This is a genomic window from Pseudomonas kielensis, from assembly GCF_030505375.1.
Lineage (GTDB): Bacteria > Pseudomonadota > Gammaproteobacteria > Pseudomonadales > Pseudomonadaceae > Aquipseudomonas > Aquipseudomonas kielensis.
The window spans coordinates 727,607-839,640 of sequence record NZ_CP130043.1 but is presented as its reverse complement, the minus strand read 5'-3'; the positions used below and the strand labels follow the sequence as shown (position 1 = coordinate 839,640).

Below are 112,034 nucleotides of genomic sequence, written 5' to 3'. Positions count from 1 at the left end.
TGTTTCATTCATTTAGTTTGTAACAAGACCCTAAGTCGCAGTCTGGGCGTAGGGTTTTTAACCCATTGATTTTATTGGGTGCGGTGCCGGAAACAGGGCTTTTCGTCCCTTCGGCAAAGGAGGGGTAGGGCTGTATGAAATTTCTGAGATAGGGGTCAGATTTACAGCTAATGACCTCGTCCTGGAGGCAACGGTGGCGCGCAGCTGCCGTCAGCAAGCGCTATGACAGCGCAACCTGCCCCTGGGCAAAGGGCAGGTTCTGGGGACCACTCAAGCCTTGGCCCTAGGGCTCTTCGGCCTTAAGGTCTTTTTCCATCTTTTGCAGCTCTTGGCTGAAGGCCTGGTCCTGAACGCTGGCGCGCTTACGCCACGGTTTGCGTTCCGGTTCGGGTTGGGCGGCGTAGGTGGTGACTTCACCACCGTACACTTCCTTGTAACGTTGTTCCTGGCGCTCAAGTTCGGCGCGCAGTTCGTCTTTCGTCACAGTGTTACCTAATTAAGTTGAAATAAACTCTGGTGAAACGCACTACACGGGGTCTGTTGATCGCTGGCGTCATCATGCAAGTAGCCACAGGCTGCTTGAGTCATGAGCGCACTGCGCTGACAGCACCGTTGTTGCAGGCGGCCACAGCACCAGAGAAGAATCACTGATGTAGCATCAGTCTTCTTGTTTCCTGCAAGCGCATGGGCCGGGCATTCGAGATGCGTGTCTAGCGCTTGCCAGCAGGCAGCGGGGCCAAAGCCTTGCGCTGCCTGGGTGATTGGATCCGTTGTCGAGGAGATACGGAGGGCATCACTGTGGCCATTATAGCGTTCAATCGAGCGCTGACTATCGCCAACAAGTTAAATGTTCCTGTCCCCTGTAAAAACGTTTTGTTACCTGGTTGATTTTGACGCCATACAACAGACGCTTGTTTCCTGGCGTCATTAACCCAGCTGAAGTTTGTATCTGGGGGCACTCACTCGCTAATCCAAGGACAAGTACGAAAGTCTGATAAGGACACATGCTCTAAAGTCACCCCCTCTTATTGGGGCAGCCCACAGTCGACAAGGCCTTTGGCGATAGGCGTACGCATTGCGATTATCGGCTGGCGGTTCGATAATCGCCCAAAGTTGACTGCCCACGGCTTGTGCGCACGCTTGGGGGCAGCCTGTAATAGCCGACGAACCCAGGGGAACGACCTGAAATGAACGATCAATTGCGCAACTCCTTCACTTCAGCCGCGCCGCCAATTGTCGCTTCCCCCGCCAAGCGGATCCAGGCACTGACCGGGGACCCGGACTTCATGACGTCCCTGGCCCGAGGCCTGGCCGTGGTGCAAGCCTTCCAGGAGCGCAAGCGCCACCTGACCATTGCCCAGATCAGCCATCGCACCGAAATTCCCCGGGCTGCGGTGCGCCGCTGCCTGCATACCCTGATCAAGCTCGGCTACGCCACCACCGACGGGCGAACCTATTCGCTGTTGCCCAAGGTGCTGACCCTGGGCCATGCCTACCTGTCTTCGACGCCCCTGGCGGTCTCGGCCCAACCTTACCTGGACCGCATGAGCGAGCAATTGCACGAGGCCTGCAATATGGCCACGCTCGAAGGGAATGACATTCTGTATATCGCCCGCTCGGCAACGACCCAGCGCCTGATCTCGGTCGACCTCTCGGTCGGCGGGCGCTTGCCGGCCTACTGCACGTCCATGGGGCGGATCCTGTTGGCGGCGCTGGATGATGCGTCATTGCGTGAGTACCTCGATCACGCCGACCTGCAGGCCAAGACCAGCCGCACCCTGCATACCCCCGAAGCATTGCTCGAGTGCCTGCAGGAAGTCCGCCAGCAGGGTTGGTGCATTGTCGACCAGGAACTGGAGCAGGGCCTGCGCTCGATCGCCGTGCCGGTGTACGACGCCTCGGGCCAGGTGTTGGCGGCACTGAACGTCAGCACCCATGCCGGGCGCGTCGGGCGCAACGAGCTGGAGCAGCGGTTTCTCCCGGGCCTGCTGAGTGCCAGTCGTGAACTGAGTGCCCAGTTGTTCGCCTGAGCTGCTCGATAAACCCATCCCGACGCCAGGTGTCCCGAATGGATCGATAGGCTGACAACAATCTGTTCGATAAACGAACACTTAGTCGATTATCGGATTGTTTGGGGTTTTTTAGCGGCTTACTCTTCAGTCAATCCGGCGCCGCACATCGCGCCCCGTCCTCCATGTCGGTTTACTGAAACTCGGGAGTCCACCCCCATGGCAGAAATCCTTTCGCTGCACGATGCCGTGAAGCAATTCGTGAATGACGGCGACACCGTCGCCCTCGAAGGCTTCACTCACCTGATTCCAACCGCAGCAGGTCATGAAATCATTCGTCAGGGGAAGAAAGATCTGACCCTGGTACGCATGACCCCCGACCTGGTGTACGACCAGTTGATCGGTGCCGGTTGCGCACGCAAGCTGATTTTCTCCTGGGGCGGTAACCCGGGCGTGGGTTCGCTGCACCGTCTGCGCGATGCCGTTGAGAAGCAATGGCCCCACGCGCTGGAAATCGAAGAACACAGCCACGCTGACCTGGCCAATGCCTACGTCGCGGGCGCCTCTGGCCTGCCGTTCGCGGTATTGCGCGCCTACGCCGGTTCCGACCTGCCCAAGGTCAACCCACTGATCAAGACCGTGACCTGCCCCTTCACCGGTGAAGTGCTGGCGGCGGTGCCGTCGGTGCGCCCGGATGTGACGGTGATCCATGCGCAAAAGGCCGACCGCAAGGGCAACGTGCTGCTCTGGGGCATTCTTGGCGTGCAAAAAGAAGCGGCATTGGCCGCCAAGCGTTGCATCGTCACCGTCGAAGAAATCGTCGATGACCTCAAGGCCCCGATGAATGCCTGCGTGCTGCCGACCTGGGCCCTGAGCGCGGTCTGTCATGTGCCAGGCGGTGCGCATCCGTCCTACGCCCACGGTTACACCGAGCGTGACAACCGCTTCTACCAAGCCTGGGACCCGATTGCCCGCGACCGTGAAACCTTCACCGCGTGGATCAACGAGTACATCCACGGCAGCGCTGACTTCAGTGAATTCCAGGCCAAGTTGGCTCGTGCTTCGGAGGCCAAATAATGACTTACTCCACCAATGAAATGATGACCGTGGCGGCCGCCCGCCGTCTGAAAAACGGTTCGGTGTGCTTCGTCGGCATCGGTTTGCCCTCCAAAGCCGCCAACCTCGCGCGCCTGACATCCTCGCCGGACGTGGTGCTGATCTACGAGTCGGGTCCGATTGGCGCCAAGCCCAGCGTGCTGCCGCTGTCCATCGGTGATGGCGAACTGGCGGAAACCGCTGACACGGTGGTGCCTACCGGTGAAATTTTCCGCTATTGGCTGCAAGGCGGGCGGATTGACGTCGGCTTCCTTGGCGCGGCGCAGGTCGACCGGTTCGGCAACATCAACACCACGGTGGTTGGTGACTACCATCAGCCCAAGGTTCGCTTGCCAGGTGCCGGCGGCGCACCGGAGATCGCCGGTTCGGCGAAAAGTGTGCTGATCATTCTCAAGCAGTCGGCGCGTTCGTTCGTCGACAAGCTGGACTTCATTACCTCGGTCGGTCATGGCGAAGGCGGCGACTCGCGCCAGCGTCTCGGCCTGCCAGGTGCAGGGCCGGTGGGCATCATCACCGACCTGTGCATCATGGAGCCGGAAGCCGGCACCCATGAGTTCGTGGTCACGGCGCTGCACCCGGGGGTAACCCGCGAGCAAGTGGTGGCGGCCACCGGTTGGGCCGTCCGTTTCGCCGAGCAGGTGCAGCAGACCGCCGAGCCGACAGCCGTCGAGCTGGCGGCCCTGCGCGATCTGGAAGCGCGGACCGCAGCCGCCCACGGCCAGGCACCAGGAGAAGCATGATGCGCGAGGTGTATATCTGCGATGCGATTCGCACCCCCATCGGCCGCTTTGGTGGCGGCTTGTCCAGCGTGCGCGCTGATGATCTGGCCGCGGTGCCGATCAAGGCCTTGATCGAACGTAACCCGGGCGTTGACTGGAATGCGGTGGACGAGGTGTTCCTCGGTTGCGCCAACCAGGCCGGTGAAGACAACCGGAACGTCGCGCGCATGGCTTTGCTGCTGGCCGGGTTGCCGCAGAGCATTCCCGGGGTGACCCTCAACCGCCTCTGTGCCTCGGGCATGGATGCCATTGGCACCGCCTTCCGGGCGATTGCCAGCGGCGAAATGGAGCTGGCGATTGCCGGTGGCGTCGAATCGATGTCCCGCGCACCCTTTGTCATGGGCAAGGCCGACGCGGCGTTCTCGCGGGGCATGAAACTGGAAGACACCACCATTGGCTGGCGCTTCATCAACCCCTTGATGAAAGCCCAGTACGGCGTGGATGCGATGCCACAGACCGCCGACAACGTGGCGGACGACTATGGGGTGTCACGCGCGGATCAGGATGCCTTTGCCCTGCGCAGTCAACAGCGCACTGCGGCGGCGCAGGCAGCAGGTTTCTTCGCCGAAGAAATCGTCCCGGTGCGTGTTGCCCACAAGAAAGGCGAAAGCCTGGTCGAGCAGGACGAGCATCCCCGGGCCGACACCACCCTGGAAACCCTCAGCAAGCTCAAACCGGTCAATGGCCCGGATAAAACCGTGACGGCCGGCAACGCGTCGGGCGTCAACGATGGCGCGGCGGCGCTGATCCTGGCATCTGCCGAGGCGGTGAAGAAACACGGCCTGACGGCGCGCGCCAAAGTGCTCGGCATGGCCAGTGCCGGCGTGGCCCCTCGGGTTATGGGCATCGGCCCGGTGCCGGCAGTGCGCAAGCTGATCGAGCGTCTCGGCGTGGCGATCAGTGATTTCGACGTGATCGAGCTCAATGAAGCCTTCGCCAGCCAGGGCTTGGCGGTGCTGCGTGAGCTGGGCCTGGCCGATGACGCGGCGCAGGTCAATCCCAACGGCGGCGCCATTGCCCTGGGGCACCCGTTGGGCATGAGTGGGGCGCGATTGGTGTTGACGGCCCTGCATCAACTGGAAAAAACCGGCGGCAAAAAAGCCTTGGCGACCATGTGCGTGGGCGTTGGCCAAGGCCTGGCGCTGGCGATCGAGCGGGTCTGACCGCAGCGCTTCGTTGTACCGCGGGTAAGCCCTGCTCCCCTGGGAGCCAGGCTTGCCCGCGAAGGCGTCATGACTGACGTGCAAATGCCTGTATGAGTCATTCCAGGGAACGGGATTGTTGCAAAGTATGTCTAGACGTTTACTGTCCCCACCGAGTGTAAAAACCATGACATCCATGACAAGCCACTACACCGCTGAAGAGCGGGGTAAGAGAATTTTTGCGATTGTCGGGGCTTCCTCCGGCAACCTGGTCGAATGGTTCGACTTCTACGTCTATGCATTCTGCGCGATCTACTTCGCGCCCGCTTTCTTCCCCTCCGACAACCCCACGGTGCAGTTGGTCAACACCGCCGGTGTATTCGCGGCCGGGTTCCTGATGCGCCCCATCGGTGGCTGGCTGTTCGGTCGGGTGGCCGACAAGCACGGGCGCAAGAATTCCATGATGATCTCGGTGCTGATGATGTGCGCCGGCTCCTTGCTCATCGCCTGCCTGCCCACCTACAAGGACATTGGCGTCTGGGCGCCGATCCTGTTGTTGGTCGCCCGGTTGTTCCAGGGCCTGTCGGTGGGTGGCGAGTACGGCACCACCGCGACCTACATGAGTGAAGTGGCGCTCAAGGGCCAGCGCGGGTTTTTCGCCTCGTTCCAGTACGTGACCCTGATTGGCGGGCAACTGCTGGCGGTATTGCTGGTGGTGATCCTGCAGCAGTTCCTGTCTGAGGATGAATTGCGCGCCTGGGGCTGGCGGATTCCGTTTGTCGTGGGGGCGGTTGCCGCGGTGATTTCGTTGCTGCTGCGTCGCTCGCTCAAGGAAACCACCAGCAAGGAAATGCGCGAAGACAAGGACGCCGGCAGCATCCGCGCGTTGTTCCGCGATCACAAGACGGCGTTCATCACCGTGCTGGGCTACACCGCCGGTGGCTCGCTGATTTTCTACACCTTCACCACCTATATGCAGAAGTACCTGGTGAACACCGCCGGGATGCACGCCAAGACCGCCAGCTACATCATGACCGGCGCGCTGTTCCTTTATATGTGCATGCAGCCGTTTTTCGGCATGCTGGCCGACAAGATCGGTCGGCGTAATTCGATGCTCTGGTTCGGTGCCCTGGGCACGCTGTGCACGGTGCCGATCCTGCTGAGCCTGAAGTCAGTCACCAGCCCGTTCCTGGCCTTCGTGCTGATTACCCTGGCGCTGGCAATCGTGAGTTTCTACACCTCCATCAGCGGTCTGGTGAAAGCCGAAATGTTCCCGCCGCAAGTGCGCGCCCTGGGCGTGGGCCTGGCCTACGCGGTGGCCAACGCCATCTTCGGCGGTTCGGCGGAGTTCGTGGCCCTGAGCTTGAAGTCGGTGGGCATGGAAAACTCGTTCTACTGGTACGTGACGGTGATGATGGCCGTCGCGTTCCTGTTCAGTCTGCGCTTGCCCAAGCAGGCGGCGTATCTGCATCACGACCTTTGACCGGCTGGCGCGCGCCTGAATCGGGCGCGCGCTGTCCGCACACCTGGCCCTGGCGGTCTCAAGGAGAAATCTGTGGCATTTGTACAATTGGCCGACGGCGAACTGCACTACCAACTCGACGGTCCCGAACACGCCCCGGTGCTGGTACTGTCCAACTCACTGGGCACTGACCTGCACATGTGGGATGGGCAGATCCCGCTGTTTGCCGAGCATTTTCGGGTATTGCGTTTCGACACCCGTGGTCATGGTCGTTCGCTGGTGACGCCCGGGCCGTACAACATCGAGCAACTGGGCCGTGACGTGTTGGCCCTGCTGGACGCCTTGCACATCGAGCGCGCGCATTTCTGCGGCCTGTCCATGGGCGGGTTGATCGGCCAGTGGCTGGCGATCAATGCCGGCAAGCGTCTGTTGTCACTGGTGGTGTGCAACACCGCGGCGAAGATTGGCGAGCCGGCGATCTGGGACCCACGTATTGAAATGGTCCTGCGCGAGGGGGCCGCTGCAATGGTGGCCCTGGGCGATGCCTCCATTGCCCGCTGGTTCACCGCGGATTTCGCTGCGGCCAACCCGGCGGCGACCAAGCGAATCACCGATATGCTGGCCGCAACGTCGCCACAAGGTTACGCGGCCAATTGCGCGGCGGTTCGGGATGCCGATTTTCGCGAGCAACTGGCGGCGATCCAGGTGCCGACGCTGGTGATTGCCGGCACTGAAGATGCGGTTACGCCGCCGGCCGGTGGACACTTCATCGAGCAGCGGGTGGCAGGTGCGCACTATGCCGAGTTCTACGGCGCGCACCTGTCCAACGTGCAGGCTGGCGACGCGTTCAGCCACTGTGTGCTGAACTTCCTGCGGGCCCACTGAGGCGCTGGAACCTGCGGCGGGTTCAGGGTTTGTCGTGACCCCAGATCCAGTTCCACGCCCCGGGCAAGCGTGCAGGCTCATCGGCATCGTGCAGGGTACGAGCCATGGCTGCACGCTGCAAGGCGGCCGAATCGTCGTAGAACGGCTTGGCTGCCAGGGGCACGTGGGTCTCTCGGGCGCTGTCGAGCAGGATCTGCAGGTATTCGGCCATGTGCCGGGCGGTGTAGCGATTGAGGTCGTGAAAGGTCACCACCACCGGAATCACGCCATCCACTGTCGGCAACTCACCCTTGGCAATTCGCTCGCGGGTCTCTGACAACTGCCTGAGCAGGTTGGCCCGCCGGCGTGGGCTGGCGGTGATGCCCCAGACTTTGCCGTCATTGGCGCTCAAGTCCGTCAGCAAAACATGCAGGCCATGCCGTTGATAGGCGGCGAAGGTGCGCGCGTCGTAACTCCAGAACGGCGGACGCACCAGGGTCGGTGCTGCGCCGGTGATCGCGGTGATGTCGTCGGTGCCCCAGGTGAGCGCCTGTTCGAGTGCTTGCGGATCAAGGGCGCGATGATTGCTGTGCCACGGCGTGGCGGTGTGGAAGCCCAGGATATGGCCGGCCGCGTGTTCACGCAGCATGGTTTTGCGGCCCCGTTCACTGCCACCGGCCCGTGGCGCGCGGGTCTGGACAAAGAACACCGCCTTGATGCCCGGCTGAATCGGGTTGTTGGCCAACACTTCCATGACCGCCCGGCTCGGATTGGCCCAGCCGGAGGCGCTGGGACCATCGTCGAAGGTCAGCAGAAAGCGAATGGGCGCGGAGGCCTGCAAGCGTTGCTCGGTCTGCGGCGTCAGTGCAATCGGCGGGCCGATGCAACCGCTGAGGCCAAGCGTAATTGCGAGCACAGAGGCTAAGGTGAGGATCAATTTCATGGCGTTGAGGTGACCGGCGACAAATCAGCAGAGGGGCAACCTGTTGGCGTGTTGTCATTCAACACACGCCAAGGCGATCGCTCCCGGGGAAGTCCCCATAGGAGCGTCACGACACTGAAGGGTTCAGCAGGCCGGGACAAGTGTATCGAATTAGAGCAGGTTGACCGGATAGCAGGCGATCAACCGATTTTTGTCGAACTCGTTGTCGTCGCTAATGGAGCGGTTCATCAGGATCAGACTGTCATGCTTCACCGGGCGGTGAAAGCGTGTGAGTGCGGATTAGTATTTGTTTCGACGTTTCCAGCGTTGTGCGTGGGCAGTTGTCAACTATCAGACCTGCTAGTGGTTGTGATGAGCTTTATGCATTAGATTTTTATCGTGTTGTCTAGGGGGTTAACTAACGCTTTAAGTAGCAGGAGGTTGTCATGAAGTTTTCAAGGGCGGAGAACGGAGTGCCAGTTGTTGATGGGAAAGAAGTACCGGAGGTGCCGGGGAGGTTACTTGGAACTCTTAACGTGCAAGATGAAGACACCATTGCTGTTACAGCGACGAGTTTGCAGTTTTACTGGGTGAAGGAACACCCCTATTTTTTTCTGCTCGCAAAGGACGAAAAAATCGGGATGGAGTTGATTCTCATCGGTGACAAGCTTGAGGCTGGCAAAAGGTACGAAATTGGTATGGAGGCTGATCAGGTCGAGGCACAGTTCTCATGGGCTGGCTCTACGGGACATTCTCAGTCGGACAAGATCGGGGGGCTCAATGTCCTCTTCATTACTCCGGAAGGTGATTTTGAGAGAATCGACGGGTATTTCAGTTTTGGCTATAAAGAAATCGGTGTGGGGTTTGAGCGGCAGGTAGAATTTTCGTGTCAGTCTTTCTCGTTTAAAGTTCCGGTATAAATAATCGTGTGGAAGTGTGGGTTGTGATTTGTTCGGCATGTTGAATTTGCGAGGTTGATATAAGTCAGTGTATGGGTTGGTCAAGCCTGGTGGTAATAAAGGCCCGCGTCATGGAGCACATATAGCTCAATGGCGTGGGTTTTTTCGTATTGCCAGATCAGAATGTTTTAGTCGTCAATGTTTGTTCTTCCATCAGCTCATGTTTTTCCGGTTGGGTACTTGTTGTACGGATCGCAATGTTATCGACCGACCGGCTGTGGAGGGGGCGGGGTGGAAAGCCTGATCCCGCCCGCCACGCGGGCAGCAGGCATAAAAAAATCCGCAACCCTTGAGGGGATTGCGGATTGTCGTGAGGCCCGGGGATCAGTCGATCAGCCGGGTGCGCATCGGGCTGATCAGAACATCTTCAGCTTCGGTGCGACTTCTGGCACGGGCTCATTCTTCGCGGTCTGGGCGTTCCAGCCGCCACCCAGGGCTTTGTACAGGTTCACTTCGCTGACCAGTTGCGACAGGCGATCGGTTATCAGCGATTGTTGCGCGCTGAACAACTGACGCTGGGCGTCGAGGAAGGTCAGGTTGCTGTCGACACCAATGCGGTAGCGACGCTCGGCCAGGCGGTAGTAATCCTGGTTGGCCTGGACGAAGTCACGCTGGGCCTGCAACTGCTGGTTGAAGGTCTGGCGTGCGGCGAGGCCGTCGGAGACTTCCTGGAAGGCGGTCTGGATCGATTTCTCGTACTGCGCAACCGTGATGTCTTTCTGGATTTTCGAGTAATCCAGGCTGGCACTCAGGGCGCCGGCGTTGAAGATCGGCAGGTTGATCTGGGGCTGGAACAACCAGGTCCCCGAACCGCCCTTGAACAGGCCGGACAGGTCCGGGCTGAGCGTGCCGGCGTTGGCCGTCAGGCTGATGCTCGGGAAGAACGCTGCCCGTGCCGCGCCGATGTTGGCGTTGGCAGCCTTGAGGTTGTGCTCGGCGGCCAGGATGTCCGGGCGTCGTTGCAGCAGGTCCGAAGGCAGGCCGGCCGGCACTTCGCTGAGCAGATCGTCAGCCAATGGCTTGGCAGTGGTCAGGTTGGCGGGCACACCGGTACCCAGCAGCAGGGTCAGGCTGTTTTCGTCCTGGGCGACCAGGCGGGTGTACTTGGCCAGTTGCACCTTGGCGTTTTCCACCGAGGTCCGCGACTGGCTCAGGTCCAGTGCCGAGGCCACGCCGACTTCGTTGCTGCGCGCGGTGAGGCGGTAGCTTTCTTCGAAGGTGGCGAGGGTGTCCTGCGTCAGCTTCAGCAGTTCCTTGTCGGCCTGCCAGGTCAGGTAGGCGTTGGCCACGTTGGCCACCAGGCTGAGCTGGGTGCTGCGCCGCGCTTCTTCAGTGGCGAAGTAGGTCTGCAGCGCTTGCTCGTTGAGGCTGCGAATACGCCCGAACAGGTCCAGCTCATAGGCGCTGACACCCAGGGTCGCCGAGTAGGAGCTGCTGATCCCGGCTTCGCCGGTTTGCGAGGCGTCCGCCGGGAGGCGTTGGCGGCTGCCGCTGCCATTGGCCGAAACGGCGGGGAACAGGTCGGCGCGGGAAATGCGGTACTGGGCCGCATAAGCGTCGATGTTCAGCGCCGCGACGCGCAGGTCACGGTTGTTTTCCAGCGCGGTCTGGATCAGTTGCTGCAGGGCCGGGTCATGGAAAAACTGCTTCCAGCCTTGCTCGGCGGCGGCCTGGTTCGGCGCCTGGGCCGGCGAGTAAGCCGGCCCTTGCGGGTACTGCCCGGCCACAGGGGCCTCGGGCTGCTGATAATCGGGTATCAGCGAGCAGCCACCGAGCACGAACGCGGCGACGGCTAGGGAGAGTAGCGACTTGCTCATTGGCCAGCCTCTTTAGGAGTTTCTATGGCGTCATCCTGCTTGGCAGTCTTGCGCTGCCCCATGGATGACACGGTGACAAAGAACAGGGGTACCCAGAACACGGCCAGTACGGTAGCGGTGATCATACCGCCGATCACCCCGGTACCGATGGCGTGCTGGCTGCCCGACCCGGCGCCAGTGGAAATGGCCAGTGGCACCACACCCAGGACGAACGCGAGCGAGGTCATGATGATCGGTCGCAGACGCATCCGGCAGGCTTCGATGGCTGCATCGCGCAGGGTGCGTCCCTGTTCATGCAGTTCCTTGGCGAATTCGACAATCAGAATGGCGTTTTTCGCCGCCAGACCGATGGTTGTCAACAGGCCTACCTGGAAGTACACGTCGTTGGACAGGCCGCGCAGGCTGGTGGCGAGCAGGGCACCGATGATCCCCAGCGGCACCACCAACATCACCGCGATCGGAATCGACCAGCTTTCGTACAACGCCGCCAGACACAGGAACACCATCAGCAGCGAGAGGGCGTACAGGGCCGGTGCCTGGGAACCCGACAGGCGTTCCTCATAGGACAGGCCCGTCCAGGAAATACCTACCCCGGCCGGCAACTTCTTGGCCAGGGCTTCGACTTCAGCCATGGCTTCACCGGTGGAGTAGCCCGGGGCCGGAGCACCGAGGATTTCCATGGCTTCCACGCCGTTGTAACGCGCCAGCTTCGGCGAGCCGTAGATCCAGGTGCCCTTGGCGAAGGCCGAGAACGGCACCATGGTCCCCTGGCTGTTGCGTACGTACCACTTCTTCAGGTCTTCAGGGGTCATCCGCGAACCCGGCACGCCCTGAATGTAGACCTTCTTCACCCGACCACGGTCGATGAAGTCGTTGACGTAGCTACTGCCCAGGGCAATCGACAGGGTGCTGTTGATGTCGGTCAGCGTTACGCCCAGGGCGCTGGCTTTCTCGTCATCGATTTCCAGCTGGAACTGCGGTTCGTCGTTCAGGCCGTTAGGACGTACCTGGGACAGCACCTTGCTCTGTGCCGCCATGCCGAGGAACTGGTTGCGTGCTTGCATCAGCTTCTCGTGCCCGATACCGGCGCGGTCCTGCAGGAACACGTCGAAACCGGTGGCGTTACCCAACTCCAGTACCGCTGGCGGGGCGAAGGCGAACACCATGGCATCACGGAAGGTGAAGAAGTGCTGCTGGGCCCGTGCCGCGACCTTGAACACGCTGTTGTCGGCGTTACGCTCGTCCCACGGCTTGAGCATGATGAACGCCATGCCCGAGCTTTGGCCACGGCCGGCAAAGTTGAAGCCGTTGACCGTGAACACGGAGGCAACCGCATCACCTTCACCGCCGTCCTTGCCGGAACGCAGGAGGTACTCGCGCATTTCATCGACCACCACCTGGGTGCGCTGGGCACTGGAGCCGGCCGGGGTCTGGACCTGGGCGAACAGAACGCCCTGGTCTTCTTCCGGCAGGAACGCGGTCGGGATGCGGGTGAACAGCCAGATCATGCCGACGATGATGATCAGGTAGGCCAGCAGGTACGGCGCCTTGTGCGTGAGGATGTTGCCCACGCCACGCTCGTAGCTGCGTACGCCGCGATCGAAGTTGCGGTTGAACCAGCCAAAGAAACCACGCTTGGGTGTGCCGTGCTCGCCCTTGGGAATGGCCTTGAGCATGGTGGCGCAGAGGGCTGGGGTGAAGATCAGGGCGACCAGCACCGAGAGGGCCATGGCCGACACGATGGTGATCGAGAACTGCTTGTAGATCACCCCGGTGGAGCCGCTGAAGAACGCCATCGGCAGCAGTACCGCCGACAGTACCAGGGCAATGCCCACCAGTGCGCCCTGGATCTGGCCCATGGATTTCTTGGTGGCTTCCTTGGGCGACAGGCCTTCTTCGCTCATCACCCGTTCGACGTTTTCCACCACGACGATGGCGTCGTCCACCAGCAAGCCGATGGCCAGGACCATGCCGAACATGGTCAGGGTGTTGATGCTGAACCCGAACGCCGCGAGGATGCCGAAGGTACCCAGCAATACCACGGGCACGGTCATGGTGGTGATGACGGTGGCGCGGAAGTTTTGCAGGAACAGGAACATCACCAGGAACACCAGCACGATCGCTTCGACCAGGGTGTGTACTACGCCCTTGATCGATTCGGTCACCACCGGGGTGGTGTCGTACGGGAAGACCACTTCCATGCCTTCAGGGAAGAACGGCTTGAGGCTTTCGATGGTGGTGCGCAGGGCTTTGGCAGTATCCAGCGCGTTGGCGCCGGTGGCCAGTTTCACCGCAAGGCCGGAGGCCGGTGCGCCGTTGAACTGGGCGTTGATACTGTAGTTCTCGCCGCCCAGGGCGACATCGGCGACATCCTTGAGGCGAACCTGGGAGCCGTCCTTGTTGACCTTGAGCAGGATTTCCTTGAACTGCTCGGCAGTCTGCAGGCGGGTCTTGCCGATGATCGTGGCGTTCAGCTGGGTGCCGGGCAGGGCAGGCAAGCCGCCGAGCTGACCGGACGAGACCTGGACGTTTTGTGCCGCAACGGCGGCCTTGACGTCCACCGGTGTCAGGTTGAAGTTGTTCAACTTGGCCGGGTCCAGCCAGATACGCATGGCGTACTGGGCACCGAACACCTGGAAGTCGCCGACGCCGGCGGTCCGGGAAATCGGGTCCTGCATGTTGGACACGATGTAGTTGGACAGGTCGTCCTTGGTCATGCTGCCGTCACGCGACACCACACCGATCACCAGCAGGAAGTTCTTCACTGCCTTGGTAACGCGGATCCCCTGTTGCTGCACTTCTTGCGGCAGCAGCGGGGTGGCCAGGTTCAGTTTGTTCTGGACCTGGACCTGCGCGGTGTCGGAGTTGGTGCCTTGCTCGAAGGTCGCGGTGATGGTCATGGTGCCGTCGGAGTTACTTTCCGAGGACACATAACGCAGGTTGTCGATACCGTTGAGCTGCTGCTCGATCACCTGGACCACGGTGTCCTGCACAGTCTGTGCAGATGCACCTGGGTAGGTCACGGAGATGGCGATCGCTGGTGGTGCGATGCTCGGGTATTGGTTGATTGGCAGCTTGAGGATCGATAGAGCCCCGACCAACATGATCACCAGGGCAATTACCCAGGCGAAAATCGGACGGTCGATAAAAAATTTCGACATGGTTTACTCCCCTTTGCCGCCTGCAGCTTTGTCTGTTGCCTGTGCAGGGGCCGGGTTTTTCGCGGCTACGTTGGTCGCTTCGCTGACTTTGACTTCAACGCCGGGCTTGACGTACTGCAGGCCTTCGGTGATCAGGCGATCGCCTGCCTTGAGGCCGTCTTCGATCAGCCACTGGCTGCCCACGGTGCGGCTGGCCTTGAGCTGGCGCAGTTCGACCTTGTTGTCAGGGCCTACGACCAGTGCGGTCGGCGATCCTTTGAGGTCACGGGTCACGCCTTGTTGCGGTGCCAGGATGGCGGCAGCGTTGACCCCGGCTTGCAGTTGGGCGTGGACGAACATGCCTGGCAGCAGGGTGTGGTCGGGGTTGGGGAATACGGCGCGCAAGGTCACGGAACCGGTGGCTTCATCGACCGAGACTTCGGAGAACTCCAGCTTGCCCTGGCGCTTGTACTCACTGCCGTCCTCGAGGGTCAGCTTGACCATCGCGGCGTTTTCACCGGCTTTCTGCAGGCGACCACTTTCCAGTTCACGGCGCAATTCCAGCAGTTCCACCGAGGATTGCGTTACGTCGACGTAGATCGGGTCCAGTTGCTGGATCACGGCCATGGCGTCGACCTGGCCATTGTTGACCAGGGCCCCTTCGGTGACGTTGGAGCGACCGATTCGTCCGGTCAGCGGCGCCAGTACCTTGGTGTAGCGCACGTTGATCTGGGCGGTCTGCAGCGAGGCTTCCGATTGCAGGCGGTTGGCCAGGGCAGTGTCGTACTCCTGGCGGCTGACGGCTTGTTCGGTGACCAGTTGTTTGTAGCGATCGGAAATCGACTTGGTCGATTGCAGATTGGCTTCGGCGCTTTTCAGGGTGGCCTGGTAGACCGCAGGATCGATCTGGTAGAGCTGCTGGCCTTCCTTGACTTCAGCGCCTTCTTTGAACAGGCGCTTGAGGATGATGCCGTTGACCTGTGGGCGAACTTCCGCGATGCGGTAGGCCGTGGTGCGGCCCGGCAGTTCTGAGGTCAGGGTAAAGGCTTGGGCTTGCAGGGTTACGACGCCGACCTGAGGGGCTTGTGCAGCAGGGGCCGCCTCTTCCTCTTTACATCCGCTGAGCAGCGATGCCAGGGCGACGGCAGTGACCAGAGCGGTAACAGCTGGCTTGAATTGCATGAAGATCCTCGGGTCAGGCGCGCACAATGCGCACTAGAAAAGTGGAAAGATGAAAAAGTCGCGGTAAGTGGATAAGTAGCTTGCTAAGGAATATACTTACGTTCATGGTTGTTTGTAAACACCTTTGACCGCGTACACACCCGGTTACAAGAGCTGTTTCAAGGTGTGAATTGTAGGCCGGGGACCCAGCCCGTAAGAGGTGATCCCCACAATTGTTCAGAAGATGTTCAGGCATCGCTGAAGCATTCCTGATTGAGGTTTTACTGCCATGGTTCGTCGCACAAAAGAGGAAGCGCAAGAGACCCGCAACCAGATACTGGAAGCCGCCGAGCAGGCTTTTTACGAGCGGGGCGTGGCGCGTACTACGCTGGCGGACATCGCCACCCTGGCCGGAGTGACTCGGGGTGCTATCTACTGGCATTTCAGCAACAAGGCGGACCTGGTCCAGGCCATGCTCGACAGTCTGCGCGAGCCGCTGGATGAGATGGCGCGGGCGAGCGAAAGTGCAGACGAAGAAGATCCGCTGGGCTGCATGCGCAAGCTGCTGATTCATTTGTTTCATCAAGTTGCCTTGGACCCGAAGACCCGCCGCATCAATGAGATTCTGTTTCACAAATGTGAGTTCACAGATGAAATGTGTGATCTGCGCCAACAACGTCGCACGGTCAGTCTGGATTGCAACGTGCGTATCGCGCTGGCATTGCGTAATGCAGTGAATCGTGGACAGTTGCCGGAAAACCTCGACACCGAGCGTGCGGCGGTGAGTATTCATGCCTACATCGACGGCATGCTTTATCAATGGCTGCTGGCCCCCGAAAGCTTTGAGTTGCACCTGGAAGCCGAACGCTGGGTCGACACCGGGCTGGAAATGCTGCGCTTGAGCCCCAGCCTGCGACTGCCGGACAACATGCGTAATTGAGTCTGTCAGTGTCAACACTTAAGGTGAACACGGTCCCGACTGCATTCGCCTATTGGCGATGGGGTGCTTTTATATACGGACACTCGCCTGCTTGATAGATAGCGGGCTACGTATTTTGTAGGGAAATTGTGTCGAGTGTGTGAATGAGTGTGAGCCATCCGCTGTTCAAGACCGCCGAACAACCCGTCAAGGGCATTCTCCTGATTTGCCTGGCTGTGCTGTTGTTCGCCAGCCATGACACCCTGTCCAAATACCTCTCCGGTTTTTATCCGATAGTCATGGTGGTGTGGGCGCGCTACGTGGTGCACACCCTATTGATGCTGGTGGTGTTTGTCCCGCGCAGCGGTTTATCCGCGGTGGTGCGCACCAAGCGTCCCGGGCTGCAATTTTTGCGGGCCATGTGCCTGATCGGCACCAGCCTGTTTTTCACGACCGGGTTGCGCTATATCCCGTTGGCCGAAGCCACCGCCGTGAACTTCCTTGCGCCGCTACTGGTGACCGCGCTGTCGGTACCGCTGCTGGGCGAGCACGTGACCCGCCGCCAGTGGCTGGCGGTGCTCGGCGGTTTTGTCGGAGTGCTGATCGTGATCCGCCCAGGCGGGGCGCTGTTTACCCCCACCATCGTATTGCCACTGTGCTCGGCGCTGTGTTTCGGCTTTTACCAGTTATTGACCCGCAAGCTCACCGGCATCGACAGCCCGACCACCAGCAACTTTCTCACCGGCATTATCAACAGCCTGATCATGAGTGCGTTGCTGCCGTTTTTCTGGAGTACCCCAACCTGGTCCCATGCGGTGTTCATGGTTGGCCTGGGCACTTGCGGCATGCTGGGGCACATGCTGCTGACCCAGGCCTTCCGACATGCGGCGCCGGCAATGCTGGCGCCGTTCAGCTATGGGCAGATCCTGTTTGCCGGGATGTACGGCTACCTGATCTTCGACCATACCCCGGACGGCTACGCCATCGTCGGGATCGCGGTCATTTGCCTGAGTGGCCTGGCGGTCGCCTTCGGCCAGCGCAAACGCTGAAGAAACCCCGGAAATAAAGAAGCCCCGGTACGAACCGGGGCTTTTTTATTCTGGCTGACGGCTTACAGCGTCGGGTAGTCGATGTAGCCGACCGGCCCCTTGGCGTAGAACAGTTCCGGACGTGCTTCATTGAGCGGTGCATCGGCTTTCAGGCGAGCAGGCAGGTCCGGGTTGGCAATGAATGGCACGCCGAATGCCACTGCATCGGCCTTGCCGCTGGCCAGCCAAGCGTTGGCGCTGTCCTTGGTGAAACGCTCGTTGACGATGTACGGGCCACCGAAAGCGGCCTTGAGTTGTGGCCCGAGGCTGTCGCCGGCTTCTTTTTCCCGCGAGCAGATGAACGCGATACCACGCTTGCCCAGTTCACGTGCCACGTAGGTGAAGGTTTCGGCCAGGTTGTCGTCGCCCATGTCATGCAGGTCGGCACGGGGTGACAGGTGCACACCCACGCGGCCGGGGCCCCAGACTTCAATCGCGGCGTCCGTCACTTCCAGCAGCAGGCGCGCGCGGTTTTCCAGCGAGCCACCGTAGTGGTCGGTGCGCTGGTTGGTGCTGCTTTGCAGGAACTGGTCGAGCAGGTAGCCGTTGGCACCGTGGATCTCCACACCATCAAAGCCTGCGGCCTTGGCGTTTTCGGCGCCCACCCGGTAAGCATCGACGACATCGGCGATCTCGGCGATTTCCAGGGCGCGCGGGGTCGGGAAGTCGGCGAGTGGGCGAACCAGGCTGACATGGCCTTTGGGCTGCAACGCACTCGGCGCGACCGGAGCTTCACCGTTGAGGTAGGAGGGGTGGGAAATCCGCCCCACGTGCCACAGTTGCAGGAAAATCTTGCCGCCAGCGCCGTGGATGGCCTTGGTCACGTTGCTCCAGCCACGCACCTGATCGTTGGACCAGATGCCCGGGGTGTCCGGGTAGCCCACACCCATGGGCGTGACCGAAGTGGCTTCGCTGAGGATCAGCCCGGCCGAGGCGCGCTGTACGTAGTACTCGGCCATCAGCGCGTTGGGCACCCGGCCTTCGTCTGCGCGGCAGCGGGTCAGGGGGGCCATGATGATGCGGTTGGCCAACTCGAGGTCGCCCAGTTTGATCGGATCGAAAATAGTCGTCATGTAATAGCGCTCGTTTGCAGATCAGTTGGTCGCAGGGGCCAGTTCGGCGTCGCCGCCCTGGCGGAAGGTAATCAGGGTCACCAGCAGGGCGAGGACCGCCAGTGCTGCGGCCGCGAGTGGCACGCTGGTCAGGCCGAAACCGTGGGCGATCACACTGCCGCCGACCCAGGCGCCGAGGGCGTTGCCGATGTTGAAAGCACCGATGTTCAGGGTCGACACCAGGTTGGGTGCGGCCTTGCCGTAGGTCACCACGTTGACTTGCAGGGCCGGCACGGCGGCAAAACAGGCCGTGGCCCAGAGGAACAGGGTGATTTCGGTGGGGATCAGCGCAATGCTGGTCCAGGTCAGCGCGGTGGAGATCACGGCCATCGAAATGAATACGCCGATCAGTGTGGCGGCCATGCCTTTGTCCGCCAGCTTGCCGCCGATGATGTTGCCAACCGTCAGGCCCAGGCCGATCAGCATCAGGGTCCAGGTCACACCCCGGGGCGAGACGCCGGTGACTTCGCCCAGCAGCGGCGCGACATACGTGAACAGAGTGAATACTGAAGCCGCGAACAGTGCGGTCATGCTCAGGGACAGCCAGATCCCGGCGCCCTTGAGGGCTCGCAGTTCTGCGCGCATGTCGAGTTTTTCTTCATCGCGCTTGGCCGGCAGGAAGCGGATCAGGCCGATCAGGGCGATCACGCCAATCACGGTCACCGCCCAGAAAGTCGAGCGCCAGCCGGCCTGCTGACCGAGCGCGGTGCCCAGCGGCACGCCGAGCACGTTGGCCAGGGTCAGGCCGGTGAACATCAAGGCCACGGCCGAAGCACGCTTGTTGGCCGGCACCAGGCCTGCCGCCACCACCGAGCCGATGCCGAAAAACGCACCGTGGCAGAGCGCGGTGACCACCCGGGCAAACATCAGCACGTTGTAGTCGGTGGCCAGGGCGCAGAGCAGGTTGCCAACGATGAAAATCCCCATCAACGCCACCAGCGCCGCCTTGCGTGGCAGTTTGGCGGTGGCCAGGGCCATGAATGGTGCACCGATGGCCACGCCCAGGGCGTAGCCGGTCACCAGCCAGCCGGCGCCGGGAATCGACACGCCGAGGTCGGCCGCCACATCGGGCAGCAGGCCCATGATGACGAACTCGGTGGTACCGATGGCGAAGGCGCTCAAGGCCAGGATGAGGAGCGAGAGGGGCATGGGTGGAATCCTTGTCGAGCCGGTTAGAGCTCTTTGCCTAAGGTGTCGAGGAACGCCTGGATGGTTTCCTCGTTACGTTTGTAGAAATGCCATTGGCCGACTTTCTGGCTGCGGATCAGGCCGGCCCGGTGCAGGGTCGCCAAGTGTGCAGAGACGGTCGATTGCGACAGGCCGCAGCGTTGATCGATTTGCCCGCAGCAAACGCCGAAGTCGGTGCTGTGTTCCTGATCGGGGAACTCGGTCGCGGGGTCTTTCAGCCAGTTGAGGATGTCTCGTCGTACGGGGTGTGCCAGGGCTTTTATTATTTCGTCGAGGTCGATGGTGGACATGGCAGTGCTCGAATTGGGTAAAACGTTATATCGCGATGAAGCGAACTTTAAATCGGTACTTCGCGATATACCAATATGATTTTGATCTGAGGTCAGCTTAAATCGGTATATCGGGTTATAACGATATGTGAGGCGCGGTGCTAAGCTACGCGCTATGAACTATCTCGCACATCTTCACCTCGGTGGCCAGCGTCCCGGCCAATTGCTCGGCAGTTTGTACGGCGATTTCGTCAAAGGCCGCCTGCAAGGGCAATTTCCTGCGGAAATCGAGGACGCCATCACCCTGCATCGACAAATCGATGTGTTTACCGACCGTCATGGCTTGGTGGACATCGCGTTGTCGCGTTTCAGCCTGACCCGGCGGCGATATGCCGGGATCGTGCTCGACGTGTTTTTCGACCATTGCCTGGCACGGGATTGGGCGCTGTATGCCGATTCGTCATTGCCGGTCTTCACCGCGGACGTGTACCGGGTGCTCGCCGCTGAACCGCAGCTACCTGAACGCCTGGCGCGGATCGCGCCCTACATGGCGGCGGATGACTGGCTGGGTTCGTATCGCGAGTTTGCGGTGCTCGACCAAGTGCTGCGGGGGATCTCGCGGCGCCTGTCACGTCCCGAAGAACTGGCCGCCGCGATGCAGGAGCTGGAGCGTCTGTATGAACCGCTGAGCGAGGACTTTCGTTTGTTCTATCCAGAACTGCAGCGGTTTGCCGCGCAGCACCTGCGTACCCCTTGAGGCTCAGGCCGCGATCAACTCACCGGCAGGCCTTGGTCGGGCCGGTTGTGCCACGTCACCGAACAAGGCGTTGTGCACCGCTTGCTGGGCGGCAAACGCCAGGGCGGCGCGTTCCTGACCGTGACAGCTTATGGGCTTGAGCAGGTGGATGTGCACGTCGCCCTGATCATTGGCGAACAGGCGCATCAGGTGCGACAGCAGGTCGTCATCCCCGATGAAGGGGGCCAGAGGGTCGATCTGCCCGTCGCGCAGGTAACGGATCGCCACCGGTTGCAGGGCGACATCGGCGTCGATGGCGGCCGAGAGCAGGCGGCCGTGGAAGGTGCGCAGCGAGCGACCATCGGTGGTGGTGCCTTCGGGGAACATCAGCAGCGGATGTTGCTGCTGCAGGTGGCGGCCCATCTGCTTGCGAATCAACTGGCTGTCGCCCGCGCCACGGCGGATGAACAGGCTACCGGCCTTGGCCGCGAGCCAGCCGGCGACCGGCCAGGTGCGCACTTCGGCCTTGGACAGGAACGACAGTGGAGTGAGCATGCCCAGCAGGGGAATGTCGGTCCATGACACGTGGTTGCTGACCCAGAGCATCGGTTGTTGCGGCAATTGTCCGTGCACCGTCACGCGAAAGGGCAGGGCGCGGCTCAAGCGCTTCATGAAAAAACGCGACCAGCGTTGGCGCCGCACCATCGAGTTGGCCACCCCCAGACGCTCGAACAGGCCAAACACCAAGGCCATGCTCAAGCCGAGCGCCACCACCAGCAACACCCTGGCCACCCGCGCGTACACCCGCAAGCGGCTCATTACACAGCCGCCTTGAAATGCTTGGCGTAACGCGGGCAGAGTTCATCGCGCTTGAGCAGGATGAACACATCGGCGACCTGGAAATCTTCGTCCCAGCACGGCTCGCCACAGATCTTCGCGCCCAGGCGCATGTAAGCCTTGAGCAATGGCGGCATTTCGGCAATCACGTTGGACGGGATGTCGAGGCTGGGCAGCGGTTTTTTCGGTTCGGCGCGCAGGTGCTCGGTGCACAGGTAACGCTCGCGCAGGCGCTGCATGATCGCGTGGGCCTGGATCCCGCCGTCCTGCATCGGAATGCTCGCGCAGCCCATCAGGTAGCTGTAGCCACCCTGGTTCAGGACCTCGGCCAACTCCCCCCACAGCACGGCGATGGTGCCGCCGTTGCGGTATGCCGGGTCGACGCAGGTGCGGCCGATTTCCAGGATCGGTCCTTGCAGGTGCACCAGGCCGTGCAGGCTGAATTCCTCTTCACTGTAGAAACGCCCCAGGCTGCTGGCCGCGGTGTGGTCGAGCAGGCGGGTGGTTGCCACCAGGCGTCCGGTGTTCAGGTCCCGCACGCCGATGTGGCTGCAATGCGCATCGTAGTCGTCCATGTCCAGACCCAGGTCAGCGCCTTTGAGTTTGGCGTTGAATTCGCCGCTAAAGACATTGAAGCGCAGGGCCTGGGCTTGCTGCAGGGCCTCGGCACCGATCAGGCGTTCGGCTTGCAGGCGGCGTTCAGTGCCGGTGTCGCGGATGCAGGCGATCTGGGTCATGGCGAATCTCCGTACGGGCTGCTCACCCGTCGTGGGTTGCAGTCGATCGACTTTGTTGTGCAAAGTCAGGCTATGTAGCCCCGGTGTCATCGCCATGAAGCTTTGGTGATGCTTGTATGACAGCCCTTGAGGAGCCGTATATGCCTTGGCAAGCCCTGCTGAACTGCCGCACACGATTGCCCGCAAACCCCGACCTGGCCGAGGGTTACGCCCAATTGCTGGAAACCTTGGGCGCGGTAACACCGTTCGAGTTGGCCGTGCGAGGCGCGCGCTTGATGGCCACACCCGGCTGGGCATTTCTGGTGGGTTACCAGGCCGCCTTGCGCATGTTGTGGCCCAGCGCCCCCCTGAGCCTCGGGGCGTTGTGTGCGACCGAACAGCGCAGCCTGCGCCCGGCGGACATGCAAACCCGCTTGAGCGACCTGCGCCTGAGCGGGCGCAAGGACTTCGTCACCGCTGGCGACGCGGCGGACTGGTTGCTGATTGCCGCACGCAGCGAAGATCCGGGCCAGTCCCCACGCTTGAGCCTGGCGGTGGTCTATCCCGGTGAGCCGGGGGTGCGCCTGGAGAAACTGCCCGCCATCCCCTTGATGCCGGACATCAGCCACGGCCGGCTGTTTCTCGACGGCGCCTTGTGCGAACTGCTGGCCGGCGATGGCTGGGATGCCTACGTCAAACCCTTCCGCACCCTGGAAGACCTGTATGTGCTCAGCGCCCTGTGTGCCTGGTTGTATGGCGTCGGCCAGGACAGCGACTGGCCGCAAGCGCTGCAACTGAAGTTGCTAGCGCTGCTGGCCGGGTGCGCCGAGGTCAGCCGGCAACCGCCCAACAGCAGCGCCGGGCATGTCCTGCTCGGTGGTCTGTTCGCCCAGTTCGACGGTTTGCGAGGCTTGCTGGATCAAGCCTTTGCCGATGGCCCGCCACAGTGGGCGGCCTTGTGGACGCGCGATCGAGGGGTACTCGACCTGGCGGCAGGCGCACGGGCCAAACGGTTGGCCAAGGCGTTGGCGGCGCCCTTGTAGAATTGTCACCTATCTGGACTAGGCTCAGCAGGTCCTCCTGCCGAGCCCCAGCCCATGTTCAAAGGCGTTTCCCTGCTGTTGATGTTGTTGTGCAGTTGCGCGGTGGCTGCACAAAACTGGCCCGCCGAGCAGTGGGCGCCCGGTCCACCCGGCAGTGGCCCGGCGCTGGCAGCGCTGGAGGACTACGCCTTTGCCAGCCGTGACGAGGCCACCCGCAAGGGTATCCGCACCGATGCCTTGTTGGTGATCCGTGACGGGCAACTGGTCTATGAACGTTACGCCGGCGGCACGACGGCCGACACCCCGCACCTGACCTGGTCGGTCAGCAAAAGCCTGATGGCCGCCGTGCTGGGCGTGGCCTATGGCGAAGGCCGGTTCTCCTTGCAGGACAAGGTGGCGAAGTTCCTGCCTGCCATGGTGCCTCATCCCGAGATCAGTTTCGCCGATCTGCTGCACTGGGCGTCAGGGTTGGATTGGCAGGAAGACTATGAGTACGCCCCCTTGAACTCATCGGTGGTGGCCATGCTGTATACCCGTGGGCATACCGATATGGCGGGCTTCACCGCCGCCCATCCGGCATTCGGCGCACCCGGGCAACACTTTCGGTATTCCAGCGGCGACAGCAACCTGTTGTCTGCGGCGCTGAAAAACATCCTGGGTGCGCAGCGTTACGCCGACTATCCCTGGACCGCACTGTTCGACCCCCTGGGCATTCGCAGCGCCGTGTGGGAACGCGACGCCACGGGCACCTTTGTCGCGTCTTCCTACGCCTACATGACTGCCCGCGACCTGGCGCGCATTGGTCTGCTGATGCAGCGCCAGGGTCGTTGGGGTGAGCGCCAGTTGCTGCCTGCCGATTGGGTCGCGTTCAATCTCCAGCCTTTCGCCCACTATCAGGCTAATCAGGATGCCGCCGTGCCGGGTGGTCACTGGTGGCTCAATCGCTCGGTGGCTGGCGCGCCGCGGCCCTGGCCCGATGCGCCGCCAGACAGCTTCGCCGCCTTGGGCCACTGGGGGCAGGCGCTGTACGTGCTGCCTGCCGAGAAGCTGGTGATCGTGCGTTATGCCGATGACCGTGATGGCAGTTACCGTCACAACGAACTGCTCAAGCGTGTCCAGGCCGCTTTCCCACCGCAGGTGCTGCCATGACCCGTCATTTTGTGCGGCGCCGACCGCTGCTCAGCCTGTTGCTGGTGTTACTGGTCTTGTTGCTGGGGTGGGGCTGGCAGCAGCGGGTGGCCTTATCGGCGTTCCCCGACATCCTCAGCGCCTACACCGCCAAGGAGTATTGCTCCTGTCGCTACGTGGCCGGCCTGTCGGCGCCGTATTGCCAGGGGTACGTCAAGCAGTACCTGCCCATCAGCGGTTTTGTCGATGACACCGAGCACAAGCAGGTCACGGCCAGCGGCCTGGGACGCACCCATATCGCCCAGTGGTTGGGCGTACGCGAGGGTTGTCGCCTGCTTCCGTGATCTTCTAGGTTTGCAATCGGCAGCGGGCCAGTTAAGGTTCGTTCAGGTTTATCGTCCCCACGAGTCTCTATGTTCAACCGCTCCCTCTCTAAAGCAGTCGCGTTCTCGCTGCTGGCCGGCTGTGCCGCGTCGGCCCAGGCCAACTGGTACCTGGACGGCGAGTCCTCACGCTTGTCGTTTATCTCCACCAAGAACACCCATACCGCCGAGGTCCAGCGCTTCCTGGTGCTGCACGGCAAGGTCGATCCCAAGGGCCTGGCGCAAGTCGAAGTCGAGCTGGACTCGGTCAACAGTGGCGTGCCGCTGCGTGATGAGCGCATGCGCAAGGAATTGTTCGAGATCGAGTCGTTTCCTGAGGCGTTGATTACCACCCAGATCGACCTGCGGCCGATCAACGACCTGGCCCCCGGCGCGCAGCTGGAGTTGCGCCTGCCATTGACCGTCAGCCTGCACGGCAAGCAACACCGCTACGACGCCGAGCTGCTGGCGACCCGTCTGGATGACCGGCGATTCCAGGTGGTGACCCTGGAACCGGTGGTGATCAGCGCCGCGGATTTTGACCTGGTGCCGGGGCTGGAACGGTTGCGCAAACTGGCTGACCTGTCGGCGATCAGTCTGTCGGTACCGGTGGGCGCGGTACTGATTTTCACGGCGCGCTGAGATGGCCGGCGCGGTGTTCCCATGGCGTGACGGCAACCGCTTTGAGTTGCTGGTCGACGGCCCGCAGTTCTTTCCACGCATGCTGCAGGCGATTGCCAATGCCCGGGAGCAGGTCGAACTGGAACTCTACCTGGTGGAGGCGGGTGCCTGTGCCGAGGCCATGGTGCAAGCGCTGGTGCAGGCCGCCGAGCGCGGCGTGCGGGTGCGTTGCCTGTTCGATGACTACGGCAGCCTGGCCTTTACCCTGAGCTTGCGGCGCCGCCTGAGCGAGGCGGGTGTCGAGCTGCGTTTGTACAATCGCCTGAGCTGGCGGCGCTGGGTGCGCAACCTGTACCGCGACCACCGCAAGCTGCTGCTGGTCGACCAGGCGTTGGCGGTGGTCGGCGGCACCGGGGTCACGGATGAATTCTGGACACCGGGTCACGACAGCAGCGAATGGCATGAGGTGATGGTGGAAATCAGCGGCCCGCTGGTGCGCGACTGGCAGTTGCTGTTCGATCGGCAATGGCTTGCCAACCGCCACCGCCGTGCCTGGAAGCCGTCCTCGGATTTCGGTCTGCCGCGCCTGCCCCGGGTGCCGCCGATGGGGGATGGGATGGGGCGGGTGGCCTATGCCGACGCCGGCCAGCACCGGGACATCCTGCAATCGCTGTTCCGCGCCCTCAACAGCGGCCAGCAGCGCATCTGGCTGGCGACCCCGTATTTCTTGCCGACCTGGAAAATCCGTCGCTCCCTGCGCAAGGCTGCCGCCCGGGGCATCGATGTGCGCCTGCTGCTGACCGGGCCGCGCACCGACCACCCTTCGGTGCGGTATGCCGGGCATCGTTACTACCCGCGGTTGCTCAAGGCCGGGGTGAAAATCTTCGAGTACCAGCCGTGTTTCCTGCACCTGAAAATGGTCCTGGTGGATGACTGGGTGAGCATTGGCTCGTGCAACTTCGATCACTGGAACCTGCGGTTCAATCTGGAAGCCAACCTCGAGGCCCTCGATACCAGCCTGACCCAGGCGGTGGTGGCGAGCTTCGAGCGGGACTTCGGCCTGAGCCAGCAGGTCAGTCTGGAGCAATGGCAGCGCCGGCCGTTGTGGCGGCGAATCAAACAGCGGGTGTGGGGATGGGTGGATCGGGTGGTGGTGAACCTGCTGGATCGGCGGGGCTGAAGCCCAGCCTTGCAAACACCCAAACCCGCTGAGGGTGTCTGCACTGTGGGGGCGGGCTTGCCCGCCATGGGCATAGGTATCTACACAACTGTGGTGCGACGTTGTACCACGCTGGCCGAACGCAGGCTTGAAGCCGTGGGTAACCCGGCAGGACGCCGGGTTAGCCGCCCCGCGCCATGGATGGCGCGTGGCGGCGGCCCACGGATTCAAGCCGGAGTGAGGGAACACCGAGCCCAGGCGAGGTGCCGAGTGGTGGGGCAAGAGCGTTTTGCTTACTTTTGCCTGGGCCGGCATTCCGGCTTGTCAAAAGTGAGCCGCTGTAAAAGCGGAACCATAGGTGGCCGTTACCGCAGAAATGGATATGTACTCGGTCTAATCCAACACGCCAGAAGCCCAGGGGCCGCCACGGTAGCAAGCGCCCTCGCCACAGGCCGCTACACAGTTGTGTAGATACCTATGCCGCGATGGGGCCAGCACATTCAGCATCGATGGTGCCTGACACACCGCTATCGCTGGCAAGCCGCAAGCGGGCGCCAGCGCCCACAAATCGGGTGGGGGGATGTGGGATCTGCACTGTATCCAAGCCCCTGTGGGAGCAGGCTCGCTCCTACAGGGTACTGGTGTGGCATTTGTGGTTAGAGCAACTCGAAGCTCTGCTGCGTCACCGCCTCGGAGTCCAGGCCGATCTGCACGTTGAACTTGCCAGGTTCGGCTGCGTACTTGAGCTGGGTGTTGTAGAACTTCAGGTCGTCTTCTTCGATGCTGAAATGCACGACTTTCTGTTCGCCGGCCTTGAGCAGCACTTTCTGGAAGCCCTTGAGCTCCTTGATCGGGCGGATCATCGACCCGGTCTCGTCCTGGATGTACAACTGCACCACGGTTTCGCCGTCACGCTTGCCGGTGTTCTTGACCGTCACACTGGCGTCGATCTTGCCGGTCTTGTTCAGCGTGGTCGACGACAGCGCCATTTCCGACAGGCTGAACTGGGTGTAGCTCAGGCCATAACCGAACGGGTAGAGCGGGCCGGTGGTGTCATCGAAGTACTGGGAGGTGTAGTTGCCAGGCTTGCCCGGGGTGAACGGGCGGCCGATGGTCAGGTGGTTGTAGTAGGTCGGAATCTGCCCAACCGAACGCGGGAAGCTGATGGGCAGCTTGCCGGACGGGTTGTAGTCGCCGAACAGGACGTCGGCGATGGCATTGCCGCCTTCGGTGCCACTGAACCAGGTTTCGAGGATCGCGTCGGCTTGTTCGTTCTCCTCGAGAATGGTCAACGGCCGGCCGTTCATCAGCACCAGCACCAAGGGTTTGCCGGTGGCCTTGAGCGCCTTGATCAGTTCGCGCTGGTTGGCAGGCAGGTTGAGGTCGGTGCGGCTCGAGGATTCGTGGGACATGCCCCGGGACTCGCCCACGGCGGCAACGATCACATCGGCCTGCTGCGCCGCTTTCATCGCTTCGTCAATCAGCGCTTGCGCCGGGCGTGGGTCATCGACCACTTCCGGGGCATCGAAGTTGAGGAAGTTCAGGTAGTCGACGACTTTCTTGTCCGAGGTGATGTTGGCGCCTCGGGCATAGTGCAGGGTGGCCTGGTCGCCGAGGGCGCGGGTCATGCCGTCGAACAGGGTCACCGATTGTGCCGGACGCCCGGCGGCGGCCCAACTGCCCATCATGTCGATCGGCGCCTTGGCCAGCGGACCGACCAGGACGATGTTCGCGGATTTCTTCAGCGGCAGGGTTTCGTTGTGGTTCTTCAGCAATACCAGGCTGCGGCGCGCCACGTCACGGGCTTCGGCGCGGTGCAGGCGGCTGTCGGCATAGGTGTCGACCGGGTCATCCTCGGCCTTGCCAATGCGCAGGTACGGGTCCCGGAACAGGCCCATGTCGTACTTGGCGCCCAGCACTTCACGCACGGCGTTGTCGATGTCGCTCTGCTCGATCTCGCCGGACTTGAGCAACCCCGGCAGTTCCTTGGCGTACAGGGTGTCGTTCATGCTCATAGCGATGCCGGCCTTGATCGCCAGCTTCGCCGCTTCGCGACCGTCACGGGCCACGCCGTGCTTGATCAGCTCGAAAATCGCCCCGTGGTCACTCACCGCCAGGCCCTTGAACCCCCATTCCTTGCGCAGCAGGTCCTGCATCAGCCACAGGTTGGCCGTGGCCGGAATGCCGTTGATCGAGTTCAGTGCCACCATCACCCCGCCCGCACCGGCGTCGATGGCCGCGCGGTACGGTGGCAGGTAGTCCTGGTACATCTTCACCGGACTCATGTCGACGGTGTTGTAGTCACGCCCGCCTTCGACCGCGCCGTACAGGGCGAAGTGCTTGACGCTGGCCATGATGTTGTCGGCACCGATCAGGCCGGTACCCTGGTAGGCCTTGACCATCACCTGGGCAATGCGCGACACCAGGTAGGTGTCTTCGCCGAACCCTTCGGAGGTGCGGCCCCAGCGCGGATCGCGGGAGATATCGACCATCGGCGCAAAGGTGATGTCGAGGCTGTCGGCGGCGGCTTCCTTGGCGGCAATGCGCCCGCTCAGGCCAATGGCGTCCATGTCCCAGCTCGAGGCCAGGGCCAGGGGAATCGGGAAAATCGTGCGGTGGCCGTGGATCACGTCATAGGCGAAGAACATCGGGATCTTCAGCCGGCTGCGCATGGCCGCGTCCTGCATCGGCCGGTTTTCCGGGCGTGTGATCGAGTTGAACGTGCCACCGATGTTACCGGCGGCGATTTCCTTGCGGATCATCTCGCGCGGCATTTCCGGACCGATGCTGATCAGGCGCAATTGGCCGATCTTTTCGTCCAGGGTCATCTGCTTCATCAGGTTGCTGACGAACGCGTCCTTGTTCTCAATGGGGGCAGGCGTGGCATCGGCCATTACCGAGTGACTGGCCAGGCCGATGGCCAGGCTCAGCAAACACAGCTTCTTCATGAATAGTTTTCTCAAACGCTAAAACGACGCTCAGCAATACGCATCGGGTCAGCCAAAATTTAGGGAGCGACTATTGTTGTGTGGGTAAATGCAGCACACTTTGGAACTCTTTATTCGCGCTGGGCATCTTTTAGCCGATTGGCGAGATGCAATCCAGTGGCGGGGGCAGATTAAGTCCCCAGAGCATCAATTGAAGGCTGCCGGTCTATTTCCATCAGGAGCATCACAAACATGAATGTACAACAACACTCTCGCTCGGCCTGGCAAGTCACGGTTCTCATGCTGCTGACCACGGTTCTGGCCGGCTGCGGCATCAACACCATTCCCACCCTCGACGAGCAGGCCAAGGCGGCCTGGTCGCAAGTGCAGAACCAGTACCAGCGGCGCGCCGACCTGATCCCCAACCTGGTGGAAACGGTCAAGGGGTATGCCGCGCATGAACAGGACACCCTGACCGCGGTGATCGAGGCACGGGCCAAGGCCACCTCGATCCAGGTCGATGCCAGCACCCTGGACAACCCGGAAAAACTCAAGCAGTTCCAGCAGGCCCAGGACCAGCTCAGCGGCGCGCTCAGCCGCCTGATGGTGGTGTCCGAGCGCTACCCGGACCTCAAGGCCAACCAGAATTTCCTGGCCCTGCAATCGCAACTTGAAGGCACCGAGAACCGCATCGCCGTGGCACGTCGCGATTTCATCCTCGCGGTGCAGAAGTACAACACCGAGATTCGCACCTTCCCGGGTCGCCTGTGGCATAGCGTGATGTACAGCGACCTGCCGATTCGCGAAACCTTCGAGGCCACCAGCCCCGACGCCGATAAAGCACCGCAAGTGAAGTTCTGATCAGGCTTCAATGAGGTGTCGATGCGTTTATTACGGATAGGCCTGGCGCTGTGGCTCCTGGCATGTGTGACCACCGTCCAGGCAGCGCTGACGTTTCCCGCGCTGACGGGGCGGGTGGTAGACACCGCCCAGATGATCGACCCCGCTGTACGTGAGCAACTGACTCAACAGTTGCAGGCGCTTGAACAGACCAGCGGCGACCAGATCGTGGTGGTCACCGTCCCCGACCTGCAAGGCCTGCCCATCGAGGACTTCGGTTATCAATTGGGGCGCCACTGGGGTATCGGTCAGAAGGGCAAGGACAATGGCGCGCTGCTGATCGTCGCCCGGGATGAGCGCAAATTGCGCATCGAAGTCGGCTATGGCCTGGAAGGCGTGCTGACCGATGCGCAGTCCTGGGTGATCATCAACCAGGTGATCGCACCGGCATTCAAGGCTGGCAATTACAGCAAGGGCATCAGCGACGGTGTCGCGGCGATGTTGCAGGTAGTGGGCGGTGACCCGCTGGCGGTACCGGCCCATGTCGCGGACGCCAATTTCGCCAAGGATAATCCGGCGTTCTCCATCGGCTTGTTCGTGCTGCTGTTGATCGTGTTGTGGTTGTGCAATCGCATGGGGTTACCGGTGGGCGCGATTCTTCTCGCCATTCTCAGCAGCAGTGGACGTGGCGGCGGGGGAGGCGGTGGCGGTGGCTTCAGAGGTGGCGGTGGTGGTTTCGGCGGCGGCGGGGCCTCGGGCGGCTGGTAATGACAATAACTAAAGAGCATCTGCAACCATGGCTTTACTGAGCGAACACGAACAACGCCAGGTCGCCGAAGCGATCGCCAAGGTCGAGCAACAGACCGACGCGGAGCTGGTGACTGTGCTGGCGGCCCGGGCCGACGACTACGCCTACATCCCTTTGCTGTGGGCCAGCCTGTTGGCGTTGGTGGTGCCGGGGGTCATTCATTACCTGTTCGGCTGGATGAGCATGTACACCTTGCTGCTGGCGCAGTGGGCGACCTTCATTGTGTTCTGCCTGCTGTTTCGTCTGCCGAAGATCACCACCCGCCTGATTCCGCGTTCCGTGCGGCACTGGCGAGCGTCGAACCTGGCGCGTCGGCAGTTCCTGGAGCAGAACCTGCACCACACGGTGGGCAGTACCGGTGTGCTGATTTTTGTCAGTGAAGCGGAGCGTTATGTCGAAATCCTGGTGGACGACGGCATCTCCAAGCGCCTGGACAACAGCTGTTGGGATGCCATCGTCAAGGCCTTCACCCAGCAGGTGAAACAGGGACAGACATTGGCCGGGTTTATCGCCTGCATTGAAGCCTGCGGGGAATTGCTCAAGGTGCATGTGCCGCTGACGCAAACCCGCAATGAGTTGCCGAATCGGTTGGTGGTACTCGATTAGCGCCCGGCGGTGGGAGCGGCGCAGCTCCCACCGTGACCGTTGATCAAATAACTCCGTGCCCTCAAGCCCCATCCCCCCTAAAATGCCCGGCATTCCCTGCCCGAGGCGTTTTTGTTCATGTCTGTCACCGCTAAACCTGTCAGTCCCGCGCCGGATCACCATGCACAGTTTCTTGAGCTGCTGACTGCCAGCCTTGAGCAAAACGCCTTTATCAAGCTGGTGCTGGCCAAGTACGTCGGCACGGAAGCGGACCTGCAACGGCTGATCATCAAGCCGACGACGGTCAAGGACCAGCCCTGCCTGTCCTTCGTCTACCGCTACAAGACCCGCGATATCACCAAGAACTTCTCCCTGGCCGATGGCGTAGCGGCGATTGCCGAGCTGTTGCCGGTGTCGTTCAAGAATGCGCACTTGCTCTCGGTGACCGACGAAGCCCAGCTGGAATACAGCAAGAAGAACAAAAGCTCGCTGTTCAAAAGCAAACCGCAGCAATTGCGCGAGGCACCGTCCGCCGAGCACAACCGCGAGAAGCACCGCTTCCTCGACCTGAGCCGACCGTTTCTCGCCGACCTGGGCGTGACCAATGCCAGGCACGAGCTGATCCCGGCGATGTCGCGCAAGTGGAAGCAGATCAACAAGTTCATCGAGGTCTTCAGCCATGCCCTGACGTCCTCGCCATTGGCGCTGGACAAGCCGGTACGCGTGGCGGATTTCGGCTCGGGCAAGGGCTACCTGACGTTTGCCATTCACGATTACCTGCGCAACACCCTCAAGGCCGAGGGCGAAGTCACCGGTGTCGAACTGCGCGAGGAAATGGTCAACCTGTGCAACGCCGCCGCGGCCAAGCTGCAGCACCCGGGGCTGGTGTTCAAGTGCGGTGATGTGCGCAGCGTGGCGCCGAGCGAGCTGGAGGTGATGATTGCCTTGCACGCCTGCGACATTGCCACCGACTACGCGATCCACACCGGCATCCGTTCCGGGGCCTCGATCATCATGTGCTCGCCGTGCTGCCACAAACAGATTCGCCTGCAGATCCAGAGCCCGGCGCTGCTCAAGCCGATGCTGCAATACGGCCTGCACCTGGGCCAGCAGGCGGAAATGGTCACCGACAGCTTGCGCGCGTTGTTCCTCGAAGCCTGCGGTTATGAGACCAAGGTGTTCGAATTCATCTCACTGGACCACACCAACAAGAACAAGATGATCCTGGCAGTCAAGCGCGCCGAGCCGGTGGACCCGGCCCAGTTGCTGCAAAAGATCGAGGAACTCAAGGCGTTCTACCACATCAGCGAACATTGCCTGGAAACCTTGTTGCGGGCTGATGGCTACCTGTGACCCCGTGATTCTGTGGGAGAGAGTCGCCATGGCGGGCTGACATTCAGTGTTGATGTCGGTTGTTACGGCCCCTTCGCCAGCAAGCTCGCTCCTACACTCGGTTTGATCGCGGTCTTGCGGCCCAGCATCACCGTGATGATGACCCCGGCGGCAAACAGCCAGGTAATGGGCTCGATGTGCTCACCGAAGAACAGCGCTGAAAACGCGATGGTGAAGAAGATCTGCAGCAACTGGATCTGACTGACCCGGGCAATCCCGCCCATGGCCAGCCCGGCGTACCAGGCAAAAAAGCCCAGGAACTGCGAGAACAGCGAGACGTAGCCAAAGGCCCACCAGGTCCTGGCGCTGACCGCACCTTGATGCTGCAGGGCCAGGTACAGCACCGGACCGATCAGCAGCGGCGTCGACAGCACCAGGGCCCAGCAGATCACTTGCCAGCCGCCCATCTCCTTGGCCAGCCGGCCGCCCTCGGCGTACCCCAAGCCGCCGACGGCAATGGCCCCGAGCATCAGTAAGTCGCCCGCCTGAATACTGCCTGCGCCGCTGATCAGCGCGTAGCCCAAGACCAGCGCACTGCCCAGGGCGGCGCAGGCCCAGAACGCTTTGGAGGGGCGCTCGTGGGACAACCACGCCGCGTACAGCGCCACGCACAGGGGCTGCAAGCCGTTGACCAGCGCCCCATGGGACGCCGGCAAGGTTTGCATGGCCCAGGCCGAGAGCACCGGAAAACCGAGAATCACCCCGGCAATCACCAGGCTCAGGCCCTTGACCTGCTTCCAGGTTGGCCAGCGCTCTCGGCGCCAGAGCAGCAGCGCCGCGGCCGGGATGGCGGCGAACAGGGCCCGTCCCAGGCCGTTGAGCAACGGGTGCAGCTCTTGCACCACGATCCGGGTGAAGGGCAGGGTCAGGCTGAAGATGATGACGCCCAGCAGGCCCAGGGCCATGCCGGTGTTTTCGCGCGAGGACATAACGGCAACCAGGGTCGAAGGTGGCGGGAAGTGTCTTCATCTAGCCACAAAGCCGGCCGATCGCGCTGTAACAGATACGCACGGACTTATCCGTACAGTTGCACGCACCGTAGTAGCGGGTTGTTACCCAGGGCCTGGGAATAGGACTACCTTGAATACTCCTTTCTGCCCCCGTTGTACCCAGAGGAGTCCTCCCCATGGCTGCGAAAAAGATTCTGATGCTGGTTGGCGATTACGTCGAAGACTACGAAGTGATGGTGCCGTTCCAGGCCTTGCTGATGGTCGGCCACACGGTGCATGCGGTCTGCCCCGACAAGACTGCCGGGCAGACCGTGCGCACGGCGATTCATGACTTCGAAGGCGACCAGACCTACAGCGAAAAACCCGGGCACCTGTTTGCCCTGAACTTCGACTTCGCCCAGGTCGAAGCCGCCGATTACGATGCTCTGCTGGTACCGGGTGGGCGTGCGCCGGAGTACCTGCGCCTGAATGAAAAAGTCCTGCAGCTGGTACGTGCCTTCGACCAGGCCGGCAAGCCGATTGCCGCGGTCTGTCATGGTGCGCAGTTGCTGGCGGCGGCGGGCATCCTGGAAGGGCGTGAATGCAGTGCCTACCCGGCCTGCGCCCCGGAAGTGCGGCTGGCCGGTGGCACGTTTATCGATATCCCCGTGACGCAGGGGCACGTTCAGGGCAATCTGGCCACGGCGCCTGCCTGGCCAGCCCATCCAAGCTGGCTGGCCGGTTTTCTCGGCCTGCTGGGCACGACCATCACCTTGTAAGCGGAGACCTGCCCATGTGCGAGCTGTACGTCAAAGCCGACCCGATTTTGTACGAATCACGCTCGCGCTCGCTGCGCATCTGTGGGGTGGTCACGACCCTTCGCCTGGAGAACCAGTTCTGGGACATCCTCAGCGAAATCGCCGAGGTCGACGGCATGACCACCAACCAGTTGATCGCCAAGCTCTATGAAGAGGTGATGGATTACCGCGGCGAGGTGGTCAACTTCGCCTCGTTCCTGCGGGTCAGTTGCACCCGTTACCTGAGCCAGCGGCGCAGCGGTTCGCCGGAGTTATCGGTGGTGCGCGCAGTGGTGAAGTAGGGCGGCGTGGTCTTTACTCTGAAGCGCGTAATCGTTTAATCGCCAAGGAGTACGAGCATGTCCGGATGGTACGAGTTGAGTAAAAGCAGCAGTGGCCAGTTCCGCTTTGTGCTGAAAGCGGCCAACGCCGAAACCATTCTCAGCAGCGAGCTCTACACCACTCGGGCGGCCGCCGAGGGTGGCATTGCCTCGGTCCAGAGCAATAGCCCGCTGGATGAGCGCTACGAGAAAAAGTCCACCAAGGACGGGCATCCTTACTTCAACCTCAAGGCTGCCAACCATCAGATCATCGGCAGCAGCGAGGCCTATTCCTCCGAGGCGGCGCGGGACAAGGGCATCAGCAGCGTCAAGACCAATGGCCCGACCACGGTCATCAAGGACAAGACCCTGCCAGTGCTGTGAAACCGACTGTAGGAGCAAGCTTGCTCGCGATGGACGTCAACGAAAACGCGTCCTGCCAGGCCGAACGCAGCACGCGCTCAAGCCTGCTCCTGCACATTGACCCACACAGCCGATTGTTGACCCTGTCAGCGCAGCCTATCGATCAACCCCTGCAACTGACTGCATCCCGCCTCAGCCAAGGGGAAAACTGGCAGGCGTGGGTCGCCCACTTCCAGGCCGGTCATGCGCAGACCGGCCTTGATGGTCGCCGGCAGTCCGCCCTTGAGGATGAAGTCCAGTAGCGGTAACTGGCGATAGAACAGTTGCCGTGCCTGGTCCAGGTCATTGGCCAGCACCGCCTGATACAGCGCGCCGTTGAGTTGCGCGATCAAGTTCGGCGCCGCCGTGCACCAGCCTTTGGCCCCGGCGGCAAACGCCTCCAGCGCCAGTGGATTGCAGCCGTTGTAGAACGGCACCTGGCCTTCACCCAGCACGTGCAGCTTGTGCATGCGCTGAATGTCGCCGGTGCTCTCCTTGACCATGGTCACGTTGTCCACGGCATGGAAGATCCGCAGGATCAACTCCACGGACATGTCGGTGCCGCTGGTGGCCGGGTTGTTGTAGAGCATGATCGGCACGCCGATGCTGTCGCCAATGGCGCGGTAGTGGGCGAGGATTTCCGCTTCGCTGAGTTTCCAGTACGACGCCGGCAGCACCATCACCACGTCGGCGCCATGGGCCTCGGCAAAACGCGCGCGGCGCACGGCCTTGGCGGTGGTCAGGTCGGAGACGCTGACCACGGTCGGCACGCGCTTGGCCACATGCTGGATGCTGAACTCACTGACCTGATCCCATTCTGCGTCGCTCAGGTAAGCACCTTCTCCGGTGCTGCCGAGCGGGGCGATCGCGTGGACACCGCCATCGATCAGGCGGTCGATGGAGCGCCCCAGGGCAGGCAGGTCGACGGCTTCGCCGTTGGCGGTGAAGGGAGTAATGGTGTAGCCGATGATGCCGTGAATGTTCGGGCTGGACATGCGGTCTCTCCAATTAGGCAAAAAGTCGCTTCAGTTCAGGCAATCGGCGTGTTGGCGCAGGATCTGCCGAGCGTAGTAGTTGAATGCAGCGCCGTGGCGCTTGGGCTTGGAGATCCAGTCATGGGCCTCGCGGCCGAGCGCCGGCAGAATCGGCTTGAGGGTACCGGCAGCCATCGCCAGCAGCTGCAGCTTGGCAGCGCGTTCGATCAGTTGGGCGATCACGCAGGCTTCCTCGATGCTCCGCCCGGTCGACAGCTGGCCGTGGTGGGACAGCAGGATGGCGCGCTTGTCGCCCAGGGCCCCGGCGATGATCTCGCCTTCTTCGTTACCCACCGGTACCCCCGGCCAGGCTTCGAGAAACGCGCAGTCTTCGTACAGCGGGCAAAGGTCCATGTGGGAAATTTCCAGCGGCACCTCGAGCATCGACAGCGCCGCGACGTGAGTCGGATGGGTGTGGATGATGCAGTTCACGTCTGGCCGGGCACGGTATACCCAACTGTGGAAGCGGTTGGCCGGATTGGCCATGCCGTGGCCTTCCAGGACTTCCAGGTCTTCGTTGACCAGCAGCAGATTGCTCGCGCTGATTTCGTCGAAGCCCAGGCCCAGTTGCTGGGTGTAATAGGTGCCGGGCTGCGGGCCGCGGGCGGTAATTTGCCCGGCCAGGCCTGAGTCGTGGCCGTTCTCGAACAGGATGCGGCAGGTCAACGCCAGCTTTTGCCGGTCAGTCCACGTATTATCCGTCAGGCTGCTTTGCATCTGCGTCAGCGCCTGCTTGATGAGTTGGTCTTTGGGTAGTGCTAATGTCTTGGCCATATCGGTGTCCCTGTAAAGCTCAATGGACGTCGGATGTGGTTCTCCCGCTGCTCGCAAGGTCGTTGGGGGAAATCACATGACACTTAAGAGCCTATATGACACTTTGTGTCATTAGCAAGGGCTAATCGTTGCCTCCTTGATGGGTTAACCGCTGCACATGTCTATCCGTTTGAAATTACTGAGAAAAAAACTTGGCGTGACGCTTGAGGCCCTGGCCGAGAAATCCGGCATGACCAAGAGCTATCTGTCGAAAGTCGAACGCGGCCTGAACACCCCGTCGATCGCGGCGGCGCTGAAACTGGCCAAGGCGCTGAACGTCAAGGTCGAGGAGCTGTTTGCCGAGGACGCGATCAGCCTGGACAGCTACAGCCTGGTGCGCGCCCATGAGCGCCAGTCACTGGCCGCCAACGACCAGGCCCCCGGCTACGCGGTGCTGGCCCATCAGGTCAGTGAGCGCAGCCTGCTGCCGTTCATCATTTACCCGCCCAGGGAGTTCAGCGACAAGACCTTCAAGGAACACCTGGGGGAGGAGTTCCTGTTCGTCCACGAAGGCCAGGTCGAGGTCGATTTCATGAACGAGCGGGTGATCCTCGATCGCGGGGATGCGCTGCACTTCAACGCCCAGAAACCCCACCGCCTGCGCTCGGTGGGCGAGGTGCAGGCGCAGTTGCTGGTGGTGGTGCACAGCAGCGAGGAATGAGTCGGCGCCAGAGCATCGCGAGCAAGGTCTACCGAAACCGCCCCTGTGGGAGCGAGCCAGCATCGCGATGCTTTCAGCCCAAACCTAGACCTCGACCGGCACCGACAGGCTCGGACTGCCCAAGGCATGGGTCTTGGAATCAAAAAAGCGCAGTGCCACCCCGGTGTCTGCAAACAGCTTTGCGTAGTGGCGCTTCTGGCTCTGGATGAACGCCGCACTGCGCGGATAGATCGAGATCGCCAGGGTCTTTGGCTTGGCCTGGCGCAAGGCGTGGACCAGGTGTACATCCTGCTTGCCGAGGCTGTGGCCGAAGATGCACAGGGCGTCGTGCTGCTGCAGTAACTGGTCGTAGCAGAACGACAGGTAGTCCGAGCTGCGGATGGTCTTGAGCTTGTCCTCGCTGCTGCCTTCGTTGACGAACAACGGCACGTCATCCAGGGTCTTGAGCGTGTTGTTGATGGCAAAACTGCCCAGCAGCGTGCCTTCGGTGGAGGTCAGTTTGCGCGCGGTGCCATCCTGGTTGCGCACCAAGTGCAGGCCACCGTGCAGGTACAACAGGCGGGTTTTTTCGGTGGTACTGGCGCTCAGCTCGAAGCGCGGATCGCTGCCCTGGAACAGGTCGTCGATGGCCGCGCCCTGGTGCTGGATCGCCCAGTAGTTGAGCAGGTCGTAGTTACTGGTGAAGACCGTCCGATAACGGCCCAGCTCCTGGCTGATGTTCGCCAGGCTCGTGGCTTGCACCAGGCGCCAGGGGATGTGCACCGCGTGTACGGTGTTGATCAACGCCTCCTTGATTGCGTAGTAGCGATTGCGCGGTGCTGCCGAGCTCACCGCCAGGGCCTTGTTGACCCGGCTGGTGGTTTTCAGGGCGCTGAGCACCTGCTCGAAACTGCGGGTGTGCAGGGCGTCGAACACACTCAGCTCAGACTGGCTCAGGGGTTTTTCTTCGACGCTGCGGGCATTTTCGAACAGCGAGTCGTAGCCGAAGTCATCCCACACCGCACGGCTGGCGCCGTTACCCACCAGCAGGGCGCCAAACGGGGTGGTTGCGCGCAACGCGTTCCAGTCTTCTAAGTGGGCATCAACATCCTGGAAATCGCTCATTGCGTCAGTCATCTCAAGCAGGTGGGGTACAGGGCGCAGACTTTATCACGACCGGCTGTTGAGCCAGATCAAGATGCACGCGGCGCGATGGGTCGATCCTTGTGGGATCCGCCGACGCCAAGGGGCGGTCCGACCCAATTGCAGAGGACTCGCAATGACCAGCACATTCTTCATTCCCGCCGTCAACATCATGGGCATCGGCTGTCTCGACGAGGCCATGGACGCTATCGGCAAATACGGATTTGCCAAGGCGTTGATCGTCACGGACAGCGGGTTGGCCAAGGCCGGCGTGGCGTCGATGATCGCGCAGAAGCTGGCGCTGCAGGACATCGACTCGGTGATTTTCGACGGGGCCAAGCCCAACCCCAGCATCGCCAACGTGCAGGCCGGCCTGGCCTTGTTGCAGGGTAGCGGGTGTGACTTCGTGGTGTCCCTGGGCGGTGGTTCGCCCCATGACTGCGCCAAGGGCATTGCCCTGTGCGCCACCAATGGCGGGCAGATTGGCGACTACGAAGGCGTCGACCAGTCGCCCAAGCCACAACTGCCGCTGATCGCGATCAATACCACGGCCGGTACTGCCAGTGAGATGACCCGCTTCTGCATCATCACCGACGAAGCGCGTCACGTGAAAATGGCCATTGTCGACCGTAACGTCACGCCGCTGTTGTCGGTCAACGATCCGGCCTTGATGGTGGCCATGCCCAAGTCGCTGACCGCCGCCACCGGCATGGACGCCCTGACCCATGCCATCGAGGCCTACGTCTCCACCGCCGCTAACCCGATCACCGACGCCTGCGCCTTGAAAGCCATCGAGCTGATCAGTCTTAACCTGCGCGTGGCGGTGCGTGACGGCAATGACCTGCCGGCGCGGGAGAACATGGCCTATGCGCAGTTCCTGGCGGGCATGGCGTTCAACAACGCGTCCCTGGGGTTTGTGCATGCCATGGCGCACCAGTTGGGTGGTTTCTACGACTTGCCCCACGGCGTGTGCAATGCGGTGCTGCTGCCCCATGTGCAAAGCTTCAACGCCAAGGTCTGTGCCGAACGCCTGGCGGTGGTGGCGCAGGCGATGGGCGTGGACATCCAGGGGTGCAGCCCGGAGGAAGGGGCCGAGGCCGCGATCGCGGCGATCCGCACATTGGCCGGGGACGTGGAAATCCCCGCCGGTTTGCGTGACCTGGGGGCCAAGCTGCAAGACATCCCGATCCTCGCCGCCAACGCCCTCAAGGATGCGTGTGGCCTGACCAACCCGCGGGCGGCGGACCAGCGGCAGATCGAGGAGATCTTTCGTAACGCGTTCTGATCCCGCGCGCCCTCAGCCGGAAGTCACCAGGGAGCGGCCCGGGGTGGCGCTGAACTGAATCAGCGCCACCCCGGCTATCAGCAGCACGGCACCCAGCAGGCGCGGCAACGTCAGGTGCCGCTCCACCAGCCCGAACAGCCCGAAGTGGTCTAGCACCAGCGATGCCACTACTTGCCCGGCCAGGGCCAGGGCGATAAAGCCTGAGGCCCCGAGTTTGGGCAGCAGCATCAAGGCCAGGGCAATAAAACACACGCCAAACGCGCCCCCGGCCCACATCCACAGCGGTGCCTTGCTGATAAATCCCAGCGACGGCAGCGGCAAGCGCAGGCTGATAATCACCGGCAGCAAAACCAGTACGCTCACCAGCAACGAGGCGAGGGTGGCCCACAATGGGTGACCGAGGCCGCGGCTGAGGTTGGCGTTGATTGCGCTCTGAAAGGGCACCACGGCGCCGGCGATCACGGCCAGCACCGACAGGCCGGCCCACTGCAAGGTACTCATACGTATGTCTCCTGGAGGTTTTACTGGACTCTAGGTCATTCGTCGCGCAGATTGAAATTCCGTTTAATCATCCAGAACATGCATCAGATGAATGATCTGCGCCGTATCGACTTGAACCTGCTGGTGATTCTCGACGCCTTGCTCAGCGAGCAACACGTGACCCGTGCGGCGGAGCGTCTGCACCTCAGCCAACCGGCCGTCAGCCATGCCCTGGCGCGCCTGCGCGAGATGCTCGGCGATCCGCTGCTGGTGCGCGCCGGGGCCGGCCTGGTCGCCACCCCACGTGCCCTGGAGCTGATGGCGCCGCTGCGTGAGGCACTGGCCAGCGTCCAGGCCTTGCTGGCGCCCAACACCTTCGACCCTGCCTCGGCCAAGCGCCGGTTCCGCCTGGCGATGTCCGACTACGGCGCGGCCATTGTCCTGCCCGGCTTGATCGCGCGTTTGCGCCAGGAGGCGCCGGGGATCGACCTGCAGATCAGCCACGCGAGCCGCGAAGGCATGCTGGATGGCGTGCTCAATGGCGACATCGACCTGGCAGCCGGGGTCTTTCCCGAGCTGCCCCACGAGCTGCGCTGCACGCCGCTGTTCGAAGAGCAGTTCGTGTGCCTGGTGGACGCCCGGCGCCTGCCGGCCAGTGGCGTACTGGATTTGCCGACTTACCTGGCCCGGCCCCACGTGTTGCTGGAGATGCGTGGCAGCGGTACCCCGGAGATCGAGCGGGCGCTGACCGCCATTGGTCAGCGTCGCCACGTGGCGGTCAGCCTGCCGCACTGGAGCGTGGCCCCGCAGTTGATCGCCGGTACCGACCTGATTCTCACCGTGGCTGCCCGGGGCTTGCAGGGTGTCGATCAACCGCAGTTAAGCGTGGTGCCACCGCCATTTCCGATCCCCTCGTTCAGCTTCGTCCTGGCCTGGCATGTGCGTCGCGGTGGTGACCAGGCATTGAACTGGTTGAATCGGCAGATCGCTCAGGTGATAGTGCACGGCTGAGTTTTTCACTTCGATGGACACAAGGAACACGGAATGACCTTGAAATACCGCTGGTTGGGATGTGTGGCAATGAGTGGCGCGCTGGGCGCGACCCAAGCCTATGGCGCGTGCGCGCAGCCGCCGCTGCCCGAGGGCGTGCCGGGTTACTCGGTGTGCAAGGACTGGCCGGCCTACGATGGCCAGAGCATTACCGCGCTGTCGCAGATCGAGCCGGACCCGACCTTGAGCGATGCCCCCGACGGCACCGGCATGTACGACCTGAAGTTGGCGGTGGTTTCCAACATCGACGGCAAGCCCCTGGCCCGTTATGCCCAGGCCTCGGTGTACAGCTCCGACGCGGTGCGCTTCGATGGCCTGAGCATCGACACCGCCCGCTACAAACTCACCTCCGACCTGCGCGCATTCGGTGTGCGTGCCGGCTTCACAGGTTCATCGCGCGCCAATCCGTTCGAACAGGCGGTGCTGTCGCTGTACGTGCGCGAAGGCAACACCCTGCGTCCGGTCCTCGAGCAATTGGTGATCGAATCCAGCAATGGCGAATGGGATACCAACTGCACCGGCGAATTCAGCCACACCAAACGCACCCTGGACCTGGCCAAGACCAGCAGCCATGGCTTCGCTGACCTGATCGTCAGATCGGTGACCACCGACACGCAGAACAGCGTGGGCAAAGAGGATTGCCAGTCCAAGGAAGTCATTGGCAATACGGTGTCGACGACATTGCGTTATGACGGGCGCCAGTATGTGGTGCCCAAAGAGCTGCAGGGCCTGTAAATCGGGCCAACGGCCGGCATGACCCACGGTCATGCCGCTGTGCAAATTTATGGCTACAGCCATGGCAAAACCTTGTGATACAAAAGCCCACTGCCATTCGACGACTGGGCCTGGCAGCTCGACAGGGAGCTTTACCGCATGACTTCATCTTTATTGCTGGCCGTCCTTGCCTCCGGCTTTATCTACGGCATCACCCCGGGCCCTGGTGTGCTCGCGGTGTTTGGCATTGGTGCGGCTCGCGGGCGGCGGGCCGGGGCGGGCTTTCTGTGTGGGCACCTGCTGGGGGATGTGGTCTGGTGCAGCACTGCGTTGATTGCCATTGTCGGCGCACGGGAAATCGGCAGCAGTGCCTTTGACGTGCTCGGCGTACTCAGCGGCCTGTATCTGTTCTGGCTGGGCATGCGGGCGATCCGTAGCCGTCGCAGCAGTGGCGATGCGCCCCAGGGCGCGGCGCGGCAACCATTCTGGCACGGGATCATGTTTGGCCTGACCAACCCCAAGGCTTATCCGGTGGCGGTGGCGACCTTTACCGCCCTGTTGTCCAGCCGCGCCGAGCTGTTGCAGTGGTCGATGCTGCCCTGGTTAATTTTTCTGAGTTTCCTTGGTGGCGTTTTGGCATACGCTATTCTAATTGGCATTGTGGGCGCTCGTCGGGTGCGCACGTTGTATCAGCGCCATGAGCTGGCTATTACCCGGATTTGCGGGGTAATGTTCATCGGTTTCGCCATCAACGCCTTGCTGCACGCGGTGCCGGGGTTGCTGGCCAACAAGAGTTGAGGTTGCTTGCAGGGTTGCAGCAGCGACTTGAGGCTCGCGCGGTGTAGCGCGCAGGCCACGTCCATGTATGGCTACTCACAGTTGCACTATTGGGCAGTATCCATCCACGATGAGCACCGCAAACTCCGCGCCATTGGCCAGCTACATCGATCTGTTGCTCGACGTCGTCTGTGCCGTCGACGGTCAGGGGCGCTTTGTGTTTGTCAGCGCGTCCTGCGAGCAAGTGTTCGGCTACACCCCGGATGAGCTGATTGGCCAGCCGATGATCGACATGGTGCACCCGGCCGACCGCGAGCGGACCCTGGACGCCGCCCGGGAAATCATGCGTGGCAAGCCCAACCCGAACTTCGAGAATCGCTACCTGCGCAAGGACGGCCAGGTGGTGCATATCCTCTGGTCGGCGCGCTGGTCCGAGGTCGACCAGTTGCGCATCGCCGTGGCCCGCGACATCACCGAACGCAAGCAGGCCGAATCGCGCCAGGCTGCGCTCTATGCGATTAGCGAAGCGGCCCATGCCGCCGAGGATCTGCTGGCCTTGTTCAAGCGCATTCACCAACTGATCGGCGAATGGCTGCCGGCGCTGAATTTCTCGGTGGCGCTGTACGATGAGCACTGCGAGCAACTGAACTTTCCTTACCACGTCGACGATCATGAGCGTGATCCCGAGTTCAGCGTGACCGGCCGGCTGTGCGCCGAAGTGGTCCGCAGCGGGCAGCCAGTGCTGCTGACCCCCGACCAGCCGTTTGCCTTGCCGGGGGTTGTCGGGCTGATCGACGCAGAGGATTGCCCCTGCTGGCTGGGGGTGCCGCTCAATTCACAACGGGGGACCATCGGCGCGCTGATCGTCAAGAGCATGCCCGGCGGCGAGCGCTACACCGAGCGCGACAAAGAGCTGCTGCAGTACGTCTGCGCCCAGGTGGCGGCAGCGATCGAGCGCCGGCAATTGCACAGTCGCCTGCAGTACATGGCGCAGCATGACTACCTGACCCGCCTGCCCAATCGCGAACTGCTCCGTGAGCGCCTGAGCGCCGCCTTGCTCAAGGCCCGTCGGGACAACGGGCGCATGGCCCTGCTGTACGTGGACCTGGACCATTTCAAGCAGGTCAACGACACCTATGGCCACGGCATCGGCGACATGCTGCTGCAAGCCGTGGCCAATCGGCTACAGGGCTGCGTGCGCGAGAGTGACACCGTCGCGCGCATTGGGGGCGATGAGTTTGTGGTGTTGCTCGACAGTGTCCAGGCTGCTGAAGACGCGGCGCGCGTGGCATTGAAGATCCGCCAGGTGCTGGGCCAGCCCATCCGACTGGACAGCCACAACCTGAACATTCTGCCGAGCATTGGCGTGGCCTTGTACCCTGAGCACGGCCTTGAGGAAAAGCAGCTGTTCAAGCACGCCGACGAGGCCATGTATGCCGCCAAGCGCCTGAGTGGACGCCTGGACCGGGTGTGAGCCGGGGCACCACTCGTCGAGGCTTGGGCAGGTTTTTTAAACCTTTGTGCGCTTTGGCCTTCAAATGACAGGCGGGATGTACCGCTGCATTCATTTGTCTGTTCAAGGAGGGCGCGACCATGAAACCTGTGGCCAGCCGATTATCGACCATCAGCTTTGCCGTGTTGCTGAGCCTTGGCGCCAGCAACGCTTTTGCCCAGTCACCGGCCGACTTCATCAACGACGCCTCGGCCAAAGGCATGGCGGACATCGAAGCCAGCCGCCTGGCGCACCAGAAGACCGAGTCCAAGGCGGTCAAGGACTACACCATCGTGGTGATCAACGACCGCACCACGGCCAACCAGCATCTGGCGAAAATCGCCAAGAAACTCGACCTGCCTGTCGCCCCTCGGGAAGAGGTGATGAACAAGGCCAAGACCCTGATCCCCGCCGTGGCGGACGGCGAGTCCTTCGACTCGGCCTATGCCGCCAGCCAGGTAAAAACCACCGAGCAGGCCATCGAGCAACTGCAGCAGGAGGCCCGGACCACCGATGTGCCCGAGCTCAAGGCATTCGCCGAAGAGACCCTGCCCAAGCTCGAGCAACACCTGCAAATGGCCAGGGCCCTGCAAGCCAGCCGTTGACCGGTTTCAGCATTGATTCAAGTCCTGCTGCCCGCCGGCAGCAGGCGTCCCCTCCAGCGCAACCGACTCACCTTCACCCAGGCTGCGGTACTGCTTTCTCAGGGCTTCGAGCTGCTTGAGGTCGAGCGCTTCGAGGCCGAGCATGGCGTTTTGCGCATCCTGGGTCACCCGCAGCAACGGTTCTGCGTGTTCTGGATCAGGAAGGTGAGGATGGTGGTCGAGGTGTTGACGATCAACTGCCAGGTATCGTTGAAATCAAACAATGGCCCGGTCAGTGCCCAGGCAACAATCAGCACAATGGCCAGCAGGAGCGTCCGCGGGCTATCAGCCGACAACGCCAGTTTCTGTGACACCTTCGCGAGTTTCATTGCCGTGTACCTTCTTAGGGATGGACCTGAAGTCCAGACCGCGAAGGCACGCAGGAATTGCGTTTTTAGTGTTGCGAACCGGTAGGCCAAGTCCGCATTCGAAAGAGGTCAAAGCAACTGCAATGCGTCCGGGCGAGCGCCGGGGAACACCGCCTGCAGTTGTGACTTCGATAGGCCCCAGGTTTGGCTGAGCAATCCTCCCAGCAGGTTTCGATAGTTGTTGAGTACCGGATAATCGCGATTTTGCAGCAGGCTCTGTTGGTCGACTGCCACCTGTTCACCCACGATACGTCCACCACGTACGCTACCACCGAGTACCCAATACACTGTGCCATGTCCATGGTCGGTACCCTTGGCGCCGTTCTCGCGAAAGGTGCGGCCAAACTCGGACACCACCACAACAGTGGTGTTCTTCCACTCATCCCCCAAGGCTTGGGCGTAGGCTACGAGCCCTTCACCCAAGTTCGCGAGGCTGCTGGCCAGTGGGCCGCTGGTGCTGCCCTGGTTGACGTGTGTGTCCCAGCCACCGATGTCGACAAAACCCAGTCGGTACTCGTTGCGCATCAGTTTCGCCATGCGCTGGGTCTGTGCGGCAAAACTCTGGGCGTTGGGTGCGCCACGATTAGCCATGAGCATTTCGTCTTGCAACTCCCTGGACACTTGTTGGCGCAACTCCAAGCCTTCGGCTGCCGAGGCAGCATAGGGGGTGTTTTTATACATGGCGGAGAGAATCTCCGACTGCCGGTCGTCGAATGCCGGCTTGTTGGCCCCGCGCAGCGAGAGGTTGGGAATGCTTCCCGCGCCTTGAAAACTGAGCGGCAAGGCATCGGTAAACGCAATCGGGGCGCTGTTGGGCAACTGGAGCGAGAGGCGTGCCAGGAAGCCTGAGTCATAGCGGCTGCGCTGATGAGTTGCCTCGCCCGATTCGATGTTGTCCTGTGTTTCGAAGTGGCTGCGGGACAAGTCATCAGTACCCGCGAAGGGGACAAAAGCGATCTCTTTGCGCTGCCACAATGGGTAGATCGAGTCGCGTAACACCGGATTCAGTCCCCACTGACCGTCCAGCGCAATTGCGCTGAGTGGGTTGTGAGCGTCGGGTCGGGCAATCGCCAGTGTGGGGCGTGACTCATGATAAAAATCGCTGGCATATGGCACTAGCAGGTTGTTGCAATCGTAGCCGCCACGCAGAAAGACAATCAAAAAGCGTGGTGCCGAACGAGGTGCGGCAAACAGTTTTGCGGAAAACGGCAAGGAGGGCAGGGCGATGGCTGCCGTAGCAGCGATCAGCAGTTCTCGACGATTCATGACAGCTCCTCATCGCATGACTTATCGGTTATTGAAGTCAGGCGAGGCTAGTAGAAAAGTATTCCATTCCTGCGGTGAAACTGCCTTGTCCAGCGCGGTTCGGGTCACGGCTGACAGGTAGGGCGAGATGGCTTCGTAGAATAATGGGGTGGTGATCAAGGGGAACCCGGGGCCGGGCTGCTTGCTACCTGGCGGTGTGAACAGGCGATTGTCACCCCGCCCGATTGCACGGGCGATTTCGAAGCGTTTGACCATCTGCCCTGAGCTCGACCAGGCACTCGAGGCCAGTGGCCAGCCATCGGGTGTCACACGCCCGAACAGGGGCTGACCCAGTTGGTTCAGCCAGTTACTCATGGGCTGGACATTGGCGAGCGGTTTGCCGTCGTAGGCCAGGCGCACGGCCGAAACCACAAATTGCATCGGGTCCTTGAAGCGGGTCCCGGCGTTTTGCAGCAGCTCGCTGGACTCGAACAGGGTGCGCATTACCTGGGCGATATCACCATCGCTGTCCAGGAAGGTCTTGGTCATTCTCGCCACTAGGGCAGGTGACGGTTGATCGGCGACGAAATATTGGGCCAGGCGCCGCGAGATAAACTGTGCACACGCTTCCTGGCGGGTAATCAGTTCTACTGCTTGGCGAATTTCCTCAAAGCCACTGCCTTTGATCGGATGTCCGAGGAGCATTTTGTCGGTGAAATCGTGGCGTGCGGGGTTGAACTCGAACATCCCCTCGCGCACCAGGCTGCCTTGTTGTCGGGGCCCGAATTTCTGTAGCCGGCCATCGAGTGGCGTTAGCCCGGCGCCCGTCAGAATCAGCGCCAGCTGCTGCACGTCCTGTTGGGTATAACCCGATCCTACGCCGAGGGTGTGCAGCTCCATGAGTTCGCGAGCGTAGTTTTCGTTGACCTTGCCCCGGGCATTTTGTGCATTGTCCAGGTACTCAAGCATCGCCGGACTCTTGAGGGTGGCCATCACCAGGTCCTTGAATTTGCCCAGCGCGTGAGGACGAATCGAGTGTTCGGCGTAGTCGGCCGTTAACACTCGCACACGCCCCTTGCCCTGAAAGACGCTGAAGTGATTGAGCCAGAACACCACCAGCTGTTCCTTGAGTTGATTGGGGCCATACACCGCGTGCAGCAACACGGCTTGGCGCGACTGCTCGGCGTGGTCGTAGAGATATTGCTGGATGTCTTTTCTGAAAGCATTTTTGGCCTCACCTTCCGGCATGGCCCTGAACTGTTCCTGTTTGCTTTTCAAGCTCAACAGCAAGGATTGCGGTGGCGTGTTCAGCGCGGGGTAGCTTTGCAGCAGTGCGTTGATCGCAGGCGGCAGGGGATCGTTGATCCGGTCAGCCAACTGAGCATTGAGCAGGCCTTCGCGGCCCATGGTACGCAAGCGCTCGAGGTTGGCGGTATCCAGGCCAAAGCCGTCACGGCGTAGCCAGGCAATATCGCTTGGGGTGACTGCCATTGGCGCAGAGGCCGATGCGGTAATGGAAAATCCGAAGAGACAGGCCAATAAAACCAACGGACGTAAAGCTGCAGATGACACGTGCATGGGGTGGTTTCCGCGTATCAGGTAGGACGCAGTCAGAGGCTGGTGTAGTTTCCATGGCCGAGACTGACGGAATGCTGAAGAACTCACTGTCAGAGCGATCGTGTTAAACGGGAAGTTCAATGAGGGGCAAATGGTGTGTGGCTGGTCGTTCTGCTCTTTTGGATGGCCTTCATGCCGGTAGGTTCAGGGAAGTGACAGATATTAACTGATGCAAATGGGCTTGCGCCAAGCAGGGGCGCAGCGCTTTCGGGCATCTCTGCTCGATCAACCTATGCCGGTGGGTGGCGGTGGGGCAGATGTTTCAACCCGTGACCGCTTCTTGACGCAGTCCCCAGGCTCGTCGCTTACTGGCGCCCCACGAGCGAAACGCACAGTCTAGCGTGGCGCTCACATCCTGGTCGGTTAGAGGAGTATGTGATGAGCTGGTCTGCCCAACAGTATGTGGCGTTCGAAGATGAGCGCACCCGCCCGGCGCGTGACTTGCTGGCCGCGATCCCCAGGGTTGATGCCCGTTCGGTGATCGACATCGGCTGTGGCCCGGGCAACTCCACCGAGTTGTTGGTACAGCGTTTTGCCGACGCTGCGGTACGGGGGATCGACAGCTCCGCCGACATGATCGATGCCGCCCGCAAACGCCTGCCGGGCGTACGTTTCGACACCAGCGATATTGCCACCTGGGACGAGCCCGGGCCGTTCGACGTGATCTTCGCCAATGCGGTGCTGCAGTGGTTGCCCGAGCATGCCACGCTGTTGCCTGCGCTAGTCGGCAAGCTCACGGTGGGCGGCAGCCTGGCGATCCAGATGCCGGACAACCTCGAACAGCCGCCCCATCGCATGATGCGCGAAGTCGCGGCCAATGGCCCTTGGGCCGACAAGCTGGCCGAAGTCGCCGGGCAGCGCACGACTCTGGATGACGCCAACCGCTATTACCAGATGCTCTGTACCTGCAGCGCGCGGGTGGATGTGTGGCGCACCACCTACCATCACCCGCTGGCGGGTGGTCCGGCGGCGGTGGTCGAGTGGTTCAAGGGCAGCGGCCTGCGGCCGTTCCTGCAGCCACTGAACGAGTTGGAGAAAACCCAGTATCTGGCGCAGTACCTGGAGGCGATCGAACCCTACTTCCCGGTACTGGCCGACGGCTCGGTGCTATTGCCATTCCCGCGGCTGTTCATCGTCGCCACTCGCTGAGGGGATCAAGCCTGCTGCAACACCTTCAACGCCGCCGAGGCCAGAAAGCCGGAGCGGCTTTTTTCTTCCGGGTGGTGCCGCACGTATTCGTCGATGCGGGTCAGCAGATAGGCGGGCAGGGTGATGTTGAGTTTCTGCGCCTTGCCCAGGTATTTGCTGACGTCGATGTCGACCAAGGCCAAGGTCACGCCGGCATATTGCGGGTTGCGCGCATGATGGGTCACCTTGCTGGCCGGCGGAATCGCCGAACCGTCCTCGGCCAGGATCTCGAAGTGCCCCTCGATGGCTTCACGTGCCATGGCGATGGCGTCGTCCAGGTCATCACCGGCCGAGAAGCACCCCCGGAATATCCAGCACTTCCACGCCCCAGGCGTGCTGGTCATCGCCTACTGAAATGGCAATTGGATAAAGCATGTTGATTGTCCTCGGGTTTAAGTGCGCCAACTCATGACTACAGGGCCTGTTGCAGGATGCTCACTGCCGTCTTGGTCAGCAGATCCTTTTTCGGGTGGGGAACCGTCACCCATCCAGGTTTGGTTGGATGTTTGAAATGATGGTGAATACCCCGGACCCGCACCAGGTACCAGCCGTCTGCAACGATTTGGCTGATCAGATATCGACCGTTCACATCACGTCCCTGTGCTGTGTCGGTGGTTGCTATACCTACCGAAATGATCCTATCAACACCATAACCACCAATTCGGATGGGCAGATGATGAATGGTTGGAATCAGTGTAGAAACCCGCGTTGGAACAGGGAGGCACGTTACCGGTGAAAGTATTGCGTGAGGGTGCAGGAGGCTCTTGAACGGTGCCCTACGGAATCGCAGACATAAAAAAACCGGTCACTGCGGACCGGTTTTTTGTTGTCCCCCGTCAGAAAGCTACCTGACGCAAGACTGAAATGACGTGGAGCGGGTGAAGGGAATCGAACCCTCGTTATCAGCTTGGGAAGCTGGAGTAATGCCATTATACGACACCCGCTCGGAACGGCTGACTTTGTACCAGATGTGGCGACGGATTTGAAGTTTTTCTTTGCTGGATCTGCATTTACGCAGTTTTTTGCGGGCAGGGCGAAGGATTGTCGGCGGCGACAGCACGCACGGTGCGGTCTGTCGCGGGCAAGCCTTGCTCCTACAGGTAGGGGTTACCTAAGGTGGCGAGGTTGCTCGCGAGGACGCTGTTTCAAATAGCCAGTGCATGGTGGTCCTGGGTGAAGTGGGAACGCGTCCGGCCTTCGTGGGGCGCCGGTTTCAGGAAACCCAGCAATACCTGGCGGCTGTCTCGGCAGGCAGCTTTGTGCTCCATGTCGAGGAAGTGCCCGGTGGCCTGGATGGTGCTGAAGGTGCTGTGTTGCACATGGTTGCCAAACAACCGGGCATCGCTGGCGGCGGTGTACTCGTCCCATTCACCGTTCATGAACAGTACGGGCACATCGATTTGCTTGGCGGCCTTGAGGTAGCACAGGCGGTCGCTGTTGAGCACGTGGCTGATGTGAAAGTGCATCTGCCCGTATTCATGTTCGGCCAGGGTGCTGACGTGGCGATAGTTGAAGCGTTTGAACAACGACGGCAAGTGCTTGCCGATGGTGTCGTTGACCAGGTGGCCGACGCGGTCGCGATCGAGGTTGCCGAGGTAGTCGACACCCCGCTCCAGGTAGTCGCGCATCGGTTCGTTGATCACCGGCGAGAACGAGCTGATCACGGCCTTTTCGATCCGCCGCGGGCGATGCGCGAGGGCGATCATCGTGGCGGCACCGCCCCACGAAAATGACATCACGTGCTCGGCGGCGAAATGGTCGATCAGCTCCAGGAGGATCTGCCCCTCCACTTCCTTGGTGAGCATTTTCTCATGTTGATTGTGGGCTTTTGACCGGCCCGCGTAGGGTTGGTCGTAGAGCACCACGTTGAACTGTGGATGGAGGTTTTTCACGGTCTGTGCAAACGACGCAGTGGTGGCCATCGAGCCGTTGACCAAAATGATGGTCTTCTCTGCGGCATCTGCGCGATAGAACTCCGTGTAGACCCGATACTGACCTTGTATGTCCAGCACAGCGATTTCTGGCCTCATGTCGTAAGACTCCTGGCAAGCGTGTGGGCGCGCAACTGAGTGTGCACGGGCTTTATGACAGGTAGGCATACGCCTGGAAGGTGAGGGCCCATGTCGATCCGTTAATGTCTGGTCGACGGGTGTTGTTATAGGCGGGCAGTCTGTCGGGTGAGGTAGAGACGGGAGGCGCTCGACCGACAAAAAGTTTCTTAGAGGTATGGTATGACTTGGCGGTCACATTTCGGCCGACGGTTTGATTCAAGCAGGGTGATGGCTATCGCGCAAGTGCCGTTGGTGAATTGTTCGACAATGTCTGCCCGGCGGTCGCGCCATCAGATCAAGGCGATCTCGGCAGCGCTCAGTGGGCGGTATTCGCCCGGTTTCAACGCGCTGTCCAGCGTCAACGGGCCCATCTGTTCGCGATGCAGGCGCATGACCTTGTTGTCGAAGTGGCCGAACATCCGTTTCACCTGGTGGTAGCGGCCTTCGATGATGGCCAGGCGTGCAGCCCGGGGGGCCAGCAACTGCAGGTCGGCGGGTTGGGTGGTGAGGTCTTCGAAGGCGAAATACAGGCCACGGGCAAAGGTTTCGGCGTACTCGGGCGTAATCAATTGTTCGGTTTCGACGTAGTAGATCTTCGCCAGCTTGGTCTGCGGTTGGGTCAGGCGGCGAGACCAACTGCCGTCGTTGGTGATCAGCATCAAGCCGGTGGTGTTGAAATCCAGGCGGCCGGCGATGTGCAGGTCGTGCTTGTCCGGTTCATGGATCAGGTCGAGGACGGTCGGGTGCTCGGGGTCACGGGTGGCACTGACGCAACCGGCGGGCTTGTGCAGCATGAAATAGCGCGCGGCCTTGCCGGCTTGCAGCACCTCGTCGTCGCATTCGACGCGGCTGAATTCGCGCACTTCGGTGTGCGGGTCGCTGACAATCTGCCCATCGACCTTGATCCGCCGCTCGACCAGCGCCAGGCGCACCTGTTGGCGGTTGAAACGCGGCAAGTTGCTGAGGAAACGGTCAACGCGCATGGGAGTCGGCAGGTCGGCAAGGGGCGCGCATCTTACGCGACGCTGACGCCCGCTGCCTGCAATTGTGCCTCGACCTGGGCGCAGCCGGGGCACAGGCACGCCAGGTCGCGCAGTTCGGCGGGCAAGGCCGCCAGCACCGCCGGGTCGATGGTCACGGTGTAGCACCAGCAACGGTGCTGGGCGGTGCGCGGGTCGGCGAGGCTGCAAGCATTGCTGGCGCCGCAGGCCGGGCAGAGGTCGGGTTTATGCATAGCTGGAGTGAGGCATCTGGGTACAGGTCCGGTTGCGGCCATGTTGTTTGGCTCGATACATCGCCTGGTCGGCGCGGGACAGCAGGTTGTGCAAAGTGTCATCCGCCTGCAGGGTGGTCAAGCCGATGCTCAGGGTAACCTGCAGGGATTTGCCTTCATAGCGGTAGTGCTTGTGCTCGATCATCTGGCGAATTTTCTCAGCGATCTTCAGGCCGGTGCTGGCGTCGGTGTCTTTGAGCAAGACGATGAACTCCTCGCCGCCCCAGCGACAGACGATGTCGGACTGGCGCAGGCAGCTTTCCAGGTCACGGGCGAAACCGGCCAGCACCAGGTCGCCGGCGAGGTGGCCATGGCTGTCGTTCAGGCGCTTGAAATGGTCCAGGTCCAGCAGCAAGGCGGTCAGCGGCTTGGGTTCGCGCTGGGCCTCCTGCAGGGCTTGCGCCGCCAGCAGGTCGAAGCCGCGGCGGTTGGGCAGGCCGGTGAGGCTGTCGAGGGTGGCCTGGGCTTCGATGCGGCCCTGGAAGCGGGTGATCACCCGATGGAGCAGGGCCAGTACGCTCAGGGTGACGATCAGGCAGATCAGCAGGTTCAGGTACAGCGACTGGCGCACCTCGTGCAGGGCACTGCCTTCGCGTTTGTCGACGAACAGGTACCAGTTCAGCTCCGGGATAAACCGTACGTTGAGGAAATGCCCCTGGCCCTGGGTCGTGTACTCGTAGCTGCCGCTGTGGGGTTTGGGCAGCTTGGCCAGAAGATCGCGCATGCTGTCCAACTCGCTCAGCGCCGTGCCGACCCGCGCGCCTTGCGGGCCGCCGTCGGCACCGGTAAGCACAATGCGCCCCTCGGTGTCGACGAAGTACACGCTGCGCTGGTAACGCTGCTGGTAGGTGTCGATCAGTTTGATCACGGCATCGACCGTCAGACCGACGCCTGCCGCGCCAATGAAGTTGTCCTGGTAGTCGTAGACCTTGTAGTTGATGAAGAAGGTCAGGCTGTCCTGGTTGGCCATGTCCACGTCCACGTTGATCTCGTAGGGCGGGGCCATGTCGCGGACGCGGAAGTACCAGATGTCGCGCGGTTCGCTCAGGCTGACTTTTTTCAGCACGCCCTTGGCCTGGTAGTAGGTCAGGCTGTTGTTGGACACGAAGAAAGCGGTGTAGGCGCCGTAGTGGGTCATGACCTCGTTGAGGTAGCGGGTCATTTGCCCGGGATCGCGCTCACCGGCCACCACCCAGTCGCGCAGGAAGGTGTCGCGCGACATCATCGAGGAAATCAGGATCGGGCGGACCAGGTCTTTCTGGATCTCCGAGTAGACGGTGTCGGAGGTCAAGGGCAGCTCGGTGTTGACGATACTGTCGCGAATCGAAGCGCGCGAGGCGTAGTAACTGAGCAGGGAGGTGGCCAGGAAGCCGGCGCCCAGCAGGGCGATCAAGGTGAGGACCAACGAACGTTGCGAAAACAGCGCAGAGCGAAGCGGCATGACGAGTCCGTTGGTCGATTGAGTCACAGCATTCTAGTGGGACTTGGAGAAAATGACGCGGGCATTTGCGCCGGTGTACAGCCAGTAAGTCGACGGATGACATGTATCAATCTGTTGCCGCTGCGCACCAGATTGCCAATTCGTTGTCAGATGTTTCGTCAGGCAAATTATTTGGCTGATGCCCGCCCGCGTCGCTGGTGTGGCTCTTCAGCGGTCCAGGAGGCCGCCATGTATCGCCGACTTGTTCTGATGACTTCGATGAGTTTGAGTCTTGCCGCGTGCGTCCCTTACAACGACGGAGGTTCCAGCTACTACCGCTCAGAAATCTATTCTTCGCCGGCGCCGGTCTACTACGGGGGCGGCTCTTATTATTCCTACCCGCGCAGTTATTACTCGCAGTCCCCGCGGTATTACCCCTCGGCACGGTATTACCAGGCGCAGCCGCGTTACTACCAACCTTCGCCCCGTTATTACCAGGCCCCGCCCCGGGCCTATCGCCCGGCCCCCAGCCATGGCTGGGACGGTCATCGCAATCAGGGGTGGGGCAATAACTATGGCCAGAGCAACCAGCGCTGGGAACAACAGGGCGGGCGGGGCGGGCGCGACCACGCTGACCGGCGTGGCGATCGGCATGGCGAGCACAATGGTCGTGGTGAGCGCGGCGGGCGCAACCGTTAGATCAGGCAACCGGCAAGCGGCGCATCCAGCGCCGCTTTTTTATGCCCAGGGTTCAGTAGTCCGATAGGTCCGCCAGCGGATGCCGGCCTTCCCAGGCCTTGTGAAAGTGAGCGTTGACCACCGCCTGGGGGATCGTGTTGACGTCCGGCCAGTGCCAGTGCGGCTTGTTGTCCTTGTCGATCAGCCGGGCCCTGACGCCCTCGCTGAACTCCGGATGCCGGCAGCAATTGAGGCTCAGGGTGTATTCCATCTGGAACACTTCGGCCAATGACAGGTGGCGGGCGCGCTGGATCTGCTCCCACACCAGGTGGGCGGTCAATGGGCAGCCGTCGTGCAGGTTTTTCGCGGCGCGGGCCAGCAGCAGGTCGGGATGGTCACGCAACAGGCTGATGGCGCGCCAGGCACAGCGCACATCGCTGACATCCAGCCGTTCATCGATCTGCTGGCGGCGTGGCAGCCATTGCGCCTCGGGCAGTTGCTCGATGGCCTCTTGCTGCAAAGCCTTGAGCAGGCTGTTGAGCTGCATCGCGGTCTGCTCCTGCCAATTGAGCTGCAGCAGGCCTTCGAGCAATTGCTCCTGTTGGTCCTCGAGCAGGAAACGGTCAGCCAGGCCCAGGTCGAGGGCATCGCGGGCGTTCATCTGGGCGCCGGTCAAACCGAGGAACAGCCCGAGCTTGCCGGGCAGGCGTGAAAGGAACCAACTGGCGCCCACATCCGGGTACAGGCCGATGCTGATCTCAGGCATGGCCAGGCGGCTGCTGGGGGTGACGATGCGGGTGCTCGCGCCTTGCAGCAAGCCCATGCCACCCCCGAGCACATAGCCATGGCCCCAACAGATCAGCGGCTTGGGGTAGGTGTGCAGGCGGAAATCCAGGCGGTACTCCGCCGCAAAGAATTGTGCGGCCAGGGGCGGGACTTCGTCGGGTTGGGCGCGACAGGCCTGGGCCAGGCTGCGCACTTCGCCGCCGGCGCAAAATGCCTTGGCTCCGTTGCCACGCAGCAGGACGCAGACCACCTGAGGCTCTTTGGCCCAGTTGTCCAACTGCTCGGTCAGGGCGCGGATCATCGGCAGGGACAGGGCATTGAGGGTGTTTTCGGCGTCCAGGCTGGCAATGCCGATGCGTGCGCCATCTGTGCCAGTGAGTTCTTCGAAGTGCAGATTCATCGTGACCTCGATTGCGGATTCAAGGGTTCATTATGAGCGTTGTGCAGGAAAGTGCCGGATCTGCGTCAGATCAATTGACAAGCGTGATGGGCTTTCCTAGGGTTCGCCCCATTGTTTTTGCCGGATGTAACCATGACTGCTGACGACCGTATCAAACTCGAACCGAGCTGGAAGGAGGCACTGCGTGCCGAATTCGACCAGCCCTACATGGCAGAGTTGCGCAACTTCCTGCAACAGGAACGTGCGGCAGGCAAGGAGATCTATCCCCCCGGCCCGATGATTTTCAACGCGCTCAACTCCACGCCGCTGGACAAGGTCAAGGTGGTGATCCTCGGCCAGGACCCCTATCACGGCCCGGGCCAGGCCCATGGCCTGTGTTTCTCGGTGCAGCCGGGCGTGCCGGCACCGCCGTCGCTGGTCAACATCTATAAGGAATTGAAACGCGACCTGAACATCGACATTCCCAGTCACGGCTGCCTGCAAAGCTGGGCTGACCAGGGCGTGCTGATGATCAACACCACCATGACCGTGGAGCGGGCCAATGCCAACGCCCATGCGGGCAAAGGCTGGCAGTTCTTCACTGATCGGATCATCGAAGTGGTGAGCGAGCATCAGCCGCACCTGGTGTTTCTGCTGTGGGGCGCCCACGCGCAGAGCAAACAGAAACTGATCGACGCCACCAAGCACCTGGTGCTGACCTCGGTACACCCCTCGCCGCTGTCTGCCTACCGGGGTTTCCTCGGCTGCGGGCACTTCAGTCGCACCAACAAGTACCTGGAACAGAATGGCGAGACGCCGATCGAGTGGCGGTTGCCGCCCGTCTGACGCCATGACCCAGCGCGCCAGGACGTGACAGGTCTATTGCGCTGAATCCGGTTGCCGGTCCCAGTGCCTGAACAAGGGCTCGGCCAGAAACAGCACAAACAGCAAGCGCATCACCTGCATCGCCGTCACCAGCGGCACCGACAGCTGCAGGGTTTCGGCGGTCAGGCTCATTTCGGCGATGCCGCCAGGCATCATGCCCAGGGTCAATGAGCGCAGGTCCAGGTGGGTCAGGGCACTCAAGCCCAGCGCGGCCAGGGTAGCGATCAGCATGGTCAGTGCCGTGCCGATCAGGGTGCGACCCATGAAGGACGGCGCGCGGCGGAAGAACTGCCGGTTGAAATGACAGCCCAGGCCACTGCCTATCAGCCATTGACCGACCTGGCTGCCGCCATCGGGCAGGCCGATGTGCAGGTCCAGGCTGATACTCAGGGAGGCACTCACCAGCAACGGCCCGAACAGCCAGGGATTGGGTTGGCGCAAACGCTGCCAGAGCCAGGCACACAGTGCGCCCGCCGGGAACAGCAGGGCCAGCCAGCGCCAGTCGACGCTGGCTGGATGCAACACAGGCACGCCTTCGCCCAGCAGGTACTTGAAGGCGGCCGGCACACACAGCACCACCACCAGCACCCGCAGGCTTTGCCCGGCCGCCACTCGGCTGAGCACGGCGCCGTTGCGGGCGCCGAGGTTGACCATTTCACCGGAACCGCCCGGCATGCTGGAGAAAAAGGCGGTGGCGCGATCCTCACCGGTGCGCCGCAGCAACCAGACCCCGACCACGGCCGAAAGACTGGTCACCAGCGCACCGAAGAAGATCAGCCCGAAGTGACTCATGACCTGTTCCATCACCACCGGGGTGAAGTGCAGGCCAATGCCGATGCCGACGATCCACTGGCCGCACTTGCGTCCGCCCGGGATCTCGGCCAATTGCCAGGGGGTCAGGCAACGCACCAGGATGATCGCCAGCAACGAGCCGACCATCCACGGCAGTGGCCAGCCGATCTGACTGGCGAGGTAACCGCCCAGCAGACCGACCAGCGGTGTTCCCCACCAGGTTTTCCAGGACCGGCGATCAGACATCGGCAATCGCGCGACGGGCCACGGCGCGCTTGCGCCAGATGCGCAGGAGCGGCAGCAGCAACATCACGGCGGTCAGCACCCAGACCCCGAAGGTGATCGGGCTCGACCAGAGGATGTCCAGCGCGCCATTGGAGATCGAGAGCGCGCGGCGCAGGTTCTGCTCCATCAGGCCGCCGAGGATGAAGCCCAGCAGTACTGGCGACAACGGGAAGTCCAGCTTGCGCAGGATGTAGCCGAAGATGCCGATGCCGATCATCAGGAACAGGTCGAAGGTGGTGGCGTGTACGGCGTAGACCCCAATCGCGGTGATGATGGCGATTACCGGCACCAGTGCCCAGTTCGGCACCGCAAGGATGCGGGTGAACAGGCGGATCATCGGGATATTGAGGATCACCAACATAATGTTGGCGATAAACAACGAGGCGATCAGGCCCCAGACGATGTCCGGTTGCTGTTGGAACAGCAATGGGCCCGGAGTGATGTTGTACAGCGACAGGGCGCCGATCATTACCGCCGTGGTCCCCGACCCCGGAACGCCCAGCGTCAGCATCGGAACCAGGGCGCCGCAGGCCGAGGCGCCAATCGCGGTTTCCGGGGCGGCGAGGCCGCGCATGTCACCTTGACCAAACTTGCCGCTGGCGCCCGCGATGCGCTTTTCGGTCATGTAGGCGACGGCGGATGCCAGTGTCGCTCCGGCGCCCGGCAAGACCCCCATGATGAAGCCCAGCAGGCCGCAACGGATGTTTACCGTAAACACCGAGGCGGCTTCCTTGAGGTTGAACATCATGCGGCCGGTGGCTTTCACCGCTTCCTGGCCTCGGTGGGTTTTTTCCAGCAGCAGGAGAATCTCGCTGATGGAAAACAGGCCCAGCACCAGCACGACAAACTGGATGCCATCGGTCAGGTGGATGTTGTCGCCGGTGAAACGGTACACGCCGCTGTTGGCGTCGATCCCGACCGCCGACAGAAACAGGCCGATCAAAGCCGCGACAAAGGTCTTCAGGGGTTTGTCACCGGCCATGCCGCCGAGGCAGACAATGGCGAACACCATCAGCACGAAGTATTCCGCCGGGCCAAAGGCGATTGCCCACTTGGCCAGCAGCGGGGCGAACAGCACCATGCCGCAGGTGGCGATAAACGCTCCGATGAACGAACTCCAGGCCGACAGCGACAACGCGACGCCTGCCTGGCCTTTGCGGGCCATCGGGTAGCCGTCCAGGGTGGTCATGACGGTGGACGCTTCGCCTGGGATGTTGAGCAGGATCGAACTGATGCGCCCACCATATTCGCAACCCAGGTAGACCGCGGCCAAAAGAATCAGGGCTGACTCCGGTGGCAGGCCGAGGGCGAAGGCGATGGGGATCAACAGTGCCACACCGTTGATCGGCCCCAGGCCCGGCAGCAGGCCGACCACTGTTCCGATCAGCGTGCCGCACAGTGCGGTCACCAGGTTGTACGGGCTCAGCGCGACGCCGAATCCCTGGCTCAAATAACCAAAAGTATCCATATCAGTTCTCCAAGACGTCGAGCAGGCCGAGGGGCAGCGGTACGTCCATGGCTATATCGAACAGCAGATACAGGCCGACGCTCATCAAACTGATGATCACCGCCGAGGGCCGCCAGCGGCCGCCATACAGGCGCGCCATCGGCACCCCGATCAGGATGCTGCTGAGGATGAAACCCAAGGGTTCGAAAGTGCCGGCAAACACCAGCAGCAGCGCCACGCAGGCGCCAATCTTGACCAGCGTCTGGCGGTCCAGCGGCGGTTCTTCTTCGCTGTGCCGGGTCGGCTGTGGACGAAACAGCATGTAGATCAGCGCCAGGCCCATCAGCCCGAGCATCAGCAGGGGGTACGCCCGCGGCCCGACGGGCTCGTAGGAAAACGATGCCTGATAGGGCCAGGCCATCAGCGCCAGGCAGGCACAGGCCAGCAACAGCACGGCTGCAAAAATGCGTTGTAACAGCATGACAAACTCCTGGGCCACGCCCTGGTCAGTGCCAGGGGGGTGGCCGTGAGAACGAGGCGATTACTGGATCAGGCCGAACTCTTTGGCCAGCAGCTTGTAGTCCGCTACCTGTTTTTTCACGTAGGTGTCCAGCTCGACCCCGGTCATGGCGAACGGGAACAGTTCGCGCTGGTCACGCAACTTGGCGAACTCTTCGGAAGCCAGCAGTTTGTCGAAGGCGTCTTTCCACCAGGCGTATTCGGCATCGCTGACCTTTGGCCCGAGGTAGAAGCCGCGCACCACCGGCCAGACGATGTCGTAGCCTTGCTCCTTGGCGGTGGGGATGTCCTTCATTTCCGGCTCGTCCAGGCGCTCGTTGGCGAACACCGCGAGCAAGCGCATGTCACCGCTCTGGATGTGTGGCATGGAGTCGGAGATGTCGGTACTGCCCACCTGGATGTGGCCGCCGAGCAGGGCCGTGGCAATTTCGCCACCGCCTTCGAGTGCCACGTACCGCAGGTCACGGGGGTTGATCCCGGCGGCCTTGGCGATCAGGGCGGTTTGCATCCAATCCTGGCTGCCCACGGTGCCGCCGGAACCGATCACCACTTTGCTCGGGTCTTTCTTCAGCGCTTGTACCAGGTCGTCGAGGTTCTTGTAGGGCGAATCGTTCTTCACGGCAATGGCGCCATAGCTGGTGCCCACGGCCGCCAACCAACGCACGGCGTTTTCATCAAAACGCCCGAACTTGCCCTGGGCCAGGTTCAGCAGCGAGCCGCTGGACCAGGCCACCAGGGTCCCGGCATCGGCGGGGCGCTGGGCGACCACCGCGTTGTACGCCACGGCGCCGACACCGCCGGGCATGTAGGTCACGCGCATCGGTTTGGACAGCAGTTTTTCGTTGACCAGCGCGCTCTGCACCAGTTTGCAGGTCAGGTCGAAACCACCGCCTGGCGACGCTGGGGCAATGCATTCCGGTCGCTTGGGCTCAGTGCTGTCGGCGGCGAGCAGAGGGGGGGTCACCAGCAGGCAACTGGCGGCGAGAGCAAGGTTACGCAGCGAAAAAGTCATCGGTCGTCTCCACAGGAGTTGTTATTGGAGTGGCACGGTTGTGGCTTGAATTCATTACCAGAGGGCAACGCTGTAGCTGACCAGCACCCGCACTTCATCAGCGTCGCGGGCCGAATAGTTCGAACGATAGGTGGCATTGCGCAGGCGCAGGGCAACGTCCTTGAGGGCGCCGCTTTGCACGACGTACTTGATCTCGGTGTTGCGTTCCCATTCCTTGCCGGTCTCGCCGTTGTTGAGCTTGATGTTGTCACCGCTCAGGTAGCGGCTCATGAAGCTCAGGCCCGGCACCCCCAGCTTGGCGAAGTCGTAGTCGTAACGGGCTTGCCAGGAGCGTTCCTGCGCGCCGGCGAAGTCGTTGATCTGCACGAAGTTGACCAGGTAGGGATCGGAGCCGTCGACATAGGGGAAGGCGCTGTCGCCCGACATGTGTTGGTAACCGGCGCTGAATTTATGACCGCTCAGGGCGTAACTCAACAGGCCGTTGAGGGAGGTGTTGTCGATCTTGCCGCCGCGGGCCTGGCCGGAATCGTCGCTGACCGCCAGGCGCAGGTCGGCGGCGAACGTCCCCGGGCCTGCGGGCTGTGACGCCAGCAAACCGAGGAAGTGCTGGTTATAGACTTCACCCAATTGGGCGAAGTGGTAGCTGCCGGTGATCTTGTCCGTGAATTTGTAGTCCAGGCCGCCGAAGTCGAAATGGCTGCCGGCGACGGTGCCGGCGAAGCGGCCGTTCTTGTTATTCAGGGCGACGTCTTCGAAGTTGGTGCTGTCGCGGTCCTTGGCTTTGTCCAGGCGCCCGCCGGTGAAGGTCAGGTTCTTGATCTCCCTGGAGGTCAGCAGGCCGCCTTCGAAGGTCTGGGGCAGGATGCGACCGTCGTTGGCCTTGAGGATCGGCAACTCGGGAATCAGGCTGCCGACTTTCAGTTCAGTGGCGGAGATCTTCACCTTGCCGGTAAGGCCGAGCTTGGAATATTCATCGGCGGCACGCCCGTCGTCATGGGTCGGCAGCAGGCCCGTGCCGGTGCGGTCGGGGCTGGAGTCGAGCTTGATCCCGAGCATGCCCAGTGCGTCAACCCCGAACCCGACGGTGCCGTCGGTGTAGCCCGATTCGAGGTTGAGCATGAAGCCCTGGGCCCACTCGTCGCGCTTGGATTGCTGGGCGCTGGTGCCACTGCGAAAGTCGCGGTTGAAGTACATGTTGCGAGTTTCCAGGGTCGCGCTGCTGTCTTCGAAGAAGGCGGCATGGCTGGCAGGCGTAAAGCCGGCAAGGGCGGCGGCACTGGCGAGGGCGGTGGTACCAAGGCGGGAGAAACGAACAGGCAGGTAAGCCTGAGGCTGCGTAGACAGCATCGTGAAGCACTCCATTTATTGTTCTTATTAGGGCGAAAACGCATCGGGGCGTTTTTCGTTCACTACTCTCAAGGACACGGCAGTCGAAACTGTCCGTGGCTGGACTCTAACGGGCCAACCTTTCGCTAACCTTTCAGAATACTTTCACCGATTGCGGGCTTCACAGCGGCGGATGCGGCTGTAAACTCCGCGCCGAAGAATGGCGTCGACCATCCCCATCCGAGGTAAAGATCCATGCGCGTGCTTCTCGTCGAAGACCATCTGCAGCTGGCTGAAAGTGTCGCCCAGGCGCTCAAGAGCACAGGGCTGACCGTGGATGTGCTGCACGATGGGGTGGCTGCCGACCTGGCCTTGAGCAGTGAGGACTATGCGGTGGCGATCCTCGATGTAGGCCTGCCGCGCATGGATGGTTTTGAAGTGCTGGCGCGCTTGCGCAGCCGTGGCAAAAACCTCCCGGTGCTGATGCTGACCGCCCGCAGTGACGTCAAGGACCGGGTCCACGGGCTCAACCTCGGCGCCGACGATTACCTGGCCAAACCCTTCGAATTGACCGAGCTTGAAGCGCGGGTCAAGGCCCTGCTGCGCCGCAGCGTGTTGGGTGGCGAACGCCAGCAGCGTTGCGGGGGGCTGGTGTATGACCTGGACACCCGGCGCTTCAGCCTCGGTGACGAACTGCTGACCCTGACCTCCCGCGAGCAGGCCGTGCTCGAGGCGCTGATTGCCCGCCCTGGCCGGGTGATGAGCAAGGAGCAACTGGCCTCCCAGGTGTTCGGCCTCGACGAGGAGGCCAGCCCCGACGCCATCGAAATCTACGTGCACCGCCTGCGCAAGAAACTCGACGGGCACTCCGTGGCCATCGTCACGTTCAGGGGGTTGGGCTACCTGTTGGAAAGCCGTGATGCATAAGCCCAGGAGTCTGCGCTGGGGGTTGCTGGGCAACCTCGCACTGTTGCTGGTGGTGCTGATGATCGCCAGCGGCCTGAGCGCCTACTGGAATGGCCGGGCAGCGGCGGACACCGCGTATGACCGGACCTTGCTGGCCTCGGCGCGGACCATTGCCGCCGGCCTGTCCCAGCGCGACGGCAGCCTCAGCGCCGATGTGCCGTATGTGGCGCTGGACACCTTCGCCTACGACAGTGCCGGGCGCATCTACTACCAGGTCAACGACATCCACCAGAAGCTGATTTCCGGTTACGAAAACCTCCCGGGGCCGCCGCCCGGCACCCCGCGCACCGACGACTACCCGGCGCTGGCGCGCTTCTACAACGCCACTTACCTGGGCCAGAACGTGCGGGTAGTCAGCCTGCTCAAGGCGGTGAGCGAACCGAACATGAATGGCATGGCGGAAATCCGCGTGGCCGAAACCGACGAGGCGCGGGTCAGCATGGCCCGTAGCCTGATGGCCGATACCTTGCTGCGCCTGGGCATGCTCGCCGGGGGCGCCTTGCTTCTGGTGTGGTTTGCCGTGAGTGCCGCCTTGCGTCCGCTGGAGCGCTTGCGCACCGCGGTGGAAGAACGCCAGCCGGATGACTTGCGGCCGCTGCCGTTGGTCCAGGTGCAGCGCGAGTTGTGGCCGTTGGTGCGCGCCCTCAACCATTTCACCGAGCGCCTGCGTGGACAGTTCGAGCGCCAGGCGCAGTTCATAGCCGACGCGGCCCATGAGTTGCGCACCCCGCTGGCAGCGCTCAAGGCGCGTCTTGAGCTGGGCTTGCGCGCCACTGAGCCGCAGACCTGGCGCAGCACCCTGGAAAGCGCCGCCCAAGGCACCGACCGCCTGACGCACCTGGCCAATCAACTGCTGTCGCTGGCCCGCGTCGAGAATGGCGCGCGGGCGATAGCCGAGGGCGGGGCGCAGTTGCTCGACCTGAGCCAACTGGCGCGCGAACTCGGTATGGCCATGGCACCTCTGGCCCATGCCCGAGGCGTGGCCCTGGCGCTGGAAGCTGACGAACCGGTGTGGTTACGCGGTGAACCGACCCTGCTCAACGAGTTACTGAGTAACCTGGTGGACAACGCCCTGGCTCACACGCCAGCCGGTGGCAACGTGATCTTGCGCGTCAGCGCGCCGGCGGTGCTGGAGGTTGAAGATGACGGGCCGGGAATTCCGCTGGAGGAGCGTGACCGAGTGTTCGAGCGTTTCTACCGTCGCAACCAGCAGGTCGCAGGGTCTGGCCTGGGGTTGGCGATTGTCGGGGAAATCTGCCGCGCACACCTGGCCCACATCACCCTGCACGACGGTGCACAGGCGGGGCTGAAGGTCCGGGTCAGTTTTATCGCGGGCTAAAAACAACTAAGCCCGGCCGAGGCCGGGCTGTGAGCAGAGATTCAGCACTTAGCTGAGGTTGGCCGAACCGGTGCGATCGAAGCCATCAGCGGCGAGGGTGGCGGAGCCGGTGCGATCGAAGCCATCAGCGGCAAGGGTGGCGGAGCCGGTGCGATCGAAGCCATCAGCGGCGAGGGTGGCGGAACCGGTGCGATCGAAGCCATCAGCGGCGAGGGTGGCGGAGCCGGTGCGATCGAAGCCATCAGCGGCGAGGGTGGCGGTGCCGGTGCGATCGAAGCCATCAGCGGCAATCGTGCGGTCATAACCGTCGGCGGCGAAGGTGTTGGCGGCCAGGACGGAGAGGGTCAGGGCAAGGATCAGTCGAGTTTTCATGGTGGTGACTCCGAGGTGTTGAGGATGTTGTGTGGGGTTGAAGCTGATACTACTCGGATGAATTTGATTAAAAAGCGCAAATAAATGCTTAAATAAATCTAATAATTAGATGTGTTTATCCTCAGGCCTGGCCAATCACGACAGGCGTATAGGGGGTGGACCCGCGGGCTCCAGATCGGGTGCTTGCCGCAAGAACGATTTCCTGCGGCCGGTGTTCGAAAGCACTTTGAAGTGCAGGGGTGGGTCAGCCGTTAGAGCAACCATTGCCCATAACGCTGTAACGCAGAATATGCCGTTGACCGCTCGAGTCTTCATATTCCATGCGCGCTGGCACAACTTCACAAACACTCGGTATTTCGCTCATCGAGATAACTTTGGCGATGTCCAGGTGGGTGGAGTAAGTGTATTCCTCTACCGCTACTGTATTGCCTGCAACATCAGTCGGGACCTCGTCTGCCATGGCGGTTACGCACAGACTGCTGAGGGCCAGAACCAATAGAGCTTTCATTTGAAATTTACCTTTTCGAGGTCGAGAGGGGTCACGCAGCCTTTGTAGGGCTGCGTGTACATCTGTATTTAATGACTGTGAATTAACTGCCTTCGTGGGGGCTGTAACTGGGTTAATCACATTGCCGGGTTGGCGAGGCGGATTTTAGGCGTGGGGGGCGGATTCATATAGCCGCGCTTTTGATAAACACTGTTGACAGATCTTGTAACAATCATCGAAACATCGGGCTACCTGGGACGTCCGTGCTGCAATGCACGGGGAAATCTGGACGATTTGTAGGGGCTTGTTACTACCATCGTCGAATGGTTCTATAGGCCCGCCTCGGGCTACAACGGGGTCATACAAAAACAACTATTTCACCGAGGTAAAGAAAGATGAGTGCGGCTTCTCTGTATCCCGTTCGTCCCGAGGTTGCGGCCAATACCCTGACTGACGAGGCGACCTACAAGGCCATGTACCAGCAGTCGGTCGTCAACCCGGACGGCTTCTGGCGCGAACAAGCCAAGCGCCTCGACTGGATCAAGCCTTTCACCACGGTGAAGCAGACCTCGTTCGACGACCACCACGTCGACATCAAGTGGTTCGCCGACGGCACCCTGAACGTTTCCTACAACTGCCTCGACCGTCACTTGGCCGAGCGCGGCGATCAGATCGCGATCATCTGGGAAGGCGATGACCCTGCCGAGAGCCGCAACATCACCTACCGCGAGTTGCACGAACAAGTCTGCAAGTTTGCCAACGCCCTGCGTGGCCAGGACGTGCACCGCGGCGACGTGGTGACCATCTACATGCCGATGATCCCCGAAGCCGTGGTCGCCATGCTGGCCTGCACCCGGATCGGCGCGATTCACTCGGTGGTGTTCGGCGGTTTCTCGCCGGAAGCCCTGGCCGGCCGAATCATTGACTGCAAATCCAAAGTGGTGATTACGGCGGACGAAGGCCTGCGTGCCGGCAAGAAAATCCCCCTCAAGGCCAACGTCGATGACGCGCTGACCAACCCGGAAACCAGCAGCATCCAGAAGGTCATCGTGTGCAAGCGCACGGGTGGCGACATCAAGTGGAACCAGCATCGCGACATCTGGTACGAAGACCTGATGAAAGTCGCGGGCACCGTCTGCGCACCGAAAGAAATGGGCGCCGAGGAAGCGCTGTTCATCCTCTACACCTCCGGCTCCACCGGCAAGCCAAAGGGCGTGCAGCACACCACCGGCGGCTACCTGCTGTACGCGGCGCTGACCCATGAGCGCGTGTTCGACTACCGTCCGGGCGAAATCTACTGGTGCACCGCCGACGTCGGTTGGGTCACTGGCCACACCTACATCGTCTATGGCCCGCTGGCCAATGGCGCGACCACTCTGCTGTTCGAAGGCGTGCCGAACTACCCGGATATCACCCGCGTGGCGAAGATCGTCGACAAGCACAAGGTCAACATCCTCTACACCGCACCGACTGCGATCCGCGCAATGATGGCGTCGGGCACGGCGGCCTGTGAAGGCGCCGATGGCAGCAGCCTGCGCCTGCTGGGTTCGGTGGGTGAGCCGATCAACCCGGAAGCGTGGGACTGGTACTACAAGAACGTCGGCCAATCCCGTTGCCCGATCGTCGACACTTGGTGGCAGACCGAAACCGGTGCGACCCTGATGAGCCCGTTGCCGGGCGCCCATGCGCTCAAGCCGGGTTCGGCGGCACGTCCGTTCTTCGGCGTGGTGCCAGCGTTGGTGGACAACCTGGGCAACATCATCGAGGGCGCCGCCGAAGGCAACCTGGTGATCCTCGATTCGTGGCCGGGCCAGGCCCGTACCCTGTACGGCGACCATGACCGTTTCGTCGACACTTATTTCAAGACCTTCCGTGGCATGTACTTCACCGGTGACGGTGCGCGTCGCGATGAAGATGGCTACTGGTGGATCACCGGCCGCGTGGATGACGTGCTCAACGTTTCCGGCCACCGTATGGGGACCGCCGAGATCGAGAGCGCGATGGTTGCCCACCCGAAAGTCGCCGAGGCCGCCGTGGTCGGTGTGCCGCACGACATCAAGGGGCAGGGCATTTATGTCTACGTCACCCTCAACGGTGGTGAAGAGCCGAATGAAGCGCTGCGCCTGGAGCTGAAGAACTGGGTGCGCAAGGAGATTGGTCCGATCGCCTCGCCGGATGTCATCCAGTGGGCGCCGGGGCTGCCGAAAACCCGTTCGGGGAAAATCATGCGCCGTATCCTGCGCAAGATTGCCACGGCCGAGTACGACGGGTTGGGTGACATTTCGACCCTGGCTGACCCGGGTGTGGTGCAGCATTTGATCGATACTCACAAGACCATGAACGCCGCTTAAGCGCGGTTCTTGAGTCACCAAAGCCCCGCCGGCCTTGCGCCGAGCGGGGCTTTTTCGTAGTGCTCGAGCTGCCGGGAAGTATGAAACTCCGTGAGGGGGAGGGCTGGCTTGTTCTGGTGTCGCATTCCCTGTGGGGGAGTCGGACGTTCATACATTTGTGTTGTGAGCACGGAGCGCTCGACCGATCAGCGCCTGTGCAAACACCGGGCGAATAAATATCGGCCTGCCTGTGGGGCGTTTCCGAGCGTTACCCCGGCGTTGAAATGTGTAACCGCTGGCAGCATTTCGGGGCGTTGGGAAACGTGAGGCCCCGTTTTAGGGCCCTTGAAGCGGGTATGAAAAAGATGACATTACGCTGTGCTTGCCGGATTAGAAGGGTTTGCCAATAATAGGCCCGCAATTTGCAACATAGATCGGTTCTATCTCTTTTGCTCTTGCATAAACTTCAAGGGCTGTCAATGTGCTCGAACCTGTTTCTCGGTGCTTCTGTAATTTGTTGTCGCATTGAAGAAATATCGACTTCGGGCCTGTCGTTAGAATGCCGATCACTCGCTCGTCGTTGTCCGCGTTGAAAGCAACGCGCGCCGACCAGGACGCAGCAACGTTTTTTACGTTTAACCCATTCGCATATTGGGCTGATGCTCACTCTGCCGTTTTCGCCCTTTACCGATGGAGTCCTAAGATGAAGAAACTCGTGCTTCTTGGCGCCCTGGCACTGTCCGTGCTGTCCCTGCCAACGTTCGCCGATGAAAAGCCTCTGAAAATTGGTATCGAGGCGGCTTACCCTCCGTTCGCTTCCAAGGCGCCGGACGGCAGCATCGTTGGTTTCGACTACGACATCGGCAACGCCTTGTGCGAAGAGATGAAGGTCAAGTGCGTGTGGGTCGAGCAAGAGTTCGACGGTCTGATCCCGGCACTCAAGGTGCGCAAGATCGACGCCATCCTGTCGTCCATGTCGATCACCGACGATCGCAAGAAGTCCGTGGACTTCACCAACAAGTACTACAACACCCCGGCACGTCTGGTGATGAAGGCCGGCACTCAGGTGGGTGACAACCTGGTTGAGCTCAAAGGCAAGAACATCGGTGTGCAGCGCGGTTCGATCCACGAGCGTTTCGCCCGTGAAGTCCTGGCCCCGCTGGGTGCAGAAATCAAGCCATACGGTTCGCAGAACGAGATCTACCTGGACGTGGCTGCCGGTCGCCTCGACGGCACCGTGGCAGACGCTACCCTGTTGAATGACGGCTTCCTGAAAACCGACGCTGGCAAGGGCTTTGCGTTTGTTGGCCCGGCCTTCACCGACGTCAAATACTTCGGCGACGGCGTGGGTATCGCAGTGCGCAAGGGTGATGCGTTGAAAGACAAGATCAACACCGCGATCACTGGCATTCGCGAGAATGGCAAGTACAAGCAAATCCAGGACAAGTACTTCGACTTCGACATTTACGGCCAGTAAATCGTCGCAGCGACAAGTCCGAAATGGCGCAAGCAACAGGATCTCTGAGGTTTGCGCCATTTTTTCATCCCAATTTTCGAGGACCTGAATCATGTTGAAAGGCTACGGGGCTGTCATCCTCGATGGCGCATGGCTGACGCTTCAGCTCGCCTTGTCGTCCATGGCCCTGGCCATTGTTCTGGGTCTGATCGGGGTCGCGTTGCGCCTGTCGCCGGTACGCTGGCTGGCCTGGCTGGGCGATCTGTATTCCACGGTGATCCGCGGTATTCCCGATCTGGTATTGATCCTGCTGATTTTCTACGGTGGTCAGGACCTGCTCAACCGCGTCGCGCCGCTGCTCGGCTATGACGACTACATCGACCTGAACCCGCTGGTCGCCGGTATCGGCACCCTGGGCTTCATCTTCGGTGCGTACCTGTCGGAAACCTTCCGCGGTGCCTTCATGGCGATCCCCAAGGGGCAGGCCGAAGCGGGCATGGCCTACGGCATGAGCAGCTTCCAGGTGTTCTTCCGGGTCCTGGTGCCACAGATGATTCGCCTGGCGATTCCCGGCTTCACCAACAACTGGCTGGTATTGACCAAGGCCACCGCGCTGATTTCGGTGGTGGGTCTGCAAGACATGATGTTCAAGGCCAAGCAGGCGGCAGATGCCACCCGCGAGCCTTTCACCTTCTTCCTCGCGGTGGCGGCAATGTACCTGGTGATCACCAGTGTCTCGTTGCTGGCATTGCGTCACCTTGAGAAGCGCTACTCGGTAGGCGTAAGGGCGGCTGATCTATGATCTTCGACTACAACGTCATCTGGGAGGCACTGCCGCTGTACTTCGGCGGCCTGCTGACCACTTTGAAACTGCTCGGGCTGTCGCTGTTCTTCGGCCTGTTGTGTGCCTTGCCCCTGGGCTTGATGCGGGTGTCCAAGCAGCCGGTCGTCAACATGACCGCCTGGCTCTACACCTACGTGATCCGTGGCACGCCGATGCTGGTCCAGCTGTTCCTGATCTACTACGGGCTGGCCCAGTTCGAAGCCGTGCGTGAGAGCTTCCTCTGGCCATGGCTGTCGAGCGCAACCTTCTGCGCGTGCCTGGCCTTTGCCGTCAATACCAGTGCCTACACCGCCGAAATCATCGCCGGCAGCCTGCGGGCCACGCCCAATGGCGAGATCGAAGCGGCCAAGGCCATGGGTATGTCGCGCTTCAAGATGTACAAGCGCATCCTGCTGCCATCGGCCCTGCGCCGGGCGCTGCCGCAGTACAGCAACGAAGTGATCATGATGCTGCAGACCACCAGTCTGGCGTCCATCGTGACCCTGATCGACATCACCGGCGCCGCGCGTACCGTCAACGCCCAGTACTACCTGCCGTTCGAGGCGTACATCACCGCCGGTGCGTTCTACCTGTGCCTGACGTTCATCCTGGTGCGCCTGTTCAAGATGGCCGAGCGCCGCTGGTTGGGCTACATGGCCCCGCGGAAGCACTGATATGGAACGTATCGACCATGCGTTACCGTGGAGCCATTTGGGCAGCGAGCGCCATATTTCGGTGTTCCGCTTCGGCGCTGGCGAGCGCAAGGCCTATATCCAGGCCAGCCTGCACGCCGACGAGTTGCCGGGGATGCGCACGGCCTGGGAGCTGAAAAAGCGCTTGGGCGAACTCGAAGCCCAGGGCGCCCTCAACGGGGTGATCGAACTGGTGCCGGTGGCCAACCCGCTGGGTCTTGGGCAGTTGCTCCAGGGCAACCATCAAGGTCGTTTCGAGGCGGGCAGCGGCAAGAACTTCAACCGCGATTTCGTCGAGCTGAGTGCGCCGGTGGCCGCGCAGCTTGAAGGTCGCCTCGGCGATGATCCCCACGCCAATGTCCAGTTGATCCGCCGGGCCATGAGTGATGCGCTGGCCGCATTGCCCGCGCCCGGCAGTCAATTGCAGGGCATGCAGCGGATCTTGCTGAGCCATGCCTGCACCGCCGACGTGGTGCTGGACCTGCATTGCGATGCCGAAGCCGCGCTGCACATGTATGCGTTGCCCCAGCATTGGCCGCAGTGGCGTTCGCTGGCTGCGCACTTGAATGTGCGGGTCGGGTTGCTGGCGGAAGACTCCGGTGGCAGCTCCTTTGATGAGGCCTGCTCGTTGCCGTGGCTGCGGTTGGCCCGGCAGTTTCCCCAGGCGCAGATTCCCCTGGCGTGCCTGGCGACCACCATCGAGCTGGGCGGTCAGGCAGACACCGGGCGCGCCCAGGCCGAGGCTCACGCCGAGGGCATCCTGGCGTTCCTTGCCGAGCAGGGCCTGATCCAGGGTCAATGGCCGGCCCCGTTGCACGAGGCCTGTGAAGGGCTGCCGTTCGAAGGCACCGAGTTGCTGTTTGCGCCCCATCCGGGCGTGGTCAGCTTCCTGCGTGAGCCGGGCGAGTGGGTCGAGGCCGGTGATGAGATTTTTGAAGTGATCGATCCTTTGGCTGATCGGGTCAGCACCGTGTGTGCTGGTACGGCCGGCGTGCTGTTTGCCGTCGAACGGCTGCGGTATGCCCAACCCGGTTTCTGGCTGGCCAAGGTGGCGGGGCGCGAAGCGCTGCGTCACGGGCGCTTGCTCAACGACTGACTGTTTTTGTGAGAACCGACAGCATGTACAAACTTGAAGTCCAAGACCTGCATAAACGCTATGGCAGTCACGAAGTGCTCAAGGGCGTGTCCCTGAAGGCAGCGGCAGGTGATGTGATCAGCATCATCGGCTCCAGTGGCTCCGGCAAAAGTACTTTCCTGCGCTGCATCAACCTGCTGGAGCAGCCGCACGCCGGCAAGATCCTGCTCAACAACGAAGAGTTGAAGCTGGTGGCCGGCAAGGACGGCGCGATGAAGGCGGCCGACCCCAAGCAACTGCAACGCATGCGTTCGCGCCTGTCGATGGTGTTCCAGCATTTCAACCTGTGGTCGCACATGACCGCGCTGGAAAACATCATGGAAGCACCCGTGCACGTGCTGGGCATGTCCAAGGCCGAGGCGCGGGAAAAGGCCGAGATGTACCTGGCCAAGGTGGGCGTGTCCCATCGCAAGGACGCCTACCCGGGCCATATGTCCGGTGGCGAGCAGCAGCGTGTGGCGATTGCCCGGGCGCTGGCGATGGAACCTGAGGTGATGCTGTTCGACGAACCGACCTCGGCCCTCGACCCGGAGCTGGTCGGTGACGTGCTCAAGGTCATGCAGGCCCTGGCCCAGGAAGGCCGGACCATGGTGGTGGTGACTCACGAAATGGGCTTTGCCCGGGAAGTGTCGAACCAGTTGGTGTTCCTGCACAAAGGTGTGGTCGAGGAAAGTGGCAACCCGCGCGAAGTGCTGGTCAATCCACAGTCCGAACGCCTGCAGCAATTCCTCTCCGGCAGCCTCAAGTAATCGCTGCCGTTACGCACCAAATTAGGTCATGCTGCGCACCGCGCGCCAGATGGTCTAATTTGGTTGCTGCCGCCTTCGGCTTTAACACGTTCTTGTTTTCGGATTGCCCGCCATGACTGCCCATCGAATTGGTTTCCTGATTTGGCCCAGCACTAAAGCCTTGACGCTGGCGCTGGCCGAGGAGGCCTTGCGTGTTGCTCAGCGCGTGCATCCGGAAGTGGTTTACGAACTGGTGTTCCTGCACGCCGAGCCTCCGAGCGAGGGTGCCTGGCAACTGCCCGGTGAGGCCTGGAGCGGCAAGCTGGAAAACTTCCAGAAGCTGTTCCTGCTCGCCGATGAGCCGCCCACCGCACTGGCGCCGGCCCTGAGCAGTTCGCTCAAGCAACTGGTGCGTGCCGGTTGTGTGATTGGCGGTCTGTCGGCCGGTGTCTATCCCTTGGCGCAACTGGGCTTGCTCGACGGTTATCGCGCTGCGGTGCACTGGCGCTGGCAGGACGATTTTGCCGAGCGTTTTCCCAAGGTGATTGCCACCAGTCATCTGTTCGACTGGGATCGTGATCGCCTGACGGCGTGTGGCGGGATGTCGGTGCTTGACCTGTTGCTCGCGGTTTTGGCACGTGATCACGGGGCAGAACTGGCCGGTGCGGTGTCGGAAGAGTTGGTGGTCGAGCGGATTCGCGAAGGGGGTGAGCGTCAACGCATTCCCTTGCAGAATCGCCTCGGCTCCAGCCATCCGAAACTCACCCAGGCGGTGTTGCTGATGGAAGCCAACATCGAAGAGCCGCTGACTACCGACGAAATCGCCCAGCATGTATGCGTGTCCCGTCGGCAGTTGGAGCGGATTTTCAAGCAGTACCTCAATCGTGTGCCGAGCCAGTATTACCTCGAGCTGCGCCTGAACAAGGCGCGGCAGATGTTGATGCAGACCAGCAAGTCGATCATCCAGATCGGCCTGTCCTGTGGTTTCTCCTCGGGCCCGCACTTCTCCAGCGCCTACCGCAACTTCTTCGGCGCCACGCCGCGTGAAGACCGTAACCAGCGGCGCAGCAGCAGCCCGTTCGAACTGTCGTCCGTGCCTTCGGAACGCGGCTAAGGCATCGGGCGGCTGTTGGGCCTGAGGGTTGTTACTCGTCGACCTCGGAGCCTTGCGACGTTGCGCACCCAATCTCCATACCATTCTCACCGTATCGACTCCCACGTCGGCGCGGTTCTTTAAAGCGCCTGCAGCAGATTCCGTCATGCCTGCCGCAAACCGGCGCAGGCAGTTTAAACTGCGCCTTTGCGACGCTATTTGTCGCATTGCCGTAAACCCGGTCAAAAGCGGGTTTTGCGCTATAAGAAGTTGTCGCTTGGCGGCAAGGCCAAGCCAGAAACTGTCCTTACAATCCCCTCATCGCTCGCCAGTTTCAGGCGGGTGTTTCTCATCAGGAGACTCCGATGTCCGTTGAGCACGCTGCGGTACAACGCGCTGATTTTGACCAGGTTATGGTTCCCAACTATGCGCCTGCCGCTTTCATTCCTGTGCGTGGTGAAGGTTCCCGCGTTTGGGACCAGTCCGGTCGCGAGTTGATCGACTTCGCCGGCGGGATCGCCGTCAACGTATTGGGTCACGCCCATCCGGCGCTGGTCAGTGCCTTGACCGAGCAAGCGAACAAGCTGTGGCACGTGTCCAACGTGTTCACCAACGAGCCGGCCCTGCGCCTGGCCCACAAGCTGATCGACGCGACCTTTGCCGAGCGCGTGTTCTTCTGCAACTCCGGCGCTGAAGCCAACGAGGCCGCCTTCAAGCTGGCCCGTCGGGTCGCCCACGATCGTTTCGGTCCTGAGAAGTACGAAATCATCGCCGCGCTCAACAGCTTCCACGGCCGTACGCTGTTCACCGTCAACGTCGGTGGCCAGTCCAAGTACTCCGATGGTTTTGGTCCGAAGATCACGGGCATCAGCCACGTGCCGTACAACGACCTGGCCGCGCTGAAAGCCGCCATTTCCGACAAGACCTGCGCGGTCGTGCTGGAGCCGATCCAGGGCGAGGGCGGTGTATTGCCGGCCGAGCTGGCTTATCTGCAAGGGGCTCGTGAGCTGTGCAACGCGCACAACGCCCTGTTGGTGTTCGACGAAGTGCAAACCGGTATGGGCCGCAGCGGCAAGCTGTTCGCCTACCAGCACTACGGTGTGACGCCGGACATCCTGACCAGCGCCAAGAGCCTGGGCGGTGGTTTCCCGATCGCCGCCATGCTGACCACCGAAGACCTGGCCAAGCACCTGGTCGTCGGCACCCACGGCACCACTTACGGTGGCAACCCGCTGGCCTGTGCGGTGGCCGAGGCGGTGATCGACGTGATCAACACCCCTGAAGTGCTCAATGGGGTGAATGCCAAGCACGACAAGTTCAAGGCGCGCCTGGAGCAGATCGGTGAAAAGTACGGTTTGTTCACTCAGGTCCGTGGCTTGGGCCTGCTGCTCGGTTGTGTGCTGAGCGATGCCTGGAAAGGCAAGGCCAAGGACATCTTCAATGCGGCTGAAAAAGAAGGCCTGATGATCCTGCAAGCCGGCCCGGACGTGATTCGTTTTGCGCCGAGCCTGGTGGTTGAAGACGCTGATATCGATGCCGGTCTGGACCGCTTCGAACGCGCTGCCGCCAAATTGACACAAGCCTGATAGACCCTTCGGCGCCTGATCATTCAGGCGTCGAACCTGATTTTTATGCCGGACCCGCTTTTCTGTAGGAGCGAGCTTGCTCGCTCCTACAAGGGGCCGGTTTATTTTCCTCAAAGAGTTTTAGAAAAAGGAGTGACACCATGCTGGTGATGCGCCCTGCGCAAATGGCTGATCTGGGCGAGGTACAGCGTCTGGCTGCGGACAGCCCGATTGGTGTCACTTCCCTGCCGGATGACGTTGAACGCCTGAGCGACAAGATCGCCGCGAGCGAAGCGTCGTTCGCCGCCGAGGTCAGCTTCAACGGCGAAGAGAGTTATTTCTTCGTGCTCGAAGACAGCACCACCGGCAAGCTGGTGGGCTGCTCGGCCATCGTTGCCTCGGCCGGTTATTCGGAACCTTTCTACAGCTTTCGTAATGAAACCTTCGTGCACGCCTCCCGCGAGCTGAAGATTCATAACAAGATCCACGTGCTCTCCCAGTGCCATGACCTGACCGGCAACAGCCTGCTGACCAGCTTCTACGTGCTGCCTGAGTTGGTGGGTTCGGCCTGGTCGGAGCTCAACTCCCGCGGGCGCCTGCTGTTCGTGGCCAGCCACCCGGAGCGGTTCGCCGATTCGGTGGTGACCGAGATCGTCGGCTACAGCGATGAACAGGGCGACTCACCGTTCTGGGACGCCATCGGCCGCAATTTCTTTGACCTCAACTACGCCGCCGCCGAACGCCTGTGCGGGCTCAAGAGCCGCACGTTCCTGGCCGAACTGATGCCGCACTACCCGATCTACGTGCCCCTGCTGCCGGACTCCGCTCAAGAAGCGATGGGCCAGGTGCACCCGCGGGCGCAGATCACGTTCGACATCCTGATGCGCGAAGGCTTCGAGACCGATCATTACATCGACATCTTCGATGGTGGCCCGACCCTGCATGCACGTGTCTCGGGGATCCGCTCGATCGCCCAGAGCCGTGTGGTGCCGGTGAAGATCGGCGAGCCGGTCAAGGGCGCTGGCCGGCAGTACCTGGTGGCCAATGCCCAGTTGCAGGATTACCGCGCAGTCATGCTCGAGCTGGACTACGCGCCGGGCAAGCCGGTGATCCTGGACCTGGAAGCCGCCGAGGCCCTGGGTGTCGGCGAGGGTGCCAGCGTGCGCCTGGTGGCGGTTTAACGCTTAAACGCCTGATAAAGGCTTCAGAGCAGCGAGTTTTGCGGGTGGCCGTTACCGGCCGTCCGCTTGAGGAGATAGCATGATCGTTCGTCCCGTACGCAGCAGCGATTTACCCGCTCTGATCGAGCTGGCCCGCAGCACTGGCACCGGCCTGACAACCTTGCCGGCCAACGAAGAGCGCCTGTCGCACCGGGTTGGCTGGGCCGAAAAGACCTTCCGTGGCGAAGCGGGGCGCGGCGACGCCGATTACCTGTTCGTGCTCGAGGATGACGACGGCCGCGTGGTGGGGATCAGCGCGATTGCCGGCGCCGTGGGGCTGCGTGAGCCTTGGTACAACTTCCGGGTTGGCCTGACGGTCAGCGCTTCGCAAGAGCTGAACATCTACCGCGAGATCCCGACGCTGTTCCTGGCCAACGACCTGACCGGCAACTCCGAGCTGTGCTCGTTGTTCCTGCACGCCGATTACCGCACTGGCCTCAACGGCCGCATGCTGGCCAAGGCGCGGATGTTGTTCATCGCCGAGTTCCCGCAGTTGTTTGGCAACAAGATCATCGCCGAGATGCGGGGCGTCTCCGACGCGGCAGGTCGTTCGCCTTTCTGGGAAAGCCTGGGCCGGCACTTTTTCAAGATGGAGTTCAGCCAGGCCGATTACCTGACTGGCGTGGGCAACAAGGCGTTCATTGCCGAGCTGATGCCCAAGTTTCCGCTCTACACCTGCTTCCTTTCCGAAGACGCGCGCAATGTCATCGGCCAGGTTCACCCGGACACCGAGCCGGCGCTGGCGATGCTCAAGAGCGAGGGTTTCAGCTACCAGGGTTACGTCGATATTTTCGACGCCGGCCCGGCAGTGGAATGCGAAACCGGCAAGATCCGCGCGGTGCGTGACAGCCAGGCACTGGTGCTGGCCATCGGCACCCCGGGGGATGACGCCACGCCGTTCCTGATTCACAACCGCAAGCGCGAAGACTGCCGCATCACTGCCGCGCCTGCACGGTTTGCGGCCGGTACCCTGGTGGTCGATCCACTGACCGCCAAACGTCTTCAACTCAATGCCGGCGATCAAGTGCGCGCCGTGCCGTTGTCTGCTGCTCGGGAGTCGAAATAATGAATTCGCTATACATCGCAGGTGAGTGGCTGGCGGGTCAGGGCGAAGCCTTTGAATCGCTGAACCCGGTGACCCAGCACGTGCTGTGGTCGGGGCAGGGCGCCACCGCCGCTCAGGTTGAAAGCGCCGTGCAGGCCGCGCGCCAGGCGTTTCCGGCCTGGGCCCAGCGCACCCTGCAAGAGCGCATCAGCGTGCTGGAGGCCTTCGCCGCCAGCCTGAAGTCCCACGCCGACGAGCTGGCGCACTGCATTGGTGAGGAAACCGGCAAACCGCTGTGGGAAGCGGCGACTGAAGTGACCAGCATGGTCAACAAGATCGCGATCTCAGTGCAGAGCTACCGCGAACGTACCGGCGAGAAGAGCGGCCCACTGGGTGACGCCACCGCCGTGCTGCGGCACAAGCCCCATGGTGTGGTTGCGGTCTTCGGGCCTTACAACTTCCCGGGTCACCTGCCCAATGGGCACATTGTTCCTGCCCTGCTGGCCGGTAACAGCGTGCTGTTCAAGCCTAGCGAACTGACGCCGAAAGTGGCCGAACTGACGGTCCGTTGCTGGATCGAAGCCGGCTTGCCGGCGGGTGTGTTGAACCTGCTGCAAGGTGCCCGTGAAACCGGGATCGCGCTGGCCGCGAACCCTGGGATCGACGGTCTGTTCTTCACCGGTTCCAGTCGCACCGGCAACCACCTGCATGCGCAGTTCTCCGGGCGTCCGGACAAGATTCTTGCGCTGGAAATGGGCGGCAACAACCCGTTGGTGGTCGATCAGGTCGCTGACCTCGATGCGGCGGTCTACACCATTATCCAGTCGGCCTTCATTTCTGCCGGCCAGCGCTGCACCTGCGCGCGCCGCCTGCTGGTGCCACAAGGCGCCTGGGGCGACACGCTGCTGGCGCGCCTGGTGGCGGTCAGCGCAACCATCGATGTCGGCGCGTTCGATCAACAGCCGGCACCGTTCATGGGCTCGGTGGTTTCCCTGGCCGCCGCCAAGGCCTTGATGGACGCCCAGGAACACCTGCTGGCCAATGGCGCGGTGAGCTTGCTGGAAATGACCCAGCCACAAGCCAACGCCGCTTTGCTGACTCCGGGCATCCTGGATGTGAGCGCCGTGGCGGATCGTCCTGACGAAGAGCTGTTCGGGCCGCTGCTGCAAGTGATTCGCTACACCGATTTCGAGTCGGCGATCCGCGAGGCCAACAACACTCAGTACGGCCTGGCCGCCGGTCTGCTGTCGGACTCCGAAGCGCGCTACCAGCAGTTCTGGCTGCAGAGCCGGGCCGGTATCGTCAACTGGAACAAGCAACTGACAGGTGCTGCGAGCAGCGCGCCGTTCGGCGGCGTCGGCGCATCGGGCAACCACCGCGCCAGCGCTTACTACTCCGCGGATTACTGCGCGTATCCAGTGGCCTCGCTGGAAACGCCGAGCCTGATGATGCCGGCGACCCTGACGCCTGGCGTGAAGATGGCGTGATGCCTATCGCCAGCAGGCTGGCTCCCACAGTTTCGGTGGTGTTCTCACATTACGTGTACGACGCAATCGCTGTGGGAGCCAGCCTGCTGGCGATGGCCGCGCCTCGGTCTCAAATTTAGTTACTGAAGCCTATAACAACAGATTCTCGTGGAGCCTCGCTGATGAAATCCTATGAAGTCAATTTCGACGGTCTAGTGGGGCCGACCCATAACTACGGCGGTCTGTCCTTCGGCAACGTTGCGTCCCAGAGCAACAGCCAGCAGTCTTCCAACCCCAAGGAAGCGGCGCTGCAGGGCCTGGCGAAAATGAAAGCGCTGATGGACATGGGGTTTGTCCAGGGTGTGCTGGCGCCGCAGGAACGTCCGGATGTTGGCGCATTGCGCAACCTGGGCTTTAGCGGCACCGATGCCCAGGTGATCGAGCAGGCCGCCAAAGAGGCCATGCCCTTGCTGGTCGCCAGTTGCTCGGCATCGAGCATGTGGGTGGCCAACGCCGCGACTGTCAGCCCGAGCGCCGACACCGCCGACGGCCGCGTGCACTTCACCGCCGCCAACCTCAATTGCAAGTACCACCGCAGCATCGAGCACCCGACCACCAGCCGCGTGCTGGGGGCGATGTTCGCCGACCCGAAGCACTTCGCTCATCACGCGGCCTTGCCGGCCGTGGCGCAGTTCGGTGACGAAGGCGCGGCCAACCACACCCGTTTCTGCCGTGACTACGGCGAAGCCGGCGTCGAGTTCTTCGTGTTCGGTCGCAGTGCGTTCGACCCCCGTTACCCGGCGCCCCAGAAGTACCCGGCGCGCCAGACGCTGGAAGCCTCGCAAGCGGTCGCACGCTTGCACGGCCTGAGTGATGACGGTGTGGTCTATGCTCAGCAAAACCCGGCGGTGATCGATCAGGGCGTGTTCCACAACGACGTGATTGCGGTGGGTAACGGCGAGGCGCTGTTCTATCACGAGGACGCGTTTCTCGATACTGAGCAGATGCTGGCTGAACTGTCGGCCAAGCTCGCCAAGCGTGGGGGGCAGTTCAAGGCGATCTGTGTGCCGCGTGCGCAGGTTTCGGTCGAGGACGCCGTGCGTTCCTACCTGTTCAACAGCCAGCTGCTGTCGCAGGCGGACGGTTCGATGTTGCTGATCGTGCCGCAGGAGTGCCAGAACAACGAACGCGTCTGGCAGTACCTGCAGACCCTGACCAGCTCCGGTGGGCTGATCCGTGAGGTGAAAGTCTTCGACCTCAAGCAGAGCATGCAGAATGGCGGTGGCCCGGCTTGCCTGCGCTTGCGCGTGGCGTTGAATGAAACCGAGCTGGCGGCCGTCAACCCAGGGGTTATCATGACCGCGCCGTTGTATGGCACGCTGACCCAGTGGGTCGAAAAGCACTACCGTGACCGCATGACCGAAAACGATCTGGCGGACCCACAATTGTTGCTTGAGTGCCGGACGGCACTGGATGAACTGACGCAAATCCTTAAACTGGGCGCGGTTTATCCATTCCAGATCAATTGAAAGCCCGCGGCCGGCTCCTGATGAGTCGGGCGCGCTGCTTTATCTCCAGATGAGAGCGAAAAAATGAGCGATACCCTGCAGCTGATCCTTGAAGACACCGACGGCACTCAACTGGAAACCTCCTGCACCCGCGTGGCGGTGATCTGGCAGGGCAAGGAACTGTGGATCCAGCAGGACGGCCGCGGCCAACTGCTGATCGGCGTTGACGTCGAAGAAGGCGATGCGGAATACGCCAACCTGCTGCTGCGCCCATTGGCGACTAATCTGGTAAGCCTGCAACTGGAAATGGAACCGGCTGAAGTCGGCGATGAAGACCACGTGCATGGCCCGGATTGCAATCACGACCATTAAGGAAATCGCTCTATGCTCGCCCTCGGCAAACTGCTTGAACTGACCCTCGCCGGCCGTGAACCGGCGGAGAAGACTCAACTGACTGTCGAAGGCGTGCGGATGCGCTGGCTGAGTGAAGGTGCGCTGGAAGTCCGGCCACCGCAAGCTCGCGACAACGGCCTGGACTTGCTGTTGTCGGCCGGCATCCACGGCAACGAAACAGCGCCGATCGAGTTGCTCGATCGCCTGTTGCACGACATTGCTCGCGGTGAGTTGAAACCGTGCGCACGCATTCTGTTCCTGTTCGGCAACCCCGAGGCCATGCGCCGCGGCGAGCGTTTTGTCGAGCAGGACGTCAATCGGCTGTTCAACGGCCGGCATGAATTGAGCAGTGGCTCGGAGGCGCTGCGCGCCTGTGAGCTGGAGCGCCTGGCGGCGAGTTTTTTCAGCTTGCCGGACCGCGAGCGCCTGCACTACGACCTGCACACCGCCATCCGTGGCTCGAAGATCGAACAGTTTGCCCTCTACCCTTGGAAAGACGGCCGCCAGCATTCGCGTCGCGAACTGGCCCGGCTGCGGGCGGCGGGCATGGAGGCGGTGCTGCTGCAGAACAAACCGTCGATCGTGTTCAGTTCCTACACTTACGACAAGCTGGGCGCTGAAGCCTTCACCCTGGAACTGGGCAAGGCCCGGCCATTTGGGCAGAACGAGGGGGTCAATGTTTCGCGCCTGGAAACCCGCCTGAAGCAGATCATCGAAGGCAGCGAGCCGCCATTGTCAGACGCGGGCCTGGACGGCCTGCAGCTGTTCAGCGTGGCGCGGGAAATCATCAAGCACAGCGACAGCTTCACGCTGAACCTGCCGGCGGACATCGAGAACTTCTCACCGCTGGAGGTGGGTTATGTGCTGGCTGAGGACATCGCACAGACGCGCTGGATCATCGAGGAGCAGGGCGCCCGGATCATCTTTCCCAACCCCAAGGTGAAGAATGGTTTGCGGGCCGGCATTCTGGTTGTGCCAACCGCGGGTGAACACCTGGCCTGATCGAGCCTCTAGAACCTGTGGGGGCGCAGCCGCTCCCACAGGTTTCTGCCAGCCTTAAACGGCTACCGCGCGAGGTTCGTTACGACGCAGTGCGCGGATCTTGTGCAGGGTATCGGCACAGGTCTTCGCCGCTTCCTGGCCCTTGTGCACAAAGTGCTCGAAGAAGAACTTCTGGTGTTCTTCGCCGGCATGGAAGTGGTGCGGGGTCAGTACGACCGAGAATACCGGGACTTCGGTTTCCAGTTGAACCTGCATCAGGCCGCTGATGACCGACTGGGCGACGAACTCGTGCCGGTAGATGCCGCCATCGACCACCAGGCCTGCAGCAACGATGCCGGCATAACGGCCAGACTTGGCCAGCAGCTTGGCGTGCAGCGGGATTTCAAAGGCACCGCCCACTTCAAAAAAGTCGATCTCCGATTCCTGATAGCCCTGGGCAATCATCTCGCTGACGAAGCCCTTACGGCTCTGGTCAACAATATCCTTGTGCCAGCAGGCCTGGATAAATGCGACGCGCTCGCCCTGATGGTTTTTGCTTTTGCTGTCGATTGCGGTGGGTTGCATCTGTTCTGACTCCTGTTTGTGTGAAAAACAGGGCGTTATGAATCGAATGGGATTTAAGGGTGCGCAACGGTTACACGTGCAGTGACTGCACCTTTCCCGTGGACGGCCCTTTGGCGCCAATCCCGTTCTCTCTTCATCCGGACTATGACCGTCGGCCCCGGGATCACACCGGGTCTGCTGACCTTGCCATCATTCACAGCCTGCGGCTGCGGTGATACCAAGCGCTCGCGGGCTATGCGCATTGCGCGCAATTACCGCCGGTGGGGAGTTGCACCCCGCCCTGAGAACGTTTTGCCGACAGATTGTCTGGCGGCGCAGCGTTTTTAACACATATTTCCCACTCATGCATTGCTGCTATCTGATGATTGCTATCGACTTTTTACGAGGTGCCTGCTGCCTTTTCCTGGTGCAAGGGTTGATTATTGCCCGGCATGCCCGCTGTAATTCAAACCTGTAAGGGATTCCCCCTGTCTACCGAGGCCAGATTCATGAGTGTTATCGATCTTCGCAGCGACACCGTCACCCAACCGACCGCAGGGATGCTCGACGCAATGGCCAGGACGGCCACTGGTGACGATGTCTATGGCGAGGATCCTACGGTCAATCGGCTTGAGGCCGAACTGGCCGGGCGCCTGGGATTTGCCGCCGCGCTGTTCGTGCCGACGGGCACCATGAGCAACCTGCTGGGCTTGATGGCTCACTGCGAGCGCGGTGAGGAGTACATCGTCGGTCAGCAGGCGCACACTTACAAATACGAAGGTGGTGGCGCCGCGGTACTGGGCTCGATCCAGCCGCAGCCGCTGGAGGTCCAGGCCGACGGTTCGCTGGATCTGGCGCAGGTGGCGGCGGCGATCAAGCCGGACGACTTCCACTTCGCCCGCACTCGCTTGCTGGCGCTGGAAAACACCATGCAAGGCAAAGTGCTGCCGATGGAGTACCTGGCCCAGGCGCGAAGCTTTACCCGGGAGCATGGCTTGCAGTTGCACCTGGACGGCGCGCGGCTGTACAACGCGGCGGTCAAGTTGGGGGTGGATGCACGGGAGATCACCCAGCATTTCGACTCGGTGTCGGTGTGCCTGTCCAAAGGCCTGGGCGCGCCAGTGGGTTCGGTGCTTTGTGGTTCGCTGGAATTGATCGCCAGGGCGCGGCGCCTGCGCAAGATGGTCGGCGGCGGCATGCGCCAGGCCGGCTACCTGGCGGCGGCCGGTCTGTATGCGCTGGATCACCACGTGCAGCGCCTGGCCGAAGACCATGCCAATGCCGAGTACCTGGCACAGGGCCTGCGAGCGGCAGGCTTTACTGTCGAGCCGGTGCATACCAATATGGTTTACCTGCAGATCGGCGACAAAGCCGACGCAATCAAGGCTTTTGCCGCAGAGCGGGGGATCAAGCTCAGTGCGGCGGCCCGTCTGCGCATGGTCACCCACATGGATGTCAGCCGGGCCCAGATCGATCGGGTGATCGCGACATTCGTCGAGTTTTGCGCTAAATGATCTTGCAGGCCGTCCAATTGACGGTTTCTATCGTATAAACACGCTGTACCGCGCGCGCAGGGCCGATATAATGCGGCCCTTTGCCGTCGCTTCGTCCGTTGACGAATCGCACAGGCCTTTGGCCGCAGCCTCCGTGGAAGAACCTAATGAAAAGCGCAGAAATCCGTGAAGCCTTCCTTCGCTTCTTCGAAGAGCAAGGCCACACCCGTGTAGCCTCCAGCTCTTTGATTCCGGGCAACGACCCAACCCTGCTGTTCACTAACGCGGGGATGAACCAGTTCAAGGACTGCTTCCTGGGCCAGGAAAAGCGCGCGTATACCCGCGCCACCAGCAGCCAGAAGTGCGTACGCGCCGGCGGCAAGAACAGCGACCTGGAAAACGTCGGTTATACCGCCCGTCACCACACTTTCTTCGAGATGCTGGGTAACTTCAGCTTCGGCGACTATTTCAAGCACGACGCGATTACCTTCGCCTGGACCTTCCTGACCGGTGTCCTGAAGCTGCCCAAGGAAAAGCTCTGGGTCACTGTCTACGCCTCCGACGATGAAGCGTATGACATCTGGACCCAGCAGATCGGTGTGCCGGTCGAGCGCATGATCCGCATCGGCGACAACAAGGGCGCGCCTTACGCCTCCGACAACTTCTGGACCATGGGCGATACCGGCCCGTGCGGTCCGTGCACCGAGATTTTCTACGATCACGGCGACCACATCTGGGGTGGCCCACCGGGTTCGCCGGAAGAAGACGGCGACCGTTACATCGAGATCTGGAACAACGTGTTCATGCAGTTCAACCGCACCGCCGATGGCGTGTTGCATCCGTTGCCAGCGCCGTCGGTGGATACCGGCATGGGCCTGGAGCGGATCAGTGCGGTGATGCAGCACGTCAATTCCAACTATGACATTGACCTGTTCAAGAACCTGCTCAAGGCCTCGGCGCAAGCCATTGGCTGCGAAAATGGCGATCAGTCTTCGCTCAAAGTGGTTTCGGACCACATCCGTTCCTGCGGTTTCCTGATTGCCGACGGCGTGCTGCCGTCCAACGAAGGCCGTGGCTATGTACTGCGCCGGATCATCCGTCGCGCCTGCCGTCACGGTAACAAGCTGGGCGCCACCGGCAGCTTTTTCTACAAGATCGTCGCGGCCCTGGTGGCCGAGATGGGCGAAGCCTTCCCGGAGCTCAAGCAACAGCAGGCCAACATCGAGCGCGTGCTCAAGGCCGAGGAAGAGCAGTTCTCCAAGACCCTGGAGCACGGCCTGAAGATTCTCGAGCAGGACCTGGCCGAACTCAAAGGCACCGTGGTGCCGGGCGACGTGGTGTTCAAGCTGTATGACACCTACGGTTTCCCGATGGACCTGACCGCCGATATCGCCCGCGAGCGCGAGCTGACTATCGACGAAGCCGGTTTTGAGCGTGAGATGGAAGCCCAGCGTGTGCGTGCACGTTCGGCCAGTTCGTTCGGCCTGGACTACAACACCCTGGTCAAGGTCGACGTGGCCACCGAGTTCACCGGCTACTCCGATACCCGCGGTTCGGCCAAAATCGTTGCCCTGTACAAGAACGGCCAGTCGGTCGACGTATTGAGCGAAGGCGACGAGGGCGTGATCGTTCTCAACCAGACCCCGTTCTACGCCGAGTCCGGTGGCCAGGTCGGTGACTGCGGTTACCTGCAGGCCGGTACTGCACGTTTCGACGTGCGCGATACCACCAAGACCGGTGGTGCCTTCCTGCACCACGGCGTGCTGGCATCGGGTAGTCTGATCGTCGGTGCACCGGTTGAAGCCCATGTGGATGCCGAGGTGCGTCATGCCACCGCGTTGAACCACTCGGCGACTCACTTGCTGCACGCAGCCTTGCGCCAGGTGCTGGGCGAGCACGTACAGCAGAAGGGTTCGTTGGTTGACAGTCAGCGCCTGCGCTTTGACTTCAGCCACTTCGAGGCCATCAAGCCTGAGCAGATCAAGGCGCTGGAAGAAATCGTCAACGCCCAGATTCGCCAGAACTCGGCGGTAGAGACCGAAGAAACCGACATCGACACCGCCAAGCAAAAAGGCGCCATGGCGCTGTTCGGCGAGAAGTACGGCGACAGCGTGCGTGTACTGAGCATGGGCGGCGATTTCTCCGTTGAGCTGTGCGGCGGTATCCACGCCAATCGTACTGGCGACATCGGCCTGCTGAAGATCATCAGCGAAGGCGGTGTGGCTTCGGGCGTACGGCGTATCGAGGCAGTGACTGGCGCCGCTGCGCTGGCCTACCTGAACGCTGCGGAAGAGCAACTCAAGGAAGCGGCCAACCTGGTCAAGGGTAGCCGCGACAACCTGATCGACAAGCTGTCGGCTGTGCTTGAGCGCAACCGTCTGCTGGAAAAGCAACTCGAGCAGTTGCAAGCCAAGGCCGCCAGTGCGGCGGGTGACGACCTGTCGGCCCAGGCCCAGGACGTCAAGGGTGTGAAGGTGCTGGCCGTGCGTCTCGACGGTCAGGATGGCAAGGCGCTGCTGGCGCTGGTCGATCAGTTGAAGAACAAACTCGGCCGCGCAGTGATCCTGCTCGGCAGTGTCCATGAGGAAAAGGTCGTACTGGTTGCCGGTGTGACCAAAGACCTGACTGGCCAACTCAAAGCCGGTGATTTGATGAAGCAAGCCGCTGCGGCAGTGGGCGGGAAGGGTGGTGGTCGTCCGGACATGGCGCAAGGCGGTGGTACTGACGCTGACGCACTGGACGCGGCCCTGGCCCTGATCGTACCGTTTGTCGAACAGGGTATTTAAGGCTGTATGCCGGGCCTCTCGTCTAGTGGTGGGTCCGGCTGCTGTTTGAGTGACTAATGGGCGCCCTTCATGGGCAGAGGCGGCTTTGAAATGGCTTTGATCGTACAGAAATTTGGAGGCACCTCGGTCGGCACTGTCGAGAGAATCGAGCAGGTCGCCGACAAGGTTAAGAAATTCCGCGATGCTGGCGATGACCTGGTGGTTGTGCTGTCTGCAATGAGCGGCGAAACCAACCGTCTGATCGATCTGGCCAAGCAAATCAGTGGCGATGGGCAGCCGGTTCCCCGTGAGCTGGATGTGATTGTCTCCACCGGCGAGCAGGTGACGATTGCCTTGCTGGCCATGGCGCTGATCAAGCGCGGCGTGCCAGCGGTGTCGTACACCGGCAATCAGGTGCGGATCCTGACGGACAGCGCGCACAATAAAGCGCGTATCTTGCAGATCGATGACCAGAAGATTCGTGGTGACCTGAAGGCTGGCCGCGTGGTTGTGGTGGCTGGTTTCCAGGGCGTCGACGAGCACGGCAATATCACCACCCTGGGGCGTGGCGGTTCCGACACCACTGGCGTGGCGCTGGCAGCGGCCCTGAAGGCTGATGAATGCCAGATCTATACCGACGTTGATGGGGTGTACACCACCGATCCACGTGTGGTGTCCGTGGCTCAGCGCCTGGACAAGATTACCTTTGAAGAGATGCTGGAAATGGCCAGTCTCGGTTCCAAGGTGTTGCAGATCCGTGCGGTCGAGTTCGCCGGCAAGTACAACGTCCCGCTGCGCGTACTGCACAGCTTCAAGGAGGGGCCAGGCACCCTCATTACTATTGATGAAGAGGAAACCATGGAACAGCCGATCATTTCCGGCATCGCTTTCAATCGCGATGAAGCCAAGCTGACCATCCGTGGCGTGCCAGACACCCCGGGCGTGGCATTCAAGATTCTCGGCCCGATCAGTGCCGGCAACATCGAAGTCGACATGATCGTGCAGAACGTTGCGCACGATAACACCACCGACTTCACCTTCACCGTGCACCGCAACGACTACCAGGCGGCTCAGACCGTGCTGGAAAACACCGCTCGCGAGATCGGTGCCCGTGAGGTGGTGGGTGACACCAAGATCGCCAAGGTCTCGATCGTCGGCGTTGGCATGCGTTCTCACGCAGGTGTGGCCAGCCGCATGTTCGAAGCCCTGGCCAAGGAAACCATCAATATCCAGATGATCTCCACTTCGGAGATCAAGGTGTCGGTGGTGATCGAAGAGAAGTACCTGGAACTGGCTGTGCGCGCACTGCACACGGCGTTCGAACTGGACGCGCCGGCTCGTCAAGGCGAGTGAGGTGGTCCCTGGGGCGCGGTTTGACCGCGCCCTTTATTTTTTGAGTGGCGTGGGCAAGGCTGTTCTTTTGCATGCGCTGGTCAATACTTAAGCGTGTAGAGCTGCGATCGTTCCGCTTGCAGCTCGAGCGCTTTTTTTTTGCAGACTGTTGTCCCTGAACTGAAATGCGTGAGGAGAAAGGTATGCTGATTCTGACTCGTCGGTGTGCAGAAAGCCTGATTATCGGTGATGGCGAAATCACCGTGACCGTGCTCGGCGTCAAAGGAAATCAGGTGCGTATAGGCGTTAACGCACCCAAGGAGGTAGCTGTACACCGTGAGGAAATCTACCTGCGTATAAAGAAAGAGAAGGACGAAGAACCAAGCCATTAATTTTTATCGCTTTTTATGTTTGCAAACGGGGAAAAGGTTGGTTAAGATACGCCCCGTGTTGCGGAGAGCTGGCCGAGTGGCCGAAGGCGCTCCCCTGCTAAGGGAGTACACCTCAAAAGGGTGTCGGGGGTTCGAATCCCCCGTTCTCCGCCATTATTTGTGTAGAGCGTTGTAATCAGGCTTTTTCGGTAAGTTGTTGAAATTACTAGAAAAAGTGCTTGGAAAAAAGATTCGACGAACTATAATGCGCGGCAACAAATGCACTCGTAGCTCAGCTGGATAGAGTACTCGGCTACGAACCGAGCGGTCACAGGTTCGAATCCTGTCGAGTGCACCAATTAAAGGTTGTTTGAAGTCATTCAAGCAACCTTGTTTCAATCAGTTGTGATCTGGTTTAAAAGCACACATTGCACTCGTAGCTCAGCTGGATAGAGTACTCGGCTACGAACCGAGCGGTCACAGGTTCGAATCCTGTCGAGTGCACCATTTAAGGGTTGTTTGCAGTCATGCAGGTAACCTGGCTTCAACCAGTTGTGATCTGGTCTAAAAGTACAATTGCACTCGTAGCTCAGCTGGATAGAGTACTCGGCTACGAACCGAGCGGTCACAGGTTCGAATCCTGTCGAGTGCACCAAACACCAAAAAGCCTGCGTCTAACGCGGGCTTTTTGCTGTCTGGGATTTGGCTTTCTGCCGAACCCATCCTTGCTCGGCAAATCTGCTCTGTGCGCTTTGCCCATCCTTTGCCTTGTTAGCTCGGTCGGCTGCTTGCAGGTGTTCAGCCTCGGGCAGGACAGCCGTCTCGGGGTAAACCTCAGTGGTGCTGCCGGGCAGGTAGGTGCGGACCTGCTGCAGGCTCAGTCGCTCCCCCGTCTTGCAGGCCGTGCTGGTGAATGTGATGCGGCCGTCGGCGGCTTCGCAGCGCTGCACAGTCATTACTTGTGCGCTGGCCGTGGGGCAGAGCAGGGCTATCAGTGACAAACAGCGTATCCACGATGGCATTCAACGCCCTCCCTGGCGATCCATTTCAAGGTTAGCCGGACATTTTGCGATGACCCTGTGTTTTCTTTTCGGGATAAGTCGTCGCACTCTCATGGATCAGGACAGTGCTCAGGTTTGTTGTGCAAGCGCTTGTTTCAGCCACGATTTTTTAACGTTTAAAACCGTCAGGCGGTGTATCATTGCGCCCGTCAGCCCCGCCGGGGCTTGTGGAATACCTCCATGGACTTACCCAGTAGTTATTCAGTACCCCATTTTTCCAATCATGAATTGACTGATTGATCCTTCCGGCGTGCCCCGCTGCTGGGAGTGGAGTTCGCCTATGACTGAAGTAGAAGTAAAAAAGACTCAAGAAAGCTTGCAGGACCGCCTTGCTCAAGTCGTTGAGCTGCTGCAGCGCCAGCGGGTGGTCGAAGACCTGACTCACCGTCAGGAAGGTCCTCATCACGACCGGGTCGAGAATCTGGTCCACCGGCAGAACCTCGTCGAATTGCAACGCAAGCTCGATGACCTGCACTCCGCCGACGTTGCCTATATCCTTGAAGCCTTGCCACTGGACGATCGCCTGACGGTCTGGCAACTGGTCAAGGCCGAGCGTGACGGCGATATCCTCCTTGAAGTGTCTGACTCTGTCCGCGAAACCCTGATCGCCGACATGGATGATCACGAGCTCCTGGCAGCCGCCAAGGAGATGGACGCCGATGAACTTGCTGACCTGGCCCCGGAGCTGCCGCGAGACGTCGTCCATGAGCTGATGGAGACCCTCGATGGCCAGCAGCGTGAGCGTGTGCGCTCTGCGTTGTCCTATGACGAGGAGCAGGTCGGTGCGTTGATGGACTTCGAGATGGTGACGATCCGTGAGGATGTCAGTCTTGAGGTGGTTCTGCGCTACCTGCGTCGTCTCAAGGAGTTGCCAGGCCATACCGACAAATTGTTCGTGGTCGACTACGACGGTGTGCTCAAGGGCGTCCTGCCGATCAAGCGTCTGTTGGTCAACGATCCGGACAAGCAGGTCTCGGAAGTCATGGCCAGTGACCCGGTGAGCTTTCACCCGGACGAGGATGCTTATGACGCGGCCCAGGCGTTCGAACGTTATGACTTGATCTCGGCCCCGGTGGTCGACAAGAACGACAAGCTCATTGGCCGCCTGACCATCGACGAGATGGTCGACCTGATTCGTGAAGAGAGTGAAAACGAAGTCCTCAACATGGCGGGTCTGCGTGAAGAGGAAGATATTTTCGCTTCGGTGTGGAAGTCCCTGCGTAACCGTTGGGCGTGGCTGGCGATCAACCTGATTACCGCCTTCGTTGCCTCGCGGGTGATCGGCCTGTTCGAGGGCTCTATCGAGAAGCTGGTGGCCCTGGCCGCGCTGATGCCGATTGTTGCCGGCATTGGTGGCAACTCCGGCAACCAGACCATCACCATGATCGTGCGCGCCATGGCGCTGGACCAGGTCAGTACTGGCAATACCTCGCGCCTGATGCGCAAGGAGTTGGCGGTGGGCCTGATCAATGGCCTGGTCTGGGGTGGGGTGATTGGCGTAGTCGCCTTCCTGTTGTATGGCAGTTGGTCGCTTGGTGTGGTGATGACGGCCGCCATGACTCTGAACCTGCTGCTGGCGGCGCTGATGGGGGTGTTGATCCCAATGACCCTGGCGCGCGTCGGGCGTGATCCGGCGATGGGCGCGAGCGTGATGATCACGGCCGTGACCGATAGTGGCGGTTTCTTCATCTTCCTCGGCCTTGCCACGATCTTCCTGCTCTAGGTCTTTACTGCGCGACCTGGCCCAATGGCCGCGTCGCGCACCCCGGAATAATCAAACTTTCTGAAGTCGATGATCTGCGTGCTAATCATCTCGATGCTGCCTGGGCGGATTTGTTTAGGGCAAAAAAAAGCCAGCGCGAGGCTGGCTTGAGCTTTCGGGATGTAATCAGGACGGGTTTGCGGCCATCTCTGCATCATGGGCAATCAACGACACCAGTGCATTTTGCTGGCGGTGGGAGAACTGGCGGAAGCGTTGCAGCAGTTCACGTTCGTGCAGCGACAGTTCGGGGCTGTCCAGGCGCATGTTCAGGTCTTCGCCCAGTGCGCCTTCCTGAATAAGACTCTGCTCCAGGCGCGCGATGATTTCGGAGTTCATGCTGCGGTGATGGTTGCGTGCCACCTCGGCAATGCGTTCACGCATTCCGTCTGGCAGGCGTACGACGAACTTGTCAGCCGTACGGCTGGAATAAATTGCCTGTTTCAATGGGCGCATATATTTAACCGGTTAGTTCAGGGGAGCGGTTCTCGGAATTGGCCGCAGGATGTCTGTAGGACAAGCAAGGCAGCCAAATGTTCAACCTGAATTGATAAGAGGCCCGCATCATGCCTCAAAAATGCCAGATCCTTGGCGCCAATTCTGTGACAAATATTGAGCCTGAGGCAGGCGTTATGCCAGCACCAATTATCAGAAATGCGGACTGGTTTGAAAACTTAAATCCGCTCCGGATGCCTGGCCTTGCCCTTTTACCCGACGGACAGGGGGCTGCGCGTCCTTGTGTGCAAGCCGTGTACGCTCGTACGCCACTCCTCTACTTATACAGAGTAGTGGCAAATGGCCGATTTACTAGGGGGATTAGATCGTGAGGGGATATTGCGGGTGAGTGGCAGACTGGTTTATCTCATGGGGCCGTCCGGCTCTGGCAAGGACAGCCTGATCGATGCGGCCCGCGATGCTCTGGCGCAACTTGACTGCGTGGTGGCGCGTCGGGTGATTACCCGCTCGGCGGAATCTGTGGGGGAGGCTGCCCAGGGACTTACACCCCTGGCCTTTGCCGAACTGGCGCGTGAGGGCGGTTTTGCCCTGAGTTGGCGCGCCAACGGGCTGGATTACGGAATCCCGGTGCAGATCGATCAGTGGCTGGCGCAAGGGCTGCATGTGCTGGTCAACGGTTCCAGAGCTCATTTGTCTCTAGCGAAAGAGCGCTATCCGCAGTTGCTGCCCATTCTGTTGTCGGTGGATCCCGATGTCCTGCGTGAGCGCCTTCATCGCAGGGGTCGCGAAAGTCGCGAGGAGATCGAGGCCAGGCTGGCGCGTAATACCTTGTTTGCTGGCGGTGCGGTGGAGGACGAATCTGGCGGTATTTTCCTGCTGGATAATTCCGCCGAGCTGTCGACTACCCTGGCTCGCTTGCTGGCGTTGCTTGGTAATGAAGGGATCGTGGAAAAACCCCGTTCGGCGTGAGCGGGTCGTTGCCTACACTTAATAAGCCATACAGACGACATGACAAACGCTGGGCTGCCCGTTAACATGCTCGCCGTCCATCGCGCCGCAGTTCCTTGCGGGCGTCTGTGTCTCAGTAGCTCAATTGGATAGAGCATCCCCCTCCTAAGGGGAAGGTTGGCAGTTCGAACCTGCCCTGGGACACCACTCACATTGAATATCCTCAGCTGATATCGCTTGCGCGATCATTCCTTGTCCATGGGGCAAGGCAATCATGCTGCTGATGCTGAAAAGCCCTGCTCAGGCCATGCCTGGTGGGGCTTTTTTCGTTTCAGATGGAGTGCAGGTGGCTGATGATTTGGCATACGGCGTCGTCCGGTGAGAGCTGTGCCGTATCTATATAGAAGGGCGGTGTGTTCCACGTTTCATAGTCATGTGCCAGTACTGACGCCCAGGTCGGGGGTGTCAGGCCGGGGATGTCGGACGTGCGCGTTTCGATGCGTCGACGATGTTCTTCAGTGTCGGAGCAGATCACTTCTATATCCAGCAGCGCTGCGCCGGCGCTGGTTGCGGTGTCGCGCCAGGCGTTACGGCTTGCTGATACCGGATTGACACAGTCGACGATGACGGTGTGGCCAAGACGCAGATTGCTCAGGGCAAGCTCGTTGGCTACCCGGTAGCCGCTAGTGCCTACGTCCTGTGCGAGGACTGCGGCGTTGCGGATGGCTTGTTCGATGGTGTCGATCCGCAAGTAGACCGCTTGCAGTCGGCTAGCCAGGGACTTGGCGATCGTGGTTTTTCCTGTGCCGGGTAGGCCGCTGAATACAATAAGCATGAACTGTCCTGCGGGAGGAGATGCCGCATCTTCTCTATATAGAGGAGGTTTTGAAAGCAAAGCGCGGCTAGGTCCCCGATTTCAGGGGTTATCCAGACTGTTTTCGGCGTTTTGATAGAAAAACCAAATTAGCAGTTGACGGCAGATTCTATATGTCTATAATTCGCCCCACTTCCGGCGCAGTCGAAACTGAAAACTCCTTGGTAAACAACGAGTTACGCAGTTTTCGGCAGCAGGTTGCTTCAGTTCATCGAAGCGCGAAAGGAGTTGAAAAAGAGGTGTTGACAGCAGCGTGTAACGCTGTAGAATTCGCCTCCCGCTACCGAGTGATCGGAAGCGCAAGTGGTTGAAGTTGTTGAAGAAATCTTCAAAAGCTTCTGAAAAATACCACTTGACAGCAAATGAGGCTGCTGTAGAATTCGCGCCTCGGTTGAGACGAAAGATCTTAACCAACCGCTCTTTAACAACTGAATCAAGCAATTCGTGTGGGTGCTTGTGCTGTCAGACTGATAGTCAAAAAGATTATCAGCATCACAAGTTACTCCGCGAGAAATCAAAGATGTAACCAACGATTGCTGAGCCAAGTTTAGGGTTTCTTAAAAACCCAAAGATGTTTGAACTGAAGAGTTTGATCATGGCTCAGATTGAACGCTGGCGGCAGGCCTAACACATGCAAGTCGAGCGGTAGAGAGAAGCTTGCTTCTCTTGAGAGCGGCGGACGGGTGAGTAATGCCTAGGAATCTGCCTGGTAGTGGGGGATAACGCTCGGAAACGGACGCTAATACCGCATACGTCCTACGGGAGAAAGCAGGGGACCTTCGGGCCTTGCGCTATCAGATGAGCCTAGGTCGGATTAGCTAGTTGGTGGGGTAATGGCTCACCAAGGCGACGATCCGTAACTGGTCTGAGAGGATGATCAGTCACACTGGAACTGAGACACGGTCCAGACTCCTACGGGAGGCAGCAGTGGGGAATATTGGACAATGGGCGAAAGCCTGATCCAGCCATGCCGCGTGTGTGAAGAAGGTCTTCGGATTGTAAAGCACTTTAAGTTGGGAGGAAGGGCAGTAACCTAATACGTTGCTGTCTTGACGTTACCGACAGAATAAGCACCGGCTAACTCTGTGCCAGCAGCCGCGGTAATACAGAGGGTGCAAGCGTTAATCGGAATTACTGGGCGTAAAGCGCGCGTAGGTGGTTTGTTAAGTTGGATGTGAAATCCCCGGGCTCAACCTGGGAACTGCATTCAAAACTGACAAGCTAGAGTATGGTAGAGGGTGGTGGAATTTCCTGTGTAGCGGTGAAATGCGTAGATATAGGAAGGAACACCAGTGGCGAAGGCGACCACCTGGACTGATACTGACACTGAGGTGCGAAAGCGTGGGGAGCAAACAGGATTAGATACCCTGGTAGTCCACGCCGTAAACGATGTCAACTAGCCGTTGGGAGCCTTGAGCTCTTAGTGGCGCAGCTAACGCATTAAGTTGACCGCCTGGGGAGTACGGCCGCAAGGTTAAAACTCAAATGAATTGACGGGGGCCCGCACAAGCGGTGGAGCATGTGGTTTAATTCGAAGCAACGCGAAGAACCTTACCAGGCCTTGACATCCAATGAACTTTCCAGAGATGGATTGGTGCCTTCGGGAACATTGAGACAGGTGCTGCATGGCTGTCGTCAGCTCGTGTCGTGAGATGTTGGGTTAAGTCCCGTAACGAGCGCAACCCTTGTCCTTAGTTACCAGCACGTAATGGTGGGCACTCTAAGGAGACTGCCGGTGACAAACCGGAGGAAGGTGGGGATGACGTCAAGTCATCATGGCCCTTACGGCCTGGGCTACACACGTGCTACAATGGTCGGTACAGAGGGTTGCCAAGCCGCGAGGTGGAGCTAATCCCACAAAACCGATCGTAGTCCGGATCGCAGTCTGCAACTCGACTGCGTGAAGTCGGAATCGCTAGTAATCGCGAATCAGAATGTCGCGGTGAATACGTTCCCGGGCCTTGTACACACCGCCCGTCACACCATGGGAGTGGGTTGCACCAGAAGTAGCTAGTCTAACCTTCGGGAGGACGGTTACCACGGTGTGATTCATGACTGGGGTGAAGTCGTAACAAGGTAGCCGTAGGGGAACCTGCGGCTGGATCACCTCCTTAATCGACGACATCAGGCTGCTGCATAAGCTCCCACACGAATTGCTTGATTCATTGAAGAAGACGATAAGAAGCAGCCCGAAATTGGGTCTGTAGCTCAGTTGGTTAGAGCGCACCCCTGATAAGGGTGAGGTCGGCAGTTCGAATCTGCCCAGACCCACCAATTTTGTGTGGGAAGAACCTGTAGAAATACGGGGCCATAGCTCAGCTGGGAGAGCGCCTGCCTTGCACGCAGGAGGTCAACGGTTCGATCCCGTTTGGCTCCACCACTACTGCTTCTGTTTGTTGAAAGCTTAGAAATGAGCATTCCATCACTGCGATGGTGAATGTTGATTTCTAGTCTTTGATTAGATCGTTCTTTAAAAATTTGGGTATGTGATAGAAAAATAGACTGAACGTTACTTTCACTGGTAACGGATCAGGCTAAGGTAAAATTTGTGAGTAATTGCGAATTTTCGGCGAATGTCGTCTTCATAGTATAACCAGATTGCTTGGGGTTATATGGTCAAGTGAAGAAGCGCATACGGTGGATGCCTTGGCAGTCAGAGGCGATGAAAGACGTGGTAGCCTGCGAAAAGCTTCGGGGAGTCGGCAAACAGACTTTGATCCGGAGATGTCTGAATGGGGGAACCCAGCCATCATAAGATGGTTATCTTAAGCTGAATACATAGGCTTAAGAGGCGAACCAGGGGAACTGAAACATCTAAGTACCCTGAGGAAAAGAAATCAACCGAGATTCCCTTAGTAGTGGCGAGCGAACGGGGACTAGCCCTTAAGTGGCTTTGAGATTAGCGGAACGTTCTGGAAAGTACGGCCATAGTGGGTGATAGCCCTGTACGCGAAAATCTCTTAGTCATGAAATCGAGTAGGACGGAGCACGAGAAACTTTGTCTGAATATGGGGGGACCATCCTCCAAGGCTAAATACTACTGACTGACCGATAGTGAACTAGTACCGTGAGGGAAAGGCGAAAAGAACCCCGGAGAGGGGAGTGAAATAGATCCTGAAACCGTATGCGTACAAGCAGTGGGAGCCCACTTTGTTGGGTGACTGCGTACCTTTTGTATAATGGGTCAGCGACTTATTTTCAGTGGCGAGCTTAACCGAATAGGGGAGGCGTAGCGAAAGCGAGTCTTAATAGGGCGTCTAGTCGCTGGGAATAGACCCGAAACCGGGCGATCTATCCATGGGCAGGTTGAAGGTTGGGTAACACTAACTGGAGGACCGAACCGACTACCGTTGAAAAGTTAGCGGATGACCTGTGGATCGGAGTGAAAGGCTAATCAAGCTCGGAGATAGCTGGTTCTCCTCGAAAGCTATTTAGGTAGCGCCTCATGTATCACTGTAGGGGGTAGAGCACTGTTTCGGCTAGGGGGTCATCCCGACTTACCAAACCGATGCAAACTCCGAATACCTACAAGTGCCGAGCATGGGAGACACACGGCGGGTGCTAACGTCCGTCGTGAAAAGGGAAACAACCCAGACCGTCAGCTAAGGTCCCAAAGTTATGGTTAAGTGGGAAACGATGTGGGAAGGCTTAGACAGCTAGGAGGTTGGCTTAGAAGCAGCCACCCTTTAAAGAAAGCGTAATAGCTCACTAGTCGAGTCGGCCTGCGCGGAAGATGTAACGGGGCTCAAACCATACACCGAAGCTACGGGTATCACTTAGGTGATGCGGTAGAGGAGCGTTCTGTAAGCCTGTGAAGGTGAGTTGAGAAGCTTGCTGGAGGTATCAGAAGTGCGAATGCTGACATGAGTAACGACAATGGGTGTGAAAAACACCCACGCCGAAAGACCAAGGTTTCCTGCGCAACGTTAATCGACGCAGGGTTAGTCGGTCCCTAAGGCGAGGCTGAAAAGCGTAGTCGATGGAAAACAGGTTAATATTCCTGTACTTCTGGTTATTGCGATGGAGGGACGGAGAAGGCTAGGCCAGCTTGGCGTTGGTTGTCCAAGTTTAAGGTGGTAGGCTGAGATCTTAGGTAAATCCGGGATCTTAAGGCCGAGAGCTGATGACGAGTGTTCTTTTAGAACACGAAGTGGTTGATGCCATGCTTCCAAGAAAAGCTTCTAAGCTTCAGGTAACCAGGAACCGTACCCCAAACCGACACAGGTGGTTGGGTAGAGAATACCAAGGCGCTTGAGAGAACTCGGGTGAAGGAACTAGGCAAAATGGCACCGTAACTTCGGGAGAAGGTGCGCCGGTGAGGGTGAAGGACTTGCTCCGTAAGCCCACGCCGGTCGAAGATACCAGGCCGCTGCGACTGTTTATTAAAAACACAGCACTCTGCAAACACGAAAGTGGACGTATAGGGTGTGACGCCTGCCCGGTGCCGGAAGGTTAATTGATGGGGTTAGCTAACGCGAAGCTCTTGATCGAAGCCCCGGTAAACGGCGGCCGTAACTATAACGGTCCTAAGGTAGCGAAATTCCTTGTCGGGTAAGTTCCGACCTGCACGAATGGCGTAACGATGGCGGCGCTGTCTCCACCCGAGACTCAGTGAAATTGAAATCGCTGTGAAGATGCAGTGTATCCGCGGCTAGACGGAAAGACCCCGTGAACCTTTACTATAGCTTTGCACTGGACTTTGAATTTGCTTGTGTAGGATAGGTGGGAGGCTTTGAAGCGTGGACGCCAGTCTGCGTGGAGCCAACCTTGAAATACCACCCTGGCAACTTTGAGGTTCTAACTCAGGTCCGTTATCCGGATCGAGGACAGTGTATGGTGGGTAGTTTGACTGGGGCGGTCTCCTCCTAAAGAGTAACGGAGGAGTACGAAGGTGCGCTCAGACCGGTCGGAAATCGGTCGTAGAGTATAAAGGCAAAAGCGCGCTTGACTGCGAGACAGACACGTCGAGCAGGTACGAAAGTAGGTCTTAGTGATCCGGTGGTTCTGTATGGAAGGGCCATCGCTCAACGGATAAAAGGTACTCCGGGGATAACAGGCTGATACCGCCCAAGAGTTCATATCGACGGCGGTGTTTGGCACCTCGATGTCGGCTCATCACATCCTGGGGCTGAAGCCGGTCCCAAGGGTATGGCTGTTCGCCATTTAAAGTGGTACGCGAGCTGGGTTTAGAACGTCGTGAGACAGTTCGGTCCCTATCTGCCGTGGACGTTTGAGATTTGAGAGGGGCTGCTCCTAGTACGAGAGGACCGGAGTGGACGAACCTCTGGTGTTCCGGTTGTCACGCCAGTGGCATTGCCGGGTAGCTATGTTCGGAATAGATAACCGCTGAAAGCATCTAAGCGGGAAACTAGCCTCAAGATGAGATCTCACTGGAACCTTGAGTTCCCTGAAGGGCCGTCGAAGACTACGACGTTGATAGGTTGGGTGTGTAAGCGCTGTGAGGCGTTGAGCTAACCAATACTAATTGCCCGTGAGGCTTGACCATATAACACCCAAGCAATCTTGTGACTTCGAAAGAGGCATCTGATTGCGGTGTGTGAAGACGAAACGAACCGAAAGTTCGAAAAACTCACAAAACACCGAAAGCTATCACATACCCAATTTGCTGAAGCGAGGCCGACTGGCCACGACTCAGTACCCGAATTTCTTGACGACCATAGAGCATTGGAACCACCTGATCCCATCCCGAACTCAGCAGTGAAACGATGCATCGCCGATGGTAGTGTGGGGTTTCCCCATGTGAGAGTAGGTCATCGTCAAGATTAAATTCCGAAACCCCAATTGCGAAAGCAGTTGGGGTTTTGTTTTTCCGCGCGAAAAAACCAGCCCCCTCACTCCCGCGCGATCTTTGTTCAGATAAACCCGAGAAACTTCACCGATCCCTTCAAGGGATCGCCCTATCCGGCCGATAACCCGATGGACGGTAGTCTCGTGCGATGCCAAACCGGGTAGCGAAGTCGAGCGCGCCCCAGTGGTTCATCTTTTTAATTGCCTGGAATCTTCGATGCTGGCGTACCACCAAAAGAGCTTTTTGATCGTCGATGATTTTTCGGATTTCCGTAGTTCGGTCCGGTCGATGTTGCGCGAGTTGGGTGTGAAAGAAGTCGATACGGCCGACACGGGCGAGGTCGCGCTGCGCATGTGCTCGCAGAAGCGCTACGACTTCATCCTGCAGGACTACCACCTGGGCGACGGCAAGAAGAACGGCCAACAGGTACTCGAAGACCTGATGATCGAAAAGCTGATCAGCCACGAAAGTATCTTCGTCATGGTCACTGCCGAGAGCAGCCAGGCCATGGTGCTAAGTGCCCTGGAACATGAGCCGGATGCCTACCTGACCAAACCATTCAACCGCGCCGGCCTGGCCCAGCGCCTGGAGCGGTTGCAGCAGCGCAAGACCTTGCTCAAGCCAATCATGCAGGCGCTGGATCGCGGCAAACCGGTGGAGGTCCTCAACGCCTGCATCGCCCTGTGCAGGCAGGACCCGCGTTACTCGCCGCTATGCCTGCGCTACCGCGCCGACGCCCTGCGCGACATGAATCAGAACGAAGTGCTCGAACGGTTGTACAACAGCATCCTCGCCGACCGTCCGCTGCCCTGGGCCTATGTGGGGCTGGGGCGCCTGCTGTTCAAGCGCGGCCAGGTCGCCCAGGCCAAGGCGCTGTACGAAAAGGCACTGAAGGTCTTCCCGATGATGCCGGGCCTGTACGACGGGCTGGCTGACGTGCTGGTGGCGCAAGGCAACAGCAAGTCGGCACAACGGGTGCTTGAAGAGGCGGTGCGTCTTTCCCCCCTGGCGGTCCGTCGACAATCGTTGCTGGGCAAGTTGGCCATGAGCAACGAAGACTTCGACACCGCTGCCAAAGCCTATCGCCAGGCTGTCTCGCAAGGTGCGCAGTCGCGCTTCAAGGATCCGGAGAGCAACCTTGGCCTGGCCCATGCGCTGATCAGCAAGGGCAGCGAAAGAGGCCTGGACACCCGTGCCCGCCTGGAGATCAACCAGACCTTGAGCGCGGTCGCCAAGGAAAACCCCAGCGACCCCGGTCTGCAGATTCGCGCGCGGCTGATGAAAGCCACCAGTTTGCTGATCAACGATGCGGAAACGGCTGACAAACTCACCGAGCAGGCCCTGACTCGCCTCGACGGCATGGAGCAGTTCATGAGCGCCGATGCGGCCTTGCTGGTGGCCAAGCAGTTGAAGATGCTGGGGCAGGCCCAGGCCAGCGACTCGATGCTCAAGAACTGTGCGGAAATCTACGGCGATGACCCGGCGGTAATGCGCGGGATCGCCAAGCAGACCGATGATCCGGCGATTCTCAATTCGGGCACGGCCGCCGCAGACCTCAACCGCCAAGGCGTGCGCAGCTACAAGGCCGGCGCCCTGACCGAAGCCCGCGAGCTGTTCCGCGGTGCCCTGTTACTGCAACCGAAAAACATCAGCATCGCCCTGAACATGGCGCAGGCGCTGTTGCACGGGGCCACGGCCGACCTCGATCCGGGATTGCTCGAGGAGTGTCGCAAGTGTTTGAAGATGGTCGGCTTGATGCCAGAGAGCGACTCGCGGTATCCGCGTTATCAGAAGCTGCAGAACAAGGCGTTTGAGCAATGAGTGAGATTGATCAGGGGCTGGATTTCTCCACGGTGATTGCCTCCACCGTACACGACATGAAGAATTCCCTGACGGTGCTGATGCAAGCGCACGGCCAGTGGCTTGCCCGGCTGCCCAGCGCCCAACAGCAAACCGACGAGCAGGGCGTGATCGACTTCGAATTCGCCCACCTGAACGGCATGCTGGTCCAGTTACTGGGACTGTACAAACTCGGCGTCAACCAGTTGCCGGTACGCCCGGACTACCATGAACTGGACGATTTCATCGAGGCCCAGTTGGCCGCGCATCAAGAGGTGTTCAAGAGCCGGGGGATTCTCGTCACCTACGAAGTCGATCCCTTGAGCCCGCTGGGCTTTTTCGACCGAGAGTTGATCGGCACGGTGCTGGCCAATGCCATCAACAACGCAATCCGTTATGCCCGTCAGTCGCTGCTGATCAGTGTCGGTGAAGAAACCGGGCAGTTGGTGCTGACCATCAATGACGACGGCGAAGGCTACCCGGCCCAGATGATCGAGCGCCAGGAGCAGTATGTGCAGGGCATCAACCCGGCCAGCGGCAGTACCGGCCTGGGTCTGTACTTTGCCGCGCGCATCGCCCAGTTGCACCAGCGCAACGGCGTGCCCGGGCGGACCGAAATCAGTAATGGCGGGCCCTTGGGTGGCGGCTTGTTCCGTCTTTATCTGCCGTGAGGCCTGTCAGAGCCAGCGTGCACAACGTCTGACAGAGCTTTTCAGCGGTTGTGCTTGATATTCCGAACGGCTGATGCCTATTTTGTGCGGACCGCCGTTAACGGCCCTCACACTACCAAGGATAGCGTCATGATGACCGATGGCCTGGGTTCTCTCGCACAGCGATTGACCGGCATTGATGAAGTTGAATGTGTCACCCCGGACATCAATGGGGTGCCGCGCGGCAAGGTGATGACTGCCGAAGGATTTCTCGAGGGGCGACGGCTGCAAATGGCTCGGGGGGTGTTGCTGCAATGCATCATGGGCGGTTATCCACCGGCGCGTTTTTACGGCAGCGACGACGGTGACCTCGCGCTCAACGCCGATCCGCAACAGATCCATCGTTTGCCCTGGAGTGCCCAACCTCGCGCGTTGGCGATCTGTGATGCCGACGAATTGAGCGGCGAAAATTCCCGGCTGTCCACCCGCGGCCAGCTCAAGGCCGTGATCGCCCGTTATGCTGCGCAGGGCCTGGCGCCCGTGGTGGCGACCGAGATGGAGTTTTTTGTCTTCGCCCCCAATACCGACCCGACCCAACCCTTCCTGCCGCCCATTGGCCTGGACGGGCGCCGCGAAGACGGCCTTTCGGCGTTCAGTATCAGTTCCAACAATGGCTTGCGCCCGTTCTTCAATGAGGTCTACGCCTCTATGGCGGCGTTGGGGTTGCCGCGGGACACCTTCATGCACGAAATGGGCGTCAGCCAGTTCGAGATCAACCTGCTGCACGGCGATCCCCTGTTGCTGGCTGACCAGACCTTCCTGTTCAAGCACCTGCTCAAGGAAGTGGCACTCAAGCACGGCTTGACCGTGGTCTGCATGGCCAAGCCTCTGGCCCACACGGCTGGCAGCTCGATGCACATTCACCAGAGCGTGGTCGAGCTCGGTACCGGTCGCAACGTGTTCAGTGACGAGTCTGGCGAGCCTACGGCGACGTTCCGTCACTTCATCGGCGGCCAGCAGGCCGGCATGGCCGACTTCACCGCGCTGTTCGCGCCGAACGTCAATTCCTACCAGCGCCTGTGCCATCCCTACGCATCCCCCAACAATGCCTGCTGGTCCCATGACAACCGCGCCGCCGGATTGCGTATTCCCGCCAGTTCGCCAGCGGCGCGCCGGGTCGAAAATCGTCTGCCGGGCGCCGACGCCAACCCCTACCTGGCGATCGCCGCCAGCCTGGCCGCGGGGCTGCACGGCATCGAGCAGCAACTGGAGCCGACACCGGCCATCCAGGGCGAATTCAGCGTGCCGGAAAGTTTGTCTTTGCCATGTACCTTGCATGCGGCTCTGGAACGTCTGAAACGTAGCCAATTGGCGAAGGAACTGTTCGGCATGGAATTCATCGAAGGCTACATCGCTTCGAAGTCCATGGAGTTGACCAGCTTCTTAGATGAAATCACTCCCTGGGAACGGCGCGTTTTAGCTGCCCAGGCCTAACCGACCCGCCGCTGTCGGGCTATCGTTGAAGGTAGCCCGATCCTCACCGCAAGGAGCCGCTCGGAACGCCGATGCGCCAAATCTGGAAATCCTTTCGAGCGCTGTATTTTGCCTCGCTGATGATGTTGATCGGCTCGGGCTTGCTCAGCACCTACCTGGCCCTGCGCCTGGCCGCCGACCAGGTCGACGGCCTGTGGGTCGGTGCGTTGATGGCAGCCAACTATTTCGGCCTGGTCCTGGGCGGCAAGATCGGTCACCGGTTGATTGCCCGGGTCGGGCATATCCGGGCCTATTCCGCCTGTGCCGGGATAGTCGGGGCCGCCGTGCTCGGGCATGGACTGGTGGACTGGCTGCCCGCCTGGCTGATTCTGCGGATGGTGGTGGGCCTGGGCATGATGTGCCAGTACATGGTCATCGAGAGCTGGCTCAACGAACAGGCCGACGCCAAGCAGCGGGGCCTGGTGTTCAGCGGCTACATGATCGCCTCCTACCTGGGCCTGGTGCTCGGCCAGTTGATTCTGGTCATGCACCCGTCCCTGGGGCCTGAATTGCTGATGCTGGTGGCCTTGTGCTTTGCCCTGTGCCTGGTGCCCGTGACCCTGACCCGGCGCATTCACCCGGCCCCCTTGCATCCGGCCCCGATGGAGCCACGCTTCTTCATGAAGCGGGTGCCACAGTCCCTCAGCACGGTGCTGGGGGCGGGGCTGATCGTCGGCTCGTTCTATGGCCTGGCGCCGCTGTATGCCTCCCAGCAAGGGCTGTCCACCGAGCAGGTCGGTCTGTTCATGGGTAGCTGCATCTTTGCCGGCCTGGTGGTGCAGTGGCCGTTGGGCTGGCTATCGGACCGCTATGACCGGGCAGTGCTGATCCGCAGCTTCGCCATTTGCCTGGCGTTGGCCGCGCTGCCTCTGGCGATCATGCCCAAGGTGCCGTTGGAAGTATTGTTCATCGCCGGATTTGCCTGTTCGCTGGTGCAGTTCTGCCTGTACCCGCTGGCGGTAGCGTTCTCCAACGACCACGTCGAGAGCGATCGGCGGGTGTCACTGACCGCGATGTTGCTGGTGACGTACGGAGTCGGGGCAAGCATCGGGCCGTTGGTGGCGGGTGTGCTGATGAAGTTTTTCGGCAGCCAGATGCTCTACGCGTTTTTCAGCTTCTTTGCCCTGGTCCTGGTCTGGCGCATCCGGCCCAAAGCGGTGACCAACCTGCATCAGGTCGATGACGCGCCGCTGCACCACGTGGCAATGCCGGACAGCATGTCCAGTTCGCCACTGGTGGCGGCGCTCGATCCACGGGTCGACGAGCAGGTGGTGCAGGACCAGATGCAGAACGGTGCCAGCCCGGAACCCGAGCCAGAGGAGACCGCAGCGGATACCGAGGCCGAACAGACCCCTACCGACCCGCCGCCGGACGATGAGCATCCCCACACCTTCACTGGGGCCAGGCCTTGATCTGAAGGCAAAAAAAAACGGGCAGTCACCGCAAGGGGCTGCCCGTTTTTTTGCCTGGCGAATCAGAAATCGTCTTTGTCGAAACGCCGGGCTTCACGCTGCAGTTGGTAGACAAAGCGCTCGACCTGACGTTGTACCAGGCCGCTCATGTTGTGAAACCGCACGCCGGCGAAGGTGGTGTCGATCCGCTCTTCGTGATGCAGGTAACGCAGCTCCACCGAGGTGGTCATGCTGCCGAAGGGCAGGGCGGCCAGGAAGCGGTCGTAGACCTGGCCCAATTGCAGCCCGCTGGTGATGTCGCCGTCAAAGCGCAGTTTGCAGCCGGTGGCGGAGATGTCCAGCAGCTTGCCGCTCAGGGGCACCTTGAGCTTCTCGCCCGCCAGTTCGATATTGACCAGCTGCGCCAGCTTCAGGGCCGCGCGAAAGGCATTGCGACGCTGGTGGTAGACCACCTCGTCGGGCAGCGTGCCGCGGTAGCAGCGGCCACCGTTGGATTCGTCGATGGCCAGGGTGCCGTTGCTCTCCCAGGCGATGCGCACGCCTTCGTGAAAGCCTTCGATCCGGAACGGTTCGCCGGCCAGCAGGAAACGCTCGCCATCGCGCGGGATCATCTCGTCGAGGGCAATCATGTTGCTTTCCCGATCGATGTCCACCAGGTAGCTCTGGAAACGCTGGCTGCGCTCATGGAACGTGATGATCAGGGGATCATGGCTCTCTTGCAGCATGCGCAGGGTGCTGACGATTTCCAGAGGTGTCGTGAGCACTTTCGGTGGCTGCGGAGCATCTTCCGCGCTTGAGGCATTGAACACGGTTTATCACTCTCCAGACAGAATACGGTCACACGCAAGAGCCGGCATTCTGCCAGCATGTTTCGCGCCTTGATAGAGCGCGCTGAGGGTCGAGGTCAAGCCTGGCTGAGTGGGCGCGGCTTCACGAGCATCGCGGTTGAGCCGCGTGCGTCATAAAGGGTGGGAGACTCGCCGCCATTGAGGATTCTCAATTGATGGGCAGTGGAGGCTTGTTGCACCTGAATCGAACGGCCGTTGTGCGCGTTGGCGCTCTGGCACTCGTTCAGCAACTGATTCAGCGCCTCGCTCTGGGCCAGCAGTTGCTCGCCCAGGCTGGACTGCGCGGCGAGCTGTTGCAGGCCGCTGCTGTCGGTGGGCAGGTTGAGGCTGGCGAGTATTTCGCTGCGCCGGCGACCATGCTGATCCAGCAGGACGATCAGGCCTTGCTTGCTGGCCAGGATCTGCTCCAGCCGTTGCATGTCGCGACCGTGCAATGCCAGGGATTCTTGCCCCAGCAAATCGAGCAACTGTTGAGCTGGCTCAAGGTCGTCGGTAATCAGTTGCAGTAAATTGTTATCGTGCATGGCTGGCCTTGGGTTTTAAGCGTCCAAAAGCCTGGCGCAAGCCTGGGGCTAGCGCTGGGCTTCGAAGTTGAGCAGTTTGCTGGCGACGCGGTTGCTGTCGACTTTATAGCTGCCATCGGCAATCGCGGCTTTCAACTCGGCCACACGGGCCTTGTCGACTGCGGGCTGATCGCGCAGCGTGTCGCTGATCTTCTGCAACTGCTGAGCCTCGTTGCTGAAGTGAACCGATTCCCCGCTCTGGCTGGCCGCGACCTGTTGGGTCTCGGTCGACAGCGGCGCGTTTTGCGCGGCGTCAGCAGATTCCTGGCTGGCACTGGTGCGCGTGCTGGTGAGCGTGGGGGCGCTGTTCAAACGGCTGAAATCGATAACCATGATGCAAAAAACCTCTGGGAATTTGGACGCTTGCCATGTTTTCGGCCAAATGGCGAAAAACTTTAGGCTCATTTCTCGATGAGCACGGGCGCGTCGGCATTTGCCCTGCGTGAGGCACAGTTTAGGGAATGGCTGGCAGCTGCGCCAGTTATCTACATGGCCACTTCAACCTGACCGGGGGCCATCACCTGGGCCTTGATCACCCGTTGGGAGTTGAGGTTCTTGACCCGGATCTGTTGATTGAGACCGCCATTGGCCAGGGCTTCCCCGGGCATCCGCACGCTGAGCGTGCCGCTGCGGGCAGTGATCACCACCTGGTCGCCCTTGCGCACCACTTCGGCCTGCTCCAGGTGCACCAGGGTAATGACCTGGTCGTTGACCATTGGTCGGACAATTTTTTGCCCGATCGCCTGGTCGACACTGGTCAGGTAACCCTGGTTGATCAAGCTGATGTCGCGCTCACGCAGGATCACGTCAGCCGGCTCAATGATTCCGGCACGCTTGAGCGGGCGGGTGCTGGTCACGACTTCGCGGAACAGCCGGACTTGCGCGGGCACGAACACGGTCCAGGGCGAGGTGCCGTCGCAACGGACCTTCACCGTCACCCGGCCCACCGGCCTGGCCGGGCTCTCGAGGGACGCTGTCAATTCCTTGTCGCACGTCGGCAGGCGCAGGCGGGGATCGAGCTGCTTGACCTCGATCTCATAACGGCCTTCGGTTTGGCTGGAGGCCAAATAGTCTTCAACAGTGAATTCAAGAAAGCCCTGAGTGACGCCGATAAGTAGATCAGGCAAGGTAAGCGGATCTGCAAGGGCAGGGCTGCCAGCGTTGAAAAGGCACGCCGCCGCAGCCGCGCCGAGCAATCGGCGGCAGGTTGAGGTCAGGCGTCGGAAAAATGTCGTGTTCGCGTTCATAGCGGTTAAAAAGCAAGCGCCGTGCCGTTTAGTGATGAATGTGCGTCGCAACACACTTAGCGTTGGTGTAGGGGGCTGGGCATGGCTGGTGTAATGGATTCGGTAAACCAGCGCACACAACTGGTAGGGCAGAATCGCCTGGAGCTGTTGTTGTTCCGTCTAGACGGTCCGCAGCTCTATGGCATCAATGTGTTCAAGGTTCGGGAGGTGCTGCAATGCCCGAAACTGACGCTGATGCCCAAATCCAATCCTGTCGTGTGCGGTGTGGCAAGTATTCGGGGCGCAACCATTCCGATCATGGACCTGGCAATGGCCACGGGGTCGGGCGGGTTGCAGGACCAGAGCAATCCCTTTGTGATCATCACCGAGTACAACACCAAGACCCAAGGGTTCCTGGTGCGCTCGGTCGAGCGGATCGTCAACATGAACTGGGAGGAGATCCATCCGCCACCCAAGGGCACCGGCCACGATCACTACCTGACGGCGGTGACGCGGGTCGACAATCAGTTGGTGGAAATCATCGACGTCGAGAAGGTCCTGGCCGAAGTGGCGCCGGCACCGGAAGCGATTTCCGCCGGGGTGGTGGATGACGAGACGCAGCACAAGGCGCTGTCGTTGCGGGTGCTGACGGTCGATGACTCGTCGGTGGCGCGCAAGCAGGTTTCTCGTTGCCTGCAGACGGTGGGGGTCGAGGTCGTGGCGTTGAACGACGGCCGGCAAGCGCTGGACTACCTGCGCAAGCTGGTGGACGAGGGCAAGAAGCCGGAAGAGGAATTCCTGATGATGATTTCCGACATCGAGATGCCGGAAATGGACGGCTACACCCTCACGGCCGAGATCCGCAACGACCCGCGCATGCAAAAGCTGCACATCATCCTGCATACTTCGTTGTCAGGCGTGTTCAATCAGGCGATGGTCAAGAAAGTCGGTGCCGATGACTTCCTGGCCAAGTTCCGTCCTGATGACCTGGCATCCCGGGTAGTCGACCGGATCAAAGCAGCAGATATCAGCTAGGTGGCCTTTGCCCCTGGCGATCAACACGATTTAAGAGGCGGCATCTTTGTCTACGGGTAATTTGGATTTCGAACAGTTCCGGGTCTTCCTGGAAAAAGCCTGTGGCATTTTGCTCGGTGAAAACAAACAGTATCTGGTCTCGAGCCGTCTCAACAAACTGATGGAACAGCAAGGCATCAAGTCGTTGGGTGAACTGGTCCAGCGCATCCAGGTCCAGCCGCGCGGTGGGTTGCGCGAGATGGTTGTGGATGCGATGACCACCAACGAAACCCTCTGGTTTCGTGACACCTACCCGTTTGAAGTGCTGAAGAACAAGGTCTTGCCCGAGGCGATCAAGGCCAGTCCCGGCCAGCGCCTGCGGATCTGGTCGGCGGCCTGTTCGTCGGGGCAGGAACCCTATTCGCTGTCGATGTCGATCGACGAGTTCGAGCGGAGCAACATGGGCCAGTTGCGGATGGGGGTGCAGATTGTTGCCACCGACCTTTCCGGGACCATGCTGACCAACTGCAAGTCAGGCGAGTACGACAGCCTGGCGATCGGTCGTGGTCTTTCGCCCGAGCGCCTGCAGCGTTACTTCGACCCGAAAGGGCCGGGGCGCTGGGCGGTCAAGGCGCCGATCAAGAGCCGGGTGGAGTTCCGCTCGTTCAACCTGCTGGACAGCTATGCCAGCCTGGGCAAATTCGACATCGTGTTCTGCCGCAACGTGCTGATCTACTTCTCTGCCGAAGTGAAGAAGGACATCCTGTTGCGCATTCACAGTACGCTCAAGCCGGGCGGTTACTTGTTCCTCGGTGCATCCGAAGCCCTCAACGGCCTGCCGGATCACTACCAGATGGTCCAGTGCAGTCCGGGGATCATCTACCAGGCCAAGTGATGGTCAGGTGGTAACAAAGCGGGAGTCCTCAGGGGCTCCCGTTTTTTATCGTGCTGCGCAATCCTTGTAGCAAGCCTGTCGAGCCGCCCAGGGCGGCAGAAAAGCGGCAGGTGCCGGAAGACGCTTGCCGCTTTTCTGGCATTGCCGCCTTGCCGCTTCCGGCCAGGGCCCCTGTTTGCGGGGTCTGGCAAGCTGGCACGGGGCTTGCTTTGAGCCTGTTACGAAAAATCAGGTCACCCAAAGGTTTCCGACATGAGCATCAGCTTCGATAAAGCGCTCGGTATCCACCAACAAGCCCTCAGCTTCCGCGCCCAGCGCGCCGAAGTGCTGGCCAACAACATCACCAACGCCGACACCCCGAACTACAAGGCGCGGGACCTGGATTTCTCGGCGGTCCTGGCCGCCCAGGCCGACAAGAGCAAGAACGGCAGCTTCGCCTTGAACAAGACCAATAGCCGTCATATCGAAGCCCAGGGCCTGAGCAGTGCTGACGAGTCGTTGCTGTACCGCACGCCGATGCAGCCCTCGATCGACCAGAACACCGTGGACGCCCAGCTGGAACAGGCCAGCTACGCCGAGAACTCGGTGAACTTCCAGGCCAGCTTCACCTTGCTCAATAGCAAATTCAAAGGGCTGGTAGCAGCCCTGCGCGGAGAATAATCCATGTCCCTGTCGAGTGTTTTTAATATTGCCGGTAGTGGCATGAGTGCCCAGACCACGCGCCTGAATACCGTGGCCAGTAACATCGCCAACGCCGAGACCGTCTCCTCGAGCATCGACCAGACCTACCGTGCCCGGCACCCGGTGTTTGCCACCATGTTCCAGGGCGGCCAGGCGGGCGGCGGCGACTCGCTGTTCCAGAATCAGGATGCGGCCGGCCAGGGCGTGCAAGTGCTGGGCGTGGTCGAGGACCAGAGCAATCTGGAAGCCCGCTACTTGCCCAACCACCCGGCAGCTGACGCCAAGGGGTACGTCTACTACCCCAACGTCAACGTGGTTGAAGAGATGGCCGACATGATTTCCGCCAGCCGTTCGTTCCAGACCAACGCGGAAATGATGAACACCGCCAAGACCATGATGCAGAAGGTCCTGACCCTCGGTCAGTGATAAGGGGCAGCTTCGATGAGTGTTACCGATTCCACCAGTGGCCCGAGTCTCAACGACATTCTTGCGAACTCCAAGACCACCGTCACCAAGACCAGCAATGATGGCCTGGCGGCCGCTGCTGGCAGCAAGACTGGCAAGAACGAGCTGGGCAAGGACGCGTTCCTGCAACTGCTGGTGACTCAACTGAAGAACCAGAACCCCCTCGACCCGCAGGACAACAGCGAGTTCGTTGCCCAGTTGGCGCAGTTCAGCAGCCTGGAAGGCATCACCACCCTGAACTCCTCGGTGAACAACATATCGAGCTCGTTCAAATCGTCCCAGGCCCTGCAGGCGTCCTCGCTGGTGGGCCGTTCGGTGGTGGTCCAGACCGGCTCGGCCTATGTCGACAGCACCAAGAGCATGACCGGCTCGGTGGTCATTCCGGCCTCGGTGGCCGGCACCACGGTGACCATCAGCGACAAGGACGGCAAGGCGGTGAAAACCATCGAGCTGGGCAGCCAGGGCCAGGGCAATGCCAGTTTCGTCTGGGACGGCACCAACACCGCGGGCGAGAAAGTCGACCCGGGTACCTACACCTTCAAGGCCAGTGCGCAGATCGACGGCAAGGCCACTGACCTGATCACCTACCTGCCGGCGACCGTCAACAGCGTGACCCTGAGCCAGACCGGCGGCGAGATGATGTTGAACCTCGCCAACATGGGCTCCATCGCCCTGTCCAAAGTACAGACCATTGGTCTATAGAGCCGGCTAGCGCGGCAACAAGGAGTGGAATATGTCTTTTAATATCGGCCTTAGCGGTCTCTATGCGGCCAACAAACAACTCGACGTTACCGGCAACAACATTGCCAACGTCGCCACCACCGGCTTCAAATCCTCCCGGGTGGAGTTCGAAGACGTGTACGCGGCAAGCAAGCTGGGTAACGGCAACAAGTCCATCGGCAGCGGCGTGAGCCTGGCCAACGTCTCCCAGCAATTTCGCCAGGGTGATGTGACCAACACCGGCAACGTGCTGGACATGGCCATC

At 60.7% G+C, this 112,034-nt stretch carries 103 protein-coding genes, 8 tRNA genes, 3 rRNA genes, 2 pseudogenes and 1 riboswitch (1 of these 117 cut by a window edge); of the genes and pseudogenes, 74 read left to right on the top strand and 42 right to left on the bottom strand.

Annotation, left to right across the window (positions count from 1 at the left end):
- Positions 1-283 precede the first annotated feature (283 nt).
- Positions 284-484 (bottom strand): hypothetical protein, encoded by a 201-nt coding sequence (locus Q1W70_RS04245; protein ID WP_166592724.1) that lies wholly within the window; start codon positions 482-484, stop codon positions 284-286.
- A 703-nt stretch (positions 485-1,187) separates the two neighbouring features.
- Between Q1W70_RS04245 and pcaR the strand changes: the two genes are divergently transcribed.
- The 6 genes from pcaR to pcaD all read left to right on the top strand — a co-directional run bounded on the left by pcaR (position 1,188) and on the right by pcaD (position 7,393).
- A complete protein-coding gene (gene pcaR / locus Q1W70_RS04240; protein ID WP_166592723.1) occupies positions 1,188-2,030 on the top strand; it encodes a pca regulon transcriptional regulator PcaR in 843 nt (280 codons plus the stop codon).
- Between the two features lie 198 nt (positions 2,031-2,228).
- Complete coding sequence (locus tag Q1W70_RS04235; protein ID WP_166592722.1) at positions 2,229-3,086, top strand: CoA transferase subunit A; 858 nt, start codon at positions 2,229-2,231, stop codon at positions 3,084-3,086.
- A complete protein-coding gene (locus tag Q1W70_RS04230) occupies positions 3,083-3,865 on the top strand; it encodes a CoA-transferase subunit beta (protein WP_178117424.1) in 783 nt (260 codons plus the stop codon). The genes Q1W70_RS04235 and Q1W70_RS04230 overlap by 4 nt, the downstream gene beginning before the upstream one ends.
- Positions 3,862-5,067, top strand: a complete 1,206-nt coding sequence (pcaF, locus tag Q1W70_RS04225; protein WP_178117423.1) for a 3-oxoadipyl-CoA thiolase — start codon at positions 3,862-3,864, stop codon at positions 5,065-5,067. The genes Q1W70_RS04230 and pcaF overlap by 4 nt, the downstream gene beginning before the upstream one ends.
- A gap of 166 nt (positions 5,068-5,233) precedes the next feature.
- Complete coding sequence (locus Q1W70_RS04220) at positions 5,234-6,529, top strand: MFS family transporter (protein WP_182343727.1); 1,296 nt, start codon at positions 5,234-5,236, stop codon at positions 6,527-6,529.
- A 72-nt stretch (positions 6,530-6,601) separates the two neighbouring features.
- The gene (gene pcaD / locus Q1W70_RS04215) at positions 6,602-7,393 is read left to right on the top strand and encodes a 3-oxoadipate enol-lactonase (protein ID WP_302098647.1); all 792 of its coding nucleotides are present in this window, start codon (positions 6,602-6,604) and stop codon (positions 7,391-7,393) included.
- A 22-nt stretch (positions 7,394-7,415) separates the two neighbouring features.
- On the opposite strand, the gene Q1W70_RS04210 is transcribed toward pcaD, so the two are convergent.
- Positions 7,416-8,315 carry a polysaccharide deacetylase family protein gene (locus Q1W70_RS04210; protein ID WP_302098646.1) on the bottom strand — a complete coding sequence of 300 codons (900 nt, stop codon included), beginning with the start codon at positions 8,313-8,315 and terminating at the stop codon, positions 7,416-7,418.
- A gap of 425 nt (positions 8,316-8,740) precedes the next feature.
- On the opposite strand from Q1W70_RS04210, the gene Q1W70_RS04205 reads away from it, so the two are divergent.
- Positions 8,741-9,214, top strand: a complete 474-nt coding sequence (locus tag Q1W70_RS04205; RefSeq protein ID WP_166592716.1) for a hypothetical protein — start codon at positions 8,741-8,743, stop codon at positions 9,212-9,214.
- Positions 9,215-9,609: 395 nt separating this feature from the next.
- Here Q1W70_RS04205 and Q1W70_RS04200 read toward each other — a convergent pair whose 3' ends face one another.
- The 3 genes from Q1W70_RS04200 to emhA are packed head-to-tail and all read right to left on the bottom strand — an operon-like array spanning position 9,610 to position 15,392.
- Complete coding sequence (locus tag Q1W70_RS04200; RefSeq protein ID WP_166592715.1) at positions 9,610-11,070, bottom strand: AdeC/AdeK/OprM family multidrug efflux complex outer membrane factor; 1,461 nt, start codon at positions 11,068-11,070, stop codon at positions 9,610-9,612.
- Complete coding sequence (emhB, locus tag Q1W70_RS04195) at positions 11,067-14,231, bottom strand: efflux RND transporter permease subunit EmhB (protein ID WP_185819031.1); 3,165 nt, start codon at positions 14,229-14,231, stop codon at positions 11,067-11,069. The genes Q1W70_RS04200 and emhB overlap by 4 nt, the downstream gene beginning before the upstream one ends.
- 3 nt (positions 14,232-14,234) lie before the next feature.
- The gene (gene emhA, locus Q1W70_RS04190; RefSeq protein ID WP_166592713.1) at positions 14,235-15,392 is read right to left on the bottom strand and encodes an efflux RND transporter periplasmic adaptor subunit EmhA; all 1,158 of its coding nucleotides are present in this window, start codon (positions 15,390-15,392) and stop codon (positions 14,235-14,237) included.
- A 268-nt stretch (positions 15,393-15,660) separates the two neighbouring features.
- On the opposite strand from emhA, the gene emhR reads away from it, so the two are divergent.
- On the top strand, positions 15,661-16,311 hold the full coding sequence (gene emhR / locus Q1W70_RS04185) for an efflux system transcriptional repressor EmhR (protein WP_166592712.1): 651 nt from the start codon (positions 15,661-15,663) through the stop codon (positions 16,309-16,311).
- A gap of 143 nt (positions 16,312-16,454) precedes the next feature.
- Positions 16,455-17,339, top strand: coding sequence for a DMT family transporter (locus Q1W70_RS04180; RefSeq protein WP_302098645.1), 885 nt, complete (start codon positions 16,455-16,457; stop codon positions 17,337-17,339).
- Positions 17,340-17,401: 62 nt separating this feature from the next.
- Here the strand turns inward: Q1W70_RS04180 and Q1W70_RS04175 are convergent, their stop codons facing one another.
- From Q1W70_RS04175 to Q1W70_RS04165, 3 genes are read right to left on the bottom strand one after another with little or no spacing between them, the layout of a single operon-like run.
- Positions 17,402-18,451, bottom strand: coding sequence for an alkene reductase (locus tag Q1W70_RS04175; protein WP_166592710.1), 1,050 nt, complete (start codon positions 18,449-18,451; stop codon positions 17,402-17,404).
- Positions 18,452-18,472: 21 nt separating this feature from the next.
- Complete coding sequence (locus tag Q1W70_RS04170) at positions 18,473-19,639, bottom strand: MFS transporter (protein ID WP_166592709.1); 1,167 nt, start codon at positions 19,637-19,639, stop codon at positions 18,473-18,475.
- 23 nt (positions 19,640-19,662) lie between these two features.
- Complete coding sequence (locus Q1W70_RS04165; RefSeq protein ID WP_166592708.1) at positions 19,663-19,968, bottom strand: ArsR/SmtB family transcription factor; 306 nt, start codon at positions 19,966-19,968, stop codon at positions 19,663-19,665.
- A gap of 154 nt (positions 19,969-20,122) precedes the next feature.
- On the opposite strand from Q1W70_RS04165, the gene Q1W70_RS04160 reads away from it, so the two are divergent.
- On the top strand, positions 20,123-20,704 hold the full coding sequence (locus tag Q1W70_RS04160; protein ID WP_182343738.1) for an acyl carrier protein phosphodiesterase: 582 nt from the start codon (positions 20,123-20,125) through the stop codon (positions 20,702-20,704).
- Between the two features lie 3 nt (positions 20,705-20,707).
- Here Q1W70_RS04160 and Q1W70_RS04155 read toward each other — a convergent pair whose 3' ends face one another.
- Together Q1W70_RS04155 and olsB are read right to left on the bottom strand one after the other, a co-directional pair.
- A complete protein-coding gene (locus Q1W70_RS04155; protein ID WP_166592706.1) occupies positions 20,708-21,502 on the bottom strand; it encodes a lysophospholipid acyltransferase family protein in 795 nt (264 codons plus the stop codon).
- Positions 21,502-22,257, bottom strand: a complete 756-nt coding sequence (gene olsB, locus Q1W70_RS04150) for an L-ornithine N(alpha)-acyltransferase (protein ID WP_166592705.1) — start codon at positions 22,255-22,257, stop codon at positions 21,502-21,504. Before olsB ends, Q1W70_RS04155 begins: the two co-directional genes overlap by 1 nt.
- A 140-nt stretch (positions 22,258-22,397) precedes the next feature.
- Here olsB and Q1W70_RS04145 point away from each other — a divergent pair, with 140 nt between their 5' ends.
- From Q1W70_RS04145 to Q1W70_RS04125, 5 genes are all read left to right on the top strand, one after another.
- Entirely contained in the window at positions 22,398-23,279 is an 882-nt protein-coding gene (locus tag Q1W70_RS04145; RefSeq protein WP_166592704.1) for an acyl-CoA dehydrogenase middle domain-containing protein, read from the top strand.
- Between the two features lie 54 nt (positions 23,280-23,333).
- Entirely contained in the window at positions 23,334-24,428 is a 1,095-nt protein-coding gene (locus Q1W70_RS04140; RefSeq protein ID WP_166592703.1) for a serine hydrolase domain-containing protein, read from the top strand.
- On the top strand, positions 24,425-24,751 hold the full coding sequence (locus Q1W70_RS04135) for an amidase (protein WP_166592702.1): 327 nt from the start codon (positions 24,425-24,427) through the stop codon (positions 24,749-24,751). Before Q1W70_RS04140 ends, Q1W70_RS04135 begins: the two co-directional genes overlap by 4 nt.
- A 69-nt stretch (positions 24,752-24,820) precedes the next feature.
- Positions 24,821-25,411, top strand: a complete 591-nt coding sequence (locus Q1W70_RS04130) for a YceI family protein (protein ID WP_166592701.1) — start codon at positions 24,821-24,823, stop codon at positions 25,409-25,411.
- Position 25,412: 1 nt separating this feature from the next.
- Complete coding sequence (locus tag Q1W70_RS04125; RefSeq protein ID WP_166592700.1) at positions 25,413-26,570, top strand: phospholipase D-like domain-containing protein; 1,158 nt, start codon at positions 25,413-25,415, stop codon at positions 26,568-26,570.
- A 635-nt stretch (positions 26,571-27,205) separates the two neighbouring features.
- Here Q1W70_RS04125 and bglX read toward each other — a convergent pair.
- Positions 27,206-29,497, bottom strand: a complete 2,292-nt coding sequence (gene bglX, locus Q1W70_RS04120) for a beta-glucosidase BglX (protein ID WP_166593166.1) — start codon at positions 29,495-29,497, stop codon at positions 27,206-27,208.
- Between the two features lie 231 nt (positions 29,498-29,728).
- On the opposite strand from bglX, the gene Q1W70_RS04115 reads away from it, so the two are divergent.
- The 4 genes from Q1W70_RS04115 to Q1W70_RS04100 all read left to right on the top strand — a co-directional run bounded on the left by Q1W70_RS04115 (position 29,729) and on the right by Q1W70_RS04100 (position 33,062).
- The gene (locus Q1W70_RS04115) at positions 29,729-30,337 is read left to right on the top strand and encodes a LemA family protein (protein ID WP_166593167.1); all 609 of its coding nucleotides are present in this window, start codon (positions 29,729-29,731) and stop codon (positions 30,335-30,337) included.
- A 21-nt stretch (positions 30,338-30,358) separates the two neighbouring features.
- Positions 30,359-31,084 carry a TPM domain-containing protein gene (locus tag Q1W70_RS04110; protein ID WP_265537280.1) on the top strand — a complete coding sequence of 242 codons (726 nt, stop codon included), beginning with the start codon at positions 30,359-30,361 and terminating at the stop codon, positions 31,082-31,084.
- Between the two features lie 28 nt (positions 31,085-31,112).
- Positions 31,113-31,730 (top strand): TPM domain-containing protein, encoded by a 618-nt coding sequence (locus Q1W70_RS04105; RefSeq protein WP_166592872.1) that lies wholly within the window; start codon positions 31,113-31,115, stop codon positions 31,728-31,730.
- 117 nt (positions 31,731-31,847) lie between these two features.
- Positions 31,848-33,062 carry a class I SAM-dependent methyltransferase gene (locus Q1W70_RS04100; RefSeq protein WP_166592871.1) on the top strand — a complete coding sequence of 405 codons (1,215 nt, stop codon included), beginning with the start codon at positions 31,848-31,850 and terminating at the stop codon, positions 33,060-33,062.
- 62 nt (positions 33,063-33,124) lie between these two features.
- Here Q1W70_RS04100 and Q1W70_RS04095 read toward each other — a convergent pair whose 3' ends face one another.
- Positions 33,125-34,030, bottom strand: a complete 906-nt coding sequence (locus Q1W70_RS04095) for a DMT family transporter (protein WP_166592870.1) — start codon at positions 34,028-34,030, stop codon at positions 33,125-33,127.
- Positions 34,031-34,227: 197 nt separating this feature from the next.
- On the opposite strand from Q1W70_RS04095, the gene Q1W70_RS04090 reads away from it, so the two are divergent.
- From Q1W70_RS04090 to Q1W70_RS04080, 3 genes are read left to right on the top strand one after another with little or no spacing between them, the layout of a single operon-like run.
- Positions 34,228-34,809, top strand: a complete 582-nt coding sequence (locus Q1W70_RS04090) for a DJ-1/PfpI family protein (RefSeq protein WP_166592869.1) — start codon at positions 34,228-34,230, stop codon at positions 34,807-34,809.
- A 14-nt stretch (positions 34,810-34,823) separates the two neighbouring features.
- A complete protein-coding gene (locus Q1W70_RS04085) occupies positions 34,824-35,129 on the top strand; it encodes a ribbon-helix-helix domain-containing protein (RefSeq protein ID WP_095167073.1) in 306 nt (101 codons plus the stop codon).
- Positions 35,130-35,186: 57 nt separating this feature from the next.
- The gene (locus tag Q1W70_RS04080) at positions 35,187-35,531 is read left to right on the top strand and encodes a YegP family protein (RefSeq protein ID WP_166592868.1); all 345 of its coding nucleotides are present in this window, start codon (positions 35,187-35,189) and stop codon (positions 35,529-35,531) included.
- A 125-nt stretch (positions 35,532-35,656) separates the two neighbouring features.
- Here the strand turns inward: Q1W70_RS04080 and Q1W70_RS04075 are convergent, their stop codons facing one another.
- Both Q1W70_RS04075 and Q1W70_RS04070 read right to left on the bottom strand, forming a co-directional pair.
- Positions 35,657-36,544: a dihydrodipicolinate synthase family protein gene (locus Q1W70_RS04075; RefSeq protein WP_182343749.1), complete on the bottom strand. Its 888-nt coding sequence runs from the start codon at positions 36,542-36,544 to the stop codon at positions 35,657-35,659.
- A 30-nt stretch (positions 36,545-36,574) separates the two neighbouring features.
- On the bottom strand, positions 36,575-37,357 hold the full coding sequence (locus Q1W70_RS04070; RefSeq protein ID WP_166592866.1) for an aldolase: 783 nt from the start codon (positions 37,355-37,357) through the stop codon (positions 36,575-36,577).
- A gap of 157 nt (positions 37,358-37,514) precedes the next feature.
- Here Q1W70_RS04070 and Q1W70_RS04065 point away from each other — a divergent pair, with 157 nt between their 5' ends.
- Positions 37,515-38,057, top strand: a complete 543-nt coding sequence (locus tag Q1W70_RS04065) for a helix-turn-helix domain-containing protein (protein ID WP_095167081.1) — start codon at positions 37,515-37,517, stop codon at positions 38,055-38,057.
- Between the two features lie 84 nt (positions 38,058-38,141).
- On the opposite strand, the gene Q1W70_RS04060 is transcribed toward Q1W70_RS04065, so the two are convergent.
- Complete coding sequence (locus Q1W70_RS04060; protein WP_302098644.1) at positions 38,142-39,161, bottom strand: DUF4917 family protein; 1,020 nt, start codon at positions 39,159-39,161, stop codon at positions 38,142-38,144.
- A 154-nt stretch (positions 39,162-39,315) separates the two neighbouring features.
- Between Q1W70_RS04060 and yiaY the strand changes: the two genes are divergently transcribed.
- Complete coding sequence (gene yiaY, locus Q1W70_RS04055) at positions 39,316-40,464, top strand: L-threonine dehydrogenase (RefSeq protein WP_185819025.1); 1,149 nt, start codon at positions 39,316-39,318, stop codon at positions 40,462-40,464.
- Between the two features lie 12 nt (positions 40,465-40,476).
- Here the strand turns inward: yiaY and Q1W70_RS04050 are convergent, their stop codons facing one another.
- Positions 40,477-40,965 (bottom strand): DMT family transporter, encoded by a 489-nt coding sequence (locus Q1W70_RS04050; RefSeq protein WP_265537283.1) that lies wholly within the window; start codon positions 40,963-40,965, stop codon positions 40,477-40,479.
- 78 nt (positions 40,966-41,043) lie between these two features.
- Between Q1W70_RS04050 and Q1W70_RS04045 the strand changes: the two genes are divergently transcribed.
- The 5 genes from Q1W70_RS04045 to Q1W70_RS04025 all read left to right on the top strand — a co-directional run bounded on the left by Q1W70_RS04045 (position 41,044) and on the right by Q1W70_RS04025 (position 45,582).
- On the top strand, positions 41,044-41,955 hold the full coding sequence (locus Q1W70_RS04045) for a LysR family transcriptional regulator (RefSeq protein ID WP_166592862.1): 912 nt from the start codon (positions 41,044-41,046) through the stop codon (positions 41,953-41,955).
- 33 nt (positions 41,956-41,988) lie between these two features.
- On the top strand, positions 41,989-42,729 hold the full coding sequence (locus tag Q1W70_RS04040; protein WP_166592861.1) for a PA3715 family protein: 741 nt from the start codon (positions 41,989-41,991) through the stop codon (positions 42,727-42,729).
- A 138-nt stretch (positions 42,730-42,867) separates the two neighbouring features.
- Positions 42,868-43,506 carry a LysE family translocator gene (locus tag Q1W70_RS04035; protein WP_095167092.1) on the top strand — a complete coding sequence of 213 codons (639 nt, stop codon included), beginning with the start codon at positions 42,868-42,870 and terminating at the stop codon, positions 43,504-43,506.
- A 109-nt stretch (positions 43,507-43,615) separates the two neighbouring features.
- Positions 43,616-44,959 (top strand): sensor domain-containing protein, encoded by a 1,344-nt coding sequence (locus Q1W70_RS04030; protein WP_166592860.1) that lies wholly within the window; start codon positions 43,616-43,618, stop codon positions 44,957-44,959.
- Between the two features lie 119 nt (positions 44,960-45,078).
- A complete protein-coding gene (locus Q1W70_RS04025) occupies positions 45,079-45,582 on the top strand; it encodes a DUF4142 domain-containing protein (RefSeq protein ID WP_182343757.1) in 504 nt (167 codons plus the stop codon).
- Positions 45,583-45,588: 6 nt separating this feature from the next.
- On the opposite strand, the pseudogene Q1W70_RS04020 reads toward Q1W70_RS04025, so the two are convergent.
- The 3 genes and pseudogenes from Q1W70_RS04020 to Q1W70_RS04010 all read right to left on the bottom strand — a co-directional run bounded on the left by Q1W70_RS04020 (position 45,589) and on the right by Q1W70_RS04010 (position 48,812).
- Positions 45,589-45,950: pseudogene (locus tag Q1W70_RS04020) on the bottom strand (low affinity iron permease family protein).
- Between the two features lie 108 nt (positions 45,951-46,058).
- Positions 46,059-47,255 carry a DUF1501 domain-containing protein gene (locus Q1W70_RS04015; protein ID WP_166592858.1) on the bottom strand — a complete coding sequence of 399 codons (1,197 nt, stop codon included), beginning with the start codon at positions 47,253-47,255 and terminating at the stop codon, positions 46,059-46,061.
- 21 nt (positions 47,256-47,276) lie between these two features.
- A complete protein-coding gene (locus tag Q1W70_RS04010; protein ID WP_182344667.1) occupies positions 47,277-48,812 on the bottom strand; it encodes a DUF1800 domain-containing protein in 1,536 nt (511 codons plus the stop codon).
- A 417-nt stretch (positions 48,813-49,229) separates the two neighbouring features.
- On the opposite strand from Q1W70_RS04010, the gene tam reads away from it, so the two are divergent.
- Complete coding sequence (gene tam / locus Q1W70_RS04005) at positions 49,230-50,000, top strand: trans-aconitate 2-methyltransferase (protein ID WP_166592856.1); 771 nt, start codon at positions 49,230-49,232, stop codon at positions 49,998-50,000.
- A gap of 5 nt (positions 50,001-50,005) precedes the next feature.
- Here tam and Q1W70_RS04000 read toward each other — a convergent pair.
- The 7 genes and pseudogenes from Q1W70_RS04000 to Q1W70_RS03970 all read right to left on the bottom strand — a co-directional run bounded on the left by Q1W70_RS04000 (position 50,006) and on the right by Q1W70_RS03970 (position 54,804).
- A pseudogene (locus tag Q1W70_RS04000) lies at positions 50,006-50,414 on the bottom strand (type II toxin-antitoxin system HicB family antitoxin).
- 37 nt (positions 50,415-50,451) lie between these two features.
- Positions 50,452-50,628 carry a type II toxin-antitoxin system HicA family toxin gene (locus Q1W70_RS03995; protein ID WP_166592855.1) on the bottom strand — a complete coding sequence of 59 codons (177 nt, stop codon included), beginning with the start codon at positions 50,626-50,628 and terminating at the stop codon, positions 50,452-50,454.
- Positions 50,629-50,909: 281 nt separating this feature from the next.
- Positions 50,910-50,983, bottom strand: a tRNA-Gly gene (locus tag Q1W70_RS03990).
- A 201-nt stretch (positions 50,984-51,184) separates the two neighbouring features.
- A complete protein-coding gene (locus tag Q1W70_RS03985) occupies positions 51,185-52,069 on the bottom strand; it encodes an alpha/beta fold hydrolase (RefSeq protein ID WP_166592854.1) in 885 nt (294 codons plus the stop codon).
- A gap of 311 nt (positions 52,070-52,380) precedes the next feature.
- The gene (locus tag Q1W70_RS03980) at positions 52,381-53,073 is read right to left on the bottom strand and encodes a pseudouridine synthase (protein WP_166592853.1); all 693 of its coding nucleotides are present in this window, start codon (positions 53,071-53,073) and stop codon (positions 52,381-52,383) included.
- A gap of 32 nt (positions 53,074-53,105) precedes the next feature.
- A complete protein-coding gene (locus tag Q1W70_RS03975; protein ID WP_166592852.1) occupies positions 53,106-53,324 on the bottom strand; it encodes a cysteine-rich CWC family protein in 219 nt (72 codons plus the stop codon).
- Entirely contained in the window at positions 53,317-54,804 is a 1,488-nt protein-coding gene (locus tag Q1W70_RS03970; protein WP_182343767.1) for a sensor domain-containing diguanylate cyclase, read from the bottom strand. Before Q1W70_RS03970 ends, Q1W70_RS03975 begins: the two co-directional genes overlap by 8 nt.
- A gap of 228 nt (positions 54,805-55,032) precedes the next feature.
- On the opposite strand from Q1W70_RS03970, the gene Q1W70_RS03965 reads away from it, so the two are divergent.
- Positions 55,033-55,482 (top strand): hypothetical protein, encoded by a 450-nt coding sequence (locus Q1W70_RS03965; RefSeq protein ID WP_302098643.1) that lies wholly within the window; start codon positions 55,033-55,035, stop codon positions 55,480-55,482.
- A gap of 52 nt (positions 55,483-55,534) precedes the next feature.
- Here Q1W70_RS03965 and dspII read toward each other — a convergent pair whose 3' ends face one another.
- A complete protein-coding gene (dspII, locus tag Q1W70_RS03960; protein WP_302098642.1) occupies positions 55,535-56,647 on the bottom strand; it encodes an enoyl-CoA hydratase/isomerase DspII in 1,113 nt (370 codons plus the stop codon).
- Between the two features lie 132 nt (positions 56,648-56,779).
- Between dspII and ung the strand changes: the two genes are divergently transcribed.
- Positions 56,780-57,472, top strand: a complete 693-nt coding sequence (gene ung / locus Q1W70_RS03955; RefSeq protein ID WP_095167119.1) for a uracil-DNA glycosylase — start codon at positions 56,780-56,782, stop codon at positions 57,470-57,472.
- 33 nt (positions 57,473-57,505) lie between these two features.
- Here ung and Q1W70_RS03950 read toward each other — a convergent pair whose 3' ends face one another.
- Genes Q1W70_RS03950 through Q1W70_RS03930 form a run of 5 tightly spaced genes read right to left on the bottom strand, consistent with a single transcriptional unit; the run spans position 57,506 to position 62,913 of the window.
- Positions 57,506-58,549, bottom strand: coding sequence for an AbrB family transcriptional regulator (locus Q1W70_RS03950; protein WP_166592484.1), 1,044 nt, complete (start codon positions 58,547-58,549; stop codon positions 57,506-57,508).
- Positions 58,542-60,056 carry a tripartite tricarboxylate transporter permease gene (locus tag Q1W70_RS03945; RefSeq protein WP_166592483.1) on the bottom strand — a complete coding sequence of 505 codons (1,515 nt, stop codon included), beginning with the start codon at positions 60,054-60,056 and terminating at the stop codon, positions 58,542-58,544. Before Q1W70_RS03945 ends, Q1W70_RS03950 begins: the two co-directional genes overlap by 8 nt.
- A gap of 1 nt (position 60,057) precedes the next feature.
- The gene (locus Q1W70_RS03940) at positions 60,058-60,516 is read right to left on the bottom strand and encodes a tripartite tricarboxylate transporter TctB family protein (protein ID WP_166592482.1); all 459 of its coding nucleotides are present in this window, start codon (positions 60,514-60,516) and stop codon (positions 60,058-60,060) included.
- A gap of 60 nt (positions 60,517-60,576) precedes the next feature.
- The gene (locus Q1W70_RS03935) at positions 60,577-61,566 is read right to left on the bottom strand and encodes a Bug family tripartite tricarboxylate transporter substrate binding protein (RefSeq protein WP_166592481.1); all 990 of its coding nucleotides are present in this window, start codon (positions 61,564-61,566) and stop codon (positions 60,577-60,579) included.
- A gap of 54 nt (positions 61,567-61,620) precedes the next feature.
- Positions 61,621-62,913 (bottom strand): OprD family porin, encoded by a 1,293-nt coding sequence (locus Q1W70_RS03930; RefSeq protein WP_182343779.1) that lies wholly within the window; start codon positions 62,911-62,913, stop codon positions 61,621-61,623.
- Positions 62,914-63,147: 234 nt separating this feature from the next.
- Between Q1W70_RS03930 and Q1W70_RS03925 the strand changes: the two genes are divergently transcribed.
- Both Q1W70_RS03925 and Q1W70_RS03920 read left to right on the top strand, forming a co-directional pair.
- Positions 63,148-63,819 carry a response regulator gene (locus tag Q1W70_RS03925; protein ID WP_095167129.1) on the top strand — a complete coding sequence of 224 codons (672 nt, stop codon included), beginning with the start codon at positions 63,148-63,150 and terminating at the stop codon, positions 63,817-63,819.
- The gene (locus Q1W70_RS03920; protein WP_166592479.1) at positions 63,812-65,197 is read left to right on the top strand and encodes a sensor histidine kinase; all 1,386 of its coding nucleotides are present in this window, start codon (positions 63,812-63,814) and stop codon (positions 65,195-65,197) included. The genes Q1W70_RS03925 and Q1W70_RS03920 overlap by 8 nt, the downstream gene beginning before the upstream one ends.
- A 48-nt stretch (positions 65,198-65,245) precedes the next feature.
- Here the strand turns inward: Q1W70_RS03920 and Q1W70_RS03915 are convergent, their stop codons facing one another.
- Both Q1W70_RS03915 and Q1W70_RS03910 read right to left on the bottom strand, forming a co-directional pair.
- Complete coding sequence (locus Q1W70_RS03915) at positions 65,246-65,569, bottom strand: hypothetical protein (protein WP_302098641.1); 324 nt, start codon at positions 65,567-65,569, stop codon at positions 65,246-65,248.
- Positions 65,570-65,813: 244 nt separating this feature from the next.
- On the bottom strand, positions 65,814-66,077 hold the full coding sequence (locus tag Q1W70_RS03910; RefSeq protein WP_095167135.1) for a DUF2790 domain-containing protein: 264 nt from the start codon (positions 66,075-66,077) through the stop codon (positions 65,814-65,816).
- 374 nt (positions 66,078-66,451) lie between these two features.
- Here Q1W70_RS03910 and acs point away from each other — a divergent pair, with 374 nt between their 5' ends.
- The 14 genes from acs (at position 66,452) to astE (ending at position 82,512) form a co-directional block, all read left to right on the top strand.
- Entirely contained in the window at positions 66,452-68,407 is a 1,956-nt protein-coding gene (gene acs / locus Q1W70_RS03905) for an acetate--CoA ligase (protein WP_166592477.1), read from the top strand.
- Positions 68,408-69,089: 682 nt separating this feature from the next.
- Positions 69,090-69,863, top strand: a complete 774-nt coding sequence (locus Q1W70_RS03900; protein WP_166592476.1) for an ABC transporter substrate-binding protein — start codon at positions 69,090-69,092, stop codon at positions 69,861-69,863.
- Positions 69,864-69,954: 91 nt separating this feature from the next.
- The gene (locus Q1W70_RS03895) at positions 69,955-70,644 is read left to right on the top strand and encodes an ABC transporter permease (RefSeq protein ID WP_095171536.1); all 690 of its coding nucleotides are present in this window, start codon (positions 69,955-69,957) and stop codon (positions 70,642-70,644) included.
- Complete coding sequence (locus Q1W70_RS03890; RefSeq protein WP_166592475.1) at positions 70,641-71,339, top strand: ABC transporter permease; 699 nt, start codon at positions 70,641-70,643, stop codon at positions 71,337-71,339. The genes Q1W70_RS03895 and Q1W70_RS03890 overlap by 4 nt, the downstream gene beginning before the upstream one ends.
- 1 nt (position 71,340) lies before the next feature.
- Positions 71,341-72,453 carry a M14 family metallopeptidase gene (locus Q1W70_RS03885; RefSeq protein ID WP_166592474.1) on the top strand — a complete coding sequence of 371 codons (1,113 nt, stop codon included), beginning with the start codon at positions 71,341-71,343 and terminating at the stop codon, positions 72,451-72,453.
- A 23-nt stretch (positions 72,454-72,476) separates the two neighbouring features.
- The gene (locus Q1W70_RS03880) at positions 72,477-73,241 is read left to right on the top strand and encodes an ABC transporter ATP-binding protein (protein ID WP_166592473.1); all 765 of its coding nucleotides are present in this window, start codon (positions 72,477-72,479) and stop codon (positions 73,239-73,241) included.
- Between the two features lie 112 nt (positions 73,242-73,353).
- Positions 73,354-74,334: a transcriptional regulator ArgR gene (gene argR, locus Q1W70_RS03875; RefSeq protein ID WP_182343783.1), complete on the top strand. Its 981-nt coding sequence runs from the start codon at positions 73,354-73,356 to the stop codon at positions 74,332-74,334.
- A 344-nt stretch (positions 74,335-74,678) separates the two neighbouring features.
- Entirely contained in the window at positions 74,679-75,899 is a 1,221-nt protein-coding gene (locus Q1W70_RS03870) for an aspartate aminotransferase family protein (RefSeq protein WP_166592471.1), read from the top strand.
- Positions 75,900-76,039: 140 nt separating this feature from the next.
- The gene (gene aruF, locus Q1W70_RS03865; protein WP_166592470.1) at positions 76,040-77,059 is read left to right on the top strand and encodes an arginine/ornithine succinyltransferase subunit alpha; all 1,020 of its coding nucleotides are present in this window, start codon (positions 76,040-76,042) and stop codon (positions 77,057-77,059) included.
- Positions 77,060-77,138: 79 nt separating this feature from the next.
- Positions 77,139-78,164 (top strand): arginine N-succinyltransferase, encoded by a 1,026-nt coding sequence (gene astA / locus Q1W70_RS03860; RefSeq protein WP_166592469.1) that lies wholly within the window; start codon positions 77,139-77,141, stop codon positions 78,162-78,164.
- Positions 78,161-79,630 carry a succinylglutamate-semialdehyde dehydrogenase gene (gene astD, locus Q1W70_RS03855; RefSeq protein WP_302098879.1) on the top strand — a complete coding sequence of 490 codons (1,470 nt, stop codon included), beginning with the start codon at positions 78,161-78,163 and terminating at the stop codon, positions 79,628-79,630. Before astA ends, astD begins: the two co-directional genes overlap by 4 nt.
- Before the next feature lie 161 nt (positions 79,631-79,791).
- On the top strand, positions 79,792-81,138 hold the full coding sequence (astB, locus tag Q1W70_RS03850; RefSeq protein WP_166592468.1) for an N-succinylarginine dihydrolase: 1,347 nt from the start codon (positions 79,792-79,794) through the stop codon (positions 81,136-81,138).
- A gap of 63 nt (positions 81,139-81,201) precedes the next feature.
- Entirely contained in the window at positions 81,202-81,489 is a 288-nt protein-coding gene (locus Q1W70_RS03845; RefSeq protein ID WP_182343785.1) for a topoisomerase II, read from the top strand.
- 12 nt (positions 81,490-81,501) lie between these two features.
- Positions 81,502-82,512, top strand: coding sequence for a succinylglutamate desuccinylase (astE, locus tag Q1W70_RS03840; RefSeq protein WP_166592467.1), 1,011 nt, complete (start codon positions 81,502-81,504; stop codon positions 82,510-82,512).
- A 54-nt stretch (positions 82,513-82,566) separates the two neighbouring features.
- Here astE and Q1W70_RS03835 read toward each other — a convergent pair whose 3' ends face one another.
- Positions 82,567-83,076, bottom strand: coding sequence for a 6,7-dimethyl-8-ribityllumazine synthase (locus Q1W70_RS03835; protein WP_166592466.1), 510 nt, complete (start codon positions 83,074-83,076; stop codon positions 82,567-82,569).
- Positions 83,077-83,196: 120 nt separating this feature from the next.
- Positions 83,197-83,368, bottom strand: a riboswitch (FMN riboswitch).
- Positions 83,369-83,564: 196 nt separating this feature from the next.
- Between Q1W70_RS03835 and ltaE the strand changes: the two genes are divergently transcribed.
- The 8 genes from ltaE (at position 83,565) to Q1W70_RS03795 (ending at position 89,671) form a co-directional block, all read left to right on the top strand.
- Positions 83,565-84,569: a low-specificity L-threonine aldolase gene (gene ltaE / locus Q1W70_RS03830; protein ID WP_185819206.1), complete on the top strand. Its 1,005-nt coding sequence runs from the start codon at positions 83,565-83,567 to the stop codon at positions 84,567-84,569.
- 146 nt (positions 84,570-84,715) lie between these two features.
- Positions 84,716-87,334, top strand: coding sequence for an alanine--tRNA ligase (gene alaS, locus Q1W70_RS03825; protein ID WP_302098640.1), 2,619 nt, complete (start codon positions 84,716-84,718; stop codon positions 87,332-87,334).
- Between the two features lie 90 nt (positions 87,335-87,424).
- Positions 87,425-88,666, top strand: a complete 1,242-nt coding sequence (locus Q1W70_RS03820; protein ID WP_166592463.1) for an aspartate kinase — start codon at positions 87,425-87,427, stop codon at positions 88,664-88,666.
- A 182-nt stretch (positions 88,667-88,848) separates the two neighbouring features.
- Entirely contained in the window at positions 88,849-89,037 is a 189-nt protein-coding gene (csrA, locus tag Q1W70_RS03815; protein WP_002554426.1) for a carbon storage regulator CsrA, read from the top strand.
- A 62-nt stretch (positions 89,038-89,099) separates the two neighbouring features.
- Positions 89,100-89,190 (top strand) — tRNA-Ser (locus tag Q1W70_RS03810).
- Between the two features lie 107 nt (positions 89,191-89,297).
- Positions 89,298-89,374 (top strand) — tRNA-Arg (locus Q1W70_RS03805).
- A 72-nt stretch (positions 89,375-89,446) separates the two neighbouring features.
- A tRNA-Arg gene (locus Q1W70_RS03800) sits at positions 89,447-89,523 on the top strand.
- Positions 89,524-89,594: 71 nt separating this feature from the next.
- Positions 89,595-89,671 (top strand) — tRNA-Arg (locus tag Q1W70_RS03795).
- Positions 89,672-89,690: 19 nt separating this feature from the next.
- Here Q1W70_RS03795 and Q1W70_RS27225 read toward each other — a convergent pair.
- The gene (locus Q1W70_RS27225) at positions 89,691-90,017 is read right to left on the bottom strand and encodes a hypothetical protein (RefSeq protein WP_232534585.1); all 327 of its coding nucleotides are present in this window, start codon (positions 90,015-90,017) and stop codon (positions 89,691-89,693) included.
- A 340-nt stretch (positions 90,018-90,357) separates the two neighbouring features.
- Here Q1W70_RS27225 and mgtE point away from each other — a divergent pair, with 340 nt between their 5' ends.
- Positions 90,358-91,800: a magnesium transporter gene (gene mgtE, locus Q1W70_RS03785; protein ID WP_166592461.1), complete on the top strand. Its 1,443-nt coding sequence runs from the start codon at positions 90,358-90,360 to the stop codon at positions 91,798-91,800.
- Positions 91,801-91,965: 165 nt separating this feature from the next.
- On the opposite strand, the gene Q1W70_RS03780 is transcribed toward mgtE, so the two are convergent.
- Positions 91,966-92,292: an Arc family DNA-binding protein gene (locus Q1W70_RS03780; protein ID WP_302098639.1), complete on the bottom strand. Its 327-nt coding sequence runs from the start codon at positions 92,290-92,292 to the stop codon at positions 91,966-91,968.
- 384 nt (positions 92,293-92,676) lie between these two features.
- On the opposite strand from Q1W70_RS03780, the gene phnN reads away from it, so the two are divergent.
- Positions 92,677-93,261, top strand: a complete 585-nt coding sequence (gene phnN, locus Q1W70_RS03775) for a phosphonate metabolism protein/1,5-bisphosphokinase (PRPP-forming) PhnN (protein WP_166592486.1) — start codon at positions 92,677-92,679, stop codon at positions 93,259-93,261.
- Between the two features lie 109 nt (positions 93,262-93,370).
- Positions 93,371-93,447 (top strand) — tRNA-Arg (locus Q1W70_RS03770).
- 124 nt (positions 93,448-93,571) lie between these two features.
- Here Q1W70_RS03770 and Q1W70_RS03765 read toward each other — a convergent pair.
- Complete coding sequence (locus Q1W70_RS03765; RefSeq protein WP_166592459.1) at positions 93,572-94,075, bottom strand: P-loop nucleotide/nucleoside kinase family protein; 504 nt, start codon at positions 94,073-94,075, stop codon at positions 93,572-93,574.
- A 616-nt stretch (positions 94,076-94,691) separates the two neighbouring features.
- Between Q1W70_RS03765 and Q1W70_RS03760 the strand changes: the two genes are divergently transcribed.
- From Q1W70_RS03760 to Q1W70_RS03720, 9 genes are all read left to right on the top strand, one after another.
- Positions 94,692-96,228 (top strand): 16S ribosomal RNA (locus Q1W70_RS03760).
- Positions 96,229-96,311: 83 nt separating this feature from the next.
- Positions 96,312-96,388, top strand: a tRNA-Ile gene (locus Q1W70_RS03755).
- A 30-nt stretch (positions 96,389-96,418) separates the two neighbouring features.
- A tRNA-Ala gene (locus Q1W70_RS03750) sits at positions 96,419-96,494 on the top strand.
- A 234-nt stretch (positions 96,495-96,728) separates the two neighbouring features.
- A 23S ribosomal RNA gene (locus Q1W70_RS03745) occupies positions 96,729-99,620 on the top strand.
- A gap of 161 nt (positions 99,621-99,781) precedes the next feature.
- Positions 99,782-99,897 (top strand): 5S ribosomal RNA (gene rrf / locus Q1W70_RS03740).
- Together the 16S, 23S and 5S rRNA genes with 2 tRNA genes alongside form the textbook arrangement of a ribosomal RNA operon.
- 242 nt (positions 99,898-100,139) lie before the next feature.
- On the top strand, positions 100,140-101,744 hold the full coding sequence (locus Q1W70_RS03735; protein ID WP_166592292.1) for a tetratricopeptide repeat-containing response regulator: 1,605 nt from the start codon (positions 100,140-100,142) through the stop codon (positions 101,742-101,744).
- Positions 101,741-102,433 (top strand): sensor histidine kinase, encoded by a 693-nt coding sequence (locus Q1W70_RS03730; RefSeq protein WP_166592291.1) that lies wholly within the window; start codon positions 101,741-101,743, stop codon positions 102,431-102,433. The genes Q1W70_RS03735 and Q1W70_RS03730 overlap by 4 nt, the downstream gene beginning before the upstream one ends.
- Positions 102,434-102,664: 231 nt before the next feature.
- On the top strand, positions 102,665-103,906 hold the full coding sequence (locus tag Q1W70_RS03725) for a glutamine synthetase family protein (protein WP_166592294.1): 1,242 nt from the start codon (positions 102,665-102,667) through the stop codon (positions 103,904-103,906).
- Positions 103,907-103,977: 71 nt separating this feature from the next.
- The gene (locus Q1W70_RS03720) at positions 103,978-105,357 is read left to right on the top strand and encodes an MFS transporter (protein WP_166592290.1); all 1,380 of its coding nucleotides are present in this window, start codon (positions 103,978-103,980) and stop codon (positions 105,355-105,357) included.
- 62 nt (positions 105,358-105,419) lie between these two features.
- Here the strand turns inward: Q1W70_RS03720 and Q1W70_RS03715 are convergent, their stop codons facing one another.
- From Q1W70_RS03715 to flgA, 4 genes are all read right to left on the bottom strand, one after another.
- Positions 105,420-106,166: a flagellar brake protein gene (locus tag Q1W70_RS03715; protein WP_166592289.1), complete on the bottom strand. Its 747-nt coding sequence runs from the start codon at positions 106,164-106,166 to the stop codon at positions 105,420-105,422.
- Positions 106,167-106,261: 95 nt separating this feature from the next.
- Complete coding sequence (locus Q1W70_RS03710) at positions 106,262-106,729, bottom strand: flagella synthesis protein FlgN (protein WP_166592288.1); 468 nt, start codon at positions 106,727-106,729, stop codon at positions 106,262-106,264.
- A 48-nt stretch (positions 106,730-106,777) separates the two neighbouring features.
- Positions 106,778-107,101 carry a flagellar biosynthesis anti-sigma factor FlgM gene (flgM, locus tag Q1W70_RS03705; protein WP_166592287.1) on the bottom strand — a complete coding sequence of 108 codons (324 nt, stop codon included), beginning with the start codon at positions 107,099-107,101 and terminating at the stop codon, positions 106,778-106,780.
- 152 nt (positions 107,102-107,253) lie between these two features.
- Positions 107,254-108,015: a flagellar basal body P-ring formation chaperone FlgA gene (flgA, locus tag Q1W70_RS03700; protein WP_166592286.1), complete on the bottom strand. Its 762-nt coding sequence runs from the start codon at positions 108,013-108,015 to the stop codon at positions 107,254-107,256.
- Between the two features lie 81 nt (positions 108,016-108,096).
- Here flgA and Q1W70_RS03695 point away from each other — a divergent pair, with 81 nt between their 5' ends.
- The 6 genes from Q1W70_RS03695 to flgE form a co-directional block, all read left to right on the top strand.
- Positions 108,097-109,029 (top strand): chemotaxis protein CheV, encoded by a 933-nt coding sequence (locus Q1W70_RS03695; RefSeq protein WP_166592285.1) that lies wholly within the window; start codon positions 108,097-108,099, stop codon positions 109,027-109,029.
- A 46-nt stretch (positions 109,030-109,075) separates the two neighbouring features.
- Positions 109,076-109,903, top strand: coding sequence for a protein-glutamate O-methyltransferase CheR (gene cheR / locus Q1W70_RS03690; RefSeq protein WP_166592284.1), 828 nt, complete (start codon positions 109,076-109,078; stop codon positions 109,901-109,903).
- 252 nt (positions 109,904-110,155) lie between these two features.
- Positions 110,156-110,563 carry a flagellar basal body rod protein FlgB gene (gene flgB / locus Q1W70_RS03685; protein ID WP_166592283.1) on the top strand — a complete coding sequence of 136 codons (408 nt, stop codon included), beginning with the start codon at positions 110,156-110,158 and terminating at the stop codon, positions 110,561-110,563.
- Positions 110,564-110,566: 3 nt separating this feature from the next.
- Positions 110,567-111,010 (top strand): flagellar basal body rod protein FlgC, encoded by a 444-nt coding sequence (gene flgC, locus Q1W70_RS03680; protein ID WP_166592282.1) that lies wholly within the window; start codon positions 110,567-110,569, stop codon positions 111,008-111,010.
- A gap of 15 nt (positions 111,011-111,025) precedes the next feature.
- Entirely contained in the window at positions 111,026-111,751 is a 726-nt protein-coding gene (gene flgD / locus Q1W70_RS03675) for a flagellar hook assembly protein FlgD (protein ID WP_166592281.1), read from the top strand.
- A gap of 31 nt (positions 111,752-111,782) precedes the next feature.
- A protein-coding gene (gene flgE, locus Q1W70_RS03670; protein WP_166592280.1) for a flagellar hook protein FlgE crosses the window boundary here: on the top strand, positions 111,783-112,034 show its beginning. 1,098 nt of this gene lie beyond the right edge of the window; the window shows 252 of its 1,350 coding nt (coding positions 1-252); it begins with the start codon at positions 111,783-111,785; its stop codon lies beyond the right edge, outside the window.

Excerpts from the sequence above, each read along its gene's own strand:
- pcaR (WP_166592723.1), top strand. The coding sequence starts at position 1,188 with ATGAACGATCAATTGCGCAACTCCTTCACTTCAGCCGCGCCGCCAATT.
- Q1W70_RS04235 (WP_166592722.1), top strand. The coding sequence starts at position 2,229 with ATGGCAGAAATCCTTTCGCTGCACGATGCCGTGAAGCAATTCGTGAAT.
- pcaF (WP_178117423.1), top strand. The coding sequence starts at position 3,862 with ATGATGCGCGAGGTGTATATCTGCGATGCGATTCGCACCCCCATCGGC.
- Q1W70_RS04220 (WP_182343727.1), top strand. The coding sequence starts at position 5,234 with ATGACATCCATGACAAGCCACTACACCGCTGAAGAGCGGGGTAAGAGA.
- Q1W70_RS04210 (WP_302098646.1), bottom strand. The coding sequence starts at position 8,315 with ATGAAATTGATCCTCACCTTAGCCTCTGTGCTCGCAATTACGCTTGGC.
- Q1W70_RS04205 (WP_166592716.1), top strand. The coding sequence starts at position 8,741 with ATGAAGTTTTCAAGGGCGGAGAACGGAGTGCCAGTTGTTGATGGGAAA.
- Q1W70_RS04200 (WP_166592715.1), bottom strand. The coding sequence starts at position 11,070 with ATGAGCAAGTCGCTACTCTCCCTAGCCGTCGCCGCGTTCGTGCTCGGT.
- emhB (WP_185819031.1), bottom strand. The coding sequence starts at position 14,231 with ATGTCGAAATTTTTTATCGACCGTCCGATTTTCGCCTGGGTAATTGCC.
- emhA (WP_166592713.1), bottom strand. The coding sequence starts at position 15,392 with ATGCAATTCAAGCCAGCTGTTACCGCTCTGGTCACTGCCGTCGCCCTG.
- emhR (WP_166592712.1), top strand. The coding sequence starts at position 15,661 with ATGGTTCGTCGCACAAAAGAGGAAGCGCAAGAGACCCGCAACCAGATA.
- Q1W70_RS04180 (WP_302098645.1), top strand. The coding sequence starts at position 16,455 with ATGAGTGTGAGCCATCCGCTGTTCAAGACCGCCGAACAACCCGTCAAG.
- Q1W70_RS04175 (WP_166592710.1), bottom strand. The coding sequence starts at position 18,451 with ATGACGACTATTTTCGATCCGATCAAACTGGGCGACCTCGAGTTGGCC.
- Q1W70_RS04170 (WP_166592709.1), bottom strand. The coding sequence starts at position 19,639 with ATGCCCCTCTCGCTCCTCATCCTGGCCTTGAGCGCCTTCGCCATCGGT.
- Q1W70_RS04165 (WP_166592708.1), bottom strand. The coding sequence starts at position 19,968 with ATGTCCACCATCGACCTCGACGAAATAATAAAAGCCCTGGCACACCCC.
- Q1W70_RS04160 (WP_182343738.1), top strand. The coding sequence starts at position 20,123 with ATGAACTATCTCGCACATCTTCACCTCGGTGGCCAGCGTCCCGGCCAA.
- Q1W70_RS04155 (WP_166592706.1), bottom strand. The coding sequence starts at position 21,502 with ATGAGCCGCTTGCGGGTGTACGCGCGGGTGGCCAGGGTGTTGCTGGTG.
- olsB (WP_166592705.1), bottom strand. The coding sequence starts at position 22,257 with ATGACCCAGATCGCCTGCATCCGCGACACCGGCACTGAACGCCGCCTG.
- Q1W70_RS04145 (WP_166592704.1), top strand. The coding sequence starts at position 22,398 with ATGCCTTGGCAAGCCCTGCTGAACTGCCGCACACGATTGCCCGCAAAC.
- Q1W70_RS04140 (WP_166592703.1), top strand. The coding sequence starts at position 23,334 with ATGTTCAAAGGCGTTTCCCTGCTGTTGATGTTGTTGTGCAGTTGCGCG.
- Q1W70_RS04135 (WP_166592702.1), top strand. The coding sequence starts at position 24,425 with ATGACCCGTCATTTTGTGCGGCGCCGACCGCTGCTCAGCCTGTTGCTG.
- Q1W70_RS04130 (WP_166592701.1), top strand. The coding sequence starts at position 24,821 with ATGTTCAACCGCTCCCTCTCTAAAGCAGTCGCGTTCTCGCTGCTGGCC.
- Q1W70_RS04125 (WP_166592700.1), top strand. The coding sequence starts at position 25,413 with ATGGCCGGCGCGGTGTTCCCATGGCGTGACGGCAACCGCTTTGAGTTG.
- bglX (WP_166593166.1), bottom strand. The coding sequence starts at position 29,497 with ATGAAGAAGCTGTGTTTGCTGAGCCTGGCCATCGGCCTGGCCAGTCAC.
- Q1W70_RS04115 (WP_166593167.1), top strand. The coding sequence starts at position 29,729 with ATGAATGTACAACAACACTCTCGCTCGGCCTGGCAAGTCACGGTTCTC.
- Q1W70_RS04110 (WP_265537280.1), top strand. The coding sequence starts at position 30,359 with ATGCGTTTATTACGGATAGGCCTGGCGCTGTGGCTCCTGGCATGTGTG.
- Q1W70_RS04105 (WP_166592872.1), top strand. The coding sequence starts at position 31,113 with ATGGCTTTACTGAGCGAACACGAACAACGCCAGGTCGCCGAAGCGATC.
- Q1W70_RS04100 (WP_166592871.1), top strand. The coding sequence starts at position 31,848 with ATGTCTGTCACCGCTAAACCTGTCAGTCCCGCGCCGGATCACCATGCA.
- Q1W70_RS04095 (WP_166592870.1), bottom strand. The coding sequence starts at position 34,030 with ATGTCCTCGCGCGAAAACACCGGCATGGCCCTGGGCCTGCTGGGCGTC.
- Q1W70_RS04090 (WP_166592869.1), top strand. The coding sequence starts at position 34,228 with ATGGCTGCGAAAAAGATTCTGATGCTGGTTGGCGATTACGTCGAAGAC.
- Q1W70_RS04085 (WP_095167073.1), top strand. The coding sequence starts at position 34,824 with ATGTGCGAGCTGTACGTCAAAGCCGACCCGATTTTGTACGAATCACGC.
- Q1W70_RS04080 (WP_166592868.1), top strand. The coding sequence starts at position 35,187 with ATGTCCGGATGGTACGAGTTGAGTAAAAGCAGCAGTGGCCAGTTCCGC.
- Q1W70_RS04075 (WP_182343749.1), bottom strand. The coding sequence starts at position 36,544 with ATGTCCAGCCCGAACATTCACGGCATCATCGGCTACACCATTACTCCC.
- Q1W70_RS04070 (WP_166592866.1), bottom strand. The coding sequence starts at position 37,357 with ATGGCCAAGACATTAGCACTACCCAAAGACCAACTCATCAAGCAGGCG.
- Q1W70_RS04065 (WP_095167081.1), top strand. The coding sequence starts at position 37,515 with ATGTCTATCCGTTTGAAATTACTGAGAAAAAAACTTGGCGTGACGCTT.
- Q1W70_RS04060 (WP_302098644.1), bottom strand. The coding sequence starts at position 39,161 with ATGAGCGATTTCCAGGATGTTGATGCCCACTTAGAAGACTGGAACGCG.
- yiaY (WP_185819025.1), top strand. The coding sequence starts at position 39,316 with ATGACCAGCACATTCTTCATTCCCGCCGTCAACATCATGGGCATCGGC.
- Q1W70_RS04050 (WP_265537283.1), bottom strand. The coding sequence starts at position 40,965 with ATGAGTACCTTGCAGTGGGCCGGCCTGTCGGTGCTGGCCGTGATCGCC.
- Q1W70_RS04045 (WP_166592862.1), top strand. The coding sequence starts at position 41,044 with ATGCATCAGATGAATGATCTGCGCCGTATCGACTTGAACCTGCTGGTG.
- Q1W70_RS04040 (WP_166592861.1), top strand. The coding sequence starts at position 41,989 with ATGACCTTGAAATACCGCTGGTTGGGATGTGTGGCAATGAGTGGCGCG.
- Q1W70_RS04035 (WP_095167092.1), top strand. The coding sequence starts at position 42,868 with ATGACTTCATCTTTATTGCTGGCCGTCCTTGCCTCCGGCTTTATCTAC.
- Q1W70_RS04030 (WP_166592860.1), top strand. The coding sequence starts at position 43,616 with ATGAGCACCGCAAACTCCGCGCCATTGGCCAGCTACATCGATCTGTTG.
- Q1W70_RS04025 (WP_182343757.1), top strand. The coding sequence starts at position 45,079 with ATGAAACCTGTGGCCAGCCGATTATCGACCATCAGCTTTGCCGTGTTG.
- Q1W70_RS04015 (WP_166592858.1), bottom strand. The coding sequence starts at position 47,255 with ATGAATCGTCGAGAACTGCTGATCGCTGCTACGGCAGCCATCGCCCTG.
- Q1W70_RS04010 (WP_182344667.1), bottom strand. The coding sequence starts at position 48,812 with ATGCACGTGTCATCTGCAGCTTTACGTCCGTTGGTTTTATTGGCCTGT.
- tam (WP_166592856.1), top strand. The coding sequence starts at position 49,230 with ATGAGCTGGTCTGCCCAACAGTATGTGGCGTTCGAAGATGAGCGCACC.
- Q1W70_RS03985 (WP_166592854.1), bottom strand. The coding sequence starts at position 52,069 with ATGAGGCCAGAAATCGCTGTGCTGGACATACAAGGTCAGTATCGGGTC.
- Q1W70_RS03980 (WP_166592853.1), bottom strand. The coding sequence starts at position 53,073 with ATGCGCGTTGACCGTTTCCTCAGCAACTTGCCGCGTTTCAACCGCCAA.
- Q1W70_RS03975 (WP_166592852.1), bottom strand. The coding sequence starts at position 53,324 with ATGCATAAACCCGACCTCTGCCCGGCCTGCGGCGCCAGCAATGCTTGC.
- Q1W70_RS03970 (WP_182343767.1), bottom strand. The coding sequence starts at position 54,804 with ATGCCGCTTCGCTCTGCGCTGTTTTCGCAACGTTCGTTGGTCCTCACC.
- Q1W70_RS03965 (WP_302098643.1), top strand. The coding sequence starts at position 55,033 with ATGTATCGCCGACTTGTTCTGATGACTTCGATGAGTTTGAGTCTTGCC.
- dspII (WP_302098642.1), bottom strand. The coding sequence starts at position 56,647 with ATGAATCTGCACTTCGAAGAACTCACTGGCACAGATGGCGCACGCATC.
- ung (WP_095167119.1), top strand. The coding sequence starts at position 56,780 with ATGACTGCTGACGACCGTATCAAACTCGAACCGAGCTGGAAGGAGGCA.
- Q1W70_RS03950 (WP_166592484.1), bottom strand. The coding sequence starts at position 58,549 with ATGTCTGATCGCCGGTCCTGGAAAACCTGGTGGGGAACACCGCTGGTC.
- Q1W70_RS03945 (WP_166592483.1), bottom strand. The coding sequence starts at position 60,056 with ATGGATACTTTTGGTTATTTGAGCCAGGGATTCGGCGTCGCGCTGAGC.
- Q1W70_RS03940 (WP_166592482.1), bottom strand. The coding sequence starts at position 60,516 with ATGCTGTTACAACGCATTTTTGCAGCCGTGCTGTTGCTGGCCTGTGCC.
- Q1W70_RS03935 (WP_166592481.1), bottom strand. The coding sequence starts at position 61,566 with ATGACTTTTTCGCTGCGTAACCTTGCTCTCGCCGCCAGTTGCCTGCTG.
- Q1W70_RS03930 (WP_182343779.1), bottom strand. The coding sequence starts at position 62,913 with ATGCTGTCTACGCAGCCTCAGGCTTACCTGCCTGTTCGTTTCTCCCGC.
- Q1W70_RS03925 (WP_095167129.1), top strand. The coding sequence starts at position 63,148 with ATGCGCGTGCTTCTCGTCGAAGACCATCTGCAGCTGGCTGAAAGTGTC.
- Q1W70_RS03920 (WP_166592479.1), top strand. The coding sequence starts at position 63,812 with ATGCATAAGCCCAGGAGTCTGCGCTGGGGGTTGCTGGGCAACCTCGCA.
- Q1W70_RS03915 (WP_302098641.1), bottom strand. The coding sequence starts at position 65,569 with ATGAAAACTCGACTGATCCTTGCCCTGACCCTCTCCGTCCTGGCCGCC.
- Q1W70_RS03910 (WP_095167135.1), bottom strand. The coding sequence starts at position 66,077 with ATGAAAGCTCTATTGGTTCTGGCCCTCAGCAGTCTGTGCGTAACCGCC.
- acs (WP_166592477.1), top strand. The coding sequence starts at position 66,452 with ATGAGTGCGGCTTCTCTGTATCCCGTTCGTCCCGAGGTTGCGGCCAAT.
- Q1W70_RS03900 (WP_166592476.1), top strand. The coding sequence starts at position 69,090 with ATGAAGAAACTCGTGCTTCTTGGCGCCCTGGCACTGTCCGTGCTGTCC.
- Q1W70_RS03895 (WP_095171536.1), top strand. The coding sequence starts at position 69,955 with ATGTTGAAAGGCTACGGGGCTGTCATCCTCGATGGCGCATGGCTGACG.
- Q1W70_RS03890 (WP_166592475.1), top strand. The coding sequence starts at position 70,641 with ATGATCTTCGACTACAACGTCATCTGGGAGGCACTGCCGCTGTACTTC.
- Q1W70_RS03885 (WP_166592474.1), top strand. The coding sequence starts at position 71,341 with ATGGAACGTATCGACCATGCGTTACCGTGGAGCCATTTGGGCAGCGAG.
- Q1W70_RS03880 (WP_166592473.1), top strand. The coding sequence starts at position 72,477 with ATGTACAAACTTGAAGTCCAAGACCTGCATAAACGCTATGGCAGTCAC.
- argR (WP_182343783.1), top strand. The coding sequence starts at position 73,354 with ATGACTGCCCATCGAATTGGTTTCCTGATTTGGCCCAGCACTAAAGCC.
- Q1W70_RS03870 (WP_166592471.1), top strand. The coding sequence starts at position 74,679 with ATGTCCGTTGAGCACGCTGCGGTACAACGCGCTGATTTTGACCAGGTT.
- aruF (WP_166592470.1), top strand. The coding sequence starts at position 76,040 with ATGCTGGTGATGCGCCCTGCGCAAATGGCTGATCTGGGCGAGGTACAG.
- astA (WP_166592469.1), top strand. The coding sequence starts at position 77,139 with ATGATCGTTCGTCCCGTACGCAGCAGCGATTTACCCGCTCTGATCGAG.
- astB (WP_166592468.1), top strand. The coding sequence starts at position 79,792 with ATGAAATCCTATGAAGTCAATTTCGACGGTCTAGTGGGGCCGACCCAT.
- Q1W70_RS03845 (WP_182343785.1), top strand. The coding sequence starts at position 81,202 with ATGAGCGATACCCTGCAGCTGATCCTTGAAGACACCGACGGCACTCAA.
- astE (WP_166592467.1), top strand. The coding sequence starts at position 81,502 with ATGCTCGCCCTCGGCAAACTGCTTGAACTGACCCTCGCCGGCCGTGAA.
- Q1W70_RS03835 (WP_166592466.1), bottom strand. The coding sequence starts at position 83,076 with ATGCAACCCACCGCAATCGACAGCAAAAGCAAAAACCATCAGGGCGAG.
- ltaE (WP_185819206.1), top strand. The coding sequence starts at position 83,565 with ATGAGTGTTATCGATCTTCGCAGCGACACCGTCACCCAACCGACCGCA.
- alaS (WP_302098640.1), top strand. The coding sequence starts at position 84,716 with ATGAAAAGCGCAGAAATCCGTGAAGCCTTCCTTCGCTTCTTCGAAGAG.
- Q1W70_RS03820 (WP_166592463.1), top strand. The coding sequence starts at position 87,425 with ATGGCTTTGATCGTACAGAAATTTGGAGGCACCTCGGTCGGCACTGTC.
- csrA (WP_002554426.1), top strand. The coding sequence starts at position 88,849 with ATGCTGATTCTGACTCGTCGGTGTGCAGAAAGCCTGATTATCGGTGAT.
- mgtE (WP_166592461.1), top strand. The coding sequence starts at position 90,358 with ATGACTGAAGTAGAAGTAAAAAAGACTCAAGAAAGCTTGCAGGACCGC.
- Q1W70_RS03780 (WP_302098639.1), bottom strand. The coding sequence starts at position 92,292 with ATGCGCCCATTGAAACAGGCAATTTATTCCAGCCGTACGGCTGACAAG.
- Q1W70_RS03765 (WP_166592459.1), bottom strand. The coding sequence starts at position 94,075 with ATGCTTATTGTATTCAGCGGCCTACCCGGCACAGGAAAAACCACGATC.
- Q1W70_RS03735 (WP_166592292.1), top strand. The coding sequence starts at position 100,140 with ATGCTGGCGTACCACCAAAAGAGCTTTTTGATCGTCGATGATTTTTCG.
- Q1W70_RS03730 (WP_166592291.1), top strand. The coding sequence starts at position 101,741 with ATGAGTGAGATTGATCAGGGGCTGGATTTCTCCACGGTGATTGCCTCC.
- Q1W70_RS03725 (WP_166592294.1), top strand. The coding sequence starts at position 102,665 with ATGACTGCCGAAGGATTTCTCGAGGGGCGACGGCTGCAAATGGCTCGG.
- Q1W70_RS03720 (WP_166592290.1), top strand. The coding sequence starts at position 103,978 with ATGCGCCAAATCTGGAAATCCTTTCGAGCGCTGTATTTTGCCTCGCTG.
- Q1W70_RS03710 (WP_166592288.1), bottom strand. The coding sequence starts at position 106,729 with ATGCACGATAACAATTTACTGCAACTGATTACCGACGACCTTGAGCCA.
- flgM (WP_166592287.1), bottom strand. The coding sequence starts at position 107,101 with ATGGTTATCGATTTCAGCCGTTTGAACAGCGCCCCCACGCTCACCAGC.
- flgA (WP_166592286.1), bottom strand. The coding sequence starts at position 108,015 with ATGAACGCGAACACGACATTTTTCCGACGCCTGACCTCAACCTGCCGC.
- Q1W70_RS03695 (WP_166592285.1), top strand. The coding sequence starts at position 108,097 with ATGGCTGGTGTAATGGATTCGGTAAACCAGCGCACACAACTGGTAGGG.
- flgB (WP_166592283.1), top strand. The coding sequence starts at position 110,156 with ATGAGCATCAGCTTCGATAAAGCGCTCGGTATCCACCAACAAGCCCTC.
- flgC (WP_166592282.1), top strand. The coding sequence starts at position 110,567 with ATGTCCCTGTCGAGTGTTTTTAATATTGCCGGTAGTGGCATGAGTGCC.
- flgD (WP_166592281.1), top strand. The coding sequence starts at position 111,026 with ATGAGTGTTACCGATTCCACCAGTGGCCCGAGTCTCAACGACATTCTT.